Origin of the sequence: Vibrio sp. MA40-2 (genome assembly GCF_047302445.1) — a bacterium.
In the GTDB taxonomy this organism is placed as follows: domain Bacteria; phylum Pseudomonadota; class Gammaproteobacteria; order Enterobacterales; family Vibrionaceae; genus Vibrio.
The window spans coordinates 1,903,154-2,018,496 of sequence record NZ_CP178628.1; the positions used below are offsets into that span (position 1 = coordinate 1,903,154).

At 40.3% G+C, this 115,343-nt stretch carries 100 protein-coding genes, 1 riboswitch and 1 other annotated feature (2 of these 102 running past the window's edge); of the genes, 65 read left to right on the top strand and 35 right to left on the bottom strand.

All coding sequences use genetic code 11. The annotated features are described in order from the left end of the window. Positions 1-424, top strand: the final stretch of a protein-coding gene (locus tag ACLKML_RS16255) for a Tim44 domain-containing protein (protein WP_413284068.1). 485 nt of this gene lie to the left of the window's left edge; the window shows 424 of its 909 coding nt (coding positions 486-909); its start codon lies off the left edge, out of view; it ends in the stop codon at positions 422-424. Positions 425-588: 164 nt separating this feature from the next. On the opposite strand, the gene pta is transcribed toward ACLKML_RS16255, so the two are convergent. Together pta and ACLKML_RS16265 are read right to left on the bottom strand one after the other, a co-directional pair. After that, positions 589-2,745 carry a phosphate acetyltransferase gene (gene pta, locus ACLKML_RS16260; protein WP_413284069.1) on the bottom strand — a complete coding sequence of 719 codons (2,157 nt, stop codon included), beginning with the start codon at positions 2,743-2,745 and terminating at the stop codon, positions 589-591. Positions 2,746-2,846: 101 nt separating this feature from the next. After that, positions 2,847-4,043 carry an acetate kinase gene (locus ACLKML_RS16265; RefSeq protein WP_413284070.1) on the bottom strand — a complete coding sequence of 399 codons (1,197 nt, stop codon included), beginning with the start codon at positions 4,041-4,043 and terminating at the stop codon, positions 2,847-2,849. A gap of 338 nt (positions 4,044-4,381) precedes the next feature. On the opposite strand from ACLKML_RS16265, the gene yfbV reads away from it, so the two are divergent. The 4 genes from yfbV to ACLKML_RS16285 all read left to right on the top strand — a co-directional run bounded on the left by yfbV (position 4,382) and on the right by ACLKML_RS16285 (position 7,897). Further along, the gene (gene yfbV, locus ACLKML_RS16270; protein ID WP_413284071.1) at positions 4,382-4,834 is read left to right on the top strand and encodes a terminus macrodomain insulation protein YfbV; all 453 of its coding nucleotides are present in this window, start codon (positions 4,382-4,384) and stop codon (positions 4,832-4,834) included. A gap of 233 nt (positions 4,835-5,067) precedes the next feature. Next, entirely contained in the window at positions 5,068-6,033 is a 966-nt protein-coding gene (locus tag ACLKML_RS16275) for an ABC transporter substrate-binding protein (protein ID WP_413284072.1), read from the top strand. 128 nt (positions 6,034-6,161) lie between these two features. Then, positions 6,162-7,106 carry an ABC transporter permease gene (locus ACLKML_RS16280; RefSeq protein WP_413284073.1) on the top strand — a complete coding sequence of 315 codons (945 nt, stop codon included), beginning with the start codon at positions 6,162-6,164 and terminating at the stop codon, positions 7,104-7,106. After that, on the top strand, positions 7,103-7,897 hold the full coding sequence (locus ACLKML_RS16285; protein ID WP_413284074.1) for an ABC transporter ATP-binding protein: 795 nt from the start codon (positions 7,103-7,105) through the stop codon (positions 7,895-7,897). Before ACLKML_RS16280 ends, ACLKML_RS16285 begins: the two co-directional genes overlap by 4 nt. 140 nt (positions 7,898-8,037) lie before the next feature. On the opposite strand, the gene dusC is transcribed toward ACLKML_RS16285, so the two are convergent. Then, entirely contained in the window at positions 8,038-9,000 is a 963-nt protein-coding gene (gene dusC, locus ACLKML_RS16290; protein WP_413284075.1) for a tRNA dihydrouridine(16) synthase DusC, read from the bottom strand. 123 nt (positions 9,001-9,123) lie between these two features. Between dusC and ACLKML_RS16295 the strand changes: the two genes are divergently transcribed. Continuing rightward, positions 9,124-9,714, top strand: a complete 591-nt coding sequence (locus ACLKML_RS16295) for an SEC-C metal-binding domain-containing protein (RefSeq protein ID WP_413284076.1) — start codon at positions 9,124-9,126, stop codon at positions 9,712-9,714. Positions 9,715-9,825: 111 nt separating this feature from the next. Here the strand turns inward: ACLKML_RS16295 and dsbB are convergent, their stop codons facing one another. Both dsbB and nhaB read right to left on the bottom strand, forming a co-directional pair. Beyond that, positions 9,826-10,344: a disulfide bond formation protein DsbB gene (gene dsbB, locus ACLKML_RS16300; protein WP_413284077.1), complete on the bottom strand. Its 519-nt coding sequence runs from the start codon at positions 10,342-10,344 to the stop codon at positions 9,826-9,828. An 84-nt stretch (positions 10,345-10,428) separates the two neighbouring features. Next, positions 10,429-12,024: a Na(+)/H(+) antiporter NhaB gene (nhaB, locus tag ACLKML_RS16305; protein ID WP_413284078.1), complete on the bottom strand. Its 1,596-nt coding sequence runs from the start codon at positions 12,022-12,024 to the stop codon at positions 10,429-10,431. 603 nt (positions 12,025-12,627) lie between these two features. On the opposite strand from nhaB, the gene fadR reads away from it, so the two are divergent. Further along, positions 12,628-13,467, top strand: coding sequence for a fatty acid metabolism transcriptional regulator FadR (gene fadR, locus ACLKML_RS16310; RefSeq protein ID WP_413284079.1), 840 nt, complete (start codon positions 12,628-12,630; stop codon positions 13,465-13,467). A 95-nt stretch (positions 13,468-13,562) separates the two neighbouring features. On the opposite strand, the gene ACLKML_RS16315 is transcribed toward fadR, so the two are convergent. Beyond that, positions 13,563-14,372, bottom strand: a complete 810-nt coding sequence (locus ACLKML_RS16315; RefSeq protein ID WP_413284080.1) for a hypothetical protein — start codon at positions 14,370-14,372, stop codon at positions 13,563-13,565. Positions 14,373-14,635: 263 nt separating this feature from the next. Further along, positions 14,636-16,681, bottom strand: a complete 2,046-nt coding sequence (metG, locus tag ACLKML_RS16320; protein ID WP_413284081.1) for a methionine--tRNA ligase — start codon at positions 16,679-16,681, stop codon at positions 14,636-14,638. A gap of 218 nt (positions 16,682-16,899) precedes the next feature. On the opposite strand from metG, the gene apbC reads away from it, so the two are divergent. The 3 genes from apbC to ACLKML_RS16335 all read left to right on the top strand — a co-directional run bounded on the left by apbC (position 16,900) and on the right by ACLKML_RS16335 (position 21,255). After that, positions 16,900-17,964 (top strand): iron-sulfur cluster carrier protein ApbC, encoded by a 1,065-nt coding sequence (gene apbC / locus ACLKML_RS16325; protein ID WP_413284082.1) that lies wholly within the window; start codon positions 16,900-16,902, stop codon positions 17,962-17,964. 291 nt (positions 17,965-18,255) lie between these two features. Beyond that, positions 18,256-18,897: a uridine kinase gene (udk, locus tag ACLKML_RS16330; RefSeq protein ID WP_413284083.1), complete on the top strand. Its 642-nt coding sequence runs from the start codon at positions 18,256-18,258 to the stop codon at positions 18,895-18,897. A gap of 189 nt (positions 18,898-19,086) precedes the next feature. Continuing rightward, entirely contained in the window at positions 19,087-21,255 is a 2,169-nt protein-coding gene (locus tag ACLKML_RS16335; protein ID WP_413284084.1) for an AsmA family protein, read from the top strand. 94 nt (positions 21,256-21,349) lie between these two features. Here ACLKML_RS16335 and cobO read toward each other — a convergent pair whose 3' ends face one another. The 8 genes from cobO to ACLKML_RS16375 form a co-directional block, all read right to left on the bottom strand. Then, positions 21,350-21,955, bottom strand: coding sequence for a cob(I)yrinic acid a,c-diamide adenosyltransferase (gene cobO, locus ACLKML_RS16340; RefSeq protein ID WP_413284085.1), 606 nt, complete (start codon positions 21,953-21,955; stop codon positions 21,350-21,352). Between the two features lie 285 nt (positions 21,956-22,240). Next, complete coding sequence (locus ACLKML_RS16345; protein ID WP_413284086.1) at positions 22,241-23,800, bottom strand: SulP family inorganic anion transporter; 1,560 nt, start codon at positions 23,798-23,800, stop codon at positions 22,241-22,243. A gap of 239 nt (positions 23,801-24,039) precedes the next feature. Further along, positions 24,040-24,810: a heme ABC transporter ATP-binding protein gene (locus ACLKML_RS16350; protein WP_413284087.1), complete on the bottom strand. Its 771-nt coding sequence runs from the start codon at positions 24,808-24,810 to the stop codon at positions 24,040-24,042. After that, complete coding sequence (locus ACLKML_RS16355; protein WP_413284088.1) at positions 24,810-25,865, bottom strand: FecCD family ABC transporter permease; 1,056 nt, start codon at positions 25,863-25,865, stop codon at positions 24,810-24,812. Before ACLKML_RS16355 ends, ACLKML_RS16350 begins: the two co-directional genes overlap by 1 nt. A gap of 22 nt (positions 25,866-25,887) precedes the next feature. Then, a complete protein-coding gene (locus ACLKML_RS16360) occupies positions 25,888-26,727 on the bottom strand; it encodes a heme/hemin ABC transporter substrate-binding protein (protein ID WP_413284089.1) in 840 nt (279 codons plus the stop codon). Then, positions 26,727-27,155 (bottom strand): ExbD/TolR family protein, encoded by a 429-nt coding sequence (locus ACLKML_RS16365; protein ID WP_413284090.1) that lies wholly within the window; start codon positions 27,153-27,155, stop codon positions 26,727-26,729. The genes ACLKML_RS16360 and ACLKML_RS16365 overlap by 1 nt, the downstream gene beginning before the upstream one ends. Next, the gene (locus ACLKML_RS16370) at positions 27,152-27,874 is read right to left on the bottom strand and encodes a MotA/TolQ/ExbB proton channel family protein (RefSeq protein WP_413284091.1); all 723 of its coding nucleotides are present in this window, start codon (positions 27,872-27,874) and stop codon (positions 27,152-27,154) included. Before ACLKML_RS16370 ends, ACLKML_RS16365 begins: the two co-directional genes overlap by 4 nt. A 1-nt stretch (position 27,875) precedes the next feature. Continuing rightward, on the bottom strand, positions 27,876-28,835 hold the full coding sequence (locus ACLKML_RS16375; RefSeq protein ID WP_413284092.1) for a TonB family protein: 960 nt from the start codon (positions 28,833-28,835) through the stop codon (positions 27,876-27,878). A gap of 397 nt (positions 28,836-29,232) precedes the next feature. Between ACLKML_RS16375 and hutX the strand changes: the two genes are divergently transcribed. The 4 genes from hutX to ACLKML_RS16395 all read left to right on the top strand — a co-directional run bounded on the left by hutX (position 29,233) and on the right by ACLKML_RS16395 (position 34,430). Continuing rightward, positions 29,233-29,763, top strand: a complete 531-nt coding sequence (gene hutX, locus ACLKML_RS16380; protein ID WP_413284093.1) for a heme utilization cystosolic carrier protein HutX — start codon at positions 29,233-29,235, stop codon at positions 29,761-29,763. Further along, complete coding sequence (hutZ, locus tag ACLKML_RS16385; RefSeq protein WP_317716315.1) at positions 29,753-30,277, top strand: heme utilization protein HutZ; 525 nt, start codon at positions 29,753-29,755, stop codon at positions 30,275-30,277. The genes hutX and hutZ overlap by 11 nt, the downstream gene beginning before the upstream one ends. Positions 30,278-30,411: 134 nt before the next feature. After that, positions 30,412-32,550, top strand: a complete 2,139-nt coding sequence (locus tag ACLKML_RS16390) for a TonB-dependent hemoglobin/transferrin/lactoferrin family receptor (RefSeq protein ID WP_413284094.1) — start codon at positions 30,412-30,414, stop codon at positions 32,548-32,550. 89 nt (positions 32,551-32,639) lie between these two features. Beyond that, the gene (locus ACLKML_RS16395) at positions 32,640-34,430 is read left to right on the top strand and encodes an ABC transporter ATP-binding protein (RefSeq protein WP_413285911.1); all 1,791 of its coding nucleotides are present in this window, start codon (positions 32,640-32,642) and stop codon (positions 34,428-34,430) included. A gap of 177 nt (positions 34,431-34,607) precedes the next feature. On the opposite strand, the gene rne is transcribed toward ACLKML_RS16395, so the two are convergent. Beyond that, a complete protein-coding gene (gene rne, locus ACLKML_RS16400) occupies positions 34,608-37,817 on the bottom strand; it encodes a ribonuclease E (protein ID WP_413284095.1) in 3,210 nt (1,069 codons plus the stop codon). A gap of 612 nt (positions 37,818-38,429) precedes the next feature. On the opposite strand from rne, the gene rluC reads away from it, so the two are divergent. Next, the gene (gene rluC, locus ACLKML_RS16405; protein ID WP_413284096.1) at positions 38,430-39,371 is read left to right on the top strand and encodes a 23S rRNA pseudouridine(955/2504/2580) synthase RluC; all 942 of its coding nucleotides are present in this window, start codon (positions 38,430-38,432) and stop codon (positions 39,369-39,371) included. Positions 39,372-39,411: 40 nt separating this feature from the next. On the opposite strand, the gene ACLKML_RS16410 is transcribed toward rluC, so the two are convergent. After that, positions 39,412-40,017 carry a Maf family protein gene (locus ACLKML_RS16410; RefSeq protein ID WP_413284097.1) on the bottom strand — a complete coding sequence of 202 codons (606 nt, stop codon included), beginning with the start codon at positions 40,015-40,017 and terminating at the stop codon, positions 39,412-39,414. A gap of 163 nt (positions 40,018-40,180) precedes the next feature. Here ACLKML_RS16410 and yceD point away from each other — a divergent pair, with 163 nt between their 5' ends. From yceD to ACLKML_RS16475, 13 genes are all read left to right on the top strand, one after another. After that, positions 40,181-40,705 carry a 23S rRNA accumulation protein YceD gene (yceD, locus tag ACLKML_RS16415; RefSeq protein ID WP_413284098.1) on the top strand — a complete coding sequence of 175 codons (525 nt, stop codon included), beginning with the start codon at positions 40,181-40,183 and terminating at the stop codon, positions 40,703-40,705. A 96-nt stretch (positions 40,706-40,801) separates the two neighbouring features. Then, positions 40,802-40,972, top strand: coding sequence for a 50S ribosomal protein L32 (rpmF, locus tag ACLKML_RS16420; RefSeq protein ID WP_153447365.1), 171 nt, complete (start codon positions 40,802-40,804; stop codon positions 40,970-40,972). A 9-nt stretch (positions 40,973-40,981) separates the two neighbouring features. Continuing rightward, complete coding sequence (gene plsX, locus ACLKML_RS16425) at positions 40,982-42,055, top strand: phosphate acyltransferase PlsX (protein WP_413284099.1); 1,074 nt, start codon at positions 40,982-40,984, stop codon at positions 42,053-42,055. A gap of 5 nt (positions 42,056-42,060) precedes the next feature. After that, positions 42,061-43,101: a beta-ketoacyl-ACP synthase III gene (locus ACLKML_RS16430; protein ID WP_413284100.1), complete on the top strand. Its 1,041-nt coding sequence runs from the start codon at positions 42,061-42,063 to the stop codon at positions 43,099-43,101. Between the two features lie 115 nt (positions 43,102-43,216). Continuing rightward, positions 43,217-44,140 (top strand): ACP S-malonyltransferase, encoded by a 924-nt coding sequence (gene fabD / locus ACLKML_RS16435; protein ID WP_413284101.1) that lies wholly within the window; start codon positions 43,217-43,219, stop codon positions 44,138-44,140. Between the two features lie 14 nt (positions 44,141-44,154). Then, positions 44,155-44,892 carry a 3-oxoacyl-ACP reductase FabG gene (gene fabG, locus ACLKML_RS16440; protein WP_317716306.1) on the top strand — a complete coding sequence of 246 codons (738 nt, stop codon included), beginning with the start codon at positions 44,155-44,157 and terminating at the stop codon, positions 44,890-44,892. A gap of 166 nt (positions 44,893-45,058) precedes the next feature. After that, complete coding sequence (acpP, locus tag ACLKML_RS16445; RefSeq protein ID WP_017051317.1) at positions 45,059-45,292, top strand: acyl carrier protein; 234 nt, start codon at positions 45,059-45,061, stop codon at positions 45,290-45,292. A gap of 90 nt (positions 45,293-45,382) precedes the next feature. Next, positions 45,383-46,627 carry a beta-ketoacyl-ACP synthase II gene (gene fabF, locus ACLKML_RS16450; RefSeq protein ID WP_317716305.1) on the top strand — a complete coding sequence of 415 codons (1,245 nt, stop codon included), beginning with the start codon at positions 45,383-45,385 and terminating at the stop codon, positions 46,625-46,627. 81 nt (positions 46,628-46,708) lie between these two features. After that, a complete protein-coding gene (gene pabC / locus ACLKML_RS16455; protein WP_413284102.1) occupies positions 46,709-47,512 on the top strand; it encodes an aminodeoxychorismate lyase in 804 nt (267 codons plus the stop codon). Next, positions 47,509-48,540 carry an endolytic transglycosylase MltG gene (gene mltG, locus ACLKML_RS16460; RefSeq protein ID WP_413284103.1) on the top strand — a complete coding sequence of 344 codons (1,032 nt, stop codon included), beginning with the start codon at positions 47,509-47,511 and terminating at the stop codon, positions 48,538-48,540. The genes pabC and mltG overlap by 4 nt, the downstream gene beginning before the upstream one ends. Then, positions 48,540-49,169, top strand: coding sequence for a dTMP kinase (tmk, locus tag ACLKML_RS16465; RefSeq protein ID WP_413284104.1), 630 nt, complete (start codon positions 48,540-48,542; stop codon positions 49,167-49,169). Before mltG ends, tmk begins: the two co-directional genes overlap by 1 nt. Positions 49,170-49,172: 3 nt before the next feature. Next, complete coding sequence (gene holB / locus ACLKML_RS16470; RefSeq protein WP_413284105.1) at positions 49,173-50,177, top strand: DNA polymerase III subunit delta'; 1,005 nt, start codon at positions 49,173-49,175, stop codon at positions 50,175-50,177. Beyond that, entirely contained in the window at positions 50,168-50,935 is a 768-nt protein-coding gene (locus ACLKML_RS16475) for a TatD family hydrolase (protein WP_413284106.1), read from the top strand. The genes holB and ACLKML_RS16475 overlap by 10 nt, the downstream gene beginning before the upstream one ends. Before the next feature lie 120 nt (positions 50,936-51,055). On the opposite strand, the gene ACLKML_RS16480 is transcribed toward ACLKML_RS16475, so the two are convergent. Both ACLKML_RS16480 and ACLKML_RS16485 read right to left on the bottom strand, forming a co-directional pair. Continuing rightward, complete coding sequence (locus tag ACLKML_RS16480; protein WP_413284107.1) at positions 51,056-51,157, bottom strand: MetS family NSS transporter small subunit; 102 nt, start codon at positions 51,155-51,157, stop codon at positions 51,056-51,058. 1 nt (position 51,158) lies between these two features. Continuing rightward, positions 51,159-52,646: a sodium-dependent transporter gene (locus ACLKML_RS16485; protein ID WP_413284108.1), complete on the bottom strand. Its 1,488-nt coding sequence runs from the start codon at positions 52,644-52,646 to the stop codon at positions 51,159-51,161. Positions 52,647-53,289: 643 nt separating this feature from the next. Here ACLKML_RS16485 and ACLKML_RS16490 point away from each other — a divergent pair. From ACLKML_RS16490 to ACLKML_RS16500, 3 genes are all read left to right on the top strand, one after another. After that, positions 53,290-53,367, top strand: a complete 78-nt coding sequence (locus ACLKML_RS16490; RefSeq protein WP_413285912.1) for a hypothetical protein — start codon at positions 53,290-53,292, stop codon at positions 53,365-53,367. Positions 53,368-54,020: 653 nt separating this feature from the next. Continuing rightward, the gene (locus ACLKML_RS16495) at positions 54,021-55,235 is read left to right on the top strand and encodes an ROK family protein (protein WP_413284109.1); all 1,215 of its coding nucleotides are present in this window, start codon (positions 54,021-54,023) and stop codon (positions 55,233-55,235) included. 114 nt (positions 55,236-55,349) lie between these two features. After that, positions 55,350-56,291 carry a chemotaxis protein CheV gene (locus ACLKML_RS16500; protein WP_413284110.1) on the top strand — a complete coding sequence of 314 codons (942 nt, stop codon included), beginning with the start codon at positions 55,350-55,352 and terminating at the stop codon, positions 56,289-56,291. A 3-nt stretch (positions 56,292-56,294) separates the two neighbouring features. Here the strand turns inward: ACLKML_RS16500 and ACLKML_RS16505 are convergent, their stop codons facing one another. Genes ACLKML_RS16505 through imuA form a run of 3 tightly spaced genes read right to left on the bottom strand, consistent with a single transcriptional unit; the run spans position 56,295 to position 61,567 of the window. After that, complete coding sequence (locus ACLKML_RS16505) at positions 56,295-59,456, bottom strand: error-prone DNA polymerase (protein WP_413284111.1); 3,162 nt, start codon at positions 59,454-59,456, stop codon at positions 56,295-56,297. Continuing rightward, a complete protein-coding gene (locus tag ACLKML_RS16510) occupies positions 59,457-60,854 on the bottom strand; it encodes a Y-family DNA polymerase (RefSeq protein ID WP_413285913.1) in 1,398 nt (465 codons plus the stop codon). A gap of 5 nt (positions 60,855-60,859) precedes the next feature. Beyond that, a complete protein-coding gene (gene imuA / locus ACLKML_RS16515) occupies positions 60,860-61,567 on the bottom strand; it encodes a translesion DNA synthesis-associated protein ImuA (protein WP_413284112.1) in 708 nt (235 codons plus the stop codon). A gap of 215 nt (positions 61,568-61,782) precedes the next feature. Here imuA and ACLKML_RS16520 point away from each other — a divergent pair, with 215 nt between their 5' ends. Beyond that, complete coding sequence (locus ACLKML_RS16520; RefSeq protein ID WP_413284113.1) at positions 61,783-62,718, top strand: AEC family transporter; 936 nt, start codon at positions 61,783-61,785, stop codon at positions 62,716-62,718. Between the two features lie 185 nt (positions 62,719-62,903). Here ACLKML_RS16520 and ACLKML_RS16525 read toward each other — a convergent pair whose 3' ends face one another. Continuing rightward, on the bottom strand, positions 62,904-63,644 hold the full coding sequence (locus ACLKML_RS16525; RefSeq protein ID WP_413284114.1) for a YciK family oxidoreductase: 741 nt from the start codon (positions 63,642-63,644) through the stop codon (positions 62,904-62,906). An 87-nt stretch (positions 63,645-63,731) separates the two neighbouring features. Here ACLKML_RS16525 and sohB point away from each other — a divergent pair, with 87 nt between their 5' ends. The 7 genes from sohB (at position 63,732) to pyrF (ending at position 70,358) form a co-directional block, all read left to right on the top strand. Further along, entirely contained in the window at positions 63,732-64,793 is a 1,062-nt protein-coding gene (gene sohB, locus ACLKML_RS16530) for a protease SohB (protein ID WP_413284115.1), read from the top strand. Between the two features lie 325 nt (positions 64,794-65,118). Next, positions 65,119-65,796, top strand: coding sequence for a (d)CMP kinase (cmk, locus tag ACLKML_RS16535; RefSeq protein ID WP_317716290.1), 678 nt, complete (start codon positions 65,119-65,121; stop codon positions 65,794-65,796). Positions 65,797-65,900: 104 nt separating this feature from the next. After that, positions 65,901-67,577, top strand: coding sequence for a 30S ribosomal protein S1 (rpsA, locus tag ACLKML_RS16540; protein WP_317716289.1), 1,677 nt, complete (start codon positions 65,901-65,903; stop codon positions 67,575-67,577). Between the two features lie 74 nt (positions 67,578-67,651). Further along, complete coding sequence (gene ihfB / locus ACLKML_RS16545) at positions 67,652-67,933, top strand: integration host factor subunit beta (RefSeq protein ID WP_413284116.1); 282 nt, start codon at positions 67,652-67,654, stop codon at positions 67,931-67,933. Between the two features lie 132 nt (positions 67,934-68,065). Beyond that, positions 68,066-68,341 (top strand): LapA family protein, encoded by a 276-nt coding sequence (locus ACLKML_RS16550; protein WP_413284117.1) that lies wholly within the window; start codon positions 68,066-68,068, stop codon positions 68,339-68,341. A gap of 23 nt (positions 68,342-68,364) precedes the next feature. After that, positions 68,365-69,534, top strand: coding sequence for a lipopolysaccharide assembly protein LapB (gene lapB / locus ACLKML_RS16555; RefSeq protein WP_413284118.1), 1,170 nt, complete (start codon positions 68,365-68,367; stop codon positions 69,532-69,534). A 128-nt stretch (positions 69,535-69,662) separates the two neighbouring features. Further along, complete coding sequence (gene pyrF / locus ACLKML_RS16560) at positions 69,663-70,358, top strand: orotidine-5'-phosphate decarboxylase (RefSeq protein ID WP_413284119.1); 696 nt, start codon at positions 69,663-69,665, stop codon at positions 70,356-70,358. A gap of 114 nt (positions 70,359-70,472) precedes the next feature. On the opposite strand, the gene miaE is transcribed toward pyrF, so the two are convergent. Beyond that, entirely contained in the window at positions 70,473-71,228 is a 756-nt protein-coding gene (gene miaE, locus ACLKML_RS16565; protein WP_413284120.1) for a tRNA isopentenyl-2-thiomethyl-A-37 hydroxylase MiaE, read from the bottom strand. A gap of 351 nt (positions 71,229-71,579) precedes the next feature. Here miaE and ACLKML_RS16570 point away from each other — a divergent pair, with 351 nt between their 5' ends. Then, a complete protein-coding gene (locus ACLKML_RS16570; RefSeq protein WP_413284121.1) occupies positions 71,580-73,007 on the top strand; it encodes a hypothetical protein in 1,428 nt (475 codons plus the stop codon). Between the two features lie 126 nt (positions 73,008-73,133). Here the strand turns inward: ACLKML_RS16570 and ACLKML_RS16575 are convergent, their stop codons facing one another. The 3 genes from ACLKML_RS16575 to ACLKML_RS16585 all read right to left on the bottom strand — a co-directional run bounded on the left by ACLKML_RS16575 (position 73,134) and on the right by ACLKML_RS16585 (position 77,579). Further along, positions 73,134-74,243: a hypothetical protein gene (locus ACLKML_RS16575; RefSeq protein ID WP_413284122.1), complete on the bottom strand. Its 1,110-nt coding sequence runs from the start codon at positions 74,241-74,243 to the stop codon at positions 73,134-73,136. A gap of 73 nt (positions 74,244-74,316) precedes the next feature. Then, positions 74,317-76,437 carry a hypothetical protein gene (locus ACLKML_RS16580; RefSeq protein ID WP_413284123.1) on the bottom strand — a complete coding sequence of 707 codons (2,121 nt, stop codon included), beginning with the start codon at positions 76,435-76,437 and terminating at the stop codon, positions 74,317-74,319. A 377-nt stretch (positions 76,438-76,814) separates the two neighbouring features. Next, positions 76,815-77,579, bottom strand: a complete 765-nt coding sequence (locus ACLKML_RS16585; protein WP_413284124.1) for a DNA repair protein — start codon at positions 77,577-77,579, stop codon at positions 76,815-76,817. A 270-nt stretch (positions 77,580-77,849) separates the two neighbouring features. Here ACLKML_RS16585 and cysB point away from each other — a divergent pair, with 270 nt between their 5' ends. Together cysB and ACLKML_RS16595 are read left to right on the top strand one after the other, a co-directional pair. Then, entirely contained in the window at positions 77,850-78,824 is a 975-nt protein-coding gene (cysB, locus tag ACLKML_RS16590) for an HTH-type transcriptional regulator CysB (RefSeq protein ID WP_413284125.1), read from the top strand. 23 nt (positions 78,825-78,847) lie between these two features. Further along, positions 78,848-80,095, top strand: a complete 1,248-nt coding sequence (locus tag ACLKML_RS16595; RefSeq protein ID WP_413284126.1) for a methyltransferase — start codon at positions 78,848-78,850, stop codon at positions 80,093-80,095. Between the two features lie 97 nt (positions 80,096-80,192). Here ACLKML_RS16595 and ald read toward each other — a convergent pair whose 3' ends face one another. Next, positions 80,193-81,317, bottom strand: a complete 1,125-nt coding sequence (gene ald, locus ACLKML_RS16600) for an alanine dehydrogenase (RefSeq protein ID WP_413284127.1) — start codon at positions 81,315-81,317, stop codon at positions 80,193-80,195. A gap of 290 nt (positions 81,318-81,607) precedes the next feature. Here ald and lrp point away from each other — a divergent pair, with 290 nt between their 5' ends. The 5 genes from lrp to serS all read left to right on the top strand — a co-directional run bounded on the left by lrp (position 81,608) and on the right by serS (position 88,998). Then, positions 81,608-82,102 carry a leucine-responsive transcriptional regulator Lrp gene (gene lrp, locus ACLKML_RS16605; protein WP_317716280.1) on the top strand — a complete coding sequence of 165 codons (495 nt, stop codon included), beginning with the start codon at positions 81,608-81,610 and terminating at the stop codon, positions 82,100-82,102. A gap of 228 nt (positions 82,103-82,330) precedes the next feature. Next, positions 82,331-85,327 (top strand): DNA translocase FtsK, encoded by a 2,997-nt coding sequence (locus ACLKML_RS16610; protein WP_413284128.1) that lies wholly within the window; start codon positions 82,331-82,333, stop codon positions 85,325-85,327. Positions 85,328-85,489: 162 nt separating this feature from the next. Further along, on the top strand, positions 85,490-86,107 hold the full coding sequence (gene lolA, locus ACLKML_RS16615; protein WP_413285914.1) for an outer membrane lipoprotein chaperone LolA: 618 nt from the start codon (positions 85,490-85,492) through the stop codon (positions 86,105-86,107). A 144-nt stretch (positions 86,108-86,251) separates the two neighbouring features. After that, positions 86,252-87,601 (top strand): replication-associated recombination protein A, encoded by a 1,350-nt coding sequence (locus tag ACLKML_RS16620; RefSeq protein WP_413284129.1) that lies wholly within the window; start codon positions 86,252-86,254, stop codon positions 87,599-87,601. A 104-nt stretch (positions 87,602-87,705) separates the two neighbouring features. After that, the gene (gene serS, locus ACLKML_RS16625) at positions 87,706-88,998 is read left to right on the top strand and encodes a serine--tRNA ligase (RefSeq protein WP_413284130.1); all 1,293 of its coding nucleotides are present in this window, start codon (positions 87,706-87,708) and stop codon (positions 88,996-88,998) included. 176 nt (positions 88,999-89,174) lie between these two features. On the opposite strand, the gene bioA is transcribed toward serS, so the two are convergent. Beyond that, positions 89,175-90,455, bottom strand: coding sequence for an adenosylmethionine--8-amino-7-oxononanoate transaminase (gene bioA / locus ACLKML_RS16630; protein ID WP_413284131.1), 1,281 nt, complete (start codon positions 90,453-90,455; stop codon positions 89,175-89,177). A gap of 207 nt (positions 90,456-90,662) precedes the next feature. Here bioA and bioB point away from each other — a divergent pair, with 207 nt between their 5' ends. The 4 genes from bioB (at position 90,663) to bioD (ending at position 94,611) form a co-directional block, all read left to right on the top strand. Further along, complete coding sequence (bioB, locus tag ACLKML_RS16635) at positions 90,663-91,715, top strand: biotin synthase BioB (protein WP_413284132.1); 1,053 nt, start codon at positions 90,663-90,665, stop codon at positions 91,713-91,715. Between the two features lie 2 nt (positions 91,716-91,717). Continuing rightward, positions 91,718-92,944: an 8-amino-7-oxononanoate synthase gene (gene bioF, locus ACLKML_RS16640; protein ID WP_413284133.1), complete on the top strand. Its 1,227-nt coding sequence runs from the start codon at positions 91,718-91,720 to the stop codon at positions 92,942-92,944. Between the two features lie 198 nt (positions 92,945-93,142). Continuing rightward, positions 93,143-93,925: a malonyl-ACP O-methyltransferase BioC gene (gene bioC, locus ACLKML_RS16645; protein ID WP_413284134.1), complete on the top strand. Its 783-nt coding sequence runs from the start codon at positions 93,143-93,145 to the stop codon at positions 93,923-93,925. Continuing rightward, positions 93,922-94,611, top strand: coding sequence for a dethiobiotin synthase (bioD, locus tag ACLKML_RS16650; protein ID WP_413284135.1), 690 nt, complete (start codon positions 93,922-93,924; stop codon positions 94,609-94,611). The genes bioC and bioD overlap by 4 nt, the downstream gene beginning before the upstream one ends. A gap of 193 nt (positions 94,612-94,804) precedes the next feature. Here the strand turns inward: bioD and ACLKML_RS16655 are convergent, their stop codons facing one another. Then, the gene (locus ACLKML_RS16655) at positions 94,805-94,972 is read right to left on the bottom strand and encodes a hypothetical protein (protein ID WP_413284136.1); all 168 of its coding nucleotides are present in this window, start codon (positions 94,970-94,972) and stop codon (positions 94,805-94,807) included. Positions 94,973-95,298: 326 nt separating this feature from the next. On the opposite strand from ACLKML_RS16655, the gene ACLKML_RS16660 reads away from it, so the two are divergent. Together ACLKML_RS16660 and htpX are read left to right on the top strand one after the other, a co-directional pair. Continuing rightward, positions 95,299-96,258: a hypothetical protein gene (locus ACLKML_RS16660; RefSeq protein ID WP_413284137.1), complete on the top strand. Its 960-nt coding sequence runs from the start codon at positions 95,299-95,301 to the stop codon at positions 96,256-96,258. 228 nt (positions 96,259-96,486) lie between these two features. Further along, on the top strand, positions 96,487-97,350 hold the full coding sequence (gene htpX / locus ACLKML_RS16665; protein ID WP_413284138.1) for a protease HtpX: 864 nt from the start codon (positions 96,487-96,489) through the stop codon (positions 97,348-97,350). 104 nt (positions 97,351-97,454) lie between these two features. Here htpX and rsmS read toward each other — a convergent pair whose 3' ends face one another. The 4 genes from rsmS to dinG all read right to left on the bottom strand — a co-directional run bounded on the left by rsmS (position 97,455) and on the right by dinG (position 101,397). After that, a complete protein-coding gene (gene rsmS, locus ACLKML_RS16670) occupies positions 97,455-97,640 on the bottom strand; it encodes a pleiotropic regulatory protein RsmS (protein ID WP_413284139.1) in 186 nt (61 codons plus the stop codon). Positions 97,641-97,729: 89 nt separating this feature from the next. Next, positions 97,730-98,398, bottom strand: coding sequence for a primosomal replication protein PriC (gene priC / locus ACLKML_RS16675; RefSeq protein ID WP_413284140.1), 669 nt, complete (start codon positions 98,396-98,398; stop codon positions 97,730-97,732). Positions 98,399-98,417: 19 nt separating this feature from the next. Next, on the bottom strand, positions 98,418-99,197 hold the full coding sequence (locus ACLKML_RS16680; RefSeq protein ID WP_413284141.1) for a sulfite exporter TauE/SafE family protein: 780 nt from the start codon (positions 99,195-99,197) through the stop codon (positions 98,418-98,420). Between the two features lie 79 nt (positions 99,198-99,276). Continuing rightward, positions 99,277-101,397, bottom strand: a complete 2,121-nt coding sequence (gene dinG / locus ACLKML_RS16685) for an ATP-dependent DNA helicase DinG (protein ID WP_413284142.1) — start codon at positions 101,395-101,397, stop codon at positions 99,277-99,279. 636 nt (positions 101,398-102,033) lie between these two features. On the opposite strand from dinG, the gene ACLKML_RS16690 reads away from it, so the two are divergent. The 3 genes from ACLKML_RS16690 (at position 102,034) to ACLKML_RS16700 (ending at position 105,307) form a co-directional block, all read left to right on the top strand. Next, positions 102,034-102,936 carry a porin gene (locus ACLKML_RS16690; protein ID WP_413284143.1) on the top strand — a complete coding sequence of 301 codons (903 nt, stop codon included), beginning with the start codon at positions 102,034-102,036 and terminating at the stop codon, positions 102,934-102,936. A 109-nt stretch (positions 102,937-103,045) separates the two neighbouring features. After that, positions 103,046-103,798 carry a DUF2057 family protein gene (locus ACLKML_RS16695; RefSeq protein WP_413284144.1) on the top strand — a complete coding sequence of 251 codons (753 nt, stop codon included), beginning with the start codon at positions 103,046-103,048 and terminating at the stop codon, positions 103,796-103,798. Positions 103,799-104,002: 204 nt separating this feature from the next. Then, positions 104,003-105,307 carry an inosine/guanosine kinase gene (locus ACLKML_RS16700; protein WP_413284145.1) on the top strand — a complete coding sequence of 435 codons (1,305 nt, stop codon included), beginning with the start codon at positions 104,003-104,005 and terminating at the stop codon, positions 105,305-105,307. A gap of 89 nt (positions 105,308-105,396) precedes the next feature. On the opposite strand, the gene ACLKML_RS16705 is transcribed toward ACLKML_RS16700, so the two are convergent. After that, on the bottom strand, positions 105,397-105,807 hold the full coding sequence (locus tag ACLKML_RS16705) for an H-NS family nucleoid-associated regulatory protein (protein ID WP_413284146.1): 411 nt from the start codon (positions 105,805-105,807) through the stop codon (positions 105,397-105,399). Positions 105,808-106,189: 382 nt separating this feature from the next. Then, positions 106,190-106,369, top strand: a riboswitch (Lysine riboswitch). Positions 106,370-106,997: 628 nt separating this feature from the next. On the opposite strand from ACLKML_RS16705, the gene ACLKML_RS16710 reads away from it, so the two are divergent. From ACLKML_RS16710 to hisIE, 9 genes are all read left to right on the top strand, one after another. Beyond that, the gene (locus ACLKML_RS16710; protein WP_413285915.1) at positions 106,998-108,041 is read left to right on the top strand and encodes a Na+/H+ antiporter NhaC family protein; all 1,044 of its coding nucleotides are present in this window, start codon (positions 106,998-107,000) and stop codon (positions 108,039-108,041) included. 137 nt (positions 108,042-108,178) lie between these two features. Continuing rightward, positions 108,179-108,307 (top strand) — a sequence feature (His leader region). A 127-nt stretch (positions 108,308-108,434) separates the two neighbouring features. Then, complete coding sequence (gene hisG / locus ACLKML_RS16715; RefSeq protein WP_413284147.1) at positions 108,435-109,331, top strand: ATP phosphoribosyltransferase; 897 nt, start codon at positions 108,435-108,437, stop codon at positions 109,329-109,331. A gap of 3 nt (positions 109,332-109,334) precedes the next feature. After that, positions 109,335-110,648, top strand: coding sequence for a histidinol dehydrogenase (hisD, locus tag ACLKML_RS16720; RefSeq protein WP_413284148.1), 1,314 nt, complete (start codon positions 109,335-109,337; stop codon positions 110,646-110,648). 3 nt (positions 110,649-110,651) lie between these two features. Next, positions 110,652-111,695 (top strand): histidinol-phosphate transaminase, encoded by a 1,044-nt coding sequence (gene hisC, locus ACLKML_RS16725; RefSeq protein WP_413284149.1) that lies wholly within the window; start codon positions 110,652-110,654, stop codon positions 111,693-111,695. Between the two features lie 123 nt (positions 111,696-111,818). Then, complete coding sequence (hisB, locus tag ACLKML_RS16730; protein ID WP_413284150.1) at positions 111,819-112,892, top strand: bifunctional histidinol-phosphatase/imidazoleglycerol-phosphate dehydratase HisB; 1,074 nt, start codon at positions 111,819-111,821, stop codon at positions 112,890-112,892. A gap of 47 nt (positions 112,893-112,939) precedes the next feature. Beyond that, positions 112,940-113,560, top strand: coding sequence for an imidazole glycerol phosphate synthase subunit HisH (gene hisH, locus ACLKML_RS16735; RefSeq protein ID WP_413285916.1), 621 nt, complete (start codon positions 112,940-112,942; stop codon positions 113,558-113,560). Between the two features lie 69 nt (positions 113,561-113,629). Further along, complete coding sequence (gene hisA, locus ACLKML_RS16740) at positions 113,630-114,367, top strand: 1-(5-phosphoribosyl)-5-[(5-phosphoribosylamino)methylideneamino]imidazole-4-carboxamide isomerase (RefSeq protein ID WP_413284151.1); 738 nt, start codon at positions 113,630-113,632, stop codon at positions 114,365-114,367. Continuing rightward, positions 114,349-115,122 (top strand): imidazole glycerol phosphate synthase subunit HisF, encoded by a 774-nt coding sequence (gene hisF, locus ACLKML_RS16745; protein ID WP_317716253.1) that lies wholly within the window; start codon positions 114,349-114,351, stop codon positions 115,120-115,122. Before hisA ends, hisF begins: the two co-directional genes overlap by 19 nt. Further along, positions 115,119-115,343: the start of a bifunctional phosphoribosyl-AMP cyclohydrolase/phosphoribosyl-ATP diphosphatase HisIE gene (hisIE, locus tag ACLKML_RS16750; RefSeq protein ID WP_317716252.1), read on the top strand. Its footprint extends 414 nt past the window's final position; 225 of the gene's 639 nt are visible here — the first part of the coding sequence; the start codon lies at positions 115,119-115,121; its stop codon lies beyond the right edge, outside the window. Before hisF ends, hisIE begins: the two co-directional genes overlap by 4 nt.

Genomic DNA, 115,343 nt, shown 5'->3' on the forward strand with positions numbered 1-115,343 from the left:
AGCTTCGTCGTCTACTGGGTTTGGTTCTGCAGGCAAGGCGGATGTTCCGCACAATTTTGCGCCTGATTTTGACCAAGCTGCCTTTATAAATGGTGCTCGTGAGCATTATAGAATACTGCAAGGCGCATGGAATCATAACGAATTAAATACTATAGAAGAGTATGTTTCTGCGAGCTTATATCAAGATTTGAAAGCAGAAAGAGCTCAATTGCAAGGTGAACAGCACACCGATGTTATGTACGTTGACGCAGAAATTGTTCGCGCAGATTATGACGGTTCTACTGCTCAGCTAAGCTTACAGTTTAATGGTCGCTATCGTGATGCAGTGGAAGGGATTGAAGAAGATATTAATGATGTTTGGCACTTAGAGCGTGATTTAACCGTAGCCAATGCTCCTTGGTTAATTGTTGGTATTCAGGCTTAATCGCATAGACTATCGTATAGACCAAAGCGTGTTATCAAAATCAGAAGTCTTTTGATAATAAAATACTATAAATAAAAACCCCGACAAAATATATCGGGGTTTTTTCTATTTTACTTGCGGTGTTTTATCTCGCCAGTGTTCGCTTTAACAACAAATATTGTGTGTTATTTTGCAGTTTCAGTTTGTGCTGCTTGCTCTGCCTGAATAGCCGTTAGCGCTACAGTATAAACAATATCATCTACTAACGCGCCACGAGACAAATCGTTAACAGGCTTACGCATACCTTGAAGCATTGGACCAATAGAAACCAAGTCAGCAGAACGCTGTACAGCTTTATAGGTTGTGTTACCCGTATTCAAGTCAGGGAATACAAACACGGTCGCTTTACCTGCAACAGGAGAGTTTGGTGCTTTAGAAGCCGCTACGTTTTCCATGATCGCTGCATCGTATTGAAGTGGGCCATCAATAATAAGATCTGGACGTTTCTCTTGAGCAAGTTTGGTTGCTTCACGTACTTTGTCTACATCTGCACCTTTACCAGATTCACCAGTAGAGTATGAGATCATGGCTACACGAGCATCAATACCAAATGCAATAGCAGAATCTGCAGATTGGATTGCGATTTCTGCAAGTTGCTCTGCGGTTGGATCTGGGTTGATTGCACAGTCACCGTATACTAATACTTGGTCAGGCAGTAGCATGAAGAATACTGATGATACGATAGACGCGCCTGGCGCTGTTTTGATGATCTGGAATGGAGGAACAATGGTGTTAGCTGTGGTGTGAACCGCGCCAGAAACCAAACCATCAACTTCATTCGCTTCAAGCATCATTGTGCCAAGGAAGACAGAATCTTCTAGTTTTTCACGAGCAACAACTTCGGTCATGCCTTTTTTCGAGCGTAGCTCAACAAGACGAGCAACATATTTTTCGCGAACGGCTGCTGAATCTATAATTTCAACACCAGCACCAAGCTCAACACCTTGTTGCGCTGCAACGTGACGAATTTCTTCGGGGTTACCTAAAAGAACACATGTTGCGATTCCGCGTTCAGCACAAATCGCTGCTGCTTTTACTGTACGAGGCTCATCACCTTCAGGCAATACAATACGTTTGGCTGCACGGCGTGCGAATTCTGTTAATTGATAACGGAAAGCTGGTGGACTTAGACGGCGAATGCCTTGCGTACCTTCTGATAAAGAATCAATCCAAGGCCCATCAATGTGTCTGGCAACATGATCATTTACAAATTCGATACGATCTTTATCATCAGCAGGGACTTCTAAGCTAAAGCTTTGTAAGTTAAGTGATGTTTGCCATGTATTACCTTGCGCTTTAAAAATAGGTAGCCCGGTTTCAAAAGCACGTTTACATACTTTAGTAATTTCTTTTGGTAAGTCATACCCACCAGTAAGAAGAATAGCACCAATTTCAACGCCGTTCATTGCTGCCAAAGCCGCTGCTACAATCACGTCTGGACGGTCAGCAGACGTCACTAACAATGAGCCAGGTTTAAAGTGTTCAACCATGTGTGGTAGCGAACGCGCACAGAAGGTAATACTCTTAATACGGCGATTATACATGTCGCCTTCGTGTATCACTTCAGCGTCTAAGTGCTTGGCCATATCAATAGCGCGAGTCGCGATAAGATCAATGCTCCAAGGCACACAGCCTAAAACACGGATTGGACTTGCATTAATGATTTCCATTGTTTTGATGTTGGCTTGTTTAGCCGCATCTGCTTCATCAAAAATCTCTGAAAGATCGGGACGTGTTCTGCCCGCATCATCAACAGGTGCGTTAAGTTTGTTAATAATAACACCAGAGATGCTCTTATTTTTTGTACCACCAAAGTTAGAAACGGCTAACTCGATACGCTCTCTTAATTGCGCTGTATTATAAGTGCCCGGTGTAGCAACGAAGACAATTTCTGCACCTAATGTCTTGGCAACTTCTTGGTTGACTTGGTTCGCAAATGGATGCTTACGGGTAGGGACCAATCCCTCAATCAGAATAACTTCTGCGTTGCTCAATTCATTGTAACGACCAACAATGGTTTCTAGCAGCTCATCCATCTTTTCGTTACCGATAAGAGATTCGGCTTCATGCATAAGAATAGACGGCGATGTTTGAATATCACTGTTTGTATTGATGATGGTTGAAGTTAGATCGGGTTGGTTGCCACCGTGGCGTGGTTGGGCAATAGGTTTGAAGAACGCAACATTTACGCCTTTACGTTCCATTGTACGGATAACACCCAAGCTGACACTGGTAAGGCCTACTCCAGCGCTAATCGGTACAAGCATGATAGTACGGGACATTCTTAGAATACCTCTGGTTTAAAGGAAAGGCTTGGCTAATATTTACATATATTGCGAAACCTAAATCAAAACTGGCTAACAAAGTTAGCCAGTTCATTTAATTAAAGACCTGCGAGTCGTGCAGTATCTTCAGCAATAACTAACTCTTCATTTGTAGAGATAACCATTGCAGGGATGCGGCTGTCATCAGTCGTAATGACACCTTCTCCGCCAAAGCGAGCTTTAAGGTTTTTGTCATTATCAACTTCAATTCCAAATATACCTAGACGGTTTAATACTAGCTCACGAATTGGGCTAGAGTTTTCACCAATACCGCCAGTAAATACGATGGCGTCAAGACGTCCATCAAGTGTCGCGGTGTAACCAGCAATGTATTTAGCTAAACGATGGCAGAATACGCCCATAGCGCGAGCTGCGTCTTCTTTGTCTTGGTAGTTATCTTCAACATAGCGACAATCAGATGTCACTTGAGTTAAGCCTTGTAAGCCAGACTCTTTAGTCAGCATCGTGTTGATGTCTGCTACTGAGTAACCAAGTGTATCGTGTAAATGGAAAATAATAGCTGGGTCAATATCACCACAACGAGTGCCCATTACTAAACCTTCTAATGGAGTAAGTCCCATAGAAGTATCTACCGATTTGCCATTTTTAATTGCGCAAATAGATGCACCGTTACCTAAGTGACAGTTAATGATGTTGACTTCATCTGCTGGTTTAGCTAGACGTTCCGCTGCTTCACGTGCAATGAATAGATGAGAGGTACCATGCATGCCGTAACGACGAATACTGTGCTCTTCATACAGATTGTATGGCAAAGCATACAAATAAGCGTCTTGAGGCATTGTTTGGTGATATGCAGTATCAAATACAGCAGACATAGGTAAGGTAGGGAAAGCTTTTTGAGCGGCTTTAATACCAACAATCGCTGCTGGGTTATGTAAAGGAGCCAAAGCTGCACAATCTTCAATGCCTTTGGTTACTTCGTCGTTGATTAATACCGACTGAGTGAATTTTTCACCACCGTGAACAACACGATGACCAACGGCAGATAAAGAATTAGAAAGTTCTGGCTTAGAAGCAAGAATAGTTTCTACGATGAATGACAAAGCTTCGTCGTGTGCGGCGCCGTCGCCAAGTTGCGCCTCGTGTTTACCATCAAGCTTCCATTTAATACGAGCTTCTGGAAGGTGAAGGCATTCTGCAAGGCCGGTTAGATGCTCGTTACCATTATCGGCATCTACAATAGCAAATTTAAGTGAAGAACTACCGCAGTTTAAAACTAAAACTAGCTTAGACATGAGTGACTACCTGTTAATCGTCTGAAAATATCAGTTTGGTTGAAAATGAATCTCAAGAATAACTGACTGTGAAAGTCATTCAATATCCTTGGTCAAAAAAACATCATTATCCATTATGTAAACATGGTCGGTATTTTATGACCACGCTAGCAATCCGTGCTATTTACCATCATAAATTTGCCTAAATTGTAAATAACAGCAACAATGATATTGATGGAGCGCAAAGAATAGCGATAATAGACTAAGATAACAAAAAAAAATTGAGTAATTTTTAATTTTCGTCAATATTTTTATAATTAATGTTGAATAATTCAAAATTTTTTTAGTGCGAGGTGCAAATGAGTACGAATTCTGGGCTGATCGGTAATCTGCGAAGCGGACAAAAATATATGGATGTATGGCCGATGAGAAAGGAGCTATCGCCTATTTTTCCAGAACATCGAATTATTAAAGCGACTCGGTTTGGTATTAAAGTGATGCCTGCAGTAGCGGCAATTAGTATTTTAATTCAGATGAGCTTTGAAAATACTCAAGCCATGCCTCAAGCAATAGTGACTGCTTTATTTGCAATTAGTTTACCGTTGCAGGGTATCTGGTGGTTGGGCAATCGTTCTAATACTAAATTACCTCCCGCTCTGGCTGGCTGGTATCGAGAATTGCATCAAAAAATACAAGAATCAGGCTTTGCTGTTGAACCTATAAAACAAAAACCACGTTATAAAGAGTTAGCCGTTTTATTAAACCGTGCTTTTAGACAGTTAGATAAAACTTCGTTGGAGCGTTGGTTTTAATTTTAACCTCTGTTTTGACCGTGGTTGATTCGTAATAAAAATAAAACAGCGTTATTAGCGATAAAACCTCTCATTTCTATTAATTACCTTAATAAATAACAAACTCTTCTTCCATTCCGCTCTGGTTACTGGTAAAAATGTTTACGTAAGCGTAAACAAATACGTACAAGTCAAAAACAAAAATAATTTAAGCACAGTTTTGCGCTAAAAATATTGCTAATCAAGGAGTTAAGATGAAAGCAGGTAAAATTATTGCGACTGCAGTTATGGCGGGAGCCGCGTTGCTCTCTTCTACGGGTGTTATCGCTAAAACAGCCAAAGTTGCTGTTTCTCAAATTGTTGAACATCCGGCACTGGATGCTACTCGTCAAGGACTTTTGGATGGACTAAAAGCCCAAGGTTACGAAGAAGGCAAAAACTTAGAGTTTGATTTTAAAACGGCACAAGGCAATCCAGCCATTGCTGTTCAAATAGCGCGCCAATATGTTGGTGAGCGTCCGGATGTATTAGTTGGTATTGCGACACCTACTGCACAAGCACTTGTTGCCGCTACTCGTGATCTTCCTATTGTCTTTACCGCAGTTACCGACCCTGTTGGTGCTAAATTAGTAAGTAATGCAGAAAAACCAGGTAAAAATGTAACTGGGCTTTCCGATCTATCACCAATCGCTCAGCACGTAGAATTAATTAAAGAGTTGCTGCCAGACGCGAAAACAGTTGGTGTGGTTTATAACCCAGGTGAATCAAACTCGGTTAGTCTAATGACGCTTTTAAAAGAAAGCCTTGCTGCTAATGGGTTAGAGTTAGTTGAAGCGACGGCACTTAAAAGTGCGGATGTACAAAGTGCGACTCAAGCCATTTCAGCTAAATCTGACGTGATTTATGCCATGATAGATAACACTGTGGCCAGCGCGATTGAAGGCATGACTATTGCGGCTAATCAAGCGAAAACACCAGTATTTGCGGCGACAACCACTTATATTGACGCAGGTGCAATTGCGGCATTAGGTTTTGATTATTATCAAATCGGTGTGCAAACAGCAGACTACGTAGTAGCGATCCTTGAAGGCCAAAACCCAGGTGATATCCCAGTACGAGTAGCGAAAGGTTCAGACCTTATCGTTAATAAAACGGTAGCAGACAAACTTGGTATTGCTATTCCTCAATCGGTATTAGATCGCGCCACGGATGTTAAGTAACTCTGTTTCGATAGCGTAATGTTGTAACAGGTCAAAGAAACACCTCTCGACCAATCTATGCAAGATTGGTCGAAAGTTTTTTACTAACGAAGAATTATAACGTTGGTACAAGCAGAAAAGGAGTATGTATGTCTGCTTTTGCATTTTTTGGGGCGCTAGAAATAGGCTTGATTTATGGGTTAGTGGCATTAGGCGTTTATTTAACGTTTAGAGTACTGGATTTCCCTGATCTTACTGTCGATGGCAGTTTCCCTATGGGAGCAGCGGTTGCTGCTACAGGTATTGTTGCAGGCTTAGATCCTTGGCTGTCTACTTTTTTAGCCATTATTGCCGCTAGTGCGACTGGCTGGGTAACAGCATTTTTAGCCGTGCGTTGTGGTATTTTGCATTTGTTGGCTTCCATACTAACGATGATTGCTGCTTTCTCGATTAATATTCGCATTATGGGCCGTCCAAATATTGCTTTATTGGGTTCGGATACTATTCTGACGCCATTTGAAGCATACGGCGATTCTATGTATGTCAGACCTATTTTAGTCGGTGTGTTAGTCCTCATTTCTGCTTGGTTTGTTATCCGCTTATTAAACAGTGACTTTGGCTTAGGCCTGCGTGCCACAGGTGTCAATGCGCGCATGGTTAAAGCGCAAGGGGCAAGCACCGCATTTTATACCTATTTTTGTTTGGCTTTATCTAACGGCTTTGTCGGATTTGCTGGTGCTTTATTTGCGCAAACCAACAGTTTTGCCGATGTAACTTCAGGGACAGGCACTATTGTAGTTGGCTTAGCCGCCGTGATATTGGGGCAAACCTTGATACCGGGCAGAAAAATTTGGATGGCTGTTGCCGCGGTAATTATTGGTTCGGTGTTATACCGTTTAGCCGTTGCATTTGCTTTGAGCTCAGGAATGTTTGGTTTACAAGCATCAGACTTAAATTTAGTCACAGCAATATTGGTTGCAGCGGCGCTAATTGCACCGAAAGTAAAAAGTAATTTAAAAGCCAAAAAGTCGCGTGCGCCGACTGACGATAGCAGTGCATCTAAAGGCAAAAAAGAATCAGGAGATGTTGCATGATTCATTTAGAAAACATACAAGTTACTTTTAATCCTGGAACCGTTTTAGAAAATAAAGCACTCAGAAGTGTGTCGGTTGAGGTGCCTGAGCATCAATTTTTAACCGTAATTGGTTCAAATGGAGCAGGTAAGTCTACTTTACTTGGTGCCGTAACAGGCGAAACACCAATGGTCGGCGGTAGAGTTCGTATTGATGATTTAGATGTGACTAACCAAAGAGTTGACCAACGAGCCAGTCAGTGCGCTCGTGTATTTCAAGACCCATTAGCTGGTACATGTGGTGATTTGACCATAGAAGAGAACATGGCGCTTGCTTACATGCGTGGTAAACGCAGAGGGTGGGCGCGTTCAATTTCTTCTCAGCGTAAAAAATTATTTCAAGAACGTATTAGCATCCTAGGCTTAGGTTTAGAAGATCGATTAAGCGATAATATTGGCCTACTTTCTGGTGGTCAGCGTCAAGCAGTGAGTTTGGTAATGGCGACATTATCAGACAGTAAATTATTGCTGCTTGATGAGCATACCGCGGCACTGGACCCAAGAATGGCAGCATTTGTTCTAGAGCTGACTCAAACGGTGGTTAAAGAATTTAATTTGACAGTGATGATGGTTACGCACTCAATGAAAGATGCTTTGGCTTATGGTGATCGAACTATTATGCTTCATCAAGGTAAAATCGTACTGGACGTTGCAGGCGAGCAGCGATCCAGTATGGCAGTGCCTGATTTATTAGAGATGTTTTCTAAAGTACGTGGTGAAGAACTAACGGATGATAGTTTATTGTTAAGTTAAGTTGTTCTTGTATCTATAGCAAAAACCCTCTGTTAACAGAGGGTTTTTTCGTTCTACTCGTATTTTCACTTTGAATTTTTTGGCTGAAAAGTCGGGAGCTCATTGTTACATCTAACCAGGTTGTGTAATTAAAAATTAGCTTACACAGGGTTTTTTATGCCAAGTTTACTCTGATATTGCTCAATGTGAGCAACAATGGGATCAGCCGTTTTATAGGTTCTAATGTCCCGGAATAGGTTATCTGCTTCATTGTATTGATTACGTAAATAGTTCAGCCACTGCTTTACTCTATTAGGATAATATAGGCCTTTATCACCTTTCATCTCGTATTGGGAATATTTCAGCAGTAGCTCGACCACATCAGACCAAGGCATAGCGGGGTGGTTGTATTTAACTACATTACCTAAATTGGGAATGTTAAATGCCCCTCGGCAGACCATTAAAGAATCGATACCGGTAGTTGCGATACAATTCTGTCCATCTTGGTAATTCCATATTTCACCATTGGCGATAATAGGTATCGAGAATTTATCTTTGACCTGTTTAATATATGGCCACTTGATCTCACTGGCTTTGTAGCCACCAACTTTTGTTCGAGCATGAATAGTGATCTCATTGGCACCCGCTTGTTCAATCGCGTCCACTATTTCAAAACAGTCTTCTGGGTTTTCCCAGCCAAGGCGAATTTTCGCCGTCACTGGAATATTACTTGGCACGGCATCACGACAGGCTTTGACTACTTTATAGATTAACTCTGGCTCTTTTAACAGTGCGGCACCGCCTCGACTTCTATTAACTAACCTTGCAGGACAGCCAAAATTTAAGTCAATACCTTTTGCGCCAAAGGTTACCGCTTGAACAGCGTTTTCTGCCATCCAATTCGGTTCTTGGCCCAGCAATTGAACAAAAACAGGCGTGCCAGATTTGGTTGCGGCATTAGTTGTTAATTCTGGACACAAGCGAGTAAAAACATGCTCTGGTAGTTTTCGGTCAACTACGCGTACAAATTCTGTTACGCAAAGATCATAATCATTGATTTCCGTTAAGATCTCTCGCATCAAATGATCTAACACGCCCTCCATTGGGCCTAGTATTACTCGCATATTTTGGGCTTATCTATAATAAAAGAGCGAGCATTCTATCCGTTATTTATTATTACATCTACTTATCTCTAAGTGGCTTTTAATATACTCTTGCAGTATAGAACTCAATGTAGAACAAATATTATGCAAACAATTGAATTACCCCAAGATTGGCAAGGTGAGTCTGCTATTTTTATTGAAGGGGCCATCTTAGCGGCTAATCTAGCCGTGAAACCTTTAGAGCCAGAACATTGGTGTCAACAAGTTGGAGTCGATAAAGAGCAAGCAACCACGTTATTGGTCGCTAGGATAAACCAACAATACAACATGCTAAAGCGTAGTGAATACTCACTACTCAATCTTGATGAGTCACAGCTAGCTGATTTAGCAGAAGGCTTTATGTCTGTTTGGCCGACCATAGAAGTGCAGTATCAAGAAATACAGTTACTCGACAGTACTCTGCGTATGCTGCAAGCGTTACTGACTACTTTTATGCTTGCGATTGATGAGCAACAAACACAACAGCAGATGAGAGAATCAGGAATTGATAATCCACCTAACTTACAAAATCTGTTACCTCAACTCGATGTTATGCTGGCTGAGGTTGCGTTAGCTGCGGATGAGCAGATGATTGGAGCGCAAGGGCAAAATATTAACCCGTATAAAAATGTGGGTAGAAATGATATGTGCCCATGTGGAACGGGCAAAAAATTTAAGCAATGCTGCGGTAAATAAGGGTCTGACTAGGGTAACTTGCACTCAGTGGTAAGCCTTGCACTCAGTGGTAAGCATAGTGAAGCAAAGTAGCGATTCACCAACTTAAGAATTCAGTGAATCGCTTGATGTTTAATTTGAGCGTTTGGTACCGAAACATTGCGATATAGCAATGATGCATGCAACGGCAAAACTTGCCGCAAATATAATGACTAACCATTGCGGCATAGAAAGGGTTACGAACTGCCATACTACTTCGCTACAACTACCTGTGGCTTCAAAAAAGCTAGGTAGCCACTTATTTAATGGCGCCCAATCTGGGAAAAGTAGTGGTGAACAAGTGGCAAAAATGTTGTTTTGATAGCTAACATGTTCTAAAGCCAACAGTAACCCTTTTAATGATGTCGCGCCCCAGGCTAAAATTCCCAACCAGCGAAACAGTAAAATTTGCGGGTTAATAGCAGCAAATAATGCTGAAATACCTATCCCAATCATAGCGATTCTTTCGTAGATACACATCACGCACGGATCTAGCGCCATTACGTGTTGAAAGGTGTAGGCACAAGCAATAAAAAACACGATAAAGAAAAACAGCAGAAGCCAAGATAAACGTGTCTTAGAAAAAGTATTTAAAGCAGAAAAAAAATTCACCTATTACATCCCTAATGTAGAAAATAAAAAAGCTCTGATTAGTCAGAGCTTTTTATACTGAATAAGTTCAGTGGTCAATAAATATTAGTGATGGCCCACAGCAGAAACGGCTGAGTTAGCGGCTTCTGCAGCATGATGCGTTAACCAACCTAAATCGTACATCCAAGCCGTCATAGGGTCGAGTAGGAAGGTTATTCCACCCAAACCAACAAATGCGAGAACAATGGTATACGGGAACGCCATAACCACCATTCGGCCATAAGATAAGCGAATAAGTGGCGCTAAAGCCGAGGTTAACAAAAATAAGAACGCCGCTTGTCCATTCGGTGTTGCTACTGAAGGTAGGTTGGTACCGGTATTAATAGCAACAGCCAGTAAGTCAAATTGATCACGGCTAATTACACCCGCATTCAATGCGCTTTTCACTTCGTTGATATAAACCGTACCGACAAAAACGTTATCAGAAACCATGGACAATAATCCGTTGGCAACATAGAACATACTAAGTTGCTGACTTCCTTCCATGGCTAATACGCCATTAATTATTGGACCAAATAAATGTTGATCGATAATTACCGCAACCACAGCAAAGAATACCGCTAACAGAGCAGTAAAGGGCAGGGCCTCTTCAAATGCTTTGCCCAGTGAATGTTCTTCAATAACACCCGTAAAAGCAGTCGCTAAAATAATAACCGATAGCCCAATCAGACCGACGGAAGCCAAATGCAGCGCCAATCCGACAATCAGCCAAACAGCGATTAGACCTTGTATATACAGTTTAGCGATATCTTGTTTGGTACGTTTTCTTTTTTGTTCTTGATCATAGTCATTCAAAATAGTGCGAACACGATCGGGTAGCTGGGCCCCGTAGCCGAATACGCTAAATTTCTCGACTAATGCACACGTAATTAAGCCACAGATAAATACCGGTAATGTTACTGGTAGCATACGAACGATAAATTCGCCAAATAACCATCCCGCTTGATCGGCAATAATTAGGTTTTGTGGTTCACCTACCATGGTTGTTACCCCACCAAGTGCGGTACCAACACCAGCATGCATAAGCAATGAACGTAAAAATGAACGATAGTTCTCTAAATCATCGCGGGTTAATTCTGTAAAGTGCTCGTCAGTTGTGTGGTCATGCGCTGGATTAGTTCCTTTACCTGATGCAACTTTATGATAAATAGAATAAAACCCTATTGCCACACTGATTACTACTGCGATTACTGTCAACGCATCTAAAAACGCTGACAGAAAAGCAGCGGTAAAGCAAAATGCCATAGAGAGAAATATTTTAGAACGTATCCCAAGTAATATTTTGGTGAATATAAACAGCAATAATTGCTTCATAAAATAGATGCCAGCCACCATAAAAACAAGCAGTAGCAAAACTTCTAAATTGTTTTCTAATTCATGCATTACCAATTCAGGTGTGGTCATTCCAATCGCAATGGCTTCAATGGCAAGTAAGCCGCCCGGTTGCAGAGGATAGCATTTTAACGCCATTGCTAGAGTGAATATAAACTCAGCAACGAGCAGCCAGCCAGCAACGAATGGGCTGACATAAAAAAAGACGATAGGGTTAATGATGAGAAAAGCTATGATGGCAACTTTATACCAGTCTGGCGCTTTGCCGAGAAAGTTCTTGATCAAAGCGTTCCCGAGTGAAATCGGCATGTTAATACTCTTACAATGTAATGAATTTTTGATCTTATGCTTGTCTTATGGGGGGTATTAAACATACACCTCATTATTTGTTACTTATTGATTAGAACAACGATATATAGGCCTAAAATGAGCCGTTTGATATTTAACAAGCACTTCCTATTTTAAACTGATAATATTGTTAACTAATAGTTAGAATCAATAACGCAAATATATTTAAGTTATTAGTTCCATAAATTCTATATAAGTTTCAGTTCAAAACCTCACATAGCATACCATGTAATTTACGTTTTTTTACAATTTTATTGGCATATGGTTTCTGAAATACAAAAAAGCAATTTTTAAAAATAAAATGTTTATTTTACAGATAGATAAATTGATGATTTGGTTTTTATTAGTATGAAAATAGGGATGGTTAATCGTAGGTTTCTACTGAAATTAGGGTTTTTATGATGTAGATCATATAATCAGTTGGAATATAAAATTTCTCAATAATATGAGGCTCATGGTGGTGCCTAACGTGACCTCGGTAGATCTTTCAGATTTCGTTCGACGAGTAACTGGTGGTATGATGAGTTATACGACATTACAATAATTATTCGGATATAAAACTTCATGGTTATAAAGGCAAAAAGTCCAGCAGGCTTTGCTGAAAAATATATAATTGAAAGCATCTGGAACGGCCGTTTCGCCCCAGGTTCTATATTGCCTGCAGAACGCGAATTATCAGAACTGATTGGAGTGACCAGAACAACACTCAGAGAAGTATTGCAACGCTTAGCTCGTGACGGTTGGCTCACTATTCAGCATGGTAAACCAACAAAAGTGAATCAATTTATGGAGACGTCTAGTCTACATATTCTCGATACTTTGATGACGTTAGATTCTGAAAATGCGACAAGTATTGTAGAAGATTTATTAGCAGCTCGTTCTAATATCAGCCCTATATTCATGCGTTATGCGTTCAAAGCTAATAAAGAGAGTTCTGAGAAAACTATTCGTAGAGTCATTAGTTCGTGCGAAGAGTTGTTATCGGCAAAAAATTGGGATGCCTTTATCGAAGCATCACCTTATGGCCACAAAATCAGCCAAAATGTAAAAGATGATGGCGAAAAAAATGCAGCGCTGCGTGAATCACTGTTAATAGCAAAAACCTTTAATTATTATGATTATATGCTGTTCCAACGTTTAGCATTTCACTCAGGCAACCAAATATATGGGTTGATTTTTAACGGCTTAAAAAAATTGTATGATCGCGTTGGAAATTTCTATTTTTCTAATCCGGATTCAAGAGAATTAGCGTTAAATTTTTATCGCCAGCTTTTAGACGTTTGTGAGAATGGAGATAGAGATCGATTGCCTGTGTTGATTCGCAGTTATGGCTTAGAAAGTGCGCAGATATGGAATCAAATGAAAACCTCGCTTCCTGCTAACTTTACTGAAGATGATCACTAATTAGCCACGTCAATAGTTTATGTTATTTATAATGTTGAAACCCGCTTATTAAGCGGGTTTTTTGTATCGAATTATTAAATGTGTTCGTTGAAAAATTAAATTGACAGTACCAACTTAGGTAACGGTTCATAAATATTTTCCGCTAGTTCGGTAAGTATGCAGTCGTAGCAGTTAAAAATGACCAGTGAAGCATCGGTAGACATTTTATATAACTGGTCGTTGGTAAAATCCAGTTCTGCTGAGTCAGACAGTTCCTCCAATTGTTTACATACTAAAGAGCAAGCAGGTGAAGCTACCGCGATTGGGCTAATCAAAGCTAACTGATTTAACCGTCGTGTTACCGTTGCTGAATGTAACTGTAGTCGTGAAAATCCATTTTTATCGTCTGCATCTTGTATGGTCAACCTAAACTGAGTTAACGCCTCCAAGCTATCAATGATTTGTTGCCATTTAAGGTTATATTCATCGCTAAGTTCAGTTTTTTGCGCCTCTATTAGCCAGGCTAGAACAACCTCATCAATTAAGAACAGACAGTGACGAATTGCGCGACCATGCGACATTTGATTTTGGCTAACTGTTAATGTTTCCCATTCAGACACAAGCTTTTTTAATTTTGATTGTAAAATTCGGTAGATAGGTTTGTTGTCAAAATGAGCTTGGCTAATAACACTTTCACAGGTCGACATCATTTTCTGTTCAATTAAGTCAATTTCATCGCTACGTGGGTTGTTTTGCTGAAGGATATGGTGACTAGCGCTTCTATGTTGACGACAAAGTGTTACAAGTGTTCGCAAATCCGAGACCATTTCATATTTGCGTTGGAAACTGGCGTCGCGACTTTGTGAGGACCAATACATAAGCCCCAAGATCAATACTGATAATAAAATGGCGATAAGTACAATCATAAATACTCCTTAGTCGTATACCACTAAATGAGTACATGCAGATATAGTGCCATGAATAATGTGTTTAAAAACAGATTGTTAATGTTTAATGTTTGGTATGCACTATCAACAATGGTGCATCTTGCTCTGAAGTGGGGATGGATGAGGAATGGGTAACATAGAGGCAGAAAAAAGCAGACCATTAACATGGTCTGCTTTTTTACTATTTATTGACCAATAAATAAATTCATTAATCAAAATAGAGATAAGGCACAATGTCGCCTTTACATAACACGCATACCCGGCTTAGCACCATCATGTGGTTCTAAAATCCATAGGTCTTTTCCACCCGGCCCTGCGGCTAATACCATGCCTTCAGACATACCAAACTTCATCTTACGAGGTTTAAGGTTTGCCACCATAACCGTATGTTTACCGATAAGATCTTCAGGTTTATAAGCCGACTTTATTCCTGCAAATACTTGTCTGGTTTCACCACCAATATCAAGTTCCAGCTTAAGTAGTTTATTGGCTTTTGGTACTTCTTCGCATGAAACGATTTTAGCGATCCTCAGGTCAACTTTAGCAAAATCATCAAACTCAATTTCACTTGCAACCGGCTCTTTATCTAATTCACTTGCCGGTGCTGATGATTTTTCTTTGTCCGCTTGTTCTTTGGCTGCATCTTGCTTTGACGCTTCTATCATCGCTTCAACTTTTTTAGGATCAATGCGGCTAAATAGCGCTTTAAATTTGGTTATTTCATGGTCGACGAGAGGTGTAGCCATACCTTGCCAAGTCAGTTCTTGGTTTAAAAACGCTTCTGTTCGTGCAGCAAGCTCTGGCATAACAGGTTTTAAATAAGTCATGAGAACGCGGAACAGGTTAATACCTACCGAGCAAATATCTTGCAGCTCTTGATCTTTTCCTTCTTCTTTGGCCACAACCCAAGGGGCTTTTTCATCCACGTACTGGTTTGCTTTGTCTGCTAGAGCGGTAATCTCTCTGATTGCACGACTAAATTCGCGAGCTTCGAATTGCTGTGCAATTTTATCAGCCGCTTGAGCAAATTCAGCATACAGTTCTGGCTCTGCGAAAGTGCTAGACAATTTTCCAGCAAAACGTTTTGTAATAAAGCCTGCATTGCGCGAGGCGAGGTTAACTATTTTGTTAACAACATCGGCATTAACACGTTGAGTAAAGTCATCTAGATTTAAATCTAAATCATCAATACGGCTATTTAGTTTAGCGGCGTAATAGTAACGTAAACATTCTGGATCTAAATGTTCAAGGTAAGTTGCTGCTTTAATAAATGTCCCTTTCGACTTAGACATTTTAGCGCCGTTGACTGTAACATAACCATGCACGAACACATTGTTTGGTTTTCTGAATCCAGAACCATCTAACACTGCTGGCCAAAATAGACTATGGAAGTAAACAATATCTTTACCAATAAAGTGATACAGTTCAGCGCTACTATCTTTGTCCCAATATTCGTTAAAATCTAGATCATCGCGTCGATCACATAGGTTTTTGAAAGAGCCCATATAACCAATTGGCGCATCAAGCCACACATAGAAAAACTTATTCTTCTCACCTGGAATTTCAAAACCAAAGTAAGGTGCATCACGAGATATATCCCATTGTTGCAGACCTGATTCGAACCATTCCTGCATTTTGTTCGCCGTTTCAGCTTGCAGTGATCCTGAACGAGTCCATGTTTTCAGCATACTTTCGAATTGCGGTAAGTCGAAGAAAAAATGCTCAGACTCTTTCATAACTGGCGTCGCACCAGAAACAGCGGATTTAGGGTTAATCAAATCCGTAGGGCTGTAGGTTTCACCGCAATTATCGCAGTTATCACCATATTGATCTTCCGATTTACATTTCGGACAGGTGCCTTTTACGAAGCGATCAGGTAGAAACATCTCTTTTTCAGGATCATATAACTGCGAAATGGTTCGGCTAGTTATAAAGCCATTTTCTTTCAAACGGTTATAAATTAGAAAAGCAAACTCGCGATTTTCATCGCTGTGCGTGCTGTGATAATTATCGAAACTAATATCAAAACCACTGAAATCTTTTTGATGTTCTTCACTAACGGCAGCGATCATTTCTTCTGGGGTGATCCCCATCTGCTGTGCCTTAAGCATTATTGGCGTGCCGTGAGCATCGTCTGCGCAGATAAAGTTTACTGTGTTGCCTCGTAATCGCTGGTAACGAACCCAAATATCAGCTTGGATATGCTCAAGCATATGGCCAAGATGAATTGAACCGTTAGCGTACGGAAGGGCACAAGTTACCAAAAGTTTTCTTGGATCAGTTGCCATACTTAATAATTCGCTATAATTGGAAGATGAAATAAGAAGGTAATGTTACCTTATGCAGACTGTTACTCCAACAGTGGAAACATTGATTCGGTGATATTTTTAGGGTTTAGCTGATAGCCTTGCAGTGTTAGCATATAAGATATTAATGAAATTAGATTCAATAGAGCAAATTTTGGATAATTTCTGTGCCACGCCCTTAAATCGCTAGGAGAAAATGTATGTCTATTGTCCAGTCGAAGCAGCAATTGTGTGATTGGTTAAATCACTTTCAGCATCCTTTATTGATTGAAGGTTGGGCTGAGGTCAATTCAATAGTAAAAATGCTCAAAGATGGTTCGATCTCGATTCAACTGCCTTTTTATTCCAAAGACTTGCAGACTTCATTGAGCAATTGGATAGAGAATGAAGATATTGATAGCAGTAAAATTAGAGTCTCTGTACATGTTGCTAGCATGGAAACGGTTGTTAAATCAGAGGTGTCTAACGTAAAAAATATTATTGCTGTTACGTCTGCCAAGGGTGGTGTAGGTAAATCGACTACTGCGGTAAATTTAGCGTTAGCTTTGCGTGCGCAAGGGGCGGAAGTTGGCTTACTTGATGCAGATATTTATGGTCCATCAGTGCCTATGATGCTAGGCAAGGAAGATGAAAGACCAGACGTTAGAGATAATCAGTTTATGATCCCAATAGAATCATTTGGTATCTATACCAATTCTATCGGCTACTTAGTGGATAAAGCAGAAGCGGCAATTTGGCGTGGTCCGATGGCATCTAAAGCACTGGGACAACTGCTTAATGAAACCGATTGGCCAGAATTGGATTATCTCGTTATTGACATGCCACCGGGTACCGGTGATGTACAGTTAACTCTGTCGCAGAATATTGCTGTAACGGGCTCTATTATTGTGACGACTCCGCAAGATCTGGCTTTAGCCGATGTACGTAAAGGGTTGGCTATGTTTGAAAAAGTAGACGTGCCAGTGATTGGAATTGTTGAGAATATGAGTTACCACGTTTGCAGTCATTGCGGTGAAAAAGAGCACATTTTTGGTATTAATGGTGCTGAGAAAGTTGCCCAAGAATTTGGTCAGAATTTATTGGCCCAAGTTCCATTACATATCTCTATGCGTGAAGATATAGATGCTGGCAAACCAACGGTTGTCGCTAGACCTGAAGGTGAACATACGCAAATTTATTTACAAATGGCAGAAAAAATAGCCAGTACACTATTTTGGAGTGGGCGTGTTCAACCGGAACATATTCCGTTAACCAATTTAAGTTAGTCATAAAATCATTATTTATGATGCTGGCTTTGGTGAGATAACGCCTCAATTTGACCCATTACATAGTAACTTGTGTTCATTATGTTCGTCATGTTGATAAGGTGGGCAAGGAGGCGTAATTTCACCAAGGCCTCGGTCTAGTCCGAGTAAATAGCGGAGAAATGAAAGATTAGCTAAGTGTTGGCATGATTTTATACTGTATTGCGTAAATCTCTTGCTACAAATCCTAGTATCTCAGCCGAGTAAACTCTATAATCGCTGGGTTTATTCCATTATCCCCAAGTGTTGGTCATGTCTGAAATAAGTAATTGCGTCATTGTTGGTATTGCTGGTGCGTCTGCGTCTGGAAAAAGTTTAATCGCTAGTACGATCTATAGAGAGTTAAAAGCTAAGGTTGGTGATCATCAAATCGGAGTTATTACCGAAGATTGCTACTATAAAGATCAAAGTGATTTAAGTATGGAGGAGCGAATTAAGACGAACTATGATCATCCGAACGCGCTTGACCATGATCTACTATGTGATCATTTGGAACAATTGATGGCAGGCAATACCGTAGAAATTCCCGAATATAGTTATACCGAGCATACGAGAGTTGAAGAAACCACTACCTTTACGCCTAAGAAAGTCATCATTTTAGAAGGTATATTGTTGTTAACAGAACCTCGTCTACGTAACTTAATGCACGCCTCTATTTTCATGGATACGCCACTTGATATCTGTTTACTAAGACGTTTAACCCGCGATGTGCAAGAGCGTGATAGAACTATGGAATCGGTACTAAAGCAATATCAAAAAACAGTACGTCCAATGTTTATGCAATTTATTGAGCCATCCAAACAGTACGCCGATATTATTGTCCCCCGTGGTGGGAAGAATAGAATCGCTATCGATGTGCTAAAAGCCCACATAGCTAAGCTATTGAACTCTTAAAAATAAGAAATTTATTATTATATTGACGTTCAGTTAGCATATATTTGTTTATATATTAATAATATGTAATTGAAAAAGTGGCACTTTATGTGCCATTTTTTGTCTTAATAAAATAGATCGTATTTATGCTCATTTTATGTATTTTTAGAGTGATATAACTCTCCTCAATTTTTGTAAAGGGAAATGTAAATGAAGAAGCTACTCTTAATTATAGGCATTCCAGTTTTTATTATTATTATTGCAGTAGCTGCATTGCTATTGTTTGTCGACCCAAATCAGTTTAAACCTCTTATAGTTGAACAGACCAAGAAGCAAACTGGCATGGATTTGGTGATTGATGGCGATATTGCTTGGCAAATTTTTCCGTCGTTAGGATTAAGTTTAGGCAAAACTGAACTTAAAAACCCTGAAGGGTTTAAAAATGAAAACTTATTAAAAATTGACGCGATTGGCGTCGACGTATCAGTGCTACCTTTATTGGATAAAGAGCTATTTATCGGTCAAGTTTCTCTTGATGGTGCGGAAATTTATCTTGAAACTAACAAAGATGGCGCAAGTAATTTAGACGCATTAACCCAGCAACAGACAAAGACAGAATCACAGGTTTCCCCCGAGTCGACGGCTAGTAGCAATTCTGAGCAACAGCAACAGCCAGCTGAACCATGGGCTATTAATCTTGCAGGCGTAGAGATAACAAACGCGTTATTAGAAATTCAAGATGATTCAACAGGAAGCTACAGCAAGCTATATGATGTTGGTTTATCTGTGTCTGAATTCGCTTTTGATCAATGGACCACAGTTCAATTTGCAGCGAAAGGGCAAAATAATCAGCAAACGTTCGCTGCAGAAGGTGAGGCAGAAGTAATCTTAAGCCAAGACTTGCTGGATTATCAGTTACGTAATATTGAAGTAAACTCAAGCTTCAGTGATCCTACTACGGATATTTCTAGCGTAAAACTAGAGTTAGATACCTTTGCTTTCGACCAAGACAATCCACTGAAAATTAGTGTACAGGGCAATGCTGCTGATATGGATATCGAGCTGTCTTTAACCTCGACTCTAAGTGTTGATAAAGCTATTAGCATGGTTCAATTACAGGCTATTGACCTCGATTCAACCTTTGAAGGCAGTGCGTTACCCCAGTCTCCAATGAATGTTACCAGTCAATCTGATTTTACGTTTGACCTTGAGCAGTCATTAATCTCATTGGATATAGACAAACTCACTTTGAATGATATTCAACTTGATGGCAGCACCTCAGTTAAGTTAATGGATATTCCTCAAATTCGTTTTGCTTTGCATAGCCCGAATATCGATTTAGATCAATTTCTTGGTTTGAATAACCAACAACCAGAGACGAGTTCTTCCGACACAGCAGAGGCAAGTTCACCAACTGCAAGCACTTCAAATCAGGCAGAAGTAGAACCCGATTTAAGTGCGCTAAAAACGCTAGATGTCAAAGGCAAAATCTCTATCGATAAATTTAAAGCCAGTAACGCCACGATGCAGGAGGTACTGACTGAGTTTACCGTAAACCGAGGTGTAGCTGAGTTGAATTCGTTTACGTCTAACTTATATCAAGGTTCTATTAAAGCCTCAGCACAGCTGGACGCTAGAAATACACCAGCAAGTTACTGGGCGAAAAAACAAATTAAAGGTGTTGAAGTATTACCACTATTAATTGACGTAGCGGATAACGATATGTTGTCTGGAACCGGTAATATTGATGTCGACGTAAAAGGTCAAAGTCTTACCCAGAGTGGCATTAAGCAGAATTTATCTGGTGTCGTAAAAATCAACTTTGCTGATGGGGCAGTGAACGGTATCAATATTGCTCAAGTGATTCGAGTTAATTACGCGAAAATTAAAGGCCAAAGTGTAGATGAAACCGTAGCAGAAGAGAAAAAAACGGATTTCAGTGCATTAACTGCGACCTTGAACTTAGCAAAAGGTGTGATGACCACGAATGACTTTTCGGCTTCTTCGCCATTATTGAGAATTAGCGGTGAAGGGGATGTCAATTATATTCAAGAGACTATGGATTTACTATTAAATACCTCATTGGTTGGCAGCCTAGAAGGTCAAGGTGGTGAAGGGGTTGATGATCTTAAAGATATTACCATCCCAGTGCGTGTTTATAATCAATGGACCGATCCAAAATATAAAGTAGAGTTTGACCAACTATGGAAACAACTTGAATCGGAAAAGAAAGAAGAGCTGAAGAAAAAAGCGGAAGAAGCAAAACAGGAATTAGAAGAGAAAGCGCAAAAAGAGCTGAACCGAGCATTAGGTGACGCAGTATCCGACGACGATGCAAAAGAACTTACCGATAAGTTACTTAAAGGCTTGTTTAATTAGTCTTGTTTGTCAGGTTCGTTGTAATTATCCATTATAATTACAGCGAACCTGATAATTTGTTTATGTGATTTTAAAGCGAATAAAACCTAATGAATTACCAGTCGACACCTTTTCTTGCTTTAATCCCAGATTCAAAAGCGTGTTTAATATTTTTTACTTCTGATACCGTATCGGCCAGTTCTATCAAAGAGCGATGAGCGGCTCGGCCGGTAATAATCACAGATTGTTCGGTTGGGCGAGCTTGCAAAGCATCTAATACGTCATCGAGATCGATATAACCGTAAGTGACCATATAGGTCAATTCATCAAATAAAATAACATCAATGCTGTCATCTTTAAGCATGCGCTTACACTCTTGCCAGACCTGTTGAGCGGCAAGGGTATCGGCTTGCTTGTCTTGGGTATTCCAAGTAAAACCAGTAGCCATTACCTGAAACTCGACGCCAAGCTTTTCTAATAAGTTCTTTTCGCCGTTATCCCAAGTGCCTTTAATAAATTGTGCAACTGCGCAACGTTGATCGTGGCCTACCGCGCGAGCAATGGTACCAAAACCAGATGTGCTCTTGCCTTTGCCATTTCCGGTAATAACAAGCATTAACCCTTTTTCTATTTGAGCTGCTTCTACTTTAGAATCGATATTCTCTTTTACTTTTTGTTGACGAGCTTTGTATCGATCATCCTTTGTTTGATTAGTGCTCATTCTAGGTAGTCCTTTCAGTTGTTGTTAGTTAGCCGTAATTATATTACTTGATGTTAAGAGATAGCGACTTGGTTGCTATCACAAAACAATTACTTACTCGCTATCATAAAACAATAAAGTAGAAGGAAAAACCTTAAAATATGGAGGTGATTGTGTATTTAAAAAGTTCAATATGTAAACACATTTCCAGAGGCGAGAAGAGATAAAAAAGGGCCGAGTAGTATATACTCAGCCCTCGCAAATACAATATATGTATTGTTAAGTTTAGTCCGGTTTCGAGAGCGATTAACCCGCTAGAAGGTCGGTCGCCACTTTGTAGCTTGGATCTTCTTTGACGTTAATTTCAATCAAACTTCCCGCTTTTTCAAGCAAATTACGGCAGTCTGGACTTAAATGTCTCAAGTGAAGAGTTTTACCTTGTGCGGTATAACGCTCGGCGACCGTTTCTATTGCTTCTATAGCAGAGTGATCGGCTACGCGTGAATGAGCAAAGTCAACAATGACATCTTTAGGGTCATTTTTAGCATCAAACAACTCTAAGAAATTGGCTGCAGAACCAAAAAAGATAGGACCATTGATATGGTACTCTTTTGAACCTTCTGCATTCAGACGACTGCTAGCATAAATATGTTTAGCATGTTGCCAAGCAAACATTAGAGCAGAAGCGATAACGCCCACTGCTACAGCAATCGCTAGGTCAGTCATTACCGTTACAACTGTTACTAAAACGATAACAAAGAAATCTTGTTTTGGTACACGACGCGCCAATTTAAATGTTGCCCATTCAAACGTACCAATAACCACCATAAACATCACACCAACAAGTGCAGATAATGGGATCATTTCGATTAGTGCCGAGGCGAAAAGAATGAAAAACAACAAGGCTACCGCTGCTGTAATACCAGAAAGTCGACCGCGACCACCCGAGTTAACATTGATCATTGACTGGCCAATCATGGCACAACCACCCATCGCACCAAAAACAGAGCATGTCATGTTGGCAATGCCTTGGCCAACACATTCGCGGTTAGCTTGTCCACGGGTGTTGGTCATTTCATCAATAACCGTTAGCGTTAATAGTGATTCTATTAAGCCTATTGCGGCTAAAATAATCGCATAAGGAAGAATGATTTGTAATGTTTCGAAATTAAATGGCACCATTGGAACAGCGAAAGTTGGTAAGCTACCCGCCAGCGTTGCTGCTTCATCACCCGACATGGTACGAAGGAAATCAACTACAGTACGAGTATCTAGTCCAAGCAATTGAACAATTAAGGTCACCGTTACAATCGCAACTAGTGAAGACGGTACGGCTGTAGTGAATTTCGGTAGAAAATGAATAATCGCCATCGTCAGCAAAATAAGACCAAGCATGATCGCCATTTGGTCACCGGGTAGCCACGAAAGCACGCCATTAATGTCAGGTGCTTTAAATTGTCCTAGCTGAGCCAAAAATATCACAATTGCGAGGCCGTTCACGAAGCCTATCATTACAGGATGTGGCACCATACGGATAAATTTCCCTAAACGGAAAATCCCGGCGGAGACTTGAAATGCTCCGGCCAATAAAATCGCAGCAAATAGATATTGCACGCCGTGAGTAGCCACAAGGCTAACCATTACTACGGCCATTGCGCCCGTTGCACCAGAGATCATGCCAGGACGACCACCAAATACCGAGGTAATCAAACCAACAATAAAGGCAGCATAAAGGCCAACCATTGGGTCAACACCAGCAACAAAGGCAAAAGCAACCGCCTCAGGGACTAGGGCTAAGGCAACCGTCAGGCCAGAGAGCATGTCATTTTTAACTGACTGCCCAGAAAATTTTGGAAATTCAAACATTTTAGCTCAGTATATTTGCGAATAGATAAATTTAACCAATCGCGTTTGCAAATAAAGCTAAATATTTTGAAGCAAAAGGGTGCTTTAGCGCAATGTGATCGGATTCAATTAAGAATGGCGAATCGTACAGAATAGTGTGATTGACTTCAAGAATTAATACAATTTCGAGCTACGAAATTAATCTGACTGACAGTACAGACTAAGGCCAATATCGTCTGCATTATTGGCCTTAATTGAGGCTAGGTTAATATAACCGGATGACCTCGTTCTGGATGCGCGATTATTTTAGCCGGCCATTGATAGACTTCTGCTATCTTTTCCTTTGTTAACGTATCCCATGGATTACCGTCTGCGACTAATTTACCTTCATTTAAGATTAAAATTCTATCAGCGTATTGCGCTGCTAGGTTTAGGTCGTGCATAACCGTGATAACGCTTGCGCCTTCTTGTGTTAAGGATTTTGCTAATGCTAACGTTTTATGCTGATGGGATAAATCCAGTGCAGAGGTCGGTTCATCTAACAGTAATACTTTCTTATCATCACTCTGTGCTAATTGGGTAAGTACTCGCGCCAAATGTACTCGCTGTTTTTCACCACCAGATAAACTCGGGTAGAGACGATCAGCCAAATGCAATACATCTGTTTCACTCATGAAATGAGAGGCAATGTCCGTCACTTCTTTTTGGCTCGCTTTTAGCGTTAAACCGCCAAGCTCTATTACTTCTCGTACCGAAAAATTAAACGTCAGTGTACTGGACTGAGGTAATACGCCAAGATGCTTAGCTAAATCAGCTGGTTTCCATTGACTGGAATCTTGGCCAAAGTAGCGTACCTCACCTGTTGATGGCCATTCCTTGGTAATCAGTTTTAATAGGCTACTTTTACCGGTACCATTTGGACCCAATAATATAGTTAATTCAGACGAGTGGAAATCCAACGAGATATTATCCAGAATCAGCTTATCACCCAATTTGAGATGAAAATTATTTAACGAGATTGTCGGTTCCATTACAGGCGTCCTCGCTGCTTGATTAATAACCAAATAAAGAAAGGCGAGCCAATTAATGCGGTTACAATGCCAACAGGCATATCTAACGGTGCCACCACGGTTCTAGCGATAATGTCAGCAATTAATAACAACAAAGCGCCTATAATCATTGATAGCGGTAACAAAATTCGGTGATTAGGTCCTACCATCATTCGACCTAAATGAGGGACAATTAAACCTATAAAACCTATCACGCCAGAAACCGATACACAGATGCCAACACCTGCAGCAGTAAGCAATATAAGTCGACGTTTTAATGACTGTACGTTAATACCCATATGTTTTGCTTCGGGTTCGCCAAGCAGTAAAACATTGAGTTTATTTGCATCTCGATAAAATAGAGTAAACAAAATAAACAAGCCAATAAATACCATCATTACGCTATGTAAATTAGCACCGGCAAGCGAGCCCATAGTCCAAAGCGACAAATCTCTTAATGCTTGGTCATCAGCAAAATAGTTCATTAAACCTAACCCAGATCCAGCTAAGGCACTAATAGCAACTCCTGCTAGTAACATCATAGTAACTGAGGTGCCATTTGGGCTAGTACCCAAGCGATAAATAACAAATGTAGTGACGCTACCACCAACAAATGAAAACAGTGGAACGGTGCCGAATAACAGCAAGTTAGGGTATTGTTCTGCTAAGCCACCGAATAAAACAATCGCCATTGCCGCACCTAATGATGCACCTGCTGACACGCCAATAATGCCTGGGTCTGCTAATGGGTTGCGAAAGAGTCCCTGCATAACAGCCCCACACAAAGCTAAAATTGCACCAACAGAAACGGCCAGCAGTGTTCTAGGTAAACGGATTTGTTGAATAATTAAGCTAACATGCGCTGCCGCAGTACTTTCTGGCTTTAAGCTATCAGGTAGAAGAGCAAACATGCTATCGATGAAACTGATATCCATTGGGCCAATAGATATTGATAATACTATGGCCAAATAGAGCGATGAGATGCTTAGTAGCATTAATAAACGGAAAGAAACCCGTCCCGAGTTTGGTTTATTCATTTTCTATCGTCATCTCGAAATATTATTGTTTGTCTGAGTTAAATTTATCATGCAGTTGTTGAGAAAGTTGAATACTTTCTAAGCCAAATCCACCAATTAATGCGTGACTAGGTATCGATATTATCCTGCCTGGTTTATTGGCTGATGTGGCTGCCAATAAAGGGAAAGCATCGATTATACCTTGGTGTCCTTGAAGGCTTTTCCAAGCTCTTTCACTGACTAGTATATAATCTGGTTGTAATGCAATTACCGCCTCTATTGATAAAGGCTTATAAGATCGAACTGAGTCCCGAGCCGGATTTAAGGCTCCCGATAAAGTGATAATTTTATCTATAGTTGTCTCTTGGCCGCCTACCGTAACAGGTCGGCCTTTACTTAGCATCATAAACATGACTTTAGGTGGCTCGGTCAAATGTTGAGAATCTAATATAGCCATTTGTTGTTGAACAGTTTTTTTTAATCCAGCCGACTTATCGGTTGTACCGGTAATATCTGCAATAATATCAATTCGTTGATACAAATCTTCAATACTATCACCTGATGGTACCGTGAGAACGTTAACATGGGTAGCTTTAAGATTATCTAAGGTTGAGTCTGGTCCCATCTCTTCTGAACCAATAAGATAACTAGGATCAAGCGCGAGTAATCCTTCCGCCGATAATTGTCGATGATAGCCAACTTGAGGAATGTCACTGCCTTGTACAAAATAACGACTGGTGGTATCTACTGCCACTAGTTGGTCTTCAGCTTCGAGTGCATAAACCAGTTCAGTAATCGCCGATCCAGCACTAATAATACGCTCTTGAGCCATAGCGGATGAGTGAACGAAAAGAAAGCTAAAAGTAATTAGTAAAAGTCTCATTATTGTTGGTTATCCATCATTATATTGGTTGCGGTGATATTGTTTTTTTGTAGAAATGCGAGCAATTTCAACATGGTGTCGACAGACGCTGATTTGTCTGCTGCAATGATAAGCATGCGCTCAGGGTTATTTTTCATTTGTTCGATAAGATCCGTCGTAAATGTGTCCCAGCTATCATAAGGTGAACCATTTATTGCCCAAGATGACGGATGCTCGGTGGTTTCAGGTAATAGGTTTATTGTTAGGCTCTGTTTGTCTGGACTTGATAACACCTCACTATCAGAGGTTTGTGGAATCGACACATTCATGGTTTTAACCGGGATATTGGTGGTTAATAATAAAAATACCAAGACGATAAAAATTAAATCCAACAAAGGCGTTAAATCCGGATTTAACGAGGCTTTAGATTGAGATGTACTGGTAATCATGACGCTAAACCTTCAAGGTCTTGCTGAGTAATGTGAACCTGAGATGCGCTAGAAGAGATAGAATGGTTGAGCACTTCAGTGGCTTGTTTTTCTAGCGAAATTCCTTCTAGATAAAGATTGCAATGATTCAGGGCATGTTCGATTTTCTCGATAGAGCGTTCTGCCCATAGCTGTAGAATTTGGCTGCCAAAAATTGCAGGAACCGCAATGAACAAACCGGCGGCGGTGGTCGACATAGCAAGCCCTAACCCAGCAGCGAGATCCGATGGTGCAATCGCATCAGAGGTGACTGCGAGATCTTTAAACATTTCAATTAACCCTAGAACCGTACCCAGTAAACCAATGAGTGGGCTAATAACACCAATAACCGCAAGCAGACGTAAGCCAGACGTATACTGTTGGCGCTTGTTAGTCAGCCAAATACTGACAGTTTGTTCTCGTAAGGTTTTGTTGAAATTTTTGTGAGTCAATAACAGAGCAATTCCTTTTGACAACGTATTTTTTTTTGCCGATTGTTCTTGGATCAATTGGTTGAGTGCACTTTTATCGTTCATGTCAACCGATCTAATCTTTTTGATCAGTTTTCTAGCGGACATTTTGCTATTGGTACCAAGAAAAATAATTCTCTCTAGAAGTAGCGTGACCGTTAAAATAGACAATATGGCTAAAGGCCAAGCCATTATTCCAAGCTGGTTATTTATGGTAATTAAAAGGTTCATTTTATCTATCCAATTTGAAGGTGACCGGTATCTGAACCCGGTGAGCGATGCTGTAACCTTGTTCAACAGAAACAGTAAACTGCCAGTTCGAAATAGCGTTTAATGCGGCTTCATCTAGCGTTGAATACCCTGAAGAATCAACGATAAACTGCTTAATTTGTTGTCCTTTTTGATCGATCCAAACTTCAACGAGTACCTTACCTTGTTGTCCTCGTCTTTTAGCTAATCGAGGGTAGTTCACTGGTGTTGGTTTAGCTTTAAACGTTGGTTTATCAAGCAATTTAGGTGTTGATGTTTGCGCAGTGTGAGCGCGGTTATTGGCCGTTGTAGAGGGGCTAGTAGTGGAATCGAAAGGTTCGGTTGTTTCATCAGTAGGCTCAGCCAGTTGATTAGCAGGCTTAAACGGTTTTTTGACAAATTGAACGGCTTCTTCTCTGTTATTTTTTGGCGTAGCGGTTTTGGTTACAGTTTTGGTATCAACCACATTTTTATCGGTTTCCGGCACGGCTGCCACTTTGGGCGCGCTATTATTTGGCTTATTACTAGCGGTTGCTTGCTTATTAATCGCGACTTCTTGTTTTAGCGATAGTGGTTTTTTTGTCGTTTGTTGCACAGATTTGGCTACAGACGGTTCCACTGGTTTCGCTATTGCTTGTTCTATTGGTTTCACTATTGACGATTCTACTGGCTTCACGGACGAAGGTTCTGTCGGTTCGTCCAGCGATGGTTCTGTTGATTCGGTAAACGACCGTTTTACGTCAGTTGCAACGGTTGTGTTTACTGGTTGTTTTACTGCTGTTTTTTCTGCAGGAGAAGGGAGCGAAACAAACTGAATGTTGATGCTTGATGCCGTAGAGTCGATAGAAATGTGTGGCTCATTTTGTACGGTTTTAGCACCTAAAATTAGGCTATGTAGGGCAAGAGAAATTGCGCCGAAACTCAAATATCGCTTGCCGTTCAAAATAGAATTCCTTTCATAAATCTTCTTCCTTTTTTCTGCTTGTCAGCTTTGATTCTTGAGCTCTGGCTACACATTTTTGCTACCACGATTGGTCTTAATTTTGGTTGTGTACTATTCAGCCTTAGGTGACCAAGTGCTAACTTATCTAGATTATCAACAACGGCTATATCTTATAATGATAATACGAATGAGATCAATTATCATTTACAATTAAAAAAATAACAGATAGTATCATGCCGACAATAATCCTCATGCCTTTGATATATAGGGATTATCACTAGTAATAGTAGGGTTAAAGATGTCGTCAGTTTATATAAACGATCAATTCAAATAATCAATGAGTTGAAACAGGTAGAAAAATGAAATTAAGCAAGCGGTATAGTGTGGAGAAAATAAAATGAAGCTATCCGATTCATTACAACAACTTCAAGCAAAGGTCGATCAATTAAACGAAAAAAATCCCAACGCTTCAGTGTGGGATTTAGCCAATAGCTTGAGCATTTCTGAAGGTGAGGCGGCATTAGCATTACCCAATGAGTACATAACAGCCATTGATGGGGTTGATTGCCAAGCAGTTTTGCAGCAGTTGCCTGTTTGGGGAAAAGTAACCACGATTATCCATTCTCAGGGCTCTATTTTTGAAGTAAAAGCCCCGTTTCCCCAAGGTAAAGTCGCTTATGGCTTCTACAATCTTATGGGAGGCGATGACGGCCAGCTACATGGTCATTTAAATATTGATTTGGTTACCGATATCATCTTTGTATCTAAACCATTTAAAGGTATGGAAAGTCACTTCATCGGCTTTTATGCCGATAATGGCCAGTGCGTATTTAAAGTGTATCTGGGTAGAGATAAAAAACGTCAAATTTTACCTGGTCAGATAGAACAATTTAAACAGTTGTCACAGGAGTTTATCCATGGAAAGTAAACAAGTTAGGTTGCAAAGTCGTATTGGTAATGACATCAACGAGTTTCGCCAACAGCAGAAGACGTTACAGTTAGCGAGTATTACTAAAGATGGTTTACCACATATAAGCTATAGCCCGTTTGTCTATCTTTCTGATTGTTATTATATCTTCATCAGTGATATTGCTAAACATGGTCAAAACCTAAAAATTAATCCTCAGGTTTCTATCATGATGATTGAAGATGAAGAGCAGTCAAAAAATATTTATGCGCGTAAGCGTTTAACTTTTGATACAGAGGCAAACCTAATTGCCCGTGATTCACAACATTGGCAAACCACTATTACTACATTCGAGCAGCAGTTCGGAGAAATTGTTAGTAATTTGAGCAAACTAAGTGATTTTCACTTATATCAACTGGTTCCGAAAGCCGGGCGCTTTGTCAAAGGTTTTGGACAAGCGTTCGATATTTCGGGTGCAGACCAAGTTGATGTCGTTCATCTTGATAAAGGTCATACAAAGCAGAGTAACGCATAATAATTCAGACCGATTCAAGCATTTGATCAAATAAATACATAATAAAGAAAATAAGTCATAAGTCAGTAAGTGAGACCTGTATAGGGACTCGCTAAGGAATTTTTTCGCCTGAAAAAGGGATAAAGGAGAGAGAAATGCTCAACAAAACAAAGTTAGCCATAGCGATAAGTGGCTTGATGACACTATCAGCCAGTGTCAGTGCCGAGACCTATTCATTTGATGAAGTTGTGGTGTCAGGAACGCGTACTGAACAAAGTAAAAAAGATGCATCATCTGCGATAGAAACCATTTCAGCTGAAGATTTAGAAAACAATTTAGCGGGTGATTTAAAACAAGCATTTCAGTACACGCCGGGTGTAAACGCTCAAGGAAGTGGCCGATTTGGCGTATCAGGTATCAACATTCGTGGTATTGAAGAAAACCGAGTGAAAATGTTGATTGATGGTGTGCAACAACCTGCCTCTTATAATCCTGGTGCAAGTGAACAACGTAAGTACCCGAACGCAATCGAAGTGGATACATTACAATCCATAGAGGTAAATAAAGGACCATCTTCAACTTTATATGGTTCAGATGCGCTAGGTGGCGTAGTGCTTATGCGTACCAAAAATCCTGAAGATTATTTCACTTCAGAAGAAAATCAACAGCGTTTTGGTATTAAAAGTGGTTACGCTTCGGCCAATGAGGAGTTTAAGACCACCATTAACTGGGCAAGAAGACAAGATAAGTTAGACACGTTATTAATGGCAACTTACGCAAGTGGGCACGAAACAGAAACCCACAGCTCAGGTGCGAATGTTGAAGGTCCAGATAGAGGCTCGGCCAACCCAGCAGATAAAACGTTGACCAATTTATTGGGTAAAGCATTTTATCAGATTAACCCAAATAATCGCCTGGGGTTAACGGTTGAATATTACCAACAGCAATACGATGAAGATGAATTAAATTATAACGGTTATACTCTTTTCCCCGGTTTTACCTATACCGACAATTACAATGAAGACACCAATGAACGTCTTCGTGTTGGACTTGAGCAGCAACTGTATTTTGAGGCACTTGTAGCCGATTCATTAAACTGGTCTGTAAACTATCAAGATTCACGCTCTTTATCAGAAAATTATGATACGACTGGCTTTAATGGTGAACGTATGCGTGAACGAGATGCATCAGACCGCTCGATTCAATTGGATACGCAACTAGGTAAAATAGTCTCACTTGGGGATAGTATTCATGAATTGACTTATGGTGCTTCATTCCTAAATAACGATTTTAGCTTAGATAATACCGATTATAAGTATGACTTTGGTACGGTTACCCCCGGAAGTACTGGAATTCCAGATGCGAACATAATTCAATGGGGTCTATTTGTTCAAGATCAGGCTTTCTTTATGCAAGACCGCTTAGTGGTGACGGCAGGTCTTCGTTATGATTCTTATACTGCAGACCCTTCTACTGATTCGGCTTACACCACGGAATATGATGAGAATAAGGATAGTGCCGTTACTGGTAAATTAGGTTCGGTTTACCATTTGAATGATCAACTGTCAGTATTTGGTCAGGTAAGCCAAGGTTTCAAAGCACCAACGGTTTATGATCTATACTACTTTTATGATCAAGGCGCGATAATTGAAGCGAATCCAGATTTAAAAGCTGAGAAGAGCACCGCTTATGAGTTAGGACTTCGTGGTGCCAATAAATCGGCTCGTTTCGAATTTTCTGTGTTCTACAATGACTACACCGACTTTATCACTCAAGAAATTACCGGTGAGCAAGATGGTAAAGATGTCATTACCAAAAAGAATCTAGATGAAGTTGAGATATATGGAGTTGAATTCAGTTCAAACGTTAATTTAGATGAATTGTTTGATGCGCCACAAGGAAGTTACGCTAGAGCAAGCGTGGCTTTCTTAGATGGAGAAGATAAAAATAGTGGAGAGTCATTAGATTCAGTCGCACCATTAACAGGTGTTGTTGGCTTGGGTATTGATAGGGCATCATTTGGTAGTGCACTAAACATTACGATGGTAGCAGCAAAAGACCAATGGCAGTCTGATGATAATGAAGAGGTTGCAGGCTACACGTTGGTCGATCTTACTGGTTATTATAAACCGATGAAAGATCTTACAGTATCAGCTGGCTTGTTCAATGTGTTTGATAAGAAATACTGGTTATACGATGATATGGCTGGTCGCTCTGAAACAAGCAGTTTTAATAAAGATATCAACTCTCAACCAGGTAGAAATTGGGGAGTGGTTGTCGATTATCAGTTCTAATTTTATCTTCAATCATTAATTTATTAGCCGCCTTAATTCACTTTAGGCGGCTTTTTAACTTTGGACAGTAAGCCGTGTTAACTGACTCAATAAAAACTAACGCAATAAAAACTATCAATATAAAGTGGCTTTTTCAGCAAGCCAAACATCACAAAAAAAAGCTGATTATGGCCAATTTGGTGGCACTTTTAGCTGCGGTAATTAGTGTACCCATACCATTAATGTTACCGCTATTGGTTGACGAAGTGTTACTCGACCAGCCCGGTGCTGGTCTTGAATTATTGAATCGAATGACACCAAGTTCTTTGCACAATGCCCACGGCTACATTGTGGTGGTTTTATTACTGATTATTCTGATGCGGTTAGTTAGCCAAGGACTCAATATTCTGCAAGCAAGACAGTTTACTCTTGTGTCTAAAGCGTTGACCTGTACCTTGCGAAAACTATTACTGGAAAAGTTAGGCAAGATTACCATGCGCCAGTATGAAGAGAGAGGCAGTGGTGCGCTGACTTCTCATCTTGTAACGGATATTGAAACCATCGATCGATTTATAGGGTCAACGTTAAGTCGATTCGTCGTTAGTGTACTCTCCGTGATTGGTATTGCCATTGTACTGTTTTGGCTGAATTGGACATTGGCTCTGTTTATTTTACTGCTTAATCCGCTGATCATTTATCTATCCAATAAAATGGGCTTGAAAGTTAAAGACCTGAAGAAAAAAGAGAACCAATCATTTGAACGTTTTCAGCAAAGATTAGTTGAAACTCTAGATGGGCTATATCAGTTAAGAGCCTCCAATCGCGATAGAGAATATTTGCAGCGACTCATGCAAGATGCGGATGGTATTCGACAAGATGCCGATAATTATGCGTGGAAATCGGATGCGGCTAATCGTCTCTCTTTTCTGTTGTTTCTTATTGGTTTTGAAATATTTCGTGCACTAGCCATGATCATGGTGTTGTTCGGCGATTTAACCGTAGGCCAAATTTTCGCGATATTCGGCTATCTTTGGTATATGTTATCGCCAATACAAGATTTATTAACCATTCAGTATTCTTGGTTTAGTGCCTCTGCAGCAATGAAACGTTTAAACAGCCTATTGAAGTTAGAAGAGCAGCACGTTTATCCTGCCAACGTAATGCCATTTGAAGAGAACACGTCATTTGATATTGAGTTTAAAAATATCGAATTTTGTTATGACTCAGAAAAACAAGTAATTGATCAGTTAAACCTATTGATTCCTAAAGGTAAAAGAGTTGCGTTAGTAGGCGCATCGGGAGGAGGTAAGTCGACATTAATTCAGTTATTGCTAGGCATTTATCAAAAAAATAGCGGCGAAATTTTAATTAATGGTCATGCGGTAGAAAATGTTGGCTACCAAAATTTGCGCGAACGGTTAGCAGTCGTTCTTCAGCAGCCGATGATATTTAACGCAACTTTACGTGAAAACCTAACCCTAGGTAAACATTTCACAGAGCAGCAGATATGGCATGCGCTTAATATTGCTCAATTGGAGGATTTCACTCGTCAGTTACCTAATCAACTAGAGTCGGAATTAGGTCGTCAAGGCGTTAAATTATCTGGCGGGCAGAGGCAACGATTAGCGATTGCTCGCATGGTATTAAGTGACCCAGATTTCGTCATACTTGACGAAGCAACTTCTGCTCTAGATACCGCAACGGAAGCGGCATTACATCAAGCTCTGAATCAATTTTTACAAAATAAAACCACGTTAATCGTTGCCCATCGTTTATCCGCAGTAAAGCAAGCCGATCTTATTTATGTTTTACAAGACGGCAAAGTAATTCAATCAGGTCAACATCAACAACTGCTTAACCAGCAAGGTTTATATCAAACTCTTTATGGTGGTCAAGTGTAAAATTACAGGGACAGGCACCTTATTATGCTTTGGGTATTACAGGGACCGGCACTTTAATTTATCGCTTGGGAAGGGTCATAGATAGCGTGAGCATGAATTGAAATGGTCGTAAAAAAGGTAAGCCCGAGGGCTTACCTTTTATTTTTTTAGCAACGAAGCTATATAATAATTAGCTTACTAATTGGTGGTTTTAGACATACCAGAAGAAGCTTGGTTGGTTGCCGCTTGGCTTCCTGCTCCTTTAGGTTGATAGCGTTGCTCTCTTAGAGGCGCAGCCTTGACTTCAATTTCTTTGATCTCTTGAGGTCCTGGTGCTTTAGTCATTGCAGAAGTTGCGTGACCTTTTAGCTTACTAGTGGCCACTTTTGTTACTGGCTCAACTGCAGTAGCAGCAGGCTGTGCTACCGTTTCAACATTAGCAGTATCGGTGCTTTGTTGCACTTGCTGTGGTTGAGCTACTGGAGCGTCAACTTTTTGTTCTGCTTTTGTTTCAGGTTCCGCTATTTCTGGCGCTGAGTCTGTCGCTGGTGTTTCTGCCACAACATCTTCCGTAACAACATCTTTAGCAACAACAGGTTCTGTGACTGTAGTTTCTGTCACTGCTACTTCTGCCACTGCTACATCTGTAATGGCGGCTTCAGGTTGAGTTTGAATAGGTTCAACTGGTACCGCTTCAACTGGATTCGTTGGCGTTGTTACTGGCTCTGTCACGGCTGTATTTTGTGCAAAGTTACGTCCAACGATAACTTTACCCATTGCCATTTCAGGGAACGCGAACCCACCATTTAATGCTGATTTTTCAGTTTCTGGCGTAATGCGAGTTCTTTCTTTACGCTTTGGTTTGGCTAAATCATATTTTGGCATGACTTTACCCATTGCCATCTCTGGAGAGGCAACACCACCTTTGCGCAAACGGAACGGATTAGGTCTACGGTCACGACCGCGACGACGACGTTGTCCACTGGCTCTTAAATGACGAGGTGTACGACGGCTACGACGTTTTGGCTCTTCTTTATTTGCAGTTTCCGTTACTGGGTTTGGTTCGGAAGTATTGCTGGTGGTAGAAACAGCATTTGCTTCATGAGTCTTGCTCGCTTCAACGGGTTTATTTGTTTCGGCAGGCTTGTTCTCTACAGTTTTGTTTTCTACAACCTTGTTCTCTACAACCTTACTTTCAACTGTTTGTTGAGCTGCGTTAGCTTCCAACTCTGCAGTCTTAGCTTGATCCTTCACTCGAACTTGTTTTTTCAACTGACGACGTTGACGACGTTGTTTAATCTGAACTTTTTTCTCTTCAGCAGCAGGTGCTTCATTTTGCGCTTCCGCTGCAATTTGTTGCCCTTGTTGAGCAACTTTAGAGTTAGGTTTGTTGTTGCGCTTGTCTTGTGGTGACTTGCGATTATCCCTGTTGTTCTGATTCGGTTTGTTGTCAGTTTGTTCGTCTTGGGCATTGTTGCTATTGCGATTCGGCTTACGACGATTTTTGTTTTGCTCACGACTATCAGCTTGATCGCGATTTGAATCTCGTGAATTGCGACGACGGTTATCATTGCGATCACGACGATTATTGTTGCGATTATTGCGGTTGTTATGAGTATTACGTGATTTGTCTTCTTTCTTCTCTTCTACTGCTTCCTGCTGCTTATCTTCTTCTGGAGAGGATAAGAAATTAGCAATCGCTTTGAAGAAGCGAGAAACAACGCCAGGTTTATTTTGTTGTTCTGTTACCACAGCGACTTCGGCAACCGGTGTAACCGCTGTTGGCGTAGGTTGTGGTGCTGGTGCAGCAAAACCTTTTAGTGCTGGTTCTTCAATTTTTCTTGGCTTGATTTCTGCTTCAGAAGGCTCATTTGCTTCTGCTTCTTTCATTGCGTCTAATTTCTTAGGCACTAAGTAAGACAGTAAATCATGCTCTTCGCCGTCACGAACACGAACAACCTCAAAATGAGGGGTTTCCATGTCTGAATTAGGCACAATGATTACTTTAACGTTTTGCGATGATTCAATAATATTTACTGAACGACGTTTCTCATTAAGAAGATAAGAGGCAATAGCAACCGGAACAACGCCAACCACTTGTGCAGTATTATCTTTAAGTGCTTCTTCTTCTATTAATCGGAGTACTGAAAGTGCCAACGATTCATTATCACGTACCACACCAGTGCCCGAACAACGTGGACAAATATGATGACTGGCTTCTGCCAGTGAAGGACTCAAGCGTTGGCGAGACATTTCTAATAAGCCAAAGCGAGAAATTCGACCAATTTGAACGCGCGCACGGTCCATTCTAACCGCTTCACGGACTCTATTTTCTACTTCACGTTGATGACGAACTGGAGTCATATCAATGAAGTCGATAACCACTAGGCCACCAAGGTCACGCAGACGCAATTGACGAGCAATCTCATCAGCGGCTTCAAGGTTAGTATTGAGAGCGGTTTCTTCAATATCTCCACCTTTGGTTGCACGGGCGGAGTTAATGTCTATCGACGTTAACGCTTCTGTAGGGTCAATTACGATCGAGCCACCAGAAGGAAGCCTAACTTCACGTTGGAAAGCGGATTCAATTTGGCTTTCGATTTGGTAATGGCTAAATAGTGGTACATCGCCATCGTACTTCTTAACTCGATTGAGAAAATCAGGACGAATAAGCTGAATATGTTGTCTAGCACGTTCGTAAATGGTTGCACTATCGATCAATATTTCACCGATGTCACGACGTAAATAATCACGAATAGCACGAACAATAACGTTACTTTCTTGGTGGATAAGGAAAGGAGCAGGAGTAGTAACGGCTGCTTCAGTTATCGCATTCCAATGGTTTAGCAGGACATTTAAATCCCATTCAAGTTCTTCTGCACTTTTACCAACACCAGCTGTACGGACGATTAAGCCCATACCTTGAGGTAAATCTAGTGTGCTAAGAGCGGCTTTTAGTTGGGTGCGTTCGTCACCTTCGATACGACGTGATATACCGCCGGCTCTTGGGTTGTTGGGCATAAGGACTAAATAGCTACCAGCAAGAGAGATAAACGTAGTTAATGCAGCACCTTTGCTGCCGCGTTCTTCTTTCTCAACTTGTACAATAACTTCTTGGCCTTCTGTCAGCACTTCTTTAATGCTTGGACGACCTTGGTAAGTGTAACCTTTTGGAAAGTAATCTCGAGCGACTTCTTTTAGAGGGAGGAAACCATGTCTTTCGGCGCCGTAGTCAACAAATGCGGCTTCTAAACTTGGTTCAATACGGGTGATTTTACCTCGATAAATATTGGCTTTTTTTGATTCATGACCAGGGCTTTCGATATCTAGATCGAAAAGTCGCTGTCCATCGACCAAAGCGACACGCAACTCTTCTTTTTGAGTTGCGTTAATTAACATTCTTTTCATTTTTTAAATTCTCGTTGATATTTCTTATTTTCAATTACATTTGCCGCTTGGCTTCGAGCTCGATGGTGTCAGATCCCATGACTGAATAAGTGCAGCCTCACGGCTGGAAGGGATGCTCTCGGACACTCCAGTTATCAAGAACTAATTATTTAGCGCCTGATCCACATTTTAGTGGTAAATACTCAACATCGTGAACGATGAGTAGAGCGACAAGTAAGTCTTATTTTCAATGTCTTACGCCATACGCTGCATCGAAAAATAAAGCTCTTCTACTCATTTAGCTTATTGCTGTTGGAAAAATTAATAATGCAAAACGCATCCAATTTGCCCATTACAGGTGTGGACTATAGCAGTGCAGTGAAAATACAGCAATCTGCTTTGTTATAAACAGGTAAATAAATTAAAACAATTTCAATTTAATAAGTTATTATCTACCTGATATTGATGGTTATTTTCCATCTAATTAACATTTTGTCCAATATTCATCCCACAATTTATTCACAGGGGCTGATGAAGGCAACAAACTAGCCAAATATTGTCTACTTAATGGCCGAATTTATATTGAGTAAGAAAGACTGAAAAAATAGCAGATTGAATGATAGAATATCGTTTATGAATGAAATAAAAACTAAAGTTCAGTTAGTCGACATCGACGAAGACATGGCTGGACAACGTATAGATAATTTTTTACGTAATCAATTTAAAAATGTACCGAAAAGTTTGCTCTATCGAATTATTCGTAAGGGTGAAGTTCGTGTGAATAAAAAACGTATTAAAGCGGAATACAAACTTAGAGCGGGTGATATTGTTCGATTACCACCAGTAAAAGTAGAGCAAGTTGAGCAGAAAGATGTACCAAATACGAAATTAAACAAGGTCTCACAACTGCAAGATTGTATTATTTACGAAGACGACCATTTGCTTATTCTCAATAAGCCTTCAGGAACCGCCGTTCACGGTGGTAGTGGATTGAAGTTTGGCGCCATTGAAGCACTAAGAGCGCTACGCCCAGAAGCGCGCTTTTTGGAATTAGTACATAGAATAGACCGAGATACGTCAGGGATTTTACTGGTTGCTAAAAAACGCTCTGCTTTACGCCATTTACAAGCACAATTTCGCGATAAAACAGTACAAAAGTACTATTTTGCTCTTGTTATGGGTGAATGGAAGTCAAGTTGTCGCAGCGTAAATGCACCGTTATTGAAAAATGAAGTAAACAGTATTGTACGAGTAAATGCCAAGGGAAAAGCTTCGGAAACACGCTATAAAGTACTGGAAAGGTTTGCTCAAGCAACACTGATCCAAGCCAGTCCAATAACTGGACGTACTCATCAAATTCGTGTTCATTGTGAATATACTGGTCATCCCATTGCTTGGGATGACCGATATGGCGACCGTCGTTTCGATGCGTACACTGGGGCGTTTGGCCTAAATCGACTGTTTTTGCATGCTGCTAATATAAAGTTTACTCACCCAAGTAGTGAAGAGATAATGGATATTTCAGCACCGATGGAAGCGAAATTGGACAAGGTATTAAACAAAATGCGCGCTTAGTACTCTTAACATTTGAGTTTTTCAATTTAATTTGCCAATGTTAGTCTCCCAGTACTGAAACGCCTTGTTTTTCTAACATATCAATTAGTGTAATTAAGGGAAGCCCGATTAAACTGTTCGGGTCTTTTCCTTCAAGTCGGTCAAATAAGGCGATCCCTAAACCTTCACTTTTAAAACTACCAGCGCAATCGAGAGGCGATTCTTTTAATACGTAGTTTTCAATTTGTTGCTGACTTAAAGTACGAAAATAGACATTGAAGGTATCTAGCTCGACATCGGTTACGCCTGTTAAGGTATTAACAAGCGCTAAACCGGTATAAAAGGTTATACATTTTCCGCTTGCGGCTGAGAGCTGTTGAATCGCGTTCTCTGCCGTATGTGGTTTACCGACAATACCACCGTTAATGACACATACTTGGTCTGAACCGATAATCAGAGCGTGACTAGATTGATTTGAACCGACATTTTTGGCCACGCTTTGCGCTTTTTCAATCGCCAGCCTTTGTACTAGTTGCTTGGGCGTTTCGTTACTGTGTGGGCTTTCATCACATAAGGGTTTCGCTTGAGTGAAAGGTAAGCCAATTTTTTCTAAAATAGTTTTTCTGTAAGATGAAGTCGACGCTAAGATAAGACTTGGATTATTCATATTGGTATCTGCTTGGGCAAAGAATGGTGCAAGGATAAATCATCATGCTTGTTGTTCTCAACATATACCGTTCTCCGCCTAGATGAAACCTAACGAGAAAAGTGAATAACTTTTTCACTTTTTCTTTGACTCGCAGCCATTAGAAATATATTATTCGCGCCCTATGCAAAAGGTAAAAATACCACGCACGGTAGATCCGGCAAAAGCGGCACAAAAAAGACTAGATTATGATGGCATCATCCAACCTAGTTTATTTAAGCGTTTAGCTGAGACAACCGCAGGCGTAAAACGCGACGCAGAAGTTTCATTGTCCTTTGAGATAGATGAACAACGACTATCCGTTATCTCTGGTAAAGCTAACGTGGAAGTCGATTTAGAGTGTCAACGTTGTAATGAGATTTTCGCACATGAGTGTGAAGTTCAGTTTACTTATACTCCTGTACGCAGTGAGAAAAGTGAAGTGGATGCACCGGAAGAGTACGATTTGGTAGATCTGAACGAGTACGGTGAAGTCGATCTTATACAATTAGTTGAAGACGAGTTTATTCTTGGTTTGCCTCAAGTGGCAATGCATGATGAAGCGGATTGTAGCGTTAATTCAAATAATTTGGTGTTTGGTGAACTTCCGAAAGAAATTGAAGATGATAAGCCGAATCCATTTGATGTTTTAAAAAACTTAAAGCGCTAAGGCCTTTAAAGCTGTTATTTGGCTTGATCTTATTGAATATAAGACAAATACAGCTCTAAAAACTGGTGTTTAGGTATAAACAAAGGAGTAGGGTCAATGGCCGTACAAAAGAGCAAGAAATCACGTTCAATGCGTGGCATGCGTCGTTCACACGATGCGCTAACTACAGCTTCACTTTCTGTAGACGCAACTTCAGGTGAAACTCACCTACGTCACAACGTGACAGCTGACGGTTTTTACCGTGGCAAAAAGGTTATCAACAAGTAAGGTTGACCTTTGAAGAAGATTACCGTTGCAGTTGATGCAATGGGCGGAGATTTCGGTCTCCGCGTCACAGTGCCTGCCGTCGTGCAGGCATTGTCGCGTTTTCCTGAACTGAAAGTGATTCTGGTAGGTGATCAAAATTTAATCACTGCCGAGTTGGCTACGTTAGGTTACGAGTTCGATCGTTCAATAGATAGCGATTCAACTATGCAGCAACGCTTAATTATGCAGCAACGCTTAATTATTCAGCATAGTGAACGAGTTATTTCCAATTCCGAAAAACCCTCCCTTGCATTACGAAATAGCGCTGGAACATCAATGCGTATTGCTATTGATGCTGTTGCTGATGGCAAAGCCGATGCTTGTTTAAGCGGAGGAAATACCGGTGCTCTTATGGCACTGTCTCGATTCAGACTCAAACTATTACCAGGTATTGAACGTCCAGCATTAGTTTCTGCACTTCCTACTGCGTTAGGTAATAAACTATGGTTACTTGATTTAGGCGCGAATGTTTCAGTTGATGCAGACACATTATTTCAATTTGCGGTGATGGGCAGTGCGTTGGCGGAAGAACACTTAGATAGATTACCTAGAGTTGCGATACTAAATATTGGTGAAGAAGAGATAAAAGGTAACGATTTGGTTAAAAGATGTGCAGAAATGTTGAGTAAAACCAAATCAATTCATTTTACCGGCTATATTGAAGGTAATCAGTTACTCCATGATGTCGCTGATGTTGTAGTATGTGATGGTTTTGTGGGTAACGTATGCTTAAAAACAACCGAAGGTGTTGCTCATCTTTTTATTAGTAAGTTAAAAGAGCACATGACCGCTTCGACATTAAAAGGTTGGTTAGCAAGACAACTCTTTTCAGGGTTAATAGAAGAAATAAAAAATCTGAACCCCGACCAGTATAATGGCGCAAGTTTGTTAGGATTGCGCGGCATTGTGATAAAAAGTCATGGAAGCGCCGATGTGGCTGCTATTATTAATGCTATTGAAGAAGCAGTACACGAAGTCAAACGACAAGTTCCAAGTCGTATTAGTGATCGCTTAGAAGCGGTTTTACTCGAGAGGCATTATTAGTCTATATGTACAGTAAAATATTAGGCACAGGCAGCTACCTGCCGTCTCAAGTGCGTACTAACGCAGATTTAGAGAAAATGGTAAGCACAACTGACGAATGGATAGTGACTAGAACGGGTATCCGTGAACGTCGTATTTCAGCACCGGATGAAACTGTTGCTGATATGGCGACTATCGCGTCCCAAAATGCATTGGATATGGCTGGCATAGACAAAGATGATATCGATATGATTATTGTCGCTACGACCAGTGGTTCTCATGCTTTTCCATCGGCGGCATGTCAAGTTCAAGCTAACTTAGGCATTAAACATTGTCCGGCGTTTGATATGGCAGCGGCGTGCTCTGGATTCGTTTACGCTCTTTCTGTTGCCGATCAACATGTTAAATCAGGCATGTGCAAAAATATTTTAGTGGTTGGTGCGGATACGTTATCAAAAACGTGTGATCCGTCCGACCGTTCAACTATTATCCTTTTTGGTGATGGTGCGGGTGCAGTAGTCGTAAGTGCGAGCGAACAACCAGGTATTCTGTCTACTCATATTAATGCGGATGGACGTTTTGGCGATCTACTTAGCCTTAAGCACCCAGGACGCAATAGTGAAAAAATTGCGACCAGTTCAAGCAATAGCGTCGAAAATAACGTTAACAGTGCCGAAAATAATACTGACAGTGAATTTGCTCATACAGATGATATTAATAGCTGGCTGCATATGGCGGGTAACGAAGTATTTAAAGTTGCAGTAACGCAGTTATCTCGATTAGTAAAAGAGACGCTTAAAGCCAATGATATGGATAAATCGGAATTAGATTGGTTGGTACCTCATCAGGCTAATTTACGAATTATATCAGCGACCGCTAAAAAATTATCAATGCCTTTAGAACAAGTGGTGATCACGTTAGATCGTCATGGAAACACATCGGCAGCCACAGTACCGACTGCATTAGATGAAGCAGTACGAGATGGGCGAATTAAACGTGGACAAAATATTCTGTTAGAAGCGTTTGGTGGTGGTTTCACTTGGGGTTCTGCACTGATTAAGTTTTAATATTAATCGCGATTAAATTCGCTTTAACTACAATTTCTATTGATAGGCATTTGACGTTTCATTGTGAATGCCTATCTTTTTAATTATTACTGCATTGCTTAAAGGAAAAATAACAATGAGCAAATTTGCTATCGTATTTCCAGGTCAAGGCTCGCAATCTGTTGGCATGTTGGCTGATCTTGGTGAAAATTTTGATATTGTTAAACAGACATTTGCTCAAGCGTCTGAAACATTAGGCTATGATCTTTGGGCATTAGTGCAAAATGGTCCAGCAGAAGATTTAAATGAAACGTTTCGTACTCAGCCTGCATTGCTTGCTGCTTCTGTGGCGATTTGGCGTGTATGGCAAGAGCAAGGCTTAGCTCAGCCAGAGAATCTAGCAGGACACAGTTTAGGTGAGTATTCTGCATTAGTGTGTGCTGGTGTGATCGATTTTCAGCAAGCAATTCAATTAGTTGAATTACGTGGCAAGCTTATGCAACAAGCGGTTCCAGCAGGTGTTGGTGCAATGTACGCTATTATTGGTTTAGATGATGACTCTATTGCTAAAGCTTGTGAAGCCGCAGCACAAGGTGAAGTCGTTTCACCAGTGAACTTTAATTCTCCAGGACAAGTTGTTATTGCAGGGAATAAAGCCGCAGTAGAAAGAGCAGGCGCATTATGTAAAGAAGCGGGTGCTAAGCGTGCTTTACCATTACCTGTTTCTGTTCCGTCACATTGCGCATTAATGCAACCCGCGGCGGATAAGTTAGCGATTGCTTTGCAAGAGATTGAATTTAATACGCCTGTCATTCCTGTCATTAATAATGTGGATGTGATTGCAGAAACGGATCCAGAGAAAATTAAACAAGCACTTGTTCGTCAGCTTTACAGCCCAGTTCGTTGGACTGAAGGTGTACAGGCAATGAGTGACAATGGAATCGAGAAACTTTACGAGCTAGGTCCAGGTAAAGTTTTAACTGGTTTGACAAAGCGTATTGTAAAAACGCTGACCGCTGCAGCTGTAAATGATAGTGCTTCTTTAGATGCAGCGAAGTAACAAGAGAGATAAAGATGAACAATCTAGAAGGTAAAATAGCATTAGTAACAGGTGCAAGCCGTGGTATTGGGCGCGCTATTGCGGAACTTCTTGTTGAACGTGGTGCCACAGTGATTGGTACAGCAACAAGTGAAGGGGGTGCAGCAGCAATTAGTGAGTACCTTGGTGAAAACGGTAAAGGCTTTGCTCTGAATGTTACAGAGCCAGAATCTATCCCGGATTTGATTAAAACGATTACAACTGAATTTGGCAGCTTAGATATTTTAGTTAACAATGCAGGTATTACTCGTGATAATCTACTAATGCGTATGAAAGATGACGAATGGACGGATATTATTGATACTAACCTAACGTCTATTTTCAGACTGTCTAAAGCTGTATTGCGTGGCATGATGAAAAAACGTGATGGACGTATTATTAATGTCGGTTCGGTTGTCGGTACTATGGGTAACGCAGGTCAAGCTAATTATGCAGCAGCGAAAGCGGGTGTAATTGGTTTTACTAAGTCAATGGCACGTGAAGTGGCTTCACGTGGTGTAACGGTTAATACAGTTGCACCTGGGTTTATTGAAACTGACATGACAAAAGCACTGAATGATGAGCAGCGCGCTGCTACATTATCTCAAGTGCCTGCGGGACGCTTAGGTGATCCACGTGAAATAGCAGCAGCGGTAGCATTTTTAGCTTCTCCAGATGCAGCATATATCACTGGTGAAACATTACATGTGAACGGTGGTATGTACATGATCTAAATTTTGTACTAAGTTTAGTGCATGATTTATGTCAAAAATGTATCTATTTTCGGTCAAAATCAGTAAAATTGTGGTTTGACCAGCGATCACACTCTTGCAACTTTTAAAAGTTTGAATAAACTACGGAAAACATCGCATAATGCGAAGTCTGTAAAGGAAAGAAAAAATGAGCAACTTAGAAGAACGTGTAAAGAAAATCATTATTGAACAACTTGGTGTCGATGAAGCAGAAGTGAAAAATGAAGCTTCATTTGTTGATGATCTAGGTGCAGATTCTTTGGATACTGTTGAGCTAGTAATGGCACTAGAAGAAGAATTCGATACTGAGATTCCAGACGAAGAAGCCGAGAAAATCACTACTGTTCAAGCTGCAATCGACTACGTTACCAGCGCTCAGTAATATTCTCTCCCAGGCGGTCAACCTTGACCGCCTGAGTTTTATCCAAATCGTTATTCCTCAATCACTCATTTAATTCCGGAGAAAAGTATCATGTCCAAGCGTCGTGTTGTTGTCACTGGCATGGGTATGTTGTCACCGGTAGGCAACACTGTTGAATCTTCATGGAAAGCCCTATTAGCTGGTCAAAGTGGCATCGTTAATATCGAACACTTTGATACATCCGAATTTACCACTCGTTTTGCAGGTTTAGTTAAAGACTTTAACTGCGAAGAGTATATGACTAAAAAAGATGCACGTAAGATGGATTTATTTATCCAGTACGGCATCGCTGCCGGTATTCAGGCCCTTGATGATTCAGGCTTGATTGCTACCGAAGAGAACGCGCCACGCATTGGTGTGGCAATTGGTTCTGGTATTGGCGGTCTTGGCTTGATTGAAGCCGGACATAAAATGCTGACAGAAAGAGGGCCTCGTAAAATTAGTCCTTTCTTTGTGCCATCCACTATCGTCAATATGATCGCAGGTAACTTGTCAATCATGCGTGGTCTTCGCGGCCCGAATATTGCCATTTCTACCGCTTGTACTACTGGGTTACATAATATTGGCCACGCTGCACGTATGATTGCTTACGGTGATGCTGAAGCGATGGTTGCTGGTGGTGCAGAAAAAGCCTCTACGCCGTTAGGCATGGGTGGATTTGCCGCTGCTAAGGCGCTATCTACTCGTAATGATGAACCGGCTAAAGCATCACGCCCGTGGGATAAAGACCGTGATGGTTTTGTTCTTGGTGACGGTGCTGGCATGATGGTGTTAGAAGAATATGAACATGCTAAAGCCCGTGGCGCAAAAATATATTGCGAACTGGTTGGCTTTGGTATGAGTGGTGACGCTTACCATATGACGTCTCCAAGTGCGGATGGTTCAGGTGGCGCATTAGCGATGGAAGCCGCCATGCGTGATGCTGGTGTAACAGGAGAGCAAATTGGTTATATCAATGCTCATGGTACATCGACACCCGCAGGTGATGTTGCCGAGCTAAGAGGCGTGAAACGCGCACTTGGCGAAGCTGGCGCTAAGCAAGTACTTGTATCATCAACTAAATCAATGACCGGTCATTTACTTGGTGCTGCTGGATCAGTGGAAGCGATAGTTACCGCAATGGCGTTAGTCGATCAAATGGTACCGCCAACCATAAATCTAGATAATCCTGATGAAGGTTGCGATCTCGATCTGGTTCCGCATACGGCGCGTAAAGTTGATATTGAGTATGCTTTATGTAACTCGTTTGGCTTTGGTGGAACAAACGGCTCACTTATCTTTAAAAAGATCTCATAGTCGATTAAACTAGTTTAACAGCGGCTTAATGCTTAGCATTAAGCCGTTTTTTTTGATTCAATTTTATAGCTAGGGTGTTAGATGTTTTGGGTTAACGGACAACCAGCGTCAACGATATCACTTTCAGATCGGTCTTTTCAGTATGGAGATGGTTGTTTTACCACCATTCTAACCAAACAAGGAACACTGATAAGGTGGGATCTGCACCTAGAACGCATGCAAGCGTGTTTGCAACGATTGGGAATAACTCAGCCAGATTGGCAACAAGTTAGTGAATGGGCAAACTTAGCGGCACTAGATGAACCATATGCAGGCTTGAAATTGCACATCAGCCGTGGCTCTGGTGGAAGAGGTTATAGCCCTAAAGGAATTAATACTCCTACGGTTACCGTAAGTCATTTTTCTTATCCGCAACACTATTTCAATTGGCAGAAAGAAGGCATACAACTCGGCGTGTGCAAGTTGAAACTAGGCTTAATGCCATTACTTGCAGGGCATAAGCATAATAATAGATTAGAACAAGTGCTACTAAAACAAGAGCTTGAGCAGTCTGGGTTGCAAGATGGTGTAGTGATGGATATCAATAACCATGTGATCGAAACGACAATGGCTAATTTATTTTGGATCAAGCAAGGTGTTCTTTATACCCCAAGCCTAAATAGCTGTGGTGTGGCTGGAATTATTCGAAAAACAGTGTTAAGCCATGCTAAACGACTCAATATTGCTACTGTGGTGGATGAATTTTATTTCGAACATCTGCAAAGCGCACAAGAAGTATTTATGACAAATTCGATACTAGGTGTCGCTCCGGTGACTCGCATTAATAATTTTCACTTTGATATAGGTGCGTTAACACGACGTATTCAGGAGAGTTTGATTTCGTGATTAGAAAGCTGTTTATTTTACTACTCATTGCTATCACTGCTACGGCAGCTGGTTATTTTTATATCAAAAATCAAGTTGATCTTTATGCAGATCAAGTCATAACACTTGCTGAACCTGAGACCATTACTATTGATGCTGGAAGTAGTTTTCGTCGTGTTTTGCAGCAATTTGAAGCCAAAGGTTGGGTCGAACCAAGTCCTTATATAAAATTGATTACTCGCTTTAGACCTGAACTGAAAAATGTTAAAGCTGGTACGTTTATGATCCAACCCAACATGTCTTTTAGTGAAGCCCTTATCTTCATATCCTCAGGCAAAGAGCACCAGTTTGCTATTACGTTTGTTGAAGGCAGCCGTTTTTCAGAATGGCGGTCTATTCTGTCGCAAGCCGATTCCTTAACGCATAACATCACCGATCTCACAGAGTCTGATATCGCCGATCAATTAAATATCGGGACAGATTTAAGTTTAGAAAGCAAAAAATTAGAAGGGCTATTTTTAGCGGAAACTTATCATTACACTGCGGGTATGTCTGATCTCGATATTCTTGCTCGTGCGTACAATAACCTAAATAGCGTGTTAGAGCGTGAATGGGCCAATCGTCAAAAAGACTTGCCGTTAAAAACGCCTTACGAAGCACTGATACTGGCTTCAATTATTGAAAAAGAGACGGCGCTAGAAAGCGAGCGAAATACCGTTGCATCGGTGTTTATCAATAGGTTGAATCGTCGTATGCGTTTGCAAACCGACCCTACTGTTATCTATGGCATGGGCGATAAATATACTGGCAATATCCGTAAAAAGGATTTAAAAACGCCTACGCCATATAATACATACACGATTAATGGTTTACCTCCTACACCGATAGCGATGGCCGGTGAGGCTTCAATTCATGCTGCACTTAATCCCGAAAAGACCAACTATCTTTATTTTGTTGCCAGTGGCAAAGGTGGTCACGTTTTCTCAAAAAACTTGAAGCAGCATAATCGAGCCGTACAAAATTACTTAAGAGAATTAAGAAAGAAATAATGAATAAAGCAAAGTTTATTGTTGTTGAAGGGTTAGAAGGTGCGGGAAAAAGTACCGCTATCGCTGCAATTGAACAAGTGTTGAAACAGCAAGGTGTTGACTCAATTATTAATACCAGAGAGCCTGGCGGAACAGTGTTAGCGGAAAAAATGCGTGCCTTGGTAAAAGAGGAGCATGAAGGTGAAGTTCTTCAAGATATGACTGAACTACTGTTGATGTATGCCGCTCGTGTTCAATTAGTTGAAAACGTAATAAAACCGGCATTGGATAAAGGGCAATGGGTTGTTGGTGATCGCCATGATCTCTCTTCGCAAGCCTATCAAGGTGGCGGTAGACAAATACCTTTGGCAACGATGCAAAGTCTAAAACAAGTCACGTTAGGGGATTTTAAACCTGATCTGACTCTTTATCTGGATTTGGACCCACGTTTGGGATTAGAAAGAGCCAGAGGTCGTGGTGAGCTAGATAGAATAGAAAGAAATGATATCAGTTTTTTTGATCGTTCAAGATCTCGTTATTTAGAGTTAGCCAAGGCCGATGATAGCATTATCATTATTGATGCGAGTAATAATATTCAGCAAGTTCAAGCGAGTATTACAACCGCGCTTGTTGAGTGGTTAAATAGGTAGAAAATGCACGATATTTACCCTTGGTTACAGCCTTTATGGGCTAAATGGCAAGCGTTAAGCGAAACCGATAGAGTTTCTGGGGCGATGCTATGTACCGCTCCGCAAGGAAGTGGCGTTAATCAGTTAGTTGAGCTTTTTGTACATACTCTTATTTGCAGTCACTCAAACCGAGAGCCTTGTGGTTTTTGTCATTCATGCGAACTCGCTCAATCGGGTAATCATCCTGATATTCACTGGGTAACAGCTGAGAAAGAAGGGAAGCCAATCACCGTTGATCAAATTCGTCGTTGTAATCAATGGGCTTTAGAGTCATCTCAATTAGGTGGCAAGCGAGTGATTATTGTTCATCCTGCTGAAACAATGAACGAATCCGCTTCCAATGCTTTATTAAAAACATTGGAATCACCAGCTGAAGATTGTGTGTTCATATTAATCTCAAATAATAATCGTAAATTATTACCGACTATCATTAGTCGTTGTCAAAAATGGTCACTAACCGAACCCGCACTAGAAAGTACTTATCAGTGGTTATTAACACAAACCGATAAAGCGTGTAATCCGGTAGGAATTAGATTGTGTAACGGTGCACCATTGAAAGCTCTTGAGTTTTTTGAGCAAGGTCAATACAGTCAGTTTCAGAAAATAGAGATAGCTTTATGTACATTCTTAACCACCAATAGCATTGACTATCGAGCGGTTTGGCTCGCCATTCAAGCCAATCCTATCGAAAGTCTAAAGTGGATTGCTGTGTTAATGAGTGATATTCAGAAAGTACATTTTGGGCTTAGCGGTAAAGAGCTCTCTTCACAAGCGCCATCTTTACAAGTACAACCAGTATTTTGTGAGCAAAGTGAAACACTATCAAAACTCATCCCATACCATGTCGCCTACCAAGCGATGTTATCAATTAATACCACTAGAGATCAGCTCGAACGTTCTTCCGGCTTAAATGCCGAATTGCTGTTTATTCGCTGGTTGGTAGAACTTCAAGAGGCTATATGTTCGTAGATTCACATTGTCATTTAGATAAGCTTAATTATCTTGATTTACATGACGGCGTCCAAGATGTAGTCGCCAAAGCGGCGCAAGCAAAGGTGACAGAATTGCTTTCTGTCGGTGTTACTCTCGATGCGTTTCCAGCTATGTTAGAAATGATTAAAACATACGACCATATTCATGCGTCTTGTGGTGTGCATCCACTGGATGTAGAAAGCCCGTTTAGTTTAGATTTGCTTAAACAATACGCTAATAACCCTAAAGTGGTTGCTATTGGCGAAACAGGGTTAGATTATCATTACCAACCAGAGACAAAGCCGCTACAAACCGAACGATTTGAACAACATGTTGAATTGGCTGTTGAATTGAATAAACCTCTGATTATTCATACTCGTGATGCAAGAGCTGATACGTTATCAATATTGCGTGCAGGTCATGCTGAAAAGTGCGGTGGTGTGATTCACTGTTTTACCGAAGACCTAGAATTTGCTGAAAACGCAATGGCTTTAGGTTTCTATATTTCTATTTCTGGTATTGTTACTTTTAAGCAGGCTTTAGAATTAAAACAGGTAGTTAAAGCATTACCATTAGATAGGCTATTAATTGAAACAGATTCACCTTATTTAGCGCCAGTACCGCATAGAGGTAAAGAAAATCAACCTGCCTATGTAGTAGAAGTTGCTCAGTATATTGCGCAACTAAAGGGGATCTCATTGACCGAGGTTGCGGAAAAAACTACACGTAATTTTCATGAGTTATTTATCAGATAAACGGATTGAGTTACGATATTAAAAATGGCCACTAGTTGAAAGTCATCTAGTGGCCATTTTTTACTCACATTTTTTGCTAAATAACTGGCCGTTAAATAGCTTATAGGTTAGATAACAACATTATTTATTGTTATTATCCATCGCCTTTTTAATGCAAATAGCCGCACCACCCCAAGTAATGCCTAGGCCAAAAATCATCATAATAATTGCACCAGTTGTCATGTTACGCTTCCTTTTTATTTGATGGTTGAGGTTTGCTAACCACGTTGATGATAATGCCTATAACAGCGAGAAGAGCAATTAATCCCCAACCAAGAGTGATTAGTTCATACTGAGCGTAACCACCATAGCCTTCGGCAATTAAGTGAGAAAATTTAGTATAAACAATAAGTGCCAACGCAAGTGGTGTAATAAAGCGTAGACACAATTCAAACCAACCAGCGATAGTAAAATCAGAGACCTTATTCACATATTGGCGAACATCAGCCAGTTTAACTAACCAAGCCATTAATACAATTTCGATCAAACAGCTGGTTAAAATACCCACGTTATTAACAAAGTGGTCGACTAGGTCGAGTAATAACAAACCGCCATTAGTTGCAAATGCCATAGAGATAAGCATACCTACGCCACAGACGATAGTAGCAGCTTTTTTCCGTGACCAGTTAAGCTTGTCGATTACAGATGAAACAACCGCTTCCATAATAGAGATCTGCGAGCTCAACCCTGCGACTACAAGTGCAAGGAAAAATAGCGGGCCAAGAATATAAGGAGCTGGTAATAAGTTAATCGCTGCAGGTAATGTTACAAACGCAAGACCAACACCAGCGCTCACGACTTCTGTTATAGGTTTACCTTGTTCTGCAGCCATGTAGCCAAGAACAGAGAAAATCATGATACCAGCTAGAATAGAGAAACCACAGTTAATCAATACCGTCATAAAGGCGTTATTATTGATGTCTGATTTTTCTGGTAGATAGCTAGAGTAAGCCAACATAATTGCAAAACCAATACTTAGAGTGAAGAAGATTTGGCCATAAGCCGCCGCCCACACTTTCATATCCATGATTTTGCTGAAATCTGGTTGGAATAAGTAGTTAATACCGTCGATAGCGCCTGGCAAAAAGATCATACGGGCAATAAGGCCAAGTACCATAATGAATAGTACAGGCATCATTATTTTCGCGGCACGCTCAATCCCCGCTTTAACACCACCAGCAATGGCAGCATAAGTTATTGCCCATGCAATCAGCATTGAACCTGCAATACCCCATTGCATACCACCAAGATTAGTTGGTGAGTTATCGCCTAACCCTAAATATTCACTGAAGAAAAAGGCATTGGTATCAGCACCCCATTCTTGAGTGAATGACATACTAAAGTAAGAGATAGCCCAACCAATTACAGCAACGTAATAAACAGCAATACTTGCTGCAATGCCGATTTGGAACCAACCTAACCATTCAAACTTTGCATTGATACGACCTAAAGTGATAGGTGCTGAACCGCGGTTTCTTTGACCCATACTAAATTCTAGGATCATAAATGGAATACCAGCAGTGATCATGGCAAAAAGGTAAGGAATTAAAAAGGCGCCACCACCGTTTTCATAAGCCATATAAGGAAAACGCCAGATGTTTCCAAGGCCGATAGCCGATCCAACAGCGGCAAGAATAAATCCTGCGCGGGATCCCCATTGTTCACGCTTCATAGTCACTCCTTTATTACTATATTCTAAGTTATGAAGCATCTACTCTTGCTTAAAACGATACCTGGCATATTTTTTGGTATTATTCACTATTAATTTGCTTATATTGCAGTTGTAAATTAGTGTGACTTTTAAATGCTTGGTTTTTTATTTTAATCTCAAGGGTAAATCTTAGAATATTATTCTTTATATTGTGATGTGTGTTTGCGAAATCTGAAATAATCAGCTACGCGTGACAAAGGAGAGTACAGAGATAAATAGGGTAAAGCAATAGATATGAGTTGTTACAAATGTTATTTTTTTTGGTTTTAACGTTGTTAAAATGAGAAATAATTGGTTATATAGTTCATAATGATAAGATAGTGTGGTTTATATGACTGGTATAACTCTGCTTTATAGTTTATTTTTCTTATTATTAGAAAAGTGTGTATGACTGAAAAATGTGCGATTCACGCCATAATATTGCTTATACATCACTATTTATCACTATATCTTATTCGCTATGTATAAGTATCTATCGATAAGGTTGATGAATAATTTTTTAAAATAATTATTAGCTATGATTTAAGTTTCTTGAGACTATTAACCTTGTTTATTCGGCAGTTTTTTTTTTAGTTTTAACGGAGAGTATTTTATGGAATACAATATGAAAATGGCTTTATCAATCGTATCAGTCTCTTATGCTATCATTCTTTTTTGTAGCTTTGTTGCGGTCACACATTAATTTTTATCATACTAATTTTTATTGAATGGTTTATGCCCAACTAGGGCATTACCAGTAATACTTAAGTTAAATTCGATCTCTTAAGCTATGCAAAATATATAAATAGACACACCACTTTGTTCTTTCATAGAGAGAACAAAGTGGTGTGTTCACGTCAAAATTCAGCAAGCTCATATTAATGGCCTGTCACTTTCATTTGGTGTGTTAAATAGCGGCTTATAAGACCTTCTTAAGTGGTATTAAGTCATTAATCCTTTCAATGTTAATGCTTTTGGTATTAGACGTTAATACTTTCGGCATTAAGCGTTAATACTTTTGACATGAGGCATTAATACTTTCAGCATTAATGGGTATTTCTGCCTCTTGCCTTTCTCGTTTGTAGTGTTGTCTTGAGCTATAAAATGGGTTTGTCTTGCAAGCGTAAGTTCCAAGCCTTGGAAGGCAAGTACCATTTATACAAAGTTATTGATTATTATTAGACAATTGTTATTGGACAGTATGCGTCAGATCAATTATTTTGAACGGTGAAATATATTTTTGTCTGATTTTTGGGTTAAATGTGATTTGCACGTAATAGGGATGGAAAGACTTGGTAAATGGTCGCTATTGCGTAAATAGAAAATTAACTTAATTGTGTCATTTTGGAGTTTCAAATGTACATGGCTCAACCAGGCCATATTGATCATATTAAACAGGTCAATGCTGGACGTGTGTATAAATTAATCGACGAACTCGGTCCAATATCCCGTATTGATTTGTCGAAAACAAGTCGATTAGCACCAGCGAGTATTACTAAAATTACTCGAGAGTTAATTGATGCACATATTATTCATGAAACCATCGTTCAGGAAGCGACTAGCCGTGGTCGGCCAGCTGTTGGATTACAAACGGATAATGAAGATTGGCAGTTTGTTTCTATGCGTCTAGGGCGAGGATACCTTACGATTGCTTTGCATGAACTAGGTGGCTCGGTACTGATTGATACAAAAATCGATATTCATGAAGTAGAACAAGATGATGTTCTCGCTCGTTTGTTGCATGAAATCGAAGAGTTTTTTCAAACTTATGCCGATCAATTGAGCCGAGTAACAAGCATCGCGGTTACGTTGCCTGGTTTAGTTAATTCCGAACAAGGCATTGTGATTAAAATGCCACATTATAATGTGGAAAATCTGCCTTTGGGCCCAGCAATATATCAGTCTACTGGCTTACCGGTATTTATAGCTAACGATACTCGTGCATGGGCGCTTGCAGAAAAACTATTTGGTAACTCTCAAGTCAACGAGAATTCAGCATTAATTTCCATCCACCATGGCGTGGAAGCAGGTATTATTCTAAGTGGGCGTTTATTACAAGGTCGGCATGGCAATATTGGCGAGCTTGGACATATTCAAATTGATCCTAATGGTTTGCTTTGTCATTGTGGTAATCGAGGCTGTTTAGAAACGGTTGCGAGCTCTCAAGCAATTAGAGATCAAGTGACCATGCGATTGCAAGCTGGTGAGCAATCGATTATTGATATTAACCACGTTACGATTGAATCTATTTGTTCTGCTGCCGCAGACGGTGATCCATTAGCAGTCGAAGTAGTGGAGAGATTAGGCCATTATTTAGGGGTAGCGATTTCAATTATCATTAATTTATTTAATCCAGAGAAAGTGATCATTGGTGGTGTAATTAACCAAGCTAAATCAATATTGTACCCTGAGATTGAAGCGGTAGTGAAAAGTCAAAGTTTCTCCGATTATCGTATAAATCTAGAAATAGTAGAAAGTCGCTTTTACAAGCAAGCGACAATGCCTGGTGCAGCACTGATCAGACAAGCATTATACGATGGTCAATTATTGATGCGAATGGTGGATGGCTAAATTTCTGGTCACGATAATAATATACTATCGGATTAATTGTTTTCTGATATGCTTATCAATATTAAATAGGTTAAGTCTTACGACAATCTAATCTTAAATTAGTGGAAAAGTCTTATGTCTGGAATACTGAGCAGTGTTGATCAAAGAACCAATTTAGTTGGTGAAAATCGACTCGAATTATTGTTGTTTAAATTAAGTCGTTATCAATTATTTGCTATTAATGTATTTAAGGTAAAAGAAGTCCTTAAAGTGCCACCGATGACTAAAATACCGGGTGCTCATTCTAGTGTTATTGGGGTTGCTTCGTTACGTGGCGATTCTGTTCCTATTATTGATCTGCGAGCCGCAATTGGTTTTAAACCTATGCATCCAGATGAGGAGCAAAATCTGATTATTACCGAGTATAACCGCACAATTCAGGGTTTTTTGGTCGGACAGGTACATAATATTATTAACACTACGTGGAGTAATATTGCACCACCGCCTAAAACAGCGGGTAAATCTAATTATTTGACGGCGATTACTCAGTTAGAAGATGAAGGTAAAACAAAGATTGTCGAAATAATCGATGTTGAAAAAGTATTGGCTCAGATTATTGACTACGATATCTCTATTAGCGCTGGAATTTTGGATCAAAATCTTGCCGCGCAAATGGTGGGCAGAAATGTTTTGATTGTTGATGATTCATCCACTGCTAGAGGTCAAATCAAAGGGACGTTAGAGCAATTAGGGCTAAATATCATTGAATGTGGTGATGGTTTGGAGGCATTAACATTATTGCGAAAATGGCGAGATGAAGGTAAAGATATTACTCAGGAGTTGATGATGATGATCACCGATGCTGAAATGCCTGAAATGGATGGTTATCGATTAACTTATGAAGTACGCAACGATCCTTCAATGAAAGATCTATTTATTACACTAAACACTTCGCTTAGTGGTAGCTTCAATGAAGCTATGGTTGAAAAAGTCGGGTGTGATCGCTTTATTTCTAAATTTCAGCCAGATCTGTTAGTTGAGGTAGCACAAGAAAGAATGCAGCAAATAATTGGTTAATCGCTAATGAAAATTACGGGATTTGTTGTGGATTTTCTGGTTACAAAGTGTCTCTAAGCAATCACTTAAATCGATGAGTTTACCAGCAATAACATGGGTAACCTTACCATCGTGTTCTAATATTCCTTTCACTTTTAATATATTCGCCGTTAAATAAGCATTTTTTTGTGCTTTAGCGGTGGCAGACCAAACCACCACATTTACGTTACCTGTGTCATCTTCCAGAGTAAAGAAAGTAACACCAGCTGCTGTGCCTGGAGACTGACGACCGGTGACTACGCCGGCAACGGTCACCAATGATTTATGTGGTTTATTGAGCAGATCGGTTTGCCGAGTAATAGAACCTAGCAGCCCTTTTTCTGCTAATAAGGTAATTGGATGTTTAGCTAATGACAAACCTGTTGCCGCATAATCTTCAGCCAGAGTTTCAAAAGCGTTTTCCTTGTGCTGAAACGGTTGCGTTTCCTCAACGAGAGATTGAAATAGCGGATAATCTTGTATTGAATCCATAACGCTCCAACGGCTGCTATATCTGTCATTAGCACAAGAGCTTAAGCGATCATTAGCAGAAGTTTTTAGAAGATTATCAGAAAAGAAATTTAAGCTATTAGCAGAAGCTAAGGCAGAAATATCTTTTTTATTTATCCCCATTCTTTTTAGTTGTCCACTGTTTTGATAGCCGTTGTTAGGGCGATTATTGACAAGTTGTATGGCTGCTTTTTTAGATAAACCGCGTATCAAACGTAGACCAAGGCGCAGAGCGTAACGTTTGGTGTTTGATTTTTTATCTTCTACTATTGTGTGATCGTATTGAGATTGATTAACGCATATAGGCAAAATTTCGATGTGATGTCGCCTTGCATCTTGTATAAGTTGAGAAGGACTATAAAACCCCATCGGTAAGCTATTTAGAATCGAGGTATAAAAAACTTCAGGATAATAATATTTTAGCCAGGCAGAACAGTAAGCTAAAATAGCAAAAGAAGCCGAATGGCTTTCAGGAAATCCATATTCGCCAAAACCACAAATTTGTTCAAAAATACGTTCTGCGAATTTTGCATCATAACCTCTATCTAGCATGCCATTAATCAGTTTATGTTTGAATTTGAATACGTCACCGTTTTTTTTCCACGCCGCCATTGCTCGTCGTAATTGATCCGCTTCTCCACCGCTAAAACCGGCTGCTACCATAGCCAGCTTTATCACTTGTTCCTGAAATATAGGTACACCCATTGTGCGCTCAAGGACTTGTTTTACTTGTTCTGAAGGGTAGGTGATCGCTTCAATACCATCACGTCGCTTTAAAAATGGATGTACCATATCGCCTTGAATTGGCCCGGGACGTACAATGGCAATTTGAATGACCAGATCATAATAACAGTGTGGTTTTAATCGAGGTAACATACTCATTTGCGCTCGAGATTCAATTTGAAAAACACCCACCGTATCAGCTCTTTGTAACATGGCGTAGACATTTGGATCATCTTGCATTCGGCTGATATCTGCAATGGATAACTGCCGTTGTTCGGTTTTTTCAATTAGGTCAAAACATTTCCTTATTGCACTAAGCATCCCTAATGCTAATACGTCTACTTTTAATAATTTTAGTGTCTCTAAGTCATCTTTATCCCACTGAATAACGGTTCTGTCTGGCATCGAGGCATTTTCTACTGGAACGAGCTCGTATAATGGACCTGAAGATATGATAAACCCACCTACATGTTGCGATAAATGGCGAGGGAAACCGATAATTTCATCGACTAACTGTATAAACTGGTGACCTTTTAACGACTCAGGTTTTAAACCAAGCTCAGTAAGCTGAGCTTGCCAGCCAAGGCTTCGATCGCGACGATGAGTATTTTTAATAAAAAAATCGAGCTGAGTTTCAGATAAACCTAACGCTTTGCCTACATCTCGTACCGCACTTTTATAGCGATAGCTAATGACCGTTGCGGCTAAAGCGGCTCGTTCTCTACCATATTTTTGATAAATATATTGAATCACTTCTTCGCGTCGTTCATGTTCAAAATCAACATCGATATCAGGTGGCTCATCTCGCTCTTTACTGATGAACCGTTCAAAAAGTACCGAGATTTGCCGTGGATCGACTGAGGTAATTTCTAAGCAATAACATACAACTGAATTTGCTGCAGAACCACGGCCCTGATAGAGGATACGCTGACTTTTAGCGAACATGACAATGTCATGAATAGTTAAAAAATAGAACGGGTATTTCATCTCTTCAATTAAGTGTAATTCTTTATCTATTGTGTTTTGTATTTCAGGATCAACGCCATTGGGAAAGCGAACTTTTTTTCCTTTTTCTACTAACAACCTTAAGTAACTCATCGGTGTGTGTCCTTTAGGGACAAGTTCCGATGGGTACTGATAACACAATTCATTGAGACTAAAGCGGCATGTTTGAGCAAGTCGATATGACTCTTGTAACCATTCCGGGTTAAAAATAGTGGCTAATTTATCGAGAGTACGTAAGCTTTGCTCAGTATTACTAATTAGCTGCTGTTTAATGCTGGTAATAGGACGCTTTTCTCGGATTGCGGTGAGCGTATGCTGCAAGGGTAAGCGAGTGGCATTGTGCATAAGGACGCCACCACAAGCGGTGATTTTAAGATCCAATGTTTGAGCCAAGTACTGGCAGTGTTCAAGGTAGCTTTGATCGGTACTTTTTAAGTGGCGTTGAAAGCCAAGCCAAACCCGCTGAGGGTGGTGTTTGGCTAGCCAGTCACCCCAATATTGATCGCTATGTTTGCCTTTAGGCAACCAGACAATATAACAATGAGACAGCGACATAATATCCCACTCTGATAAGTTATATTGTCCTTTTTCGCTGCGTTTTCGGGCGTTGGTTATCACTCTGCATAACTCAGTATAGGCGCTGAGAGTTGGGCTCAATAAGATAATTTGGCATTCAGAGTTAAGCCAGAACATGCTGCCAATGATCAACTTAATATTAAGTTCTTGCTCCCTTATGGTTCGAAAAGCACGCACTATTCCTGCTACGGAACACTCATCTGTAATAGCAATAGCCGAATAACCGAGAAAATTGGCTTGCAAGACCAATTCTTCGGGATGAGACGCACCTGTCAGAAAAGAGAAATTGCTTTGACAAAATAGCTCAGCATAGTTGATATTTGCTTTTTTCATTTAGCTAAATATCCCGTGTATAAACCATTGCTTTGTTGGTGTTTTAAAAATCCATAAAATTTTCCCAGTTACGCTTCTGGCAATGAAGTAATCTCGTATGACTTCATTACCATCCCACCAACCGGTTGCCAGCCTTTCTGGTCCGTAAATAATAGAAACTTTTTCTTGTAAAAGAGTTGGAATAGGCAGCAGTAGGCTAGGTCTTATTTGCTTTGTGTGCTTGCTCGTTTTATGAGGCTGCAAAGGTGGACACAATTGAGTGCTTCGTTCTGGTCTTGGATCAGAAGTGAGAGTGATGCCCTGAACCGATTGTTTACCTAACTTCGCTTGTAATAGAGAAACCAGTTCAAGGGCCGATAATTTTCCTGTGGCTCCATCAAATAAATCGTGTTCTTCTGTTTGAGCTTGTGCGATTCGGTTAGCATCTAAAGTCATCGCGATGATTGGCGACGCGAGTTGTACCGACTCTAAAGTTAATTGACTTAACTCATGCCATTTACTGGCTAAGTAATCACCTCGTGCAGAAGTAAAAATGACTTTTTGCTCTTCTTGATCTTTATCACGTTGATGAAGCGTTAAAGTTATTTCATAAGCAACCAGGTTTCTTAATTTGAGGAAATGTTCTAATTGAATCAATAAGGTTTGTAGGGGCTTGCTTACCCATTGAATATTTTCTATTTCATAAAGCAGATCTAAGTAGCGACTAAAGGATTCTGGTGGATAATAGAATTCGACCAAATGTTTAAAGCGTCCCGAGAGTTGACCAATATAATTGACCAATTGAATATCAAACCGCCGAGCGAGTTCTGAACTGTCTAATTTGAGAAGATCGCCAAGTTGCCGAACGCCGACCCGATTGAGTTTTTCAATATCCTTATTGCTTAATTCAGTGGCTTGTAAAGGATACTTTTTCAAATGCGCTTCAAGTATTTTCCTATCTGAAGTCACCTGATTAAAGCCGACCTGTGCCAACAAACGAGCCGAATAAGGTGAATGACCAGTTGAAAAATAATATTCCACATTCAGTTGGTCTAATACATTTTTAATCTCTTGCCAGTAGCTATTTAAGCCGTCATAAAGAGTCAACATGCTGGTAACTTTTAACAGTAGCCCGCAAGGCGGAGACAAAGAAATATCAGCGGTAGTTATGTATAGCCAGTGAGCTATCTCTAATAATTTTTTCTCTTCAATTTCTGGCTTATAAGGATGTACCTGTAGATCGTGACAAAAAGAAGCGGCAGAGCCTAAACCCATGCCCAATTTTAAACCTGAATCTTGTGCTAGTTGGTTTAATTGAACTAATTCATTATGGTGCAAAATAGCAATAGGCTGATTATCTGCTTGAGAAAAAAGCGTATCGAGTTGCAATTTAGGAAAATGAAGATAAAGCCAAAGAATCATCTTTATCCCCGTCTTTGTGATGGAAATAGGGCGATGTTGTCTTGCTTTTTAGTCGGTATAGATGTTGGTAACGATTTCGCTTGTTGCCTTAGGTACGCCCACTTATGACTCATATCGATAGAAAAGGTCGATTTTTTCCAACCTCCTTTACGCTTGTGAATAGTGGCTTGTATTCCAGATTCTTCTGCCTGCAGCTGCATAGTAAGTGAAATAGGCAAACTTACCTGATCGTGCTGTTCTGTTTTAAATAAAAAATTAAGGCATTGGCCAGTTTCACTGGCAACTTGTAAACGTCTTGCTTGATGTACTTGTAAACAAGGATGCCAGAGAATAACGCTGCTACAACAACCACTTTTTAGGCTCTGTTCGGTTGCCCAAAGTGCTTCTTTTTCTGTTCTAGGGAAAATGGTAATCAGACGATGCAGATCAATCCCTTGTTGATCTAAATATTCAGAACATAAGTAAGCCGGTGGATTAATAAAGACACTTAATTTTTGTTTTCCCGATGCTTTTATAAAGGGAGTCAGTAAACGTAATTCGCCTATGCCTAGCTCTGAGCAGATCTCTACCACGCCATGAATAGGGAACCCACCGTCTAGTTGTGCATCCAATTCAGGATAGCCTGTCGATTGAGTATTGATAGGCTCTTGTTGTTTAGAACCTTGCCAAATTAGATGTTTGCTGTGTAACAAGTCAATAACGCTTGGCATAATTCATCTCAAATATACTGTACATATATACAGTATATTTAATTTGTAACTAGGATCAAGTAAGAAAAATAACAACATAAGATAAATGAACAATACATTGCATACTGTATGGCGGTATAACGTATTGTATGACATATTTATATGCTATCATTTGCCAAAACTTATACTTAATAGGTTAACCTTTTGTCTGAATTCAGGTTTTTAGGAGAGCCTTAATGCATCAAAAACTAATAATATTATTTTCTCTTATCATTGTTAGCTTTTATCTCGGCTTAATGTTTCAAAAACGCTACCCAGGACTGAGCCAATCTTTCAGTGTTTCATTAAGTAAATTTACTTTAACCGTTGTTATTCCCTATTCGATACTGACCTCTATTTGGCAGCTTCCCAATATAGAAACGCAATTGTTTTATCTCCCTCTCATTGGGGTTGGAGTGATACTGTTTGGTGCTTTGGTTGGTTTTTGTGCTACTAAATGGAAAAATCTTGCGCCTAAACAAGCCGCCTCTTTAATCTCAGTAACGACATTTTATAACTTAGGGGCTTTAGGTAATTTGTGTGCTTTTTTTATGTTTGGGGAAAGTGGTGCAGCAATTGTCGCTTTATATAAATTATGTGAAGAGCTTATCTATTTTGGTGGTCTGTACCCATACGCAAGAAAATGCAGTGATGAACAGTTTAATGTTGGTAAAACAGCATTTTGGCGAGATCCAATATTTTTAGCGGCTATTAGTGCTATCTCTATTGGTTTAATTTTGAATATGAGTGGCTTATCTCGTCCATTAATCATTGCGGATATCAACCAATATATCATTCCGCTTGGTAGTTTAGTTATGGTGTTTTCGGTTGGGTTAACCTTCAATCTAAAGGGAGGCGAGAAATGGAAAAAATTAGCCATTCAAGTCTCGCTTTGTCGAGCAATCTTAACGCCTTTAGTTGCGGTAGCGCTGATTACTTTGTTCGACTTATGGTCTATATATGACGGTATGGTAGCAAAAGTGTGTATTTTACTGTCTATTATGCCGACAGGCTTTGCTTCAACTATTCCTACTGTGCTGTATCGTTTAGACGGTGACCTTGCCAATACGGCTTGGTTTTATAGCTATGTGGTGTTTTTTGTGATGTTGCCAATCGCTGTAGTTTTGCTGTAAATAATAAACTTAATCGGTTTAGATTCTCCAGCATCCAGACTAAATAAGGCACGTTAAATATTAATGTGGTCACTTTTTCCCAATCGTATAGCAAATTTATACGATTGGGATTATATGTGCTTAACGCTTCAAAGTAATATCAACGATTTTAGCGCTAGTGTGGTACTTGCAATCCAATGGATGAACTATTTTGGTTGTGCGTCGATACACTGACCATTGACCGCTTTACCTTCTTCAGCCATCAAATATAGATACAATGGCATGATATCCAGAGGTGTTTTTAGTAACTCCGAATCTTCTGCAGGGTAAGCGGTGGCACGCATTCCAGTACGTGTCGCTCCCGGATTAATCGCATTCACGTTAATATTTGAATCCGTTAACTCATCCGCTAAAATTTGCATCATACCTTCGGTCGCAAATTTTGAGATAGCATAAGCTCCCCAAAAGGCACGCCCTTGGTGACCAACAGTCGAAGAAGTATAAATAATTCGAGCATCTTCGGATTTGTGCAACAGAGGCAATAAAGCTTGAGTCATTAAAAATTGCGCTTTGACATTCACTTGCATTATATCATCAAAGGTTTCTTCACCTATTTGATCAAATGGGCTAATGACACCGAGTAAACTGGCATTATGTAAAATGCCATCGAGTCGGCCAAATTGCTGCTCAATAGTATCTGCCATATCTAAATAGTTTTGTTTACTGGCCCCTTTCATATCTAAGGGAATAATGGCAGCTTGAGCATAACCTGCTGCCTCTATTTCGTCGTAAGTTTGTTCAAGCTTCTTAACGGTACGGCCTAACAAAATAACTGTTGCACCATATTCGGCATAACTAAGTGCGGCTTGCTTACCTATTCCGGCACCTGCGCCAGTAACTAAAATGATTTTATCTTTAAGTGCATCTTTTGAGACTGAATAATCCACTATCATATCCCTATTTTTCTTATTGAATGTTGGTTATCATGACAAGGTGATTACAATACACGAATTGAATTGATTGGGGATAGTAGATTGGAATTTTTGTTGAGCTACGGCCTGTTTTTGGCCAAGATTGCAACTTTTGTGGTAGCAGTTATTGCTATTTTGATTGTAGTAAAAGCAGTAGGCGGTAAACAAGGTGGTTCGAAAGGTGAATTAGAAATCACTAATTTAACTGAAAAACACAAAGATAATATCGAATTGATGGAACATCATCTGCATGACGGTACGTTTATTAAAGAACGTGATAAAGCCGAGAAAAAAGCAGAAAAAGAGAAAGAAAAATTACGCAATAAAGAAGTAAAAAAAGCGGCTAAAAATGGCACGTTAGAAACCACCAGAGAAGCGCATTTATTTGTATTGGATTTCAATGGTAGCATCGATGCAAAAGAAGTTACTTCACTACGTGAAGAAGTTAGCGCTATCTTAGCGGTAGCGAGACCAGGTGATGAAGTATTGCTTCGCCTAGAGTCTGGTGGTGGTATGGTTCATGGTTATGGGCTGGCTTCCTCGCAGTTAGATCGTATTAAAGCCGCTGATATTCCATTGACCATTTCTATTGATAAAGTTGCCGCCAGTGGTGGTTACATGATGGCGTGTATTGGCGATAAAATTGTATCCGCGCCGTTTGCCATTGTTGGTTCTATTGGCGTGATTGCCCAGCTGCCTAATTTTAATAAATTATTGAAAAAGCATAATATTGAATTTGAACAACTGACTGCCGGCGAATATAAACGCACATTAACCATGTTTGGCGAGAATACCGATAAAGCTCGCGATAAATTCAAAGAAGAACTTGAAGATACGCACGGTTTATTCAAAGACTTTATTCGTCAACGTCGTCCAGCACTGGATATAGAAAAGGTTGCCACTGGTGAACATTGGCTTGGTAGCAAAGCTCAAGAGTTAGGTTTAGTGGATGAAATCAGCACTTCTGACGATATTGTGGTTAATGCATGCCAAGAAAAAACCGTGCTTTCTGTCCGTTACGTCCAAAAGAAAAAAATGGCGGATAAATTAGCAGGCATTGGAGCAGAAGCAGCCGATCGCTTGTTAATGAAATGGTTATCTCGTGGTCAAAAACCGATTGTTTAATGTTTATTAATATTGACGCTTATAAAATACTGATCGCTTAATAGCCGAACAATAAAAATAAGCTTCTGGTTTATACATAAAAAGGTCACGTAAACAATGCAAATTAGGTTGTTATCGTGGTCTTTTTTGCCTTTCGCGCCAATAATTGGATCAATATTAATGATCAAATTATATTTCAATGTGATTAAATTTTAACTTTTCCACTTTCTTTCCTCGCTCCTAATGCCATTTCAACTTATAATATGCCGCCGATAAAAAGGCGTTACAATTAGCAGAATGGCTAAAAACCTAGCAGAATGGCTAAAAATCAAAATTGGAGTAACAGATGTCCTCAAATACACCGGTTGTAACTGTTGATGGACCTAGCGGAGCAGGTAAAGGCACGCTATGTATGTTGTTGGCTAAGAAATTAGGCTTTAACTTATTAGATTCAGGAGCTATTTACCGAGTACTTGCTCTTGCCGCTATTCATCATGGTGTCGATACGGAGTCAGAAGAGGCACTCGTTCCTCTAGCGACCCATTTAGATGTTCAATTTATTGCCGATGGTGATCTGGTTAAGGTCATCTTAGAAGGCGAAGATGTTTCTTCAGAGTTACGTAAGGAAGAAACCGGAACAGCTGCATCAAAAGTGGCGGCACTGCCTCGTGTTCGTGAAGCTCTATTACGACGCCAACGTTCATTTAGTTCAGAAGATGGCTTGGTCGCAGATGGCAGAGATATGGGGACAGTTGTTTTCCCTAATGCCGAAGTAAAAATTTTCCTAGATGCAACGGCTGAAGAAAGGGCAACCAGACGACTTAAGCAGTTGCAAGATAAAGGGTTAAGTGTTAAATTTGACCACCTTTTGCGCGAGATACAGGAACGCGATGACAGAGACCGCAACCGTGCGGTGGCTCCATTACGTCCTGCTGATGACGCATTAGTGCTTGATTCTACATCACTTTCTATTGAAGAAGTGGTAGCACAAGCGCTTGAATATATCGAATCTAAATTGTCTTAATTTAAGAGGCAATAGGAGGTCGGTCGCAAGGATGATGACTGGCTATTTTATCAACCCCACGCGGTAGGATGCCCGTGGAAGTTTAATAATTGAAGATCAAATTAATGACTGAATCTTTCGCTCAACTCTTTGAAGAGTCTCTAAACGAACTAGAATTTCGCCCAGGTACCATTGTTAAAGGTACTGTTGTAGCAATCGAGAACGGCTTTGTTCTTGTTGATGCTGGCCTAAAATCAGAATCTGCTATCCCAGCAGAGCAATTCAAGAACGCTGCTGGCGAACTTGAAGTTGAAATTGGCTCAGAAATCGACGTAGCACTAGACGCTGTTGAAGATGGCTTTGGTGAAACTCAACTTTCTCGTGAGAAAGCTAAGCGTCACGAAGCTTGGATCGTTCTTGAAAAAGCATACGAAGAAGCTGAAACTGTTATTGGTATCATTAACGGTAAAGTTAAAGGTGGTTTCACAGTAGAACTTAACGGTATCCGTGCGTTCCTACCTGGTTCACTAGTAGATGTTCGCCCAATCCGCGACACTGCTCACCTAGAGAACAAAGAGCTAGAGTTTAAAGTAATTAAGCTAGATCAAAAACGTAACAACGTTGTTGTTTCTCGCCGTGCTGTTATCGAATCTGAAAACAGTGTTGAGCGTGACGAACTTCTTGAAACTCTTCAAGAAGGTAGCGAAGTTAAAGGTATCGTTAAGAACCTTACTGACTACGGTGCATTCGTTGACCTTGGCGGTGTAGATGGCCTACTTCACATTACTGATATGGCTTGGAAGCGTGTTAAGCACCCATCTGAGATCGTAAACGTAGGTGACGAAATCCTAGTTAAAGTTCTTAAGTTCGACCGTGAGCGTACTCGTGTATCTCTAGGTCTTAAGCAACTTGGCGAAGATCCATGGGTAGCAATCGCTAAGCGTTACCCAGAAGGTCACAAACTAACTGGTCGTGTTACTAACCTTACTGATTACGGCTGCTTCGTGGAAATCGAAGAAGGCGTTGAAGGTCTAGTTCACGTTTCAGAAATGGATTGGACGAATAAAAACATCCACCCATCTAAAGTAGTTAACGTAGGCGACGAAGCTGAAGTTATGGTTCTTGAGATTGACGAAGAACGTCGTCGTATTTCTCTTGGCCTGAAACAATGTAAAGCTAACCCTTGGCAGTCATTCGCTGAAGCGCAAGCTAAAGGCGATAAAGTAACTGGTAAGATCAAGTCTATCACTGACTTTGGTATCTTCATCGGTCTTGACGGCGGCATCGACGGTCTTGTTCACCTATCTGATATCTCTTGGAATGTTGCAGGAGAAGATGCGGTACGTGATTATAAGAAAGGCGATGAAATCTCTGCAGTTGTTCTTGCAGTTGATGCAGAGCGTGAGCGTATTTCTCTTGGCGTTAAGCAAATGGAAAATGACCCGTTCAATGCATTCGTTGCAGATAACAAGAAAGGCATCCTAGTTAAAGCAACTGTTACTGCAGTTGACGCAAAAGGTGCTACACTTGAGATTGTAGAGGGTGTTGAAGGCTACATTCGTGTTTCTGAAGTATCACGTGATCGTGTTGAAGATGCATCTCTAATCCTAAGCGTTGGCGATAGTGTTGAAGCGAAGTTCACCGGTGTTGACCGTAAGAACCGCGTAATCAACCTTTCTGTTAAAGCGAAGGATGAAGCTGAAGAGCAAGAAGCAATGGCAACAGTGAACAACAAGCAAGAAGATACAAGCGGATTCACTAATGCAATGGCTGATGCTTTCAAGGCAGCTAAAGGCGAATAATAATCGCAATTAGGGAGCCTTTGGCTCCCTTTTTATTATTATTTGACGTTTCTGAAAATGTGATGAGGGTATATATGACTAAGTCTGAATTAATAGAAAGACTCTGTGCGGAGCAAACTCACCTCTCTGCGAAAGAGATAGAAGACGCTGTAAAAGATATTTTAGAGCATATGGCTTCTACCTTAGAAAGTGGTGATCGCATTGAAATTCGCGGTTTTGGTAGCTTCTCATTACATTATCGTGAACCTCGCGTAGGACGTAACCCTAAAACTGGTGATAAAGTGGAACTGGAAGGTAAATATGTTCCTCATTTCAAACCAGGCAAAGAACTTCGTGAACGCGTTGATATCAGCTAATAATATTGGTTTAGAGTTATAAAAAAGCGGCATATTTAGGTATGCCGCTTTTTTATGAGTGGTTTATGATGGTGTGTCGTCTCGAATTACTGCATAATTGGACGTTAGCAAAATATTCTGGAGTAGTGAATCATGAAAATTATAAAAGCGATTCTAGTTATTGTACTTTTTCTTGTTGCTTTAGCATTAGGAGCACAAAACCAAGAAATCGTTTCATTTAACTATCTTTTAGCCCAAGGTGAGTTTCATATCTCAACTTTGTTAGGCGTTGTTTTTGTTGCTGGATTTGCCTTAGCTTGGTTGATTATTGGCAGCATGCAAATTAAATCTCAATTGACCATTCGTCGTTTGCAACGCAAGTTAAAAAAATCGAGTAACGGTTCACTGCCTGCAGAACAGAAAGCGTAATGGTAAGATTGCGGTACACTTAAATGCTTGAACTACTCTTCTTGTTATTACCCATTGCCGCTGCCTACGGTTGGTACATGGGTAACCGTAGTGCGCGGCAAGATAAGCAAGAACAGTCACATCAAATTTCCCGACAATATGTCACGGGTCTTAATTTACTTTTATCTGATCAATCAGATAAAGCGGTCGATCATTTTATTGAATTACTTCAAGTCGATGCTGAAACCATAGATACCCATCTTGCTCTTGGAAACTTATTTCGTTCACGCGGAGAAGTCGACCGAGCGATCCGAATTCACCAAAATCTTATCTCACGAAAAAACCTGACTATTGATCAAAAGAATATAGCCCTGCAACAGCTGGCAAAAGATTATATGGTGTCAGGTTTTTTAGATAGAGCGGAAAAAATCTTTGAGCAATTAGTAGAAGAACCTTCCCATAAAGAAGCGGCGCTCACTCAGCTAGTTAATATCTATCAGCAAACTCGAGAGTGGAATAATGCGATAAAATACGCGACTGCACTAGTTAAGCTTGGTCGCAAACGTATGATAGCCAGCATTGCTCATTTTTGGTGTGAATTAGCCATGTCAGAGCAAGCGGAAGGTGATCGAGCTAAAGCGATATTGTATTTCAAAAGAGCTCTATCAGAGCATCCAAAATGCGTTAGAGCGAGTATCTCTTTAGGTAAGCTTTATCTGGAAAATGAAGATTACATCAGCACCATAAAATACATGGAAATGGTACTCGATCAAGATATCGATTTTCTGAGTGAGGTGCTAGAAACCTTAGCCGAATGTTATCATCATCTTGGGCAAGAAGAGCGGTTGGTTGAGTTTTTACGCCGATGTATTGATAAGAAAGCAGGTGTATCTGCTGAACTTATGTTGGCACAATTGGTCGCTAATCATGAAGGTAACGCTTCTGCTCAGATGCTATTAACAAAGCAATTGTTGCGGAACCCGACGATGAAAGGTTTTCACCGTTTAATGGATTACCATCTAGCTGATGCAGAAGAAGGTCGAGCTAAAGACAGTTTAACCACACTGCGATCACTTGTGGGTGAACAGTTAAAAACCAAACCTCATTATCGATGTCGAAACTGTGGCTTTTCAACCCATTCACTTTATTGGCATTGTCCTTCTTGTAAAGGGTGGGGAACCATTAAGCCAATTCGTGGTTTGGATGGCGAGTAGTGTTACGGGTAAAATTCGTTATTTAGTCGAATAAGTCTAAATAATGGTAAGAATAATTAGCGATAGCTAAATGAGTAGTATAAACCTCCTGTTTGGAGGTTTTTTTGAATAAATATTTAGGAGAAAAAATGTTGGATCAAAAAGTAATAGTGGCTTTAGATTATGACAATCAAGCAGATGCTTTGGCCTTTGTCGATAAAATTGACCCTAATTCTTGTCGTTTAAAAGTGGGCAAAGAGATGTTTACTTTATATGGTCCACAGTTTGTGCAAGCGTTGCATAAACGCGGTTTCTCGGTTTTTCTGGATCTTAAATTTCATGATATTCCCAATACTTGCTCAAAAGCGGTAAGAGCAGCGGCTGAACTTGGTGTGTGGATGGTGAACTTACATGCGAGCGGTGGCGAGAAAATGATGTCTGCTTCGCGAGAAATTTTACAACCATACGGTAAAGATCGACCACTTCTAATTGGTGTCACGGTATTAACCAGTATGGAACAAAACGACCTTGCGGGCGTTGGCTTAGATATTAGCCCGCAACAGCAAGTGATGCGCTTAGCTCAATTAACTAAAAACAGTGGGTTAGATGGTGTTGTATGTTCTGCGCAAGAATCATCTATGTTAAAGGCAGAGTTAGGTAAAGAGTTCAAATTAGTCACACCGGGAATTCGTCCTGAAGGAAGCGCTGTTGGCGATCAAAAACGTATTATGACACCAGTAGAAGCCATACAAGCAGGCTCAGATTATTTAGTCATAGGCCGTCCTATCACTCAAGCAAATGATCCGGCAGCTGTTTTAACCGATATAAATAAGACACTAAAGTAAGGTAAATGGCCTGAACTTTGGCAAGTTGCACTGTAAAATTCGAGTGTTATAGGTGCATGTGTCCAGAGTTCAGGTTCGCTGTTATTTTCGTAAATAACTTATAGCCCTAAAAACTCATTCAGGTAAACCGCTGTGAAGTTTAAAATCGCTATCTGGTGAAGAAATGAGCTCGGCTTCAAGCGTAGCGAAATAATCCACTCTTTCAGTAATATCTTCATTTGTGATCTGTTGAGCTAACGCTAAATAATCTTGATAGTGACGCGCTTCAGAGCGCAGCAAGGAAATGTAAAATTTACCAATATCTTCAGGGAGATGAGGAGCCAGCTTTGCAAAACGCTCACAGGAACGAGCTTCAATAAACGCCCCAATAATTAGCTTATCAATCAAAGCTTCAGGTTCATACGTGCGGACCTGTTTAATCATACCTTTAGCGTATCTAGCTGCTGGAATAGGCTCATAAGTCAGTTGGTTATTTTCAATAATTTCTAAAACTTGATAGAAGTGATGTAACTCCTCCCTGATCAGTAACACCATTTTATCGATCATGTCTTGTCCGTATACACAATCCGCTCGGGGTTTTATTGATTTGGAAATAACATTCTGGCCTTTTAGTGATTCAAGATCGCCAATGCGTTTATAGGCGAACTGTTCGTAAGGCAAAACAAGAGCAGATAACTGCTCAATACCTTCAGGCGTTAAAGCGTACCTCTTAAGTAAAAACATAGCACTTTGAGCGGCTTTCAGCTCACATATTAAATGGTCGCGTAATATAACAGGTAAGTTATTTGGTTTCTTGGCTTCTTCAACCCACTCATTGGGCGTCGAACATTTCAAAAATGTATAGATGGGTGCTAAAAGTTGTTGATACATTATTTTCTAATTTTAAGGCATTGAGTTTATCTATTATACATGACGATGGGCTGAACCTGCTTATCGTTATACCGAATTTTCATACAATTGGAAGATTAATCTGCTCCAAGTTGTAATTTTTTTAGACATTGAAATCAACAACAGTAAATAGTTACCATTTTGATTTACGGGTAATTAAAATTACGAACGTCATACGCATTATTTGCTGTCAATAGCATTTCCACGTTCATTACAAAAAGATTAGCTATACTCAATGAAACGTTATTCATAGATAATAAACGCTGTTATTTGGTGGTTATATTATGCCGTTATTCAATTGTTTTTCATATTGTTAAAATAAAGCTGAAATAAATGAAAAAATATATTTGGTTATTTTTGGTCATGAGTCATTTGGTTGCTGCGGCACCAGTTGAATTATTTAACCAAGAAGAAAAAAGTAAAGTCGAGCAGATAAATCAAAAGTATCAGTTGCGTGAGCGGTATAATTTAATCAACGCACGGCTTTCATTACATAGCGCTAATGTTTATCAATACAATAATTTAATTAATCGTTCAGATCTGTTAGCGGAAAACTTGTATGAGTTGGTCATTAATACTAACTCAGATCAAACGGACCAATCATATAAAGAACTGGCTGATGTCGTTTTGAATTTAATGAAAGAGCGAGCAGCAATAGATAAAGTAATTAAAGACGATTACTCAGATTTAAACCGTCGCTATGATGCAATATTACAAGAATTTGCTAAGTTAAAAAAACAAGAAGTACAGAAAAATGCCGATATATTACTTGTATATGGTGAAAATATTACTCGATTAGAGAATGAGTTAAGTGATAATTACCTCTCTATAACGGTAGAAGGTAGCCTTGAATGTAGTATTACTCAAACACTTAACGGTTGTATCGAGGCAAACAAAAAACAGATCACAAACCGAGTCATTAACGAAAGTATTTATCTTTCGAAAGACAGTTATATAGATGCAATGAAAGTAAATAATGCAACTATTGATATGTCTGGCCTACTTAACTACCAAGTTACCGTAAAAGCTAATGCACTATTTAATGATAAGGTGGTGAGGGCGTTAAATAAGGCATATGGATTAGAAAGTGCCGATATTATACTGGTGAGTAACAAAGACGCAGAGTGGTTTGTCGACGGCAAAAAAATTGGCGAAGGTAAGCGTTTGTCAGTGAAGCTTCCTATGGGAATACATGCCATCCTGGCTATTCATAGAGATTCAAGACAGTCTTCAGTTGAGAATATCATCCCAGGCAAAGAATATAGATATAACCTAGTTGAAAGCGCTCAACCCAACGCTACCACTAAAGATACAGGTTCTGCGGAATCTGAAGAGATAGAAAGCAAACGCAAGTCAGCAATAGAGATTGATGAACCAGAGGTTGACTCATTAAAAAGCATACCAAAAGTAACGGATACAATTAGTATTCCAAGTCAGCCCTCGTTAACACTGGATAACAAAAAACACACTATGCGCATGGTACATACTGATGAGCTGAAGAGTTATTATTTGATATCAAATGAAGATGGTTCACCTTTATTGCTTAGTGATGATGATCCGTCATTGTGTGAGCCTGAGTGGGGGAAATTAGCCACACTAAAAGAGTACTTATCTTTACTTTCCAATGTCACTGATAAAAGCAAATATCTTAGATTCAATTTTAGTACGCTGAACAACGGTATAATCCGAGTAATGGAACATGGCAAAAATCTCCATGTTAAAGGTAGCAAAGGCATCGGGGTTTGTGTTCAGGATAACTAGGGAAAACAGCTAAATAGAAAAAACAGCTAAATAGAAAAAACAGTCTATTTAGCTTTAGTGTTTGAAGGTTCTTGCTTGACGCTTTTTTATACTTTTACTTTCATACTATTATTTTTATAACATAGCTTACATGATTGGAATATTTAACCCCAGTCTTACCTCTAATAATTCACTTTCTTCCATATCGAATGGCTTGGTTGTTATAGCAAAATTAACCATAGCGTGTTTAAATTCGATACCTACCGCCTCTTCAAATGGGTACAGTTTTAAACGGTAAACATTATTGCTACTCAGAAAATCATAACCGACATGAGCTAGAGTTGATTCATAAGCATGGAAGCCCTGTAAATATACACGGTGCTGTGGCGCCACATTATAGGCTACAAGCGCGTGATATTTAATAGGTAACACTTGTTTATAATCATGATTAAGTTCCCATCCGGTTAGTACTGGATCGATATGATATTCCCCATCCTCGACGGTTGTTCTCGAGGTTGTCGCATTCATCAAAGTGTAGGGTGCTTGCTCCCACACGATCGCGCTGACTATGTCTTGGATATAAATTGAGGTGAACCAATCTTGGTTAATTTTCCAGTCGAGACCGATATCAAAGCCATAACCATATTTGCTTTTTGGCTTATCCGTAACTCTATCAAGTAACGCGTCTTCAGAATAAGTATAGTCTAGGTCCAACTCACCTGTGTAGCAGTCGAATTCATTACCACATTGTTGAGACTGAGAAACATGACCCGTTAAGTCTCCTTCCATCAGTTCTTTTGCCTGTAAATAGGATGCGGCAAAATAAAGGTTAACTTGGTTGAATTCATGTAAATTTAACTCATGCAAATAAGCGAAGCGTATTCCTTGCATGTTGATGTGATTCACTTTTAAGTCCACATCATAGACTTTGTCCGATTCAATGGATGAAAAATTATCAAGAGTTGCTTCATAAAACGACATGGTGTCTTTAGTGTAACCAAGAAACCATTCGTATCGATAAATATACGAGATTGCAAAATTATCATAACGAGTCCCTAGCGCATATTCGCCCATCGCAAAAGCACTTTCGGCAGGTTTATAATCAACTTCATGCCCCTTTGCTAGGTGATAGGCAGAGTTGTTTTCTGCATAGGCGATAGTATTAACTTGGGTAAACACATCTAAATTATGCGCTGACTCAAAGGAATAACCGAGTGGAAGTAAGCTAATAGAAGAAAGGGTTAAAAGATTAAACATAGAAATGATCCGAGTATCTAATATAGGTAGGGAGAGCCAAAGCTCTCCCTATAAGATCAACTAATAAATTAGCTTAGAAAAGAGAAGCAGTTTCACCATTGGTATAGGTGACCAGTATAACCCCGTTATCTCTTTCTTCAATGGTACCAACTTTGATGCCATCAACCCAAACATCACCCATAGAGAAATTTTCTCCTAGGTCATAAAGTTTGGCTTCTACCCCAAATTTATTGCTTATTGAAACCACTTCGGCAGAGCTGTTATCTGTGTTGTCATAATCCACTTGAATATCAGCCGCTATTATAGTGTCGGTTCCGTTATAAGTAACCTCGATTTTGGTTGAATACAAATCATATTCGGTTCTGTCAGTTTTTAACTCGACTGAAGCAGGAACCGCATTGTTATTAGCATCTTCTACATTAACCGATAAGCGAGCAATAACATTGAAGATTAGGAAATTATCTTCATCTTCCTCATCTATCGTAGTGGTATGGCTATCTCCATTCCAGTCCCATATTTCGTTAATAGTGTATTCAAACTCAGCTGGATTAGAGACAGTGATATTTAAATAAGCTTCAGAATCGGTATTGTCAGCATTGTTAATGATCTTGCCATCGAACTTGAATCCTACACTAGATGCACTGAATGTATCAGAGGAGCTGCCTTGATCATCGTTTCCATCTTTAATCGTATCAAGAGAAAACGCTCCTAATGACATTTTGATGCCACCAATAAATGCCACATCATTAGCGCTAGAATCGCTATAAGCCAGTTCTACGTCCGCCAATTCTATGCTTAACTCTGCTAATGATTTATCTGTTTCATCTGATTCAAGATCGGTTACTACTATTGAACCACCTGCACTAAGCGTAGTATCACCGCTATCAGCTTGAAGCTCATTGATACTGAAGGTAGTTGTACCAGCGTGAGTACAGTCTGTCTCAGTACAATTATCTTCATTAATCATTGGTGCTGTTACCGTAAGTACAACAGGTGTATAAACGCGATAAGTATCACCAGTAATGGAGACGATAACATCATTATGTGTATATTCACTACTATCTTCTGCTTGATCGTTATAAGCGTAACTGATTGCTTCTGCAGCCGCGGCAAGTTCGTCCACAATAGTATCTAAATCATCTGACACTAATTCATCTAACCCATCTAAACTATCAGCGAACTGTTCAACACCTACCGTTAGTTCACCACCCGTATCGACAGCGTTGTACACCGCGCGAACGTCAGTTAAGAAATCTTTGGCTTTTTCCACATTACTATCAAATTGTGGTGCAGGTGAAACGGTTTCTGGTGCTTCATGTTCATCTATTTCACCAATCGCTTGGTCTAATGCAGGGACTGCGGAGCTATCAACACCTAAAACGGTTGGTAGTTCAGTTGCCAGATCAGCTACTGTTTGTCGGATGTCATCAATCGCGCCAACGTCTAATGTATATCCATTGTCGCTATTCAGGGTGAATATGTTAGCAACATCTTCTTCACTAACAGACATGAGACTGGCCGAATACATAGTGGATTCCAATTCATCCGCATCGGCACTAGCAACCGCATCAGGGTCCGTTAAATCAATGCCGGCTAAGGTAGAAATATCACCATCAATACCAAAGGCTTCTTTTACCGCGTAATTGGCATTATTAATTAATTCTGCTGTGATTTCACCGCTGTTAGCCGCTTCAATTGCTTGGATAGATGCAATGTTCGTCAAAGCATTTACATTGACTTTTGTGGTTGCTGAATTGGCTGCCGCTATAACGGCTTTCAGTTCCCAGTCATCTTTAACTTCAAAGCTTTCACCGAAAGCGACACTGTCTTCTCCTGCCATAGGAGAGTTTTCTAATGTACACTCTTCGATGTCGCATTTCATCGTGGTGGTTGAATCCAGTTTTGAAACATGGACCAAGATAGGTGTTTCAGTTGGTGCATCGGTAATTGAATAACTACCCAAGGCGTTGGTTTGTTGTAGTTGGTAGTAACTTCCACTCGTATCACAACCATCAGCATCAAAAGTATCACAAATTTCAACTTTGCCGTTGCTGACGATACCCTTATTAACTACACCAGAAAAGCTAGTTGTTGTTGCACTTGTTGTATCATCGGAGGTGCTATTACTGCTATCGCTACACCCCACAATACCGACCACTGATATGACAGCGATAGCCAAAAGACTTTTTTTCATACTAATTTCCCTATTTTTATATTTGAACAACCTGTACTCATAATTCATAATATTTTTATGCACATAATAGTTATTACATAACTTTATATGCGATGTCTAGTATATAACAATGGAATAACATTAAAAGCAGTATTGTTATTGTTTCAATATTTTGCATGTGCAGAATGTGATGGGGTAGGGGATATTTTTAGTTAATAAATTATTTTAGATAAAGAGATTTTTGAGCTAATTAATAAACTATCGGGTTGTAGTATTAATCAGTGTTGTGCAATAAAAGCGGTAACAAAGCGCTTTTATTGCATAGTATAGATAACAATTAGATAGGAGAATTACTCAATATTATAAGTGTTAAAACAAGTTAAGCGTTAAACAGCTAGTTACCACTTTTTCTTTTCACCGAACAGGGCATCCATATCGCTATCACGTTCTTTTTCTTCTTGTGCAAGTAATTGATCCGCATTTCTATCTTTCTTGTTCTTATCGAGCTCATTTAACATAGCTTGCAGTTTTTCACGTGCCTGATTGGAATAGCTATCATTTTTCGTCATTAAAACGTCAATGGCTTTTTTGAGTAATTGTCTCGCGGTGCCAGTTTGGTTGCGCATCACGGCTTCATTGGCTCTTTTGATCACGTTTTCTATATTGATACGTATTTGAATGGTTTCTAAGCGAGCGTTTTCTGCAATATAATTTTGCGTATTCAAACGACCTTTATTATGTTCACTGCGTATTGTATCTCTTAATCGCTTGACCAACTTGAGCATGATAATGGCTTGTTTATCACTATTTGGTACTTTGAAAGTGGTACTCTCTTCACCAGTATAACTATTTTTTAGGGTCTGAATCTGACTTTGCATGTTTTCAACGCGTTGCATTAGCTGCTTGTTTTTTGGATCAAGCGCAAGCATATTTTCCAGTGCATCTAAAATTCGATTATTTAAACAAATTAATAAATCTTGGCTATAAGGTAAGTGATGAGCGTTACCAATAAGATCTTCCGTTGCGTCAATAATAGTCAGATAACGTGCTGACTCTTGTTTACGGGTAGATTCCAATTTTGTTTTATATTGTAGCATCACGTTATAGCCGATAACGAGAATCAGTAATATCGCCACGAGGATAATAATCAAACCAATATTCATAAAGTAGTATCTATCAGGTGGAGTAATAAATTAACGGTAAGCATACACTATTCTGTAATGAGCCTACAGCCATAATGATGAATGGAAATAGCAATTTGCGCTTAAATATTAAGTGATTTACAACAATAATTGTCATTAATATAGCTATCTAAACATGCTTTTAGGTCTAAACGATGGTTTTTCGCTATCAATTTTTACAATTAAACGTTATAAATAGCAGTTATAACCTTTGATTATAACGTTAGACGGTAAAAGAATACAGGTAGCAAAATGAAGTTACAGCAACTCAAGTATATTGTTGAAGTCGTCAATCATAATTTGAATGTCTCCGCTACTGCAGAAAGCCTTTATACTTCTCAACCAGGGATAAGCAAGCAAGTTAGGTTACTTGAAGATGAGCTTGGAATCCAAATATTTGAGCGCAGCGGTAAACACCTTACTCAAGTGACAACCGCAGGTGAAGATATTGTTAGAATTGCTAAAGAAATACTTTCTCGTGCAGAAAGTATCAAATCGGTAGCAAGTGACCATACCAATCCTGAAATGGGCACACTAAATATAACAACCACGCACACTCAAGCCCGTTATGCATTGCCGGAAGTGATTAAAGGTTTCACTACTCGTTACCCTAAAGTGTCGTTAAACATGCATCAAGGTACGCCCTCTCAAATGTCTGAAGCCGTAGCAAAAGGAAGCGCAAATTTTGCGATTGCAACAGAAGCTCTACATTTGTACCAAGATGCCATTATGCTTCCTTGTTACCATTGGAATCGGTCAATTGTTGTTAATAAAGATCATCCGTTAGCGAAAAAATCGGCAATAACTATTGAAGATCTCGCCGCCTTTTCTCTGGTCACTTATGTGTTTGGTTTTACTGGCCGTTCTGACATTGATACGGCGTTCAATCAGGTCGGCTTAACACCAAAAATTATTTTTACCGCCACCGATGCCGACGTTATTAAAACCTATGTAAGAATGGGCATTGGCGTTGGTGTTATCGCCAGCATGGCGATTGATAAAGTTGAAGATGATGATTTAGTGGTTATCGATGCTAGCCATATTTTTGGCTTAAGTACCGCAAGCATTGTATTTAGGCGTGGTACCTTTTTACGCACTTATATGTATGATTTTATGGAGCGTTTTGCACCCCATTTAACTCGTCCTGTTATCGAGCAAGCAATCTCTTTAAGAAATAATGCAGAGATTAAGACGATGTTTAAAGATATCGATCTACCTATTCGTTAACGCTATTATCTTGAGCCCAAATCTTGCAGACATCATTTTTACAGCTTGATCAAATATTAAACCAGCATCAACCGTTGTGGCGCTTTGAACCTTTTCATCAGAGTGCTCAGTCTGCGCTCCCTTGGCTAAAAGATTATCCAGATTTATGTCACTGGCTCGGAGCCTTATCTATCGAACAAGTTGTGGCGTATAAATCGGCCACATCACGCTTATTAGTCGATATAGAAGAGGCATTTCCAAGCGCGAAAATGCTCAGTCGTCTTATCAGTTTACCCAAAGAAGCTGATTTACCCACAGAATCCGATTTATCCAACAAAAGCCAGTTACCGACACAAAATAATGCGCCATTCAAACTGGCAAGAGGCATTGATTCAGGTATCCCCGGCAGAAAATTACAGCAAATTACGTCAATGGGCCGTTTTTTGCTCGCTAACCAAAAAGGCCAGCAATGGCTAGAATGGTGTTCTGGCAAAGGCTATTTAGGCCGAGTATTAGCATCACATTCACAGCAATTGGTTACAAGTTTTGAATGGCAACAGTCGCTATGTGATGCAGGACAGAAAGAAGCGCACAACAAGTCTTTAAACATGCAATTTATTCAGGGTGATGCTTTGTCTCCCGAGGCTAAAAGTGTACTAACAAAAGATCAACATGCCGTTGCTTTACATGCCTGTGGTGATTTACATGTACGATTAATTGAGCATGCAACTGCTGCAGGCAGTCAGGCAATTACTGTGTCACCTTGTTGCTATCACCTTATTGAAAAGCAACAATATCAACCGTTATCGGCTTACGCTATCGCTCACTCGACTCTAGTCCTCTCTAAAGCGGAATTACGCATTCCACTACAAGAAACGGTAACGGGTGGTCAAAGAGTGGTGCGGCATCGAGAACAAGAAATGAGTTATCGGTTAGGCTTTGATCTGTTGCTGAAACAATGCCTAGGTTTAACCGATTATGTTGCCATCCCTAGTATTAAAAAATCGATGCTTGCTGCTGGCTTTAAAGATTTCTGCTTCTGGGCAGCAGAACAAAAAAACATCGTTTTACCAGAAGTAAACTTTGACTATTGGCAGCAAAAAGGCGAGCAACGTTTTTGCCACATGGAACGTTTAAGCTTGGTTCAGCAGATGTTTCGTCGAGCTTTAGAGCTCTGGCTTGTATATGATCGCGGCTTATTTTTACAAGAGTGCAGTTACAACGTCACTGTTACAGAGTTTTGTAATAGAAGCGTTACGCCGAGAAATATTATTATTCATGCTACTAAGTGATCGATCTACTGGCAACTGAGGCGATCTACTGGCAACTGAGGTGATTTACTGGCAACTGGGGTGATTTACTGGCAACTGCTAGCTGCCAGTAATACTTTCAATCAAACATTAAGATGGCAGATTTTGCCTCAACGTACTCTAAATCAAAACTTTCTGCGACCTCTTTACAAGTAACGTGACCATGAATAACATTAAGGCCGTTTAAGAAACCACTGTCCTCAATAAGCGCCTGTTTATAACCTTTGTCTGCCAGTTTTACAATATAAGGTAGCGTTGCATTGTTCAGGGCGAAAGTTGACGTTCTCGCCACCGCTCCTGGCATATTAGCCACACAGTAATGCACTACATCGTCAACAATATAAGTAGGATCCGCATGTGTCGTGGGGTGCGAAGTTTCAAAACAGCCGCCTTGGTCAATGGCCACATCAACAATAGCTGCCCCCGGTTTCATTTTTGAAATATGTTCACGCGTGATAAGTTTTGGCGCAGCAGCACCTGGAATTAATACCGCACCGATCACCAAGTCTGCGTCTAATACCAGCTGTTCCAGAGCATCAGTAGTAGAATAAACCACTTTTGCTTTGCCTTGAAACTCTTCGTCTAATTGACGTAATGTGTGAATATCTCGATCGAGTATTGTCACGTCAGCTCGCATACCCACAGCGATTCTAGCCGCATTAGAACCAACAACGCCACCGCCCACAATCACAACTTTAGCCGGAGCAACGCCAGGAACACCGCTAAGTAGCAATCCTTGTCCCGCATTAGATTTTTCTAGTGTTTGTGCACCTGCTTGAATAGACATACGACCCGCAACTTCAGACATCGGCGCGAGTAGTGGCAGACGACCCATATTATCTGTTACAGTCTCATAGGCTATACAGACGGCTTTGCTCTTGATAAGCTCTTCGGTCTGTGGAAAATCTGGCGCAAGGTGCAGATAAGTAAATAATATTTGTCCCTCACGGAGCATCGCGCGCTCCACAGATTGCGGTTCTTTTACCTTTACAATCATTTCTGCTTTGGTAAATATATCCAAAGCAGTAGCAAGTATGGATGCGCCTACAGCGATATAATCATCGTCTGAAAAGCCAATACCTGAGCCAGCATTGGTTTCAACTAAAACTTGGTGGCCGTGTGAGACTAACTCTCTAACACTCGCAGGGGTCATGCCCACACGGTACTCATGGTTTTTGATTTCTTTAGGTATACCAATAATCATATTATGTCCTTTTTCTTTTATGGTTGTAGCGGCTTAGCCTGTAGTTATAGCCAATTTGCTTTGTCGTTAGCGCTAATTTGGTTTGAGATAGCACTCATTTGGTTTATGGTAATAGCGTTAATAACTAGATTTATGGTTTTAATATCAGTTTTATAGTTGTAATAACTAGGTTTTTAGTTTAAAACCCAGATATACATCTAGAATAAAATGTAGAAAGTAATATTTGATTCTGCATATTACCAAGTTGTAATATGTTTTTTTGCAGGGAAGTTAAAAGGTGGAATAAAAAAATGGCAGACAACTACAAAAAGCCGTCCAAGGAACTGGATCGTATCGATCGCAATATATTGAATGAATTGCAAAAGGATGGTCGTATTTCGAATGTAGAACTGTCTAAGCGAGTAGGTCTTTCACCTACACCATGCTTGGAGCGTGTTCGTCGATTGGAACGACAAGGGTATATCATTGGTTATACCGCATTATTGAACCCACAATATTTGGATGCATCTTTACTTGTATTTGTAGAGATAACCCTGAATCGTGGCGCACCTGATGTATTTGAACAATTTAATACCGCAGTACAGAAGTTAGATGATATCCAAGAGTGTCACCTAGTTTCTGGTGATTTTGATTATCTTCTTAAAACTCGTGTATCGGATATGGGAGCATATCGTAAACTGCTTGGTGATACATTGTTACGATTACCCGGTGTAAATGACACTCGTACTTATGTTGTTATGGAAGAAGTGAAACAATCGAATCAATTGGTTATCCAGACGCGATAGAGGATGATTTATGCAAGCCTCAAATTTGGACTAGAGTCTGATTAAGGCTTGCTATAAATTGGGTTTCGGTTGATGTTATGATTAAATTCAACTTATTAAAATCGTACCCATGAGTCGAGCGGCAGTTGCCGCTCGGATTGTTTATACAACAGAGTAATGTTCTGTTATACCCAAAGCGTAAAAACGAATATATCTAAAGCGTAAACCAAGAGTAAAAAACGAAATTCTATGTTCAAAGAGCAAAAAGCGAAAGTACAAACTATCTTAAAAACCGGTGATGATGGTGATAAACGTCGTCTGAATGGTTTTCAACGTCTACAAGAATGTTGTTTTATTCTTGGTTCTTTAGCCGCTATTTTTCTGGCTATTTCTCTGTTCAGTTTTAGCCCTGCCGATCCGTCATGGTCGCAAACATCATGGGGAATGGAAGTGAACAATTCTGCCGGCCTGTTAGGAGCGTGGGTAGCGGATACTTTCTTTTTTGTTTTTGGCTCATTAGCGTATGGGTTACCACCGGTTTTGATTCTGCTTACATGGGGCTTGTTTCGTAAAAGAGATGAAAAAGATCCGATCGACCTGATGCTTTGGGGCACCAGAATATTAGGCTTAAGTTTAGTTATTCTGACCAGTTGTGGTTTAGCCGATATAAATTTTGATGATATTTGGTATTTCTCTTCTGGTGGTGTAATCGGAGACGTATTAACCAGCTTATCCCTTCCTACATTAAATGTGTTAGGTACCACCATTGTATTACTATTTCTATGGGGAGCAGGACTGACTCTTGTTAGCGGAATTTCTTGGCTATCGATTGTCGAGTTCTTAGGGTCGACTTTTTTAAATACAATTGCTTGGATGCTCAACTCGTTGCGTGGAAGCAACAAAGAAAAATTGCAGGCTGTACAAAATGATTATGTAGCCGAGTCGTCGGACGAACAACAACCCTTAGACAGTCCAATTGTTCATCATTTTGAACAACAGGATAAACCGCAACCGCGTAGATATAATATTCATGTGCCGAATGAAAATGCCTCTACCGACGCAGCGAATCAACAATCCGACACGGTTAATCGCTCTTCACAATTGGATTCAACGATTGAGAAGCTAGAACAAGATGCGCAAGACAATGATGATTTTCCGGTTATTAACCTAACCAATCCCGATCATACTGTCGCGCACAGATCAACGTCGCGTTCTACTATCTCGCACTCGCAGCAAATCGGCTCGCAGCAAATCGAACCGTCAATATCGCTAGGTAATATAGATAGTTTGCTCGATGATGACGAAGATAAAAAGCAACAGGAAGTCGTGGTGCAAGATCCAGTTGCAGCAAAAAGTGATGACGTTAAAAATATTAGCGTTAAGGATACGGGTGTTGAAAATCTTGACGTTGAAAATAGCGCAGCAGACCATTTACAGGCCAATAACCACAACCTTGATGCTCACACTGTTAATTCTCAAGAGCTTGCAAGCAATAACGTTGCACCATCAGATGAGGCTGCTCATCTTGTAGAGCCAGAATCTACACCAACTCCATCTACACAAGCGTCATCTACTGCAACTATATCCGACCAGCCACAGCTATCCAATCAGCCACAACCATCCAACCAGCCACAGCCAGCCGTTGATAACGATTCATTGGCATTCCAAGATCTAGTGGCTGAAGCGCAAAAAAATATGGCAGGAGAGCAGAATCCATTTTTGATGCAAAAGCAGCAAGATCTGCCAGTTCCTACTACGCCGTTACCCGCATTGGACTTACTTTATTACCCTGAAAAACGTGAAAATCAAATCGATAGAGAAGTACTCGAAGATATCGCTCGATTAGTAGAATCGAAATTAGAAGATTTTAAAATCAAAGCGAGAGTGGTTGATATATTTCCGGGCCCAGTGATCACCCGTTTTGAACTGGATTTGGCACCGGGAGTAAAAGTTAGCCGAATTTCAGGTTTATCCATGGATTTAGCCCGTTCACTTTCTGCTATGGCCGTGAGGGTTGTTGAAGTGATCCCGGGTAAACCATATGTTGGTCTAGAACTGCCAAACATGACTCGTCAAACCGTGTATTTTTCTGATGTTGTTGGAAGTAAGATATTTCAAGAATCGACTTCTCCAACCACGGTTGTTATGGGGCAAGATATTGGCGGTGAAGCCGTGATTGCCGACATTGCTAAAATGCCTCATGTGTTGGTGGCCGGCACAACAGGTTCAGGTAAGTCGGTTGGTGTCAATGTTATGATCTTGAGTATGCTTTACAAGGCCAAGCCTGAAGATTTGCGCTTTATCATGATTGACCCAAAAATGTTAGAGCTGTCTATTTATGAAGGCATACCGCATCTATTAGCTGAAGTTGTTACCGATATGAAAGATGCCTCCAATGCATTGCGTTGGTGTGTTGGTGAGATGGAACGTCGCTATAAACTGATGTCGGCATTAGGTGTGAGAAATGTTAAGGGCTTTAATGATAAATTAAAAATGGCCGCAGATGCAGGCCACCCGATTCATGATCCATTATGGAAAGCCGGTGACAGTATGGATGAGTTACCGCCATTACTGGAAAAACTGCCTTACATAGTCGTGGTAGTCGATGAGTTTGCCGACTTAATTATGGTGGTGGGCAAAAAAGTTGAAGAGTTGATTGCAAGGCTAGCACAGAAAGCACGTGCGGCTGGTATTCATCTTATTTTGGCGACTCAGCGTCCATCAGTAGATGTGATTACCGGCCTTATTAAAGCCAATATCCCTACGCGTGTAGCGTTTACAGTTTCAACCAAAACGGACTCTAGAACCATTCTAGATCAAGGTGGCGCTGAATCTTTATTAGGCATGGGTGATATGTTGTATCTACCACCGGGGTCCAGCCATACGATTCGTGTCCATGGTGCCTTTGCATCTGATGACGATGTTCATGCGGTGGTAAATGATTGGAAAGCCCGTGGGCAGCCAAATTATATTGATGAAATAATTAAAGGCGAACAGACAAGCGATACCTTATTACCCGGTGAAAGCCTCGATAGCGATGAAGATGTTGACCCACTGTTTGACCAAGTTGTGGAGCATGTGGTTCACAGCCGTCGTGGATCGGTATCTGGCGTGCAACGACGATTTAAAATTGGCTACAACCGAGCAGCACGTATCGTGGAGCAATTAGAAGCACAAGGTATCGTTAGTGCGCCAGGCCACAATGGCAATCGTGAAGTTATTGCACCGCCGCCTGTGAAAGAGTAGTGTCAGCGCTTGTCGGAGCGATAGGTTGTTTTAGGAACTAACTGGCACCGAGTGAGTCCAATAAATCAGTATTAATATGACCGAGTTTAATGAATGAAAAAATTGTTTAGCCTGTTTGTATCATCTAGTTTTGTATCGCGTTCTTATAAACCACGCTTTGGTATGTTGCGTGGTTGTCAATCCACCGTTGTCGCATTGACTGCGCTACTGTTTAGTACCTCCGTTTTGGCAACCGCCAAAGATGAATTAAATTCGCGCCTATCCAAAACTGACGGATTTAGCGCCTCTTTCTCGCAAACGGTGATCAGTGCCGACAATGAAATTGTTATGCAAGGAGAAGGGCAGGTAGAAATCGCTCGTCCGAGTTTATTTCGTTGGACCACCACATTTCCCGACCAAAATACTCTCGTTTCTGATGGCAAAACCTTGTGGTATTACGACCCGTTTATTGAGCAAGTGACCATCTATTGGCAAGAACAAGCCACCGCGCAAACTCCATTTATTCTATTAACACGTAATAGAGCCAGTGATTGGGATAACTACAACGTAGCGCAAAATGGCGACCAATTTATTTTGACTCCTACTGCGGTCGACTCTAATCAAGGTCAATTTGAGCTGAATGTGGATCAAAGTGGCGAGATTAAAGGGTTCAATGTGATTGAACAAGATGGTCAAAAAGGCCAATTTGTCTTCAATAACTATCAAAATGACGTGCCAAACAAACAACGTTTTAACTTTGTTATTCCAGATGGCGTTGAAATTGACGATCAGCGCGAGTAATACTCTGGTATAAAATGAATATGCCGGTATAAAATGAATATGATGGTAGAAAATGAATATGCTGGTAGAGCGTGAATACGTTGGTAAAAAGGATGTTTGTCTTAGCCTAAAATCAGAATAACAGTGAATGAGTAACGACCGTTTATGAGTAATTACAGTTTAGACTTTGCCGCTGCTGAAGATTTTCGGCCACTTGCGGCACGAATGCGACCAACAACAGTACAACAGTACATCGGTCAAGAGCATGTTTTAGGTGAAGGTAAGCCGTTGCGCCGAGCATTGCAAGCGGGGCAAATACACTCGATGATCCTCTGGGGTCCACCCGGAACAGGCAAAACCACCTTAGCAGAAGTGGCGGCCAATTACGCTAATGCCGAAGTAGAACGTGTTTCTGCGGTTACTTCCGGAGTAAAGGATATACGAGCAGCGATAGAAAAGGCTCGAGAGAATAAATTGGTTGGTCACCGAACCATTTTATTTGTCGACGAAGTACACCGTTTCAATAAAAGTCAGCAAGATGCCTTCTTGCCCCATATTGAAGATGGCACCATTACTTTTATTGGCGCGACTACAGAAAACCCCTCGTTTGAACTTAACAATGCATTATTATCACGTGCGAGAGTGTATAAACTTACCTCGTTAAATAATAACGCTATTTTACAAGTCATGAACCAAGCGATAAATGATCAAGAGCGCGGGTTAGGCAAAACAAAAGCACACTTTGCTGATAATGTGTTAGACCGATTAGCTGAACTGGTTAATGGTGACGCACGTATGTCACTCAATTATCTTGAGCTACTGTATGATATGGCGCAAGAGAATGAAGAGTCGATAAAGCAAATTGATTTACCCTTGTTAGCCGAGGTAGCGGGGGAAAAAGTATCTCGTTTTGATAACAAAGGAGATATTTGGTACGACCTTATTTCAGCGGTACATAAATCGATCCGTGGTTCCGACCCTGATGCAGCGCTGTATTGGTCTGCAAGAATGATGGTGGCCGGTTGTGATCCACTGTATATCGTACGTCGTTTACTGGCCATTGCCTCCGAAGATATTGGTAACGCCGACCCACGAGCCATGCAAATCGCCGTGTCAGCATGGGATTGCTTTACTCGCATAGGTCCAGCGGAAGGGGAACGTGCGATTGCTCAAGCTGTAGTGTATTTAGCATGTGCGCCAAAAAGTAACGCAGTTTACACCGCCTGGAAACAAGCGTTATCTGACGCACGTGACCAACCTGAATATGAAGTGCCTCATCATTTAAGAAACGCTCCCACCAGTTTAATGAAAGATATGGGCTACGGAGAAGAGTATCGATACGCGCATAACGAACCTAATGCTTATGCTGCCGGAGAAAATTACTTCCCACCAGAAATGGCACAAACACGTTATTATTTGCCCACCAACCGAGGCTTAGAGAGCAAAATAGCGGAAAAGTTAGATTATCTTGCCTCGTTAGATGAAAAAAGCCCACAAAAGCGCTATGAAAAGTAGTGCTTTTTGGATATCTTTACTCGATTAACTATTCTATAGCGCATTGATAACGATATTACTGTTGATCAAGCGTTTTTTCTCAACTAAAAGGCATAGGATTAGCAATGCTAGATTCTAAATTACTTCGAACAGAGCTAGATGAAATAGCTGGAAAATTAGCCCGTCGAGGATTTACTCTCGACGTAGAAACCATTCGTGCACTTGAAGAGCAACGCAAATCGTTGCAGGTCAAAACAGAAGAGTTGCAAGCGCTACGAAATTCCCGTTCGAAGTCCATCGGTCAAGCGAAAGCAAAAGGCGATCATGATGAAGCTGCCCGTATTCTAGCTGAAGTTGGTAACCTAGGTAGTGAACTAGACGAAGCGAAAGCAGCGTTAGCCGACCTGCAAACTAAGCTGGAAAGTATTAGCTTATCGGTTCCGAATTTACCTGACGATTCTGTACCAAACGGCAAAGACGAAAATGAAAACGTCGAAGTTGCTCGTTGGGGTGAACCGAAAACGTATCCATTTGAATTAAAAGATCATGTTGACCTTGGTGAATTGGCAGGTGGCCTTGATTTCCAAAGTGCCGTGAAAATTTCTGGTTCGCGTTTCATCGTGATGAAAGGTCAATTTGCTCGTTTACATCGTGCTCTTGCCCAGTTTATGCTTGACTTGCACACTGAACAGCATGGTTATACGGAAATGTATGTGCCTTATTTAGTCAATCATGACAGCCTTTACGGTACAGGACAGTTGCCTAAATTTGGTGAAGATCTTTTCCATACCAAACCAGCAACAGAAGAAGGTCAAGGTATGTGTTTAATACCAACCGCCGAAGTGCCTGTTACTAATATGGTACGCGATACGATTACCAATGAAGCAGATTTACCGCTTAAAATGACCGCTCATACACCATGTTTCCGCTCTGAAGCTGGGTCGTACGGTCGTGATACACGCGGTCTTATTCGTATGCATCAGTTCGATAAAGTGGAGTTAGTACAAGTAACTAAACCAGAAGATTCGATGAATGCATTGGAAGAGTTAACCGGTCATGCAGAAAAAGTGTTACAGCTTCTAGAGCTACCTTATCGTAAAGTGGTGCTATGTACTGGCGATATGGGCTTCGGCGCTTGTAAAACTTACGATTTAGAAGTGTGGGTTCCTGCTCAAGAGACTTACCGAGAAATTTCATCATGTTCTAATATGTGGGATTTCCAAGCGCGTCGTATGCAAGCGCGTTTCCGTCGTAAAGGCGAGAAAAAACCTGAATTAGTGCATACATTGAATGGATCAGGTTTGGCGGTAGGGCGTACTATGGTGGCAGTGTTAGAAAACAATCAGCAAGCTGATGGCCGCATAGAGATCCCACAAGTGTTGCGTAAGTACATGAATGGTTTAACCCATATCGGTTAAGGTTAGCTCGGGATTACGTTTATTTCGAACTAATGTTAATTTCGAACTAACGCTAATTTCGAACTTAAGCTAATCTCGAACCAACGCAGATCTTAGTAACATCATTGCAAATAAAAGCCGACAATACTATGTCGGCTTTATTGATCTTATTGCGTCATTTACTCGAGCGAACTTAACTAGTCTACAAAGCAGGCTTCATTTTGTACCGCTTTTTCAATCACTTCTATTAGCTGATTAATTTGTTCTTCACTACTGATATACGGTGGCATGATATAAATTAACTTACCAAACGGCCGTATCCACACGCCGTTGTCGACGAAAAACTTTTGAATGACCGTCATGTTAACCGCTCGCTTGGTTTCTACCACACCAATAGCGCCTAGCCAACGGGTATCCTTGACTAACGGGTACTGATTCAAGCTAGGCAGTTTGGCGGCGAAAAGTGATTCAATCGAGGCAGTTTGTGTCTGCCATTCACCCGATTCTATTAATTGCATACTAGCCGATGCCACTGCGCATGCTAAAGGATTGCCCATAAATGTAGGGCCGTGCATAAAGCAGCCAGCTTCACCGTTGCACACCGTATCGGCAACATGCTTACTGGTTAATGTTGCAGACAGAGTCATATAACCGCCGGTTAATGCTTTGCCCAAACAGAGAATATCGGGTTGGATATTCGCATGTTCACAGGCAAACAGTTTACCAGTTCGCCCGAAGCCAGTCGCAATTTCATCCAGTATAAGAAGCACATCAAATTCATTACATAACTGGCGAACTTGTTTAAGAAATTCAGGATGGTAAATACGCATCCCACCAGCACCTTGAACAATAGGTTCTATTATCACTGCGGCAATCTGCTGGTGGTTTTCCGTTAGTTTGTGCTTAAAGTCGGTTATATCATTAGGATCCCATGTCTGCCAGAAGCCAGTTTGGGGGGAGTCAGCAAATATATGTTCAGGAAGAAAGCCTTTGTACAGGCTATGCATAGAATTATCTGGGTCGGTAACCGACATTGCAGCAAAAGTATCGCCATGATAACCATCACGCAAAGTTAAAAATTTGGATTTAGGCTTACCTTTGCTATGCCAATACTGCAAGGCCATTTTCAAGCTTACTTCTACGGCCACCGAACCTGAATCCGCCAAGAAAACCTGTTGCAAATTATCGGGTGTGAGTTTGAGTAATTTTTTGCACAAATCAATCGCCGGTTGATGAGTTAAACCACCAAACATCACATGAGAAAAGTGGTCAATTTGTTGATGCGCAGCAGCATTTAGCAGTGGATGGTTGTAGCCATGAATAGCCGACCACCAAGAGGACATCCCATCTACTAACACTTCGCCAGATTCTAACTGAATAGTTGCGCCCTCGGCTCGTGATACTGGATAGCAAGTCAACGGATTTACCGTGGAAGTATAAGGGTGCCATATGTGTTGCCGATCAAAATTTAAATCCATAAATTACCAATTGATTGTTTTGTGCTCATCTGTAAACTTAAATGCCTTTATGATAGTTGACAGTTTAAAGCTTATCAGTAGACTAGCCAAGTATTACAAAGCACGCTGGTTAAAAAGCGGCGCGACTAGTCCGTACTAACAAGAATAAATCCGGTACTAACAAGAACAAACAAGAAAAAATAGAGACTCAACTAAAGGAAGCATCACGTGGAAGTTCGTCATAATTGGCAAGTCGAAGAAGTTCGTGCATTACTAGAAAAACCTTTTATGGACCTGTTGTTTGAAGCACAGCAAGTTCATCGTCAATACCAGCAACATAATTATGTGCAAGTCAGTACGCTTCTTTCGATTAAAACTGGTGCCTGTCCCGAAGATTGTAAATATTGCCCACAAAGTGCCCACTATCGAACCGATGTAGATAGAGAACGCTTAATGGAAGTGAAAAGTGTGTTACAAGCAGCAACACAAGCCAAAAATGCCGGTTCAACGCGTTTTTGCATGGGTGCGGCTTGGAAAAACCCTAAACAACGCGATATGCCTTATTTAAAAGAGATGATTAAAGGGGTTAAAGAGTTAGGTTTAGAAACGTGTATGACCCTTGGCATGCTCACGCCAGAGCAAGCCAATGAGTTAGCTGACTCAGGCCTCGATTATTACAATCATAACCTCGATACATCACCAGAATATTACGGCCAAATCATTACTACTCGAACCTATCAAGATAGGTTAGATACTTTATCGCATGTACGTGATTCTGGTATGAAAATCTGCTCTGGTGGGATTATTGGTATGGGAGAAAGTGTTAATGATCGCGCCAGTCTGTTTGTTGAGTTGGCTAACTTACCGGTTCATCCCGAAAGTGTACCGATCAACATGTTGGTCAAAATCAAGGGAACACCGTTAGAGCAAGCGGAAGATGTTGACCTATTTGATTTTATTCGCCTAATTGCTGTGGCGCGAATTATGATGCCACAATCGGCTGTCCGCCTGTCTGCTGGACGCGAAAACATGAACGAACAAATGCAAGCGCTCTGCTTTATGGCAGGTGCCAATTCGGTATTTTATGGTTGTAAATTACTTACCACACCAAACCCAGATGAAGACACCGATAGGCAACTGTTTAATAAGTTAGGAATCAACAGCATGCAAGTGAGTCAAAAACCGGATCAAATACAAGAAAATGAACTGCTTGATAAAGTGATGGAACGAGTCGCTGCACGGCCGGGCAAAGATGATCTGTTTTATGATGCAAGTGCGTAACCGTGCCGTTTAATCAGCGTATTCAGTCTGAACTAGTCGCACGAGTTAACGCAGGACTCGATCGAAAGTTGACGGTGCTTGAAGGAGGCAATCAGTCCACTTTCACGCTTCGCCAGCCTGGTTCTGTTAAATATACAACTGGTTCTACGGAATATACAACTGGCTCTGATAAATATAACGACAACCTCAATCGAGTAGAAAAACACTATGTGAATTTTTCTAGCAACGATTATTTGGGCTTAGCGAGCTCATCTGAATTAGCGCAAGCATGGCAGCAAGGAATCGACAAATATGGCGTCGGTAGTGGTGCATCACCGTTAGTCACGGGGTTTTCACCTGCTCATCAAGCTTTAGAATACACGCTGTGTGATTGGTTAGGTTACAGCCGAGCGGTAGTATTTAGTTCGGGTTTTAGTGCCAATCAAGCGGTGTTATTTTCTTTATTACAAAAAGATGATCTTTTACTGCAAGACAAATTAAATCATGCCTCTTTGTTAGAAGCCGGCAAGTTAAGCCCAGCTCAGATGAGACGTTTTAAACATAATGATATTGAACAGTTACGTCACCTTTTGCTCAGCCGCAAACCGCAACTAGTGGTTACTGAAGGTGTGTTTAGTATGGATGGTGACCAAGCGCCTCTTAATCGAATTAATCAGGCGGTTAACCAATCTAATGCTTGGTTAATGGTCGATGATGCGCACGGTATCGGGGTGTTAGGTAAAAATGGTGCGGGCAGTTGTCAACTAGCGGGCATTAAGCCGCAATTGCTGGTGGTGACCTTTGGTAAAGCATTTGGTTTATCAGGCGCAGTGGTACTTTGTAATGCCAGTACCGGCGATTACTTAACTCAGTTTGCTCGTCATCATGTTTATTCAACTGCATTACCGCCTAGCCAAGCTTATGCACTCAACCATGCTGCGACTATGTTGCGTACTCAACAATGGCGTAGAGATAAATTAGCCGAGTTGTATCATGCTTATGACAAAGGTTTAAACGGTCTTGCTGGTTTTGTTGCTACCAATACGCCGATTAAGCCGTTTATTTGTGGTGATGTTGAGCGAACCTGTCGACTTGCTAATCAACTTAAAGCATCAGGTAATTGGGTTACCGCAATTCGTCCCCCTACGGTAGCCAAGCAAACGAGCAGAATAAGAATTACCTTAACAGCGAATCATACTGTTCAACAAGTGAATCATTTAACTCATAGTATCAATATGTTAGCTAATTAATCAGTTGGCTTAGCCAGCCAGTTTAACCAGTCTACTTAGTCAGTCGATTTGACCTGTGAGTTTAATCAGTCAGTTTAAACAATATAGACGTAGAGTGCACAAATACAGGGGTTGGGCGTATAAACCCAGCGATAGAATGCATAAGTGCCGAGTTAGGATGCATAAATACAGGGTAGAATATATAAAGTGAGAGGGACAATGGCCAATAACCTAACTCGTAAAGCAGCGATAGCTCAAGCTTTTAGTAAAGCGGCGTCAAATTATGACCAACATGCTCAATTCCAAAGGCAAGTCGGCAGAGATCTATTAGCTCAATTACCGCTAGATTTAAAAGGGTTAACGGTATTAGATATCGGTTGTGGTACCGGCTATTTTTGTCAATGCCTTGCGGAAAGAGGCGCACAAGTGGTGGCGTTAGATTTATCACTAAGCATGCTGAAACAAACTCAGATTCGTTGTCAATCGCAAACCGTACAATACTGTCAAGCCGATGCCGAAGCGCTGCCTTTTGTCGATCAACAATTTGACATGGTATTTTCTAGCTTAGCATTGCAATGGTGCGACAACTTAGCTGTGCCGCTAAACGAGTTACAACGAGTCACGAAACCCGGTGGCAAAGTGGTGTTTTCTACCTTAATGGCTGGCTCGTTAATAGAGTTGCAACAAGCATGGTCTAAAATTGATTCACATCAACATGTCAATGTATTCCTTAATAAAAACCAAATAAAAATTGCGTTAGCGCAATCTGGATCACAAAATCATCACTTAAACTGCTACCCAGTTCAGCTTTGGTATTCATCTGCATTCAATTTAATGCGTGATTTAAAAGGAATTGGAGCGACTCATGTCAGCGATAGGGCGGTGGGTTTAACTAAAAGACACACTTTATTGCGGGTGGAGAAGGAATATCAACGCTTTACAAATAATAATAATTTGTTGCCTGCAACTTATCAGGTCTGTTTAGGAACTATTTTTTTATGATCAAAGCATTTTTCATTGCCGGTACCGATACCGAAGTAGGTAAAACCGTTGCTTCAAAAGCCATATTACAAGCACTTGCCGATAAAGGCCTGGCCACTATTGGCTATAAACCTGTCGCCGCAGGGAGTGAACAAACAGCCGAAGGGTTGAGAAATTCAGATGCGCTTCATTTACAACAGGCCGCATCGTTAGATGCCGAGTACGCTGATGTTAACCCTTATGCACTTGAACATGCGACCTCTCCTCATATTGCCGCTAAATTTGATTCGGTCGATATTGATTTCGCCTTATTAAGCGAAAAATTAGCAGTGCATAAACAAGCGGCAGATGTGGTATTGATTGAAGGTGCAGGGGGCTGGCGGGTACCTATTTCAGATAGTGAGTGTTTATCCGCTTGGGTACAGCAAGAAAAGCTGCCAGTAATATTAGTGGTAGGCATTCAGTTGGGTTGTTTAAACCATGCCATGCTTTCGGTAGAGGCCATCAAAGCCGATGGGTTAGACATTATCGGTTGGGTAGCCAATCGCATCAATCCAGCAACTGAAAATTACTCATCAATTATCAGTATGTTACAAGATAAAATCTCAGCACCAAAGTTAGGTGAAATTCCTTATGTATCAAGTGTAAAAAGAAAGCACATTGGTAAATATATAGATGTTGATCCTATTCTAAAGGCAGCGGGTTAATTGTATTTTTATTAATCAGCTTTCTATTATAACGATTGTTATTACTACTATTTCTATAATCAGTTCATTAAAGCTGGCTCGTTAAAGCCAGTTTATTTAAATCGGCTGGTTGTAATCACAATGACCACATTAAACCATCAGTAAAAAAGGGTAGCCGAATCAATCGGCTACCCTTTTTTATTGTTCAACGACGCTATTTGTCAGAATTAAGTCCCAATATGGATTGTTGAGCATTCATCACGTGCTTTTGAACCAATGATTGATCACTAATGCCAAGTTGTTCTTTAGCTTGATCTTCAGTGAGCCCTAAGTGGCAACACAATAAATCTATCGCCATTTGAAAGTCGTTGTTCTCAACCATCTTACTGTTCCTTGTGTTGGTTGCAGATGTTTGCGCTGCAAGTGATTGCTATAAATCGTTATGACAAATAATCTACCTGTTCTTATTGGTTTGCTCAATAAGACTAAGGTCTAATGGGGGTTGATACATTTCTCTTTTTAAAATTGTGATGATGGCTCAGTTTCATTATTACAACACTGATTCTAGATAAAGTGACCATCAAATTATTCATAATCTGAATAAAACACAAGTTTTGCATAGAGGCGTAATTATTAAAATATTAATGCTAATGTGAATTGGTACAGATAAAGGCAAAATGGAACGCAATGACTCTACTGGGTGATCTAATGAAAGTTTTACGTTTTACTCTGATAACCTTACTGTTTGCTTTTTGGTCAAATTCATCTGTTGCCGTAACGCAAGTTTCTTTTGATGGCGTTTTGGACGTTTGGCGTGCTAGTGGAAATCGTGCCGTTATAACTGAGAATTGTAATGCTTATACTGGTGATCAAGGTGGAATGAAAGTCGTTATTGTCAATGAGCGATGTAATTTATTGCATTTTTCAATGTTTGTTTTTTACAATGAATGTCAATATTATCGGGATAATCTTGTAAAGATTTTAGGTAAAGAAACAGAGACGTTATTTATTGCAAATGATGCTAATTGCAATAAAGTTTACCAACAACTTCCTGAAAATAAATATAATCAGAACAAAACGGAAATTGTACAACCGGTCAATGCAATGTCAAAACAAGTTAAAAAATCGACGCAATCATCGATACAAAGCAACAATATACAATATGTCATTCAATTCTATTCAGGATTTGAGGTTCCAAATTTAAAAGAACTTAATTGTAGAATTAAAAATACATCAGTTAAAAAAATAAATGGACGGTATTATCTGATGTCAGGTGCTTTTAATTATAATGATGCGAAAATGATATTGGGGATACTTAAAAATCGGTGTGATAGTACCGCATGGATTCGTCCAATAATTGCTGAGGAAATACAATCTATATCTGAAAAAAGTGAGTCTGTGTCAGATACTACTTCGGACGTAACAGAGCCTAAGCAGCTAATACTATCAAAGAAAAAACAGTATGTTATTCAGTTCTATTCAGGCCGAAGTGTTCCTGATTTAGACGCGGTTAAATGCAAAATTCCTAATGTTTCAATCAAACGATTAAATGATATACATTATATAATATCCGATAATTTCGTTTATAATGAAGCGAAAATGATATTAAATACGCTTAAAAAACAATGTGATACTTCTGCGTGGATTCGTCCTTTTCCCATCCAATAAAGAGTGATTTGTACTATTTCGATTCTTATGTGGTTAACGTTATGTATACACGATGCTACAAAAAACATTTGTTGACAATTTGTTTCAATTTTCCACTTAACCTTGTGAACAAAATCAACGACTATACATACAGTATAGTAATGTATTGATTAAATTTGCGAATTGTTTAGTTCAGGGTTAGCAATAATAAAAATTGAGACCAAATAAAGGTTGTATGGAGAAAGTTACATGAAACGAATGATGTTGTTTTTAGCAACTAACTTAGCGGTTGTGTTTGTGCTGAGTATTGTGCTCAATATTGTGTATGCGACCACAGGTATGCAGCCGGGGAGTTTAAGTGGCTTGCTGGTTATGGCGGCGGTATTTGGTTTTGGTGGTTCGATTATCTCGCTATTAATGTCGAAGCGTATTGCATTACGTTCAGTTGGTGGTCAAGTAATTGAGAGCCCAAGAAATGAAACCGAACATTGGTTACTGAGCACGGTAGAAAGGCAAGCTAAACAAGCTGGAATTGGTATGCCAACAGTGGCTATTTATAACGCGCCAGATATTAATGCGTTTGCTACTGGCGCAAAGAGAAACGATTCATTGGTGGCAGTATCTAGTGGGCTACTGCAAAATATGACACGTGATGAAGCAGAAGCGGTGTTAGCGCATGAGATTAGCCATATTTCCAATGGCGACATGGTGACAATGACGCTAATGCAAGGGGTGGTGAATACCTTTGTGATCTTCATTTCGCGATTTATCGCCAATATTGTTTCGTCTGGCGACCGAGAAGAAGGGCAGGGATCGAATATGCTGCTGTATTTCGCTGTGTCATTTTTCTTAGAAATGGTTTTAGGGTTCCTAGCGAGCTTTATTACCATGTGGTACAGCCGCCGTCGTGAATTTTATGCCGATGCAGGTGCAGCAAGTTTAGTGGGCAAGCATAAAATGATTGCCGCATTAGAAAGACTTAAAATGAGCCATGAACCGCAATTAGAAGGTTCTATGATGGCGTTTGGTATTAATGGTAAGAGCACAATGATGCAATTACTGATGAGCCACCCGCCACTAGATAAGCGTATTGATGCGCTTAAAAATAGCTAAAAACGATGATTATAACGGCCACAGACAGCGATTTGTGGCTGTTATACCCCAAAAGGCGACATTACTCGCGACTAGGTTTTTGTTTGTTGTTATTTAGTTAACCACTATTCAGTTGAATGTGAACTAACCTTTTGTTGTAAATCTTGTTTTACTATCTCGATGGCTTTTAGGGCAGTGGTAAGATCGACTTCATTACTCTCCAACAAGTAAATAAGATCAACCGCAAGTTTTATTTCATCAGGGGCATTATCGAGTGGATGAGTTGCTGAGCTATTGGTCTCTGTTTTCATTGGCTTATTGGTTAACCTTGCTATGTTGCTGAATGGGTAAAATCGCTTGTTCCATCGACAGTTCTGCTCTATCCACAGTTGTTATTTTATCATCGACAGTCCTGTTGTATAGGTTGTATAGACAGTATGCGCTGTTGAATGGTTTCTGTCGCTTGCCGACATCGTTCTAGGCGCTGTTGCGCGGCTAACAGCGCTGACGTTTCTTCGCTATAGTCTGCTTGTGGACCCGTTTGTTTTTGTTGTTGAACCAGTTGATTTTTTTGCTCAACTAAATCAGATAAGCGCTGTTGCCACTGCTGATGTTGTGCAAGGTTCGCGTACAACGTTTCTAATTGGTGTTGAGTGTCGTTCGTTAAGGTTGAATGTAATGCTAACTGGCGCGAAATCGCGTTGACTTGATTAACCAGTTTATCTGTTAAAAATTCGGTTCGTTGCAAGCAAGTGTTACTGTCGTTGGCGTTATCGATACTGATCGTAGACATAACGCTTGTGAGTGTTTGCATGGCTTCATCAACGTAAGGCAGTAATAAATGCGAATTGCACTGAAATAATTGATGATCAAAAAGCCGATGCTTGTTGCTAGGTTGATCGTACTTAGATTGACCGTACTTAGATTGATCAGATGTAGGTTGATCGTAGCTAGGCTGATCGCCGTATTGTGCATGATAAGCACGTTGCTTTTCCCGCTTAGTGTCGAGTTCAGATGCCCGCTGAGCGAGGTGGTGTAATTGTGTTTTGATTGGCTTAAAACGATTCATAGCATTTTACTCAAAGCCGTTATGCGGTAACGAACCAGGCATCATAAGCTAACTTCACCGCTAGAATACTAACCACGGTAACAAATACTGGACGGATAAATTTCGCGCCAAATCGAATCGCTGAATGCGCGCCAACAAATGCCCCTGCCATTAAACACACTCCCATGGTTAAACCAAGCACCCAATTGATGTGACCTAAAATAGCAAAAGTAATTAACGATGTGATGTTGCTGGTAAAATTCATTGCTTTGGCAAGACCAGAAGAGAGTAAAATATTGATACGATAAATCGCCATACTACTTACTGTCCAAAACGCTCCAGTTCCTGGACCCGCTACGCCATCATAAAAACCGAGTGTAAAGCCTTGAATCCATTGTATCTTATTTAATTTTTTACTCGGCTTAGGTAATGTATGGCCGTTTGAATCTGGTGTTTTATGCAAAATAGTATAAATAGCGGTCGCTAAGATAATTAATGGCAGCACTTTTTCTAGCCATTCGGTACTCAGTAAATCAACAACCAGTGTGCCAATGGAGGCTCCAATTAAGGTGGCAAAAAAGGCATGAATCCACAATTCGGGGCTAAAAAGCCGTTTGCGATAATAAGTTATCGCCGAGGTTGACGTTGCAAACGTTGCCGCAAGTTTATTGGTTCCCAACGCAATATGAGGTGGCAGCCCAATAGAAAGTAAGGCGGGAACCGTTAACATGCCGCCACCGCCTGCGACTGCATCAATAAAACCGGCAGCAAAAGCTACCAGTGCTAATATAACCAACGTGGCTGGTTCTAACATTTCCATAAGATTTTCCGAGGATTAGATTATAAGCTTGAGATCGGTTGGCTATTTATCGGCTAAATTATCCAATAGTCCGTTTAGATTATTCAATCGTCCGTCTAAATGGCGGTAAGGCATCAAGTAGCAGTTTGCCATAACGTTTACTTACCACTCTGCGATCAAGGATAATGACTCTACCAGAATCTTGTTCCTTACGCAGTAGCCGACCGACAGATTGGATCAGTTTTTTGCTCGCTTCTGGCACCGATATCTGCATAAATGGGTTACCGCCACGGCTTTCTATATATTCTGAATGTGCTTGTTCCACGGGAGAGGTGGGAACCGCAAAGGGAATTTTGCTAATAATCAGGTTTTCTAACAGCTTTCCTGGCAAATCTAACCCTTCTGAAAAGCTACCGGTACCAAACAAGATACTGGTTTTTCCACATTGAGTTAGGGTCTTATGCTTATTGAGAATTTCTGAGCGTGACGACTGACCTTGAATTTGAAGCGCCCAACCTCGTTTTGTAAATTCTGTTGCCACGCTTTGGGCCACTTGTTTCATCTGCCAATAAGAAGCAAAAAGCACCAAATTTGCTTTTTTATCTACAATAAGGTTTGGCAAACATTCAGACAAATAGTCACTAAATTGTGGCGCCTGCGGTTCGTATTTCATTGCAGGTATGAGTAATTCGGCATTATCTTGGTAATTAAATGGTGACGCTAAAGCTAAAAATTGCACACCATCATCTTTGCTATCGCTGTCACTGGCATTGTTAACGGTTTTAACCTTGTTTGCGTTAACGCTGCTTACGCCCACTTGATGACAAAAGAAGCTAAATGAATTTAGAGCACGCAATGTTGCCGACGTTAGCACGCAGCCAACACATCGGCTCCACAGTTTTTGATCTAACTGCCAGCCAACTTCCAAAGGTGAAACGTTGACGATGAAATCGTCTTCTCGTTCCGGGCTAATTTCTAACCATTTAACTAATGGCGCGCCTTTGTCTTTTTTCGGTTCCGCCATTAGGTTCCATACTTTTGCTAGGTTGTCTAATCTTTGATGATAAAAGCCAAGTTCGGCGAGTGCAGGTTCCGCCAGTTTGTTGGATAGTTCACCGTCTTTTAAACGTTCGGCGATCAGGTCGGCAATTTTGCCGACAGCGAGGTTGGCTTTATTTGATAACACTTTTAGATCTTTAGATTCGCTTTGCAACCACTCAGGTAAATCACCATGTTCGAAGCGGTACACTTTGTCGGCAAAGTTATTTGGGTCAAACTGTTTACTTAGCCCACTAAGAGACGGTACCAGCTGTTGAATGGAATCTTGCAATTCATTTCTAAAACGGTTGACGCGTTTTTCATCGGCTAAGCTGGTGAACTTGCTTGATGATTGGTTGAGTTTCTCTAGCCAGGTCACTGCGCCTTTTAAACTTGCAGCTGCAGATGAATGATCTCTGGCAATTTTTGGTAAGTGATGAGCTTCATCGAATATATAGATAGTATTATCCGGTTCAGAAAGAATAACTCCGCCGCCGAGATCAATATCTGCCATTACTAAGCTGTGGTTGGCAATAATGACATCGTTTTTATCAAGCTCAGATCGCGCCTTTTGAAACGGGCACCCTCTATGTGCGGGTAAACCGTTATTACAGCTGTGTTTATCGCTGACAATAGTTTGCCAAATTCTATCGTCAATCGGTTTTGGCCACGAATCTCTATCGCCATCCCATTTCCCTTTAGATAGCGCGAGGTACAATCTTTCTAATAACTCAATGTCAGCTTTATTAGGCTTGGCGTCAAACATGGCCATTTGCCCATCATCAGCTCCGCTCGCGGCGGCGAGTTTTTCTGCGCAGCAATATCGTTGACGGCCTTTAGCAAGAATAAATGAAAAATCCAAATCGGTTATGCGCCGAAATAAAGGGAGATCTTTATTTAATAGCTGTTCTTGTAAAGCAACGGTTGCCGTTGAGATAACCACTTTACGATTGTTTAAAACGGCACAAGGTATCGCACCCATTAAATAAGCAAGAGATTTACCAATACCGGTTCCCGCTTCTGCAACGATAATACGATTACTTTTGTGATAATGGCCGGATAAGGTCTTGGCTATTTCGGCGACTAAGTAATTTTGCGCACGTCTAGGAATAAAGTTATCCAATTGATGTTGTAAGTTTTGATAGCTATTACGAATAGACTTTTCGACTTTGGGATTGAGCATAACATGACCAGCGATAAAGGATGGCGCAGTTTAGCACAGCTATTATGCCTACTCTATTGCTAGAGAATATGTGAGAAATATCACTAAGCATGTTTGAGTTACATAATTATTAATTTTTATTACTGGATAAGAATTTATTTTTATTGGGATTTTATTTAGTTACAGAGCCGATTTAAGTCACATATTTGCTTCTTTTTTAGTAAAAACACGATCTATGTCACAAAAAAAATTGAACCTTTTCAATTGTAATGCATGAACTTTCTGGTCGATATTAAATTCTTTTAATTTTATATTTAAGCCGAATATTATATATTTTATATCGTATTAGTATAATTTATAAGATTAATATATGGCAAAGGATTTTTATTGGTTGATTGGTTTTTCAATGCTATTGATGTGTTGATTATAACTTATACATATATGAAATAAGCTAAATCACTGTTTTTATTGTATTTATTTATTTTTATTTTTATTTATTTAGAGGTTTGACATCAGACGATTTCTTTTGCAATCTAGTTCTCGAAATATTACGGGTGATGACGAGGTAGCAACTAAGCTAAAACGTTATTATCAATAAAATAAAAAAGGGAACCGGAAAGGATTTCCTACATTCTTAAGAAAAGGCAGTGGATTATTATGAAAAAGACTCTATTAGCATTATCAGTATTGGTTGCTTCTACAGCGGCTAACGCAGGTATCGAACTTTATAACCAAGATGGTGCAAGCGTTACTTTAGGCGGTGACCTAGAAGTTGTTTACGTTAAAGGTACAGCTGAAGATTCAAGCGTTGAGCAACAAATTCAAGATGCTGATTTAAAAATTGATATCCGTAAAGTTGTAAACGATGAGCTATCTGTTGGCGCATACTGGGAATTCCAAGGCGACGACAACGACACTACTGAAGGCGGAAGCGCTAACATGGGTGACGTTTACTTTGCATTCTATACTGCTTCTTACGGTTCTGTGAAAATTGGTGATGTTTGTAGCATTGCTGATGATCTAGGTGTAGGCGAAGATTACCAATTCGGTGTAACTGCGGCTGTAGACCAAGTTGACGCTTGTGCTGACGAAGCTGTTCGTTGGGATTACTCAAACGATCAAATGTATGTTTCTGCTGCTTACCGTGACAACCAACGTTCTGATGCAGTTGCAGACCTTGCAGACATCAAAGTTGGCTTTATGGCTGGTGACTTCGACCTAATGGGTTACTACGGTACTTCTAACTCTGCAGAACAAGACACTTTTGCTCTTGAAGCTCGTTACGGTCTAGACGCGATGAACCTAGCACTAGGTTACTACGATGTTGAAGATGCCGGTAACGTAGTTGCTCTTGCTGCTGATTACACAATGGACAAGTGGTTGTTCGCTGCAGGCGTTAACCTAATTGATGCTGACGCTTCTGATGATGACACAACTGAGTACTTCCTAAACGCTGGTTACGCTGTTGCTTCTGCTACTACTCTTTACGCTGAAATCGGCGGAAATGACGTAGATGGTTCTGAGCTAGGCTACGCTGTTGGTGCTAAAGTAGAATTCTAATTTAACCTTAATAATTATTGTTAAATTAAAATCTTTAAAAAACCACCCATTATGGGTGGTTTTTTTGATTTAATGCTTGATAATATTATGTTTATTTTTAAGGAGTAATATGAAATACGTCATTAGTGGGTTAGTAAGCTTGGTTCTATCTGCGACAGCATTTAGTGCTGAATTGAGCCCAGATAGAAATATACGATTACTGGTTGTTAACGAAGTGAAAACCGAGTCGGCTACAGAATCTGTGACGCTAAATGATGGCTTTGTCCAAGTAGTGGCAAAAGTATCTAGTCGCGTTGGCCAAGGTTCTAAAAAAAGGGTGTTTGACTCTGCTCCTTTTATTATTTCATTTGAAGCAACCGGAAAAGATTTAACCTTAGTTGCGCCCAAGTTACGAGATTATGAGCAAGCAGTGTTGCATTTTAAGGGCACACCCGATCTAAAACTTTTAGCGGCAGGTGAAGAAGTGGCGTATCGTTATACTGAGATGCCAGCTAAAGATGGTTTTATGCCTTTTCAGAATGAACTGGCACAAGTTAAACAATATAATCAGCAAAATCGAATCTTTTTCGGTGAGCAAGCAGAGCTTGCTTCTAAAGCAAAAGTTGTATCAACAAGCTCTTCTAGTGCAGGGCCGGCCGTTGTGACAGGAACCGTTGCGGCTTCAGTTGCCAGTAATGCTTCAGTTGCCAGTAATGCTTCAGTTGCCAGTAATGCTACAGTAGACAGCGCGGCAGTAAGTGCTGCTAATATGGCTTCTGTTAACGTTGCCAATACTAATCTAGAGCAATTACAAGCTTGGTATATCAAAGCTTCTAAAGCGGAGCGTAAAGAATTCCGCAAATGGATGATCGACCAAGAATAGCCTGATCAATCTAAAATAGTAAGCGTCAAACTGATGCAATACCGCTGAAACTCAGCTGTTCGTTAGGCTAGTGTAGTTATAGTGGTATTTTGCATCAGTTAAATATTTTGTGACGGTAACGTTTGCGTGATACGACAATATTGCTGTTATAAAAATCTCAAGCTAAAATAAATACCCCTTACTTTATTATAGCCAAACCTTTCTATGAAATTCCCCGGCCAACGTAAATCTAAACATTATTTTCCCGTTCATGCACGTGATCCTTTGGTTACTCAAGCGAAAGCGAGTAAACAGATGGACAGAACACATATTATTGGTATTGACCAAACTCTAGTGGATATCGAGGCTAGAGTGCCAGATAGCTATCTTGAGCAGTTTCATCTGAGTAAAGGTCATTCGTTGGTTATTGATGATGAAGCAGCAGAATCACTGTATCAGCAACTCAAGCAACAGAATTTGATTACTAATGAGTATGCAGGGGGAACAATAGGCAATACATTACATAATTACTCGGTATTAGCGGATGACAAATCGATATTACTTGGCGTAATGAGCCAAGATATTAAAATTGGCAGCTATGGTTATCAATATTTATGTAATACATCAAGTCGAATGGATTTAAATTATCTACAAGGTGTTTGTGGAGCGATTGGTCGTTGTTTTGCTTTGATATCCGATGATGGTGAAAGGACATTTGCTATCAGTGAAGGTCAAATGAATCAACTTCAGCCAACTAGTATTCCTGAACATATTTTTGATAATGCGTCAGCTCTAGTGTTGACTGCGTATTTAGTACGTTGCAAAAAAGGCGATCCGATGCCAGAAGCAACAATGCAGGCCATTGCTTACGCTAAACAACATGATGTGCCGGTAGTGTTAACACTTGGGACCAAGTTTGTTATTCAAGATGATGCACAGTTTTGGCGGGATTTTTTAAAGCAACATGTCTCAGTTGTGGCGATGAATGAAGATGAGGCAGAAGCACTCACTGGCTTTTCCGACCCATTATTAGCCGCGGATAGAGCATTAGAGTGGGTTGATTTAGTATTATGTACCGCAGGGCCTGTTGGGCTTTATATGGCGGGTTATACCGAAAACTCTGCAAAGCGAACGACTTCGTTGCCGTTATTACCGGGTTCTATTGCTGAGTTTAATCAATATGAATTTAGTCGCCCAAGTATTAAAGCTTCTTGCCACGATCCGATTAAAGTGTATTCGCACATTGCGCCATATATGGGCGGGCCAGAGAAGATTAAAAATACTAATGGGGCTGGAGATGCGGCGCTTTCTGCTTTATTACATGATATGGCTGCCAATCGATATCATAAAGATAACGTACCAAATTCGAGTAAACATCAATACCCTTATTTGACTTATTCATCGTTTTCACAAGTATGTAAATATGCTAACAGAGCGAGTTATGAAGTGTTAGTACAACACTCGCCAAGATTGTCTCGTGGATTACCTGAAAAAGAAGACAGTTTGGAAGAGGCGTATTGGGAAAGGTAGCGAATAAATAAACCGAGCTACCTAGAGGCAGCTCGGTTTATTGTTAAATTATCTATTCTTAAGCTAAGAATAATAAAAGCAAATGCTTTTTAAATTAGGAAGTCATCAAGAGACTTGCCAGCATCAAGTTGCGTTTGTATTGATGAAGGCGTTCTACCTTGACCAGTCCATGTTTTTTCTTCACCTGTTGCAGCATCAATATATTTGTATTTTGCTGGACGAGGTTCGCGCTTTTTACGTGGTTTACTTTTAGTTTCGCCAGATAGTGCTGAAATTAAATCTTCAACGTCAATTCCGTCTTTTGCAATCATTTGAGCATATTCGGCTAACTTGGCTTCTCTTTCTGCTAAAGCAGCTTGTTCTTCTTCTGCTGCTGCACGGCGTTCTTCAACCACTACAGTTAATTTTTCTAAGGCTTCTTCTAATTGCTCAAACGTTAATTCACGAGCAAAAGCGCGTAAACTGCGAATATTTAGCAATGTTTTTGTAAGTTCTGACATGTGGATTACCATTTGATTATTATTAATACTCAGCAATGATAACAGTCAATTTAAATTATACAAATTTATTTTAATGCAGATATTATAACTTTCAGGAATATTAACGGAAATATAAATCTTAATTCCATTTTTATTATCTGTTATTAAACTATTATCCGGTATTAAACTATAGTTCTACTAAATAGTTTTAGCATAATAGCTGATTAGAACAAATAGCTTAAAAAATAGGTTATTGTTAATGTTTGATCTATACAACCACTTCTATTGATTTTTATGATTTTGCAGGATTTTCATGTTGCAAATGAACTTTAGATCGGTACAATCTTGCGAAACTTGTTCGGTTTAGCAGTTAAATAAATTTTTATGCTATTTATTAATGCTTTACCGAGGTAGAGGCGCAATAACGATCAGTACATTCTATTGGGGTGATGCCAATGAATAGTTTGGAAAGGAGTTGTTGCCGAAGTACGTTTGTTTATCGAGCGGCGTACTGGGGTTGTATTTAACAAATATAACACTGCCATAGTACTTTTTATTTTAACTATGGAGCGCTACTGTAGGTCGGGGATGTTATTTATTTTCCCTTTTACTTACCATTAACAAATAATTTTGTTAATTCTGCAGTAGATCTCTAACCAATTTGGTTTATGCAGATCATGAATTTAGTCGATTTTTCAATTTCCTCTTTATCTTTGTTACCGCCATTATTAGCTCTAGGGCTGGCTATCATAACTCGCCGTGTACTTATCTCGTTAGGGATTGGTATTGTTGTCGGGGCATTTTTGTTAGCCGATTATTCTTTGTTGAATTCAGCTCACTATATTATTACTACGGTAAAAGGAGTAGCGATTGATGGTGACGAAATTAATAGCTGGAATATGAGTATCGTTGCGTTTTTGTTGTTACTTGGAATGATGACGGCACTATTAACGTTATCCGGCGGAACTAGAGCGTTTGCTTTATGGGCTCAAACTAAGATTAAAAGTAAGCGAGGTGCTAAATTACTGGCGGCTTTCTTAGGTGTGTTTATATTTGTTGATGACTATTTTAATAGTTTAGCTGTTGGCGCAATTTCACGTCCTGTTACTGATCGTTACAATGTTTCACGCGCTAAGTTAGCGTATATTTTAGATTCTACTGCTGCGCCAATGTGTGTATTAATGCCCGCTTCGAGTTGGGGTGCTTATATAATGACAATTATTAGCGGTATTTTAGTTACCCATGGGTTAACTGAATATTCAGCACTGGGTGCTTATTTGCGTCTGGTTCCGATGAATTTTTATGCAGTGTTTGCTCTTTTGATGGTATTTGCTGTTGCTTGGTTCCAATTAGATATTGGTGCTATGAAACAACATGAATTTAATTCATCTAAAAATAGCCAGATAGTTGAAGATGAAGAAAATAATGTCGGATATTCAGCAAGTGATGATTTAAATATTGTTGAAAGTGAATATGGAAAAGTGTCTGATTTAGTGCTGCCTATTGTATTTTTGATAATAGCTACAATTGGATCAATGCTATTTACTGGTAGCGAAGCGCTTACGTCCATAGGCGAGGAGTTTACTTTATTAGGCGCGTTTGAAAATACAAATGTAGGCACTTCGTTAGTATATGGCGGAACGGTTGGTTTACTGGTTGCATTAATTACTGTAATAAAACAGAAATTATCAGTGCAAGATATTGGCAAAACAATTTGGATCGGCGCTAAATCAATGTTTAGTGCTATTTTAATATTAGTTTTTGCTTGGTCTATCGGTTCAGTGATCGGTGATATGAAAACAGGTGTTTATTTATCTTCACTGATTCAAGGTAATATTAGTGCTCATTGGTTGCCGGTTATTCTATTTTTATTATCTGGTGTTATGGCTTTTTCAACCGGCACCTCTTGGGGGACGTTTGGAATTATGCTGCCAATTGCCGGAGACATGGCCGGAGCGACCGAGTTGGCACTGATGTTACCTATGTTAAGTGCAGTTTTAGCTGGTTCGGTTTTTGGTGACCACTGCTCGCCTATTTCAGATACGACGATATTGTCATCGACCGGCGCACGTTGTAATCATATCGACCATGTTGCTACGCAATTGCCCTATGCAATTAGTGTTGCGTTAGTCTCTTGTGTTGGCTTTATTATGCTTGGACTCACTAATTCAGTGATGACCTCTTTTGCGGCAACTTTTGTTGCATTTGTTGTGGTTTGTTTTATTTTATCGATAATATCAAGGTCGACCCGATAATATTAAGGTGAAGCAAGTTACCGTCTCAAAATAGCTAAAAAAAAATCGAATTTTTGGTTGAAAATTTCATTGAGCTTGGTTAGTGTGGACATAAGCTAAAGGAGCTAAGAAATTATGCGCAAATTTGTAATGAACATTCATCACCATCATCACCCAGAGTAGTCTTTCGGGCGATGTGCGCATACCCGGGAGATTAACACTCCCGGAGGTCAAATCAGACAAAGATTCGAACCCTCGGGAATTAAAAATTCCGAGGGTTTTTTTTGCTTTAGATATTTTTTTACTCTAGATGATTTTTGCTCTAGATAAGTAAAGGTAAGCACCAGTCTTAACGATGGTTAAAATATAATTTAGAAAATTTGAAATAACGAATTTTAGACAGGGAATAGAGAAATGCAAACACAGCGATTAAGAATTGCCATCCAGAAAAAAGGCCGCCTAAGTAAAGAGTGCCAAAATCTATTAAAAAAATGTGGTGTTAAATTTAATTTAATCGGCGAACGTCTAGTCGTTCATGCTGAAAATATGCCAATCGATCTTTTGTTGGTGCGTGATGACGATATTCCAGGTTTAGTGATGGACGGTGTGGTTGACCTTGGATTTATTGGTGAAAATGAGCTGGAAGAAGTTCGGTTAGATCGCGTGGCATTGAATGAACCAAGTGAATTTGTTGCTTTGCGTCGTTTAGATTTTGGTGGCTGTCGTTTGTCTATAGCGATAAACAAAGACGATGAGTACAACGGCCCACAAGATTTGAACGGTAAACGTATTGCCACCACTTATCCTCACCTTTTGAAAGCATTTATGGATCAACAAGGTATTGAATTTAGTACTTGTAACTTACAAGGTTCAGTAGAAGTTGCACCTCGAGCAGGTTTGGCTGATGCCATTGCAGATTTGGTTTCTACGGGTGCAACATTGGAAGCGAACGGACTGAAAGAAGCGGAAGTGATTTTTCGTTCAAAAGCAACTTTGATCCAACGTGCTGGCGATTTCGAAACTGATAAGCAAAACTTAATCAACAAGCTTCTCACCCGTATGCAAGGTGTCATTCAGGCTAAAGAATCTAAGTATATTATGTTGCACGCGCCAACCGAACAGCTAGAAGCAATAAAAGCACTGCTACCGGGAGCAGAAGATCCAACGGTATTACCTTTAGCTGCAGAGAAAAACCGTGTGGCAGTTCACTTAGTTAGTACTGAGAACCTTTTTTGGGAAACCATGGAGCAATTGAAAGCCTTAGGTGCGAGCTCTATTCTTGTTCTTCCTATCGAAAAAATGATGGAGTAACCGATGAAAACAGTTGTCTGGCAATCTTTAAGTGAATCTCAGCAAGAGTCGGTATTACAACGACCAGCGATAACTGAAGGTGCAAATATTACTTCTGCAGTGGAACAAGTTATTGCTCAAGTTCGTGCCGAAGGCGACCAAGCCTTACTAAAACTAACGCAAAAGTTTGATGGTGTTACACCAGAGTCTATTCGCGTTTCAAGCCAAGAAATAGAAGCGGCCAGTGATCGTCTTTCACAAAAAATGAAAGATGCATTGCAACAAGCGTATAGCAATATTTCTGTGTTCCATAAAGCACAAAAGCCTCAACCGCTTAAAGTTGAGACTCAAACGGGTGTGTTTTGTGAGCAAATAACTCGGCCGATCAATAAAGTTGGGTTGTATATTCCGGGTGGCAGTGCGCCGTTGCCTTCTACGGTATTAATGTTAGGTGTACCGTCTCAAATTGCCGGTTGTCGTAAAGTGGTACTATGTTCTCCGCCGCCGATTGCTGATGAGATTCTGTATGTTGCCAAGCTGTGTAAAATCGATGAAGTATATAATGTAGGTGGTGGCCAAGCGATTGCCGCAATGGCTTACGGTACCGAAACGGTTTCTAAAGTCGAAAAAATATTTGGCCCTGGCAATGCCTACGTAACAGAGGCTAAACGCCAAGTCAGCAATGACTTTCGTGGTGCTGCAATTGATATGCCTGCTGGTCCTTCTGAAGTTTTAGTCATAGCTGATGAAACAGCCGAGCCAGAGTTTGTTGCTGCCGACTTACTCAGTCAGGCTGAACACGGCCCAGATTCACAAGTTATTTTACTGACGCCTTCTGCAGTGATTGCCGATCAAGTCGCGGACGCTGTTCAAGCTCAATTAAAAGTATTATCTCGCGCTGATATTGCTGAAAAAGCTTTAGCTTCAAGCATTATTGTTATTGCCGATTCTATTCCGCAATGTGTGTCCATTTCTAATGCTTACGGCCCAGAGCACCTTATTGTGCAAACTCGTAACCCAAGAGATTTATTGCCGCTTCTCGATAATGCAGGCTCAATTTTTCTTGGTGACTGGTCGCCGGAATCTGCTGGTGATTATGCCTCAGGAACTAACCATGTATTGCCGACGTATGGCTATACCAGAACGTATTCAAGCTTAGGGTTAGCCGATTTTTCTAAGCGTATGACGGTACAAGAGTTAACCGCTGACGGTTTAAAAGGTTTAGCACCAACCGTGGTGACAATGGCTGAAGCTGAAGGGCTTGACGCGCATAAACGCGCCGTTACTGTTCGTATAGAAAAGCTAGCTCGTACAGAAACATTAGCCAAAGGAGAATAGTTGATGGAAAAGCTGGCTCGAAAACAAGTTCAACAGCTTACTCCTTATCTTTCAGCCAGAAGGATAGGGGGAAGCGGTGATGTTTGGTTGAACGCCAATGAATCTCCGTTTGATAATCAATATCAAACTACGTTTGATAAACTTAATCGCTACAGCAGTTGTCAGCCAACCGAGTTAATCGAAGCTTATGCGTCTTATGCGGGTGTTTTAGCAGAACAAGTGTTGACCTCACGTGGAGCAGATGAAGGTATCGAACTATTGGTTAGAGCGTTTTGCGAACCTGGTGAAGACGCAATATTGTATTGTCCTCCTACTTACGGGATGTACGCCATTAGTGCTGAAACGATTGGCGTTGAACGAAAAGTGGTGCCTTCTAAATCGGATTGGCAGTTAGATCTGGAGGCGATAAAAGCCAACCTTGATGGCGTTAAATTAGTGTTTGTTTGCAGCCCAAATAACCCGACAGGCAACCTAATTGATCGTCAAGATATTATTGCTTTGTTAGAAATGACCAAAGACAAAGCGATTGTTGTTATGGATGAAGCGTACATTGATTTTTGTCCAGAAGCATCGACTAAAGATTTGCTGGCTAAATACGAAAATCTCGCTATTCTGCGTACCTTATCAAAAGCGTTTGCTTTAGCAGGATTAAGATGTGGATTTACCTTAGCTAATAAATCTATTATCGATGTATTATTAAAAGTTATTGCACCATACCCTGTACCAATACCAGTAGCGGATATCGCTTGTCAGGCATTATCTGAAGCAGGGCTAAAAAGAGCACGAACTCAGGTCGAAGAGCTCAATAACAACCGAGCTTATTTGGCTGAACAGCTTTCAGGTATTGATGGGTTAACGGTTTTCGAAGGCTGGGGCAACTACCTTTTAATTCAATTTCCTAATGGCGATGAAATATTTAAATGCGCATGGGATAATGGCATTATTTTACGTAATTCGCCTATTAAAGATTGCATTCGTATTAGTGTTGGTAGCAAGCAAGAGTGCCAAACAACCGCCAATTTTATTAAAAAGCAATTGCAAGGCTAGAAGATTGTACAACACTAGAAGATAGTACAACACTAGAAAACAGTTACAACACTAGTTAATTAAATATAGAACCAGTTACAGATTAAGCATAGTCGACAGCACGCACGGTATAAGGAAAGTTAAGTGAGCAACCAACAAAAAATTCTATTTATTGACCGCGATGGTACGTTAATCGTTGAACCACCTATCGACTTTCAAGTTGACCGCCTCGATAAATTAAAACTAGAACCGTATGTTATTCCTAGCCTGCTGGCGTTACAAGATGCTGGATATCGATTGGTTATGGTGACGAATCAAGATGGTTTAGGTACAGAAAGTTATCCGCAAGAAGAGTTTGATGCTCCACATAATATGATGATGGAAATTTTTGAATCGCAAGGTGTTAAGTTTGATGATGTGCTACTTTGCCCACACTTTGAAGCAGATAATTGTACTTGCCGTAAACCTAAATTAGGTATGGTTAAGGACTATCTCAAAGATGGTAAAGTGGACTTTCAAACGTCAGTGGTCATTGGTGACCGTGAGACAGACCTACAACTAGCGGAAAACATGGCCATTCGTGGTATTCAATATCACCCGGAAAAAATGGGTTGGCCACAAATCTTACGAGATTTAACGGTGAAAGAACGTACCGCTAAAGTGGTGAGAACCACCAAAGAAACCGACATATCTGTTGCTGTTAATTTAGATGTGCAAGGTGGCAACAAGATTACAACTGGTCTCGGGTTTTTCGATCATATGCTCGACCAAATCGCGACTCATGGCGCGTTTCAGTTGCAAGTTAATGTTGATGGTGATTTGCACATTGATGACCATCACTCAGTAGAAGATACGGCCTTGGCCTTAGGCCAAGCACTGAAAGAAGCGCTTGGTGATAAACGCGGTATTGGTCGATTTGGCTTTAGTTTGCCAATGGATGAATGTTTAGCGCAATGCGCATTGGACCTTTCTGGTCGACCTTTCCTTAAATTTGATGCGAAATTTGGTCGTGAACTAGTGGGTGATCTTTCTACCGAAATGGTTGAGCACTTTTTCCGTTCATTAACCGATACACTTGCGTGTACGCTGCATTTATCATCGGCAGGCCATAATGATCACCATATTATCGAAAGCTTATTTAAAGCGTTTGGTCGTACACTACGTCAAGCGATTAAAGTTGAAGGTAATGAAATGCCAAGTAGTAAAGGTGTTTTGTGATGGTAAGTTCTGCAATACAGTGCTCGGAATTAGATAAGGAAGCCATGATGAGTCAAAATCAGAAAGTCGTCATTATTGATACTGGTTGTGCCAATGTTTCATCGGTTAAATTTGCCATTGAGCGTTTAGGCTACACAGTGAGTATCTCTAAAGATCCCGAAGTAGTATTGGCGGCAGACAAGCTGTTTTTACCCGGTGTAGGTACGGCAAGTGAAGCAATGAAGAATCTTGCGGAACGAGATCTGATTGAATTAGTTAAAAAAGTACAAAAACCTCTACTTGGTATCTGCTTAGGCATGCAATTACTCGGTAAACTCTCTTATGAGAAGGGCTCAGGTGGTAACGAAGCCGTACCATGTTTAGGATTATGTGAAGGCGAAGTACGCTTGATGGAAACGGGTGAGCTGCCATTGCCTCATATGGGATGGAATACGGTTACGGCAAGCGAAGGAAATCCATTATTTGCAGGGATTGAAAAAGACGAGTATTTCTACTTTGTGCACAGTTATGCCATGCCTGTTGATGCCAATACAATAGCATCGTGCGATTACGGTAATCCGTTTACTGCTGCTGTACAAAACGGTAATTATTATGGCGTGCAGTTCCATCCAGAGCGTTCTAGCAAAGCCGGTTCTCGTCTGATTAAGAACTTTTTAGAGCTCGTTTAGACGCACATTATAATTCAGTTGCGACCGCTTGTGTTTTAGCTGATAGAAAAAGAATAAAAGGATGTTGTAGTGATTATTCCAGCACTCGATTTAATTGAAGGCCAAGTAGTTCGCTTATTTCAAGGCGATTATGGCCAAGTTACAGAATATAAAGTTAATCCAGCGGAGCAATTCGACCTTTACCATAAAGCTGGTGCAAATTGGCTGCATTTAGTCGACCTTACCGGTGCCAAAGATATTCAGGCCCGTCAACTCGATCTTATTGCTAGCCTGTTAGCGAGTACCCCAGCCAAAGTACAAATTGGTGGTGGAGTAAGGACCGAACAAGACGTTATAGGGCTACTAAACGCCGGTGCAGAACGTGTTGTCGTTGGCTCTACTGCGGTAAAGCAACCTGAGCTGGTAAAAGGTTGGATGGAAAAATATGGCGCAGAAAAAATTGTACTCGCCCTTGATATTAATATTAATGATAAAGGCGAACGAAAAGTAGCAATTTCGGGTTGGCAAGAAGATTCTGGCGTTACGATTGAAGCGTTAATTGACGATTACCTAACGGTTGGCTTACAACATGTGTTATGTACTGATATCTCAAGAGATGGGACATTAACCGGGTCCAATGTAGAGCTTTATGTTGATCTTTGTAAGCTGTATCCACAAGTACAATTTCAGTCATCTGGCGGAATTGGTAGCCTAGCGGATATTGAAGCGCTTAAAGGTTGTGGTGTTGCCGGTGTGATTGTTGGCCGCGCGTTGTTAGATGGTAAATTTACCGCAGAGGAGGCTTTCCAATGTTGGCAAAGCGAATAATTCCTTGTCTTGATGTCCGTGACGGTCAAGTAGTCAAAGGTGTTCAATTTCGTAATCACGAGATTATTGGTGATATCGTTCCTCTCGCCCAGCGTTATGCTGAAGAAGGCGCAGACGAATTGGTGTTTTATGATATTACGGCTTCTTCTGATGGTCGAGTGGTGGACAAAAGTTGGGTAGCGAGAGTCGCGGAAGTTATTGATATCCCGTTTTGCGTTGCTGGTGGTATTAAATCGGCACAGGATGCGTCGCGTATTTTGGAGTTTGGTGCAGATAAAGTATCAATCAACTCGCCAGCGTTAGCGAACCCTCAATTGATTACTGATCTAGCCGATAAATTTGGCGTACAGTGTATCGTGGTGGGTATCGACTCTTATTTTGATGCAGAAACTGGGAAGTATCAGGTTTATCAGTTTACCGGTGATGAACAACGTACTAAAGCCACTCAATGGGAAACACGTGATTGGGTACAAGAAGTACAAAAACGCGGCGCGGGTGAAATAGTACTCAATATGATGAACCAAGATGGCGTACGTAATGGTTATGATCTTGAGCAGTTAAATATGGTGCGCGAAGTGTGTCATGTTCCTTTAATTGCTTCTGGAGGCGCAGGCGCTATGGAGCACTTTGCTGAAGCGTATAAAAAGACCAATGTAGACGGTGCGCTTGCGGCGTCTGTTTTCCACAAACAAGTCATTAATATTGGCGAACTTAAACAATACTTAAAACAACAAGGAGTGGAAACACGTTTATGAGCACTGCAGTAGAAAATAATAACGTGAGCTTAGTTGATAGAATCGATTGGGATAAAGTGGATGGTTTAATCCCTGCCATTGTACAAGACTTTCAATCTAGCCAAGTGCTCATGATGGGGTATATGAACGCCGAGGCGTTAAATAAAACCTTACAGACTGAGAAGGTAACGTTTTTCTCTCGTACTAAAGCGCGTCTTTGGACCAAAGGTGAAACGTCTGGT

Coding starts and splice junctions, on each gene's coding strand:
- apbC (WP_413284082.1), top strand. CDS start 16,900: ATGTCTATTGTCCAGTCGAAGCAGCAATTGTGTGATTGGTTAAATCAC.
- tmk (WP_413284104.1), top strand. CDS start 48,540: ATGAATAAAGCAAAGTTTATTGTTGTTGAAGGGTTAGAAGGTGCGGGA.
- serS (WP_413284130.1), top strand. CDS start 87,706: ATGCTAGATTCTAAATTACTTCGAACAGAGCTAGATGAAATAGCTGGA.
- ACLKML_RS16430 (WP_413284100.1), top strand. CDS start 42,061: ATGTACAGTAAAATATTAGGCACAGGCAGCTACCTGCCGTCTCAAGTG.
- ACLKML_RS16350 (WP_413284087.1), bottom strand. CDS start 24,810: ATGGAACCGACAATCTCGTTAAATAATTTTCATCTCAAATTGGGTGAT.
- metG (WP_413284081.1), bottom strand. CDS start 16,681: ATGGCAACTGATCCAAGAAAACTTTTGGTAACTTGTGCCCTTCCGTAC.
- nhaB (WP_413284078.1), bottom strand. CDS start 12,024: ATGCCGATTTCACTCGGGAACGCTTTGATCAAGAACTTTCTCGGCAAA.
- ACLKML_RS16570 (WP_413284121.1), top strand. CDS start 71,580: ATGAAAAAATATATTTGGTTATTTTTGGTCATGAGTCATTTGGTTGCT.
- yceD (WP_413284098.1), top strand. CDS start 40,181: ATGCAAAAGGTAAAAATACCACGCACGGTAGATCCGGCAAAAGCGGCA.
- ACLKML_RS16710 (WP_413285915.1), top strand. CDS start 106,998: ATGACAATTATTAGCGGTATTTTAGTTACCCATGGGTTAACTGAATAT.
- ACLKML_RS16500 (WP_413284110.1), top strand. CDS start 55,350: ATGTCTGGAATACTGAGCAGTGTTGATCAAAGAACCAATTTAGTTGGT.
- ACLKML_RS16610 (WP_413284128.1), top strand. CDS start 82,331: ATGTTCAAAGAGCAAAAAGCGAAAGTACAAACTATCTTAAAAACCGGT.
- acpP (WP_017051317.1), top strand. CDS start 45,059: ATGAGCAACTTAGAAGAACGTGTAAAGAAAATCATTATTGAACAACTT.
- dinG (WP_413284142.1), bottom strand. CDS start 101,397: ATGCTCAATCCCAAAGTCGAAAAGTCTATTCGTAATAGCTATCAAAAC.
- hisC (WP_413284149.1), top strand. CDS start 110,652: ATGGAAAAGCTGGCTCGAAAACAAGTTCAACAGCTTACTCCTTATCTT.
- ACLKML_RS16275 (WP_413284072.1), top strand. CDS start 5,068: ATGAAAGCAGGTAAAATTATTGCGACTGCAGTTATGGCGGGAGCCGCG.
- ACLKML_RS16335 (WP_413284084.1), top strand. CDS start 19,087: ATGAAGAAGCTACTCTTAATTATAGGCATTCCAGTTTTTATTATTATT.
- htpX (WP_413284138.1), top strand. CDS start 96,487: ATGAAACGAATGATGTTGTTTTTAGCAACTAACTTAGCGGTTGTGTTT.
- ACLKML_RS16295 (WP_413284076.1), top strand. CDS start 9,124: ATGCAAACAATTGAATTACCCCAAGATTGGCAAGGTGAGTCTGCTATT.
- hisH (WP_413285916.1), top strand. CDS start 112,940: ATGAGTCAAAATCAGAAAGTCGTCATTATTGATACTGGTTGTGCCAAT.
- hisG (WP_413284147.1), top strand. CDS start 108,435: ATGCAAACACAGCGATTAAGAATTGCCATCCAGAAAAAAGGCCGCCTA.
- bioA (WP_413284131.1), bottom strand. CDS start 90,455: ATGGATTTAAATTTTGATCGGCAACACATATGGCACCCTTATACTTCC.
- pyrF (WP_413284119.1), top strand. CDS start 69,663: ATGTTGGATCAAAAAGTAATAGTGGCTTTAGATTATGACAATCAAGCA.
- ACLKML_RS16620 (WP_413284129.1), top strand. CDS start 86,252: ATGAGTAATTACAGTTTAGACTTTGCCGCTGCTGAAGATTTTCGGCCA.
- rpmF (WP_153447365.1), top strand. CDS start 40,802: ATGGCCGTACAAAAGAGCAAGAAATCACGTTCAATGCGTGGCATGCGT.
- rsmS (WP_413284139.1), bottom strand. CDS start 97,640: ATGAAAACAGAGACCAATAGCTCAGCAACTCATCCACTCGATAATGCC.
- ACLKML_RS16345 (WP_413284086.1), bottom strand. CDS start 23,800: ATGTTTGAATTTCCAAAATTTTCTGGGCAGTCAGTTAAAAATGACATG.
- lrp (WP_317716280.1), top strand. CDS start 81,608: ATGGCAGACAACTACAAAAAGCCGTCCAAGGAACTGGATCGTATCGAT.
- yfbV (WP_413284071.1), top strand. CDS start 4,382: ATGAGTACGAATTCTGGGCTGATCGGTAATCTGCGAAGCGGACAAAAA.
- ACLKML_RS16410 (WP_413284097.1), bottom strand. CDS start 40,017: ATGAATAATCCAAGTCTTATCTTAGCGTCGACTTCATCTTACAGAAAA.
- priC (WP_413284140.1), bottom strand. CDS start 98,398: ATGAATCGTTTTAAGCCAATCAAAACACAATTACACCACCTCGCTCAG.
- ACLKML_RS16690 (WP_413284143.1), top strand. CDS start 102,034: ATGAAAAAGACTCTATTAGCATTATCAGTATTGGTTGCTTCTACAGCG.
- cmk (WP_317716290.1), top strand. CDS start 65,119: ATGTCCTCAAATACACCGGTTGTAACTGTTGATGGACCTAGCGGAGCA.
- rne (WP_413284095.1), bottom strand. CDS start 37,817: ATGAAAAGAATGTTAATTAACGCAACTCAAAAAGAAGAGTTGCGTGTC.
- rluC (WP_413284096.1), top strand. CDS start 38,430: ATGAATGAAATAAAAACTAAAGTTCAGTTAGTCGACATCGACGAAGAC.
- lapB (WP_413284118.1), top strand. CDS start 68,365: ATGCTTGAACTACTCTTCTTGTTATTACCCATTGCCGCTGCCTACGGT.
- ACLKML_RS16495 (WP_413284109.1), top strand. CDS start 54,021: ATGTACATGGCTCAACCAGGCCATATTGATCATATTAAACAGGTCAAT.
- udk (WP_413284083.1), top strand. CDS start 18,256: ATGTCTGAAATAAGTAATTGCGTCATTGTTGGTATTGCTGGTGCGTCT.
- ACLKML_RS16575 (WP_413284122.1), bottom strand. CDS start 74,243: ATGTTTAATCTTTTAACCCTTTCTTCTATTAGCTTACTTCCACTCGGT.
- holB (WP_413284105.1), top strand. CDS start 49,173: ATGCACGATATTTACCCTTGGTTACAGCCTTTATGGGCTAAATGGCAA.
- lolA (WP_413285914.1), top strand. CDS start 85,490: ATGTTGCGTGGTTGTCAATCCACCGTTGTCGCATTGACTGCGCTACTG.
- ACLKML_RS16550 (WP_413284117.1), top strand. CDS start 68,066: ATGAAAATTATAAAAGCGATTCTAGTTATTGTACTTTTTCTTGTTGCT.
- ACLKML_RS16315 (WP_413284080.1), bottom strand. CDS start 14,372: ATGATTGTACTTATCGCCATTTTATTATCAGTATTGATCTTGGGGCTT.
- ACLKML_RS16390 (WP_413284094.1), top strand. CDS start 30,412: ATGCTCAACAAAACAAAGTTAGCCATAGCGATAAGTGGCTTGATGACA.
- ACLKML_RS16480 (WP_413284107.1), bottom strand. CDS start 51,157: ATGACAACTGGTGCAATTATTATGATGATTTTTGGCCTAGGCATTACT.
- miaE (WP_413284120.1), bottom strand. CDS start 71,228: ATGTATCAACAACTTTTAGCACCCATCTATACATTTTTGAAATGTTCG.
- cysB (WP_413284125.1), top strand. CDS start 77,850: ATGAAGTTACAGCAACTCAAGTATATTGTTGAAGTCGTCAATCATAAT.
- ACLKML_RS16505 (WP_413284111.1), bottom strand. CDS start 59,456: ATGAAAAAAGCAAATATCAACTATGCTGAGCTATTTTGTCAAAGCAAT.
- ACLKML_RS16705 (WP_413284146.1), bottom strand. CDS start 105,807: ATGTCAGAACTTACAAAAACATTGCTAAATATTCGCAGTTTACGCGCT.
- bioD (WP_413284135.1), top strand. CDS start 93,922: ATGATCAAAGCATTTTTCATTGCCGGTACCGATACCGAAGTAGGTAAA.
- fabF (WP_317716305.1), top strand. CDS start 45,383: ATGTCCAAGCGTCGTGTTGTTGTCACTGGCATGGGTATGTTGTCACCG.
- ACLKML_RS16285 (WP_413284074.1), top strand. CDS start 7,103: ATGATTCATTTAGAAAACATACAAGTTACTTTTAATCCTGGAACCGTT.
- ACLKML_RS16490 (WP_413285912.1), top strand. CDS start 53,290: ATGAAAATGGCTTTATCAATCGTATCAGTCTCTTATGCTATCATTCTT.
- ACLKML_RS16680 (WP_413284141.1), bottom strand. CDS start 99,197: ATGGAAATGTTAGAACCAGCCACGTTGGTTATATTAGCACTGGTAGCT.
- ACLKML_RS16695 (WP_413284144.1), top strand. CDS start 103,046: ATGAAATACGTCATTAGTGGGTTAGTAAGCTTGGTTCTATCTGCGACA.
- ACLKML_RS16265 (WP_413284070.1), bottom strand. CDS start 4,043: ATGTCTAAGCTAGTTTTAGTTTTAAACTGCGGTAGTTCTTCACTTAAA.
- bioC (WP_413284134.1), top strand. CDS start 93,143: ATGGCCAATAACCTAACTCGTAAAGCAGCGATAGCTCAAGCTTTTAGT.
- fabD (WP_413284101.1), top strand. CDS start 43,217: ATGAGCAAATTTGCTATCGTATTTCCAGGTCAAGGCTCGCAATCTGTT.
- rpsA (WP_317716289.1), top strand. CDS start 65,901: ATGACTGAATCTTTCGCTCAACTCTTTGAAGAGTCTCTAAACGAACTA.
- hutX (WP_413284093.1), top strand. CDS start 29,233: ATGAAGCTATCCGATTCATTACAACAACTTCAAGCAAAGGTCGATCAA.
- ACLKML_RS16520 (WP_413284113.1), top strand. CDS start 61,783: ATGCATCAAAAACTAATAATATTATTTTCTCTTATCATTGTTAGCTTT.
- ACLKML_RS16475 (WP_413284106.1), top strand. CDS start 50,168: ATGTTCGTAGATTCACATTGTCATTTAGATAAGCTTAATTATCTTGAT.
- ACLKML_RS16580 (WP_413284123.1), bottom strand. CDS start 76,437: ATGAAAAAAAGTCTTTTGGCTATCGCTGTCATATCAGTGGTCGGTATT.
- ACLKML_RS16700 (WP_413284145.1), top strand. CDS start 104,003: ATGAAATTCCCCGGCCAACGTAAATCTAAACATTATTTTCCCGTTCAT.
- ACLKML_RS16370 (WP_413284091.1), bottom strand. CDS start 27,874: ATGAACCTTTTAATTACCATAAATAACCAGCTTGGAATAATGGCTTGG.
- ACLKML_RS16655 (WP_413284136.1), bottom strand. CDS start 94,972: ATGGTTGAGAACAACGACTTTCAAATGGCGATAGATTTATTGTGTTGC.
- ACLKML_RS16660 (WP_413284137.1), top strand. CDS start 95,299: ATGAAAGTTTTACGTTTTACTCTGATAACCTTACTGTTTGCTTTTTGG.
- hisD (WP_413284148.1), top strand. CDS start 109,335: ATGAAAACAGTTGTCTGGCAATCTTTAAGTGAATCTCAGCAAGAGTCG.
- hisF (WP_317716253.1), top strand. CDS start 114,349: ATGTTGGCAAAGCGAATAATTCCTTGTCTTGATGTCCGTGACGGTCAA.
- ACLKML_RS16585 (WP_413284124.1), bottom strand. CDS start 77,579: ATGAATATTGGTTTGATTATTATCCTCGTGGCGATATTACTGATTCTC.
- ACLKML_RS16360 (WP_413284089.1), bottom strand. CDS start 26,727: ATGAGACTTTTACTAATTACTTTTAGCTTTCTTTTCGTTCACTCATCC.
- ihfB (WP_413284116.1), top strand. CDS start 67,652: ATGACTAAGTCTGAATTAATAGAAAGACTCTGTGCGGAGCAAACTCAC.
- cobO (WP_413284085.1), bottom strand. CDS start 21,955: ATGAGCACTAATCAAACAAAGGATGATCGATACAAAGCTCGTCAACAA.
- ACLKML_RS16280 (WP_413284073.1), top strand. CDS start 6,162: ATGTCTGCTTTTGCATTTTTTGGGGCGCTAGAAATAGGCTTGATTTAT.
- ald (WP_413284127.1), bottom strand. CDS start 81,317: ATGATTATTGGTATACCTAAAGAAATCAAAAACCATGAGTACCGTGTG.
- ACLKML_RS16365 (WP_413284090.1), bottom strand. CDS start 27,155: ATGATTACCAGTACATCTCAATCTAAAGCCTCGTTAAATCCGGATTTA.
- hutZ (WP_317716315.1), top strand. CDS start 29,753: ATGGAAAGTAAACAAGTTAGGTTGCAAAGTCGTATTGGTAATGACATC.
- fadR (WP_413284079.1), top strand. CDS start 12,628: ATGGTTATAAAGGCAAAAAGTCCAGCAGGCTTTGCTGAAAAATATATA.
- pta (WP_413284069.1), bottom strand. CDS start 2,745: ATGTCCCGTACTATCATGCTTGTACCGATTAGCGCTGGAGTAGGCCTT.
- fabG (WP_317716306.1), top strand. CDS start 44,155: ATGAACAATCTAGAAGGTAAAATAGCATTAGTAACAGGTGCAAGCCGT.
- ACLKML_RS16485 (WP_413284108.1), bottom strand. CDS start 52,646: ATGAAGCGTGAACAATGGGGATCCCGCGCAGGATTTATTCTTGCCGCT.
- imuA (WP_413284112.1), bottom strand. CDS start 61,567: ATGCCAAGCGTTATTGACTTGTTACACAGCAAACATCTAATTTGGCAA.
- ACLKML_RS16355 (WP_413284088.1), bottom strand. CDS start 25,865: ATGAATAAACCAAACTCGGGACGGGTTTCTTTCCGTTTATTAATGCTA.
- dusC (WP_413284075.1), bottom strand. CDS start 9,000: ATGCGAGTAATACTAGGCCCAATGGAGGGCGTGTTAGATCATTTGATG.
- pabC (WP_413284102.1), top strand. CDS start 46,709: ATGTTTTGGGTTAACGGACAACCAGCGTCAACGATATCACTTTCAGAT.